Raw genomic sequence first — 112009 nt, forward strand, 5'->3', positions numbered from 1 at the left:
CATGACCGGGGCCATGTTGACTTCGTTGAAGGTGGTCAGGATGGCGTTGGTGGACTGCGACTGCAGCAGGCGCTCGGCAACGCGGGCGCGCAGGCGGGTCATGGGCACGCGCTGCTCGGGGCGGTCGCCCAGGTTGGGCTGCACCGGCGCGGCCACGGCCGGCAGCGGCTTGGCCACAGAAGGCGCGGCGGGCACGACCAGCGGCGCGGCCACGGCGGCGGGCTTGGCGGCAGCGCTGAGCGCGTCGCCCTTAGTCACGCGGCCGTCCTTGCCGGAGCCGGCGACGTCGGTGGCAGACAGGCCCTTCTCAGCCAGGATCTTGGCGGCGGCAGGCATGGCCACGTCGCCCTTGTTCGCCGCAGCGGCGGGGGCAGCGGCAGGCGCGGCTGCAGCGGCGGCGGGTGCAGGCGCCGCAACGCCGGCCTTGCCTTCGGTGTCGATCTTGGCCAGCAACTCCTGGCTGACGACGGTGCTGCCGTCGGCCTTGACGATTTCGGCCAGCACGCCGGAGGCGGGAGCGGGCACTTCGAGCACGACCTTGTCGGTCTCGATCTCGACGAGGGTCTCGTCGACGGTGACGGCTTCGCCGGGCTTCTTCTTCCAGGTCAGCAGCGTGCCCTCGGAAACGGATTCGGAGAACTGGGGGGTTTGGACGTCAACGATGGCCATGGTGGGAGGCTCCGTGTCTTCTATTTGGGTATGGGGTGCAGGCGCGAGCGAACGCAGCGCCTGTGGAGGGCGCTGCGCGTTGCGGTCTTATTTGGTGAGGATGAAGCCCTTGAGCTTGGCGAACGCCTGATCCAGCAGCGCCTTCTGCTGCTCCTGGTGCAGGTGCGCGTAGCCGCAGGCCGGGCTGGCGCTGGCCGGGCGGCCGGCGTAGCCGAGCTTTTGGCCTTCGCTCATGTTCTCGTGCACGTAGTGCTGCACGAAGAACCAGGCGCCCTGGTTCTGCGGCTCGTCCTGGCACCAGACGATGTCGGTGGCGTTGGGGTACTTCTTCAGCTCTGCCGCGAAGGCCTTGTGCGGGAAGGGATAGAGCTGCTCGACGCGCACGATGGCCACGTCGGTGGCCTTCTTCTCGGCACGCGCACGCACCAGGTCGTAATAGACCTTGCCCGAGCACACGATGACGCGCTTGACCTTCTCGGCGTTCACGCTCGCGTCCTGCTCGCCGATGACGGTCTTGAACTCACCCTTGGTGAAGTCGGCCAGCGGCGAGGTGGCGTCCTTGGCACGCAGCAGGCTCTTGGGGGTCATGATGACCAGCGGCTTGCGGAACATGCGCAGCATCTGGCGGCGCAGCACATGGAAGATCTGCGCGGCGTTGGTGGGCTGCACGATCTGCATGTTGTTGTCCGCGGCCAGCTGCATGAAGCGCTCCAGGCGGGCTGAGCTGTGCTCGGGGCCCTGGCCTTCATAGCCGTGCGGCAGCATCATCGTCAGGCCGTTGGAGCGGCCCCACTTCACTTCGCCGGAGGCGATGAACTGGTCGATGACGACCTGCGCGCCGTTGACGAAGTCGCCGAACTGCGCTTCCCAGATGGTCAGCGTGTTGGGCTCGGCGGCGGCGTAGCCGTATTCGAAGCCCAGCACCGCTTCTTCACTCAGGATGGAGTCGATGACGGTGAACGGTGCCTGGCCGTCAGCGACGTTCTGCAGCGGGATGTAGGTGCCGGCGTCCCAGTTGGCGCGGTTCTGATCGTGCAGGACCGCGTGACGGTGCGTGAACGTGCCGCGGCCGCTGTCCTCGCCGGACAGGCGCACCGGGTAGCCCGACGCGACCAGCGACGCGAAAGCCATGCTCTCGCCCATGCCCCAGTCGACGTTGACCTCTCCACGGCCCATCGCAGCGCGGTCTGCGTAGAGCTTCTGCACCAGGTTGTGCGCGGCGAAGTCCTTGGGCAGCGTGGTCAGCTTCTCAGCCAGGCGCTTCCACTCGGTCACGGGGACGGCGGTGTCGCAGCTGTCGGTCCACTTCTTGCCCAGGAAGGGCGACCAGTCCGTGGCGAACTTGCTCTTGAAGTTGGTCAGCACCGGGTCGACGGTGTGGCGGCCTTCGTCCATGGCGGCGCGGTAGGCCTTGACCATATCGTCCGGGCCCTCGGGCGGCAGCACGCCCTGGGCGACGAGCTTGTCGCCATAGACCTTGCGCGTGCCGGGGTGGGCACCGATCTTCTTGTACATCAGCGGCTGCGTGAGTGCCGGCGTGTCTTGCTCGTTGTGGCCCAGCTTGCGGAAGCAGACGATGTCCAGCACCACGTCCTTCTTGAACTCGACGCGGTAGTCCATGCACAGTTGCATGGCCCACACGACGGCCTCGGGGTCGTCGCCGTTCACGTGCAGCACCGGGGCTTCGATCATCTTGACGACGTCGGAGCAGTACCAGGTGGAGCGCAGGTCGCGCGGGTCGCTGGTGGTGAAGCCGATCTGGTTGTTGATGACGATGTGGACCGTGCCGCCGGTGCGGTAGCCGCGGGTCTGCGCCATCGCCAGCGTTTCCTGCACGACGCCCTGGCCACCGAAGGCTGCGTCACCGTGCACCAGCACCGGCAGCACCTGGGCGCCTTCGCTGTCGCCGCGGCGGTCCTGGCGGGCGCGCACGCTGCCTTCGACGACCGGGTTGACGATCTCGAGGTGGGAGGGGTTGAAGGCCAGCGACAGGTGCACCGGGCCGCCAGGCGTGGACACGTCGGAGCTGAAGCCCTGGTGGTACTTCACGTCGCCGGCCGGCAGGTCCTCGGCGGCCTTGTGCTCGAACTCGGCGAACAGGTCGGCGGGCATCTTGCCCAGCGTGTTGACCAGCACGTTCAGGCGGCCGCGGTGGGCCATGCCGATGACGATTTCCTGTACGCCGCGCTCGCCGCCGCGCTGGATCAGCTCGTCCATCGCCGCGATGAAGCTCTCGCCGCCTTCCAGCGAGAAGCGCTTCTGGCCGACGTACTTGGTGTGGAGGTAGCGCTCCAGGCCTTCCGCCGCGGTCAGCCGGTCGAGGATGTGCTTCTTCTCTTCGGCCGTGAAGGACGGCTTGCCGCGTGCCTTCTCCAGGCGCTCCTGCCACCAGCGCTTTTCGCCGGGGTCGGAGCCGTGCATGAACTCGGAGCCGATGGAGCCGCAGTAGGTCTCGCGCAGCGCCTGCACGATCTGGCGCAGCGTCATCGTCTCGCCGCCGAAGTAGCTGTTCACGGCGCTGAACGAGATGTCCATGTCGGACTCGGTCAGGTCGTAGAACGCGGGGTCCAGTTCCGGAATCTTGGGGCGCTCGGCGCGCTTGAGGGGGTCCAGCTCCGCCCAGCGGTTGCCGAGGAAGCGGTAGGCCGCGATCAGCGACTGCACGTGGACCTGCTTGCGGGCGACGGCGAGGTCGGCGCTGCTGGCCTTGTTGGCGAAGGCGTTGGCCTTGGCGCGTTGGGCGAAGGACTCGATCACCGGCGCATGGGCCACGTCGCGGGCCTCGCTGCCGTCGACCGCCGGCACATGCTGCAACGCGTCGAAGTAGGCGCGCCAGTTGTCGGGCACGGAGCCCGGGTTGTCGAGGTAGGCCTCGTACATCTCCTCCACATACGGCGCATTACCGCCGAACAGGTAGGAGTTGGACCTGTATTGCTGCATCATCTTTCGCTCACCTCATGCCCCGGTTTCCAGGGAGTTGGCTGGTTGAAGAACCTTCCGCGACACGGCTCGACCGGTTGGCGGATTGCGACCCACCTTCGCCATTGCCAGAGGCAACAGCAAAAGGGACGGGAAGGACTGGTTTACGTCTCAGGGCGCGAACTCTAGCACTTCGGGTTTGCCCGACACGTCGGAAAGGCCGCGACAAAGTTGACGGACTCGTAAACTTGGCGCTCGCGCCAGCCCCGACATTGAATGGTTGTCGCGCGGGACATTCAGGAGATCCCATGCAAGTCCAGGTCGTCGACTACCGCGCTGCGGACGCAGCCGAGAAGTTCACCCGCTCCCTGCACGAAACCGGTTTCGGCGTGCTGACCAACCATCCGATCCGCCAGGCGCTGGTCGAGAAGATCTACGCCGACTGGCTGGCCTTCTTCAACAGCGAGGCCAAGCACGGCTTCGCGTTCTCGAAGGAGACGCAGGACGGTTATTTCTCGACCGAGATCTCCGAAACCGCGAAGGGCTCCAAGCAGAAGGACATCAAGGAGTACTTCCACATCTACCCCTGGGGCCGCATCCCGCCGCAGTTGAAGGAGGACGCCCTCACCTACTACCGCGAGGCGAATGCACTGGCCGAGGAGTTGCTGTCCTGGGTCGAGCGCTACACGCCGCCCGACATCGCGGCCCGGTATCGCGAGCCGCTGTCGAACATGATCCAGGGCAGCACCAAGACGCTGCTGCGCGTGCTGCGCTACCCGCCGCTGACGGGCCAGGAGCCCGAGGGCTCGCTGCGCGCCGCGGCGCATGGCGACATCAACCTGCTGACCATCCTGCCCGCCGCCAACGAGCCGGGCCTGCAGGTGCTGGGCACCGACGGCGCCTGGCATGACGTGCCCTGCGATTTCGGCACGCTGACCATCAACATCGGCGACATGCTGCAAGAGGCCTCCGAGGGCTACTACCCGTCGACCCAGCACCGCGTCGTCAACCCGACCGGCGAAGGCGCGAAGAAGAGCCGTGTGTCCCTGCCGCTGTTCCTGCATCCGCGCGACGACGTGGTGCTGAGCGACCGCTACACGGCGGACAGCTACCTCAACGAACGCCTGCGCGAGCTGGGCGTGAAGACCTGAACCGCATCATCGAGATCCACCCCGACGCGCCGCCCAAGCCGGCGCTGGGGCAACCGTGCAACGGCTGCGGCGTTTGCTGCCTGGCCGAACCCTGCCCGCTCGGCGCCGTCCTGAGCCGGCGCCTCAAAGGTGCGTGCGTTGCACTGCGGTGGGACGGCGCACGCTATGTGTGCGGGGCGCTGACGGCGCAACCGAGCGGCTTCGTCGGAGGATTGGGCAACTGGCTCGTGCGGCGCTGGATTTCCTCCGGCACCGGCTGCGACTGCTCCCTAGAAGTAGCGGGCAAGCCCTAGCCGGATCGCGACATGTGGCGGCTAGTATTTTTGGCTTCTGCCGCCCCCCGAAGGATGCCCGATGAAAACCTCCCTCCGACTCCTCCCCCTGCTGGCCGCGCTGATGCTGGGCGCGGTGACCAGCGCCCAGGCCGCCGCGCTGCGCTGGGCCGCCCAGAATGACATCCTGACGCTGGACCCGCATTCGCAGGACCACAACACCTCCAACGCCATCGGCACCCACATCTACGAGGGCCTGACGCGCCTGGGCAAGAACTACCGGCCCGAGCCGTCGCTGGCGACCAAGTGGACCTACGTCTCGCAGACGCAGGTGCGCTTTGACCTCCGCAAGGGCGTCAAGTTCCACGATGGCTCGGCGTTCACCGCGGACGACGTCGTCTTCAGCTTCGGCCGCATCACGCAGCCCCAGGGCACGAAGCAGACGTACGTGTCGGGCATCAAGGAGGTCAAGAAGATCGACGACCACACCGTCGATCTGCTGCTGGAAGCGCCCACGCCGATGCTGCTGCAGAACATCATCAGCTTCCCCATCATGAGCAAGGCGTGGTCGACGAAGAACAACACGACCAACACGCAGGACTACAAGGCCAAGGAAGAGAACTACGCCTCGCGCAACGCCAACGGCACCGGCCCCTACAAGCTGGTGAGCTGGCAGCCCGACCAGGCCGTCAAGATGGTGGCCAACACCGACTGGTGGGACAAGAACCCCGGCAACGTCACCGAGCTGAGCTACCTGCCGATCAAGTCCGCGCCGACCCGCGTGGCCGCGCTGCTGTCGGGCGACGTCGACCTCGTTACCGACCTGCCACCGCAGGACTTCTTCAAGCTCAAGGAAGAAGGCAAGGTCAAGCTGCTGGAAGGCCCGGAGATCCGCACCATCTTCTTCGTCATGGACGAGGGCAGCGATGAGCTGCGCGACGCCAGCGTGAAGGGCAAGAACCCGTTCAAGGACAAGCGCGTGCGCGAGGCGCTGAACCTGGCGCTGGACCGCGAGGCCATCAAGCGCAGCATCATGCGCGGCCTGTCGGTGCCGGCGGCGCTGATGATCCCGCCGGGCGTCAACGGCTATGACGCGGCGCTCGACGCGCCCGTGAAGCCCGACCTCGGCAAGGCCCGCAAGCTGCTCGCGGAGGCCGGCTATCCGCAAGGCTTCGAGGTGCCGCTGCACTGCCCCAACAACCGCTACGTGAACGACGAGCAGGTCTGCCAGGCGGCGGTGTCGATGTGGGCCAAGGTGGGCGTGAAGGTGCGCCTGATCGCGGCGCCGTTCTCGACGCACAGCCAGACCTTCCAGCGCGGCGAGTCACCGTTCTACATGCTGGGCTGGGGCGTGTCGACCTACGACGCGCTGTACGGCATGCAGGCCTGGGGCCACACGCGCACCACCGGCGCGGACGGCAACTTCAACTTTGGCAAGGTCAGCGATGCCAAGCTGGATGAACTGATCCAGAAGATCAAGTTCGAGCCCGATGTGCCCAAGCGCAATGCGCTGATCAAGGAGGCGCTGCTGCGCATCCGCGACGAGGCGCTCTTCATCCCCATCCATCACCAGATCCGACCCTGGGCGATGAAGCCGGGCGTGGACACCATCCACCGCTCGAACGACTACTTCGAAGCCAGGTACACCACCGTCAAATGAAGAAGCTCACCACCCTCGCCGCCATGCTGCTGGCATGCAGCCTCGCCAGCGCGAACACCTTGCGCTGGGCCGCGCAGAACGACATCCAGACGCTGGACCCGCATTCGCAGAACCACTCGGCCACGACGACGATCTCGGGCTACGTCTACGAGAGCCTGACGCGCTACACCGAGAAATTCGACGTCGAGCCGGCGCTGGCGGCCAAGTGGACCTACGTGACGCCCACACAGGTGCGCTTCGAGCTGCGCCGCGGCGTGAAGTTCCATGACGGCACGCCCTTCACGGCGGACGACGTGGTCTTCAGCCTGCAGCGCATCAAGCACCCGGCCAGCAACATGATCATCTACGCCTCCGGCATCAAGGAGGTGAAGAAGATCGACAGCCACACGGTGGACTTCGTCCTCGAAGGCCCCAACCCGGTGTTGATGCGCAACCTGACCTACGTGCGCATCCTCAGCAAGGCCTGGGCGACCAAGAACCGCTCGGAGAACCCGCAGGACTTCAAGGCCAAGGAGGACACCTATGCCTCGCGCAACGCGATGGGCACGGGACCCTACAAAGTCGTCAGCTGGCAGCCCGACCAGCGCATCACGATGGTGGCCAACAAGGACTGGTGGGACAAGCCCAGCGGCAACGTCTCCGAAGTGACCTACCTGCCCATCAAATCGGATGCGACCCGCGTGGCGGCGCTGCTGTCGGGCGACCTCGACCTGCTGACCGACCTGCCGCCACAGGACGTGGCCAAGCTCAAGGCCGACCCGCGCCTGAAGGTCATCGAGGGGCCGGAGAACCGCACGATCTTCTTCGCGCTGGACGTCGGCAGCGACGAGATCAAGGGCGCGAGCGTGAAAGGCAAGAACCCGTTCAAGGACAAGCGCGTACGCGAGGCGCTGTCGCTCGCCATCGACCGTGAGGCCATCAAGCGCAGCCTGATGCGCGGCCTGTCCATCCCGGCCGCCGTCATGGTGGCGCCGGTCGCCTACGGCTATTCGGCCGAACTCGATGTGGTGGCAAAGCCCGACGTGACGCGCGCCAAGCAATTGATGACGGAGGCCGGCTATGCGGAAGGCTTCGATGTGCCGCTGGCCTGCCCGAACGACCGCTACGTCAACGACGAGGAAATCTGCCAGGCGGTGGTGTCGATGTGGGCGCGCATCGGCGTGAAGGCCAAGCTGACGACGCAGCCCATGACCCAGCACTCGGCCGCGCTGCAGCGCTACGAGCTGCCGCTGTACATGTACGGCTGGGGCGTGACGACCTTCGATGCGCAGTACACGCTGCAGGACATCGTCCACACCAAGACCGGCGGCGCCGACGGCAAGGGCAACTTCTCGCGCGTCAGCGACGCCAGGATCGACGCGCTGGTGCAGCAGATGAAGGTCGAGACCGACGTGCCCAAGCGCCTGGCGCTGATGCAGGAGGCGCTCAAGCGCACGCGTGACGAGTTCCTCTTCATCCCCATCCACCACCAGGTGCGGCCGTGGGCGATGAAGGCCGGCGTGACGATCCCGCACTCGGCCAACGACGCGCCGCAAGCACGCTGGGCCACCGTGAAGTGATGGAATGATGCGGGGGTGACCCCCCCTGTCATCAACTTCTCGACGCTGCAAGCCACCGTCGAGATCGCGGCCACGCTGGCCTTCGCGCTGTCCGGCCTGCTGGCAGGCGCGCGCAAGCAGCTCGATGTCGTCGGCCTGTGCGTCGTCGCGGGCCTGTCGGCCTTCGGTGGCGGCACGTTGCGCGACGTGCTGCTGGACCGGCGGCCGTTCTTCTGGGTCGAGCACGCGGATTGGCTGTGGGCGCTGATGGGCCTGTCCTTCGCCGCGATGCTCTTCCTGCGCGGGCGCCATCTCGCGCTGACCGAGAAGGCCATCCAGTGGCCCGACGCGCTGGGGCTGGGCCTGTTCACGGCGAACGGCGCGCTGCTGGCGCTGAATGCCGGCCAGCCGGCCATCGTGGCTGTGCTGATGGGCGTCATTACGGCGACCTTCGGCGGCGTGCTGCGGGACATCGTCTGCAACGAGATCCCGGCCGCGTTCCACGATCACCGGCCTTATGCGCTGTGCAGCTTCGTTGGCGGCTGGGTGCTGGTTGCAGCCGTGCGGCTGGATGCGCCCGAATGGGCCGCCGTCAGCGCCGCGGCCGCGACAGCGGTGATGCTGCGGGGCCTGGCGCTGTGGACGGGTTGGACGCTGCCTGCCTGGCGCATTCACAAGCGCTGAATGCCCAAGCGAACGGCCGCCCGCAGGCGGCCGTGCTCGCGAAGCCGACGCGAATCAGGCCAAGGCAAGGCGCTGTCGCGCCGCCTGATATTCACGCTTCAGGCGAGCGACCAATTGCCCGGCTGGCAGCACTTCGCGTACTGCGCCGATGCCCTGGCCGCTGCCCCAGATTTCCTTCCATGCCTTCGCGGCGCTGCCGCCGAAGTTCATCGCGCTAGGGTCGCTTTCGGGCAGGTTGTCCGGGTCCATGCCAGCCGCCACGATGGAGCCGCGCAGGTAGTTGCCGTGCACGCCGGTGAAGAGGTTGCTGTAGACGATGTCGTCGCTGTTGCTGGCGACGATCATCTGCTTGTACGCGTCGCTGGCACGGGCCTCCTCGGTGGCGATGAAGGCCGAGCCGATGTAGGCGAGGTCGGCGCCCATGGCCTGTGCGGCGAGGATCGCATCACCGGTCGCCATCGAGCCCGACAACGCCAGCGGGCCGTCGAACCATTCACGGATCTCCTGCACCAGCGCGAACGGGCTCTTCACGCCCGCGTGGCCGCCCGCGCCCGCCGCCACGGCGATCAGGCCGTCGGCGCCCTTCTCGATGGCCTTGCGTGCGAACTTGTTGTTGATGATGTCGTGCAGCACGATGCCGCCCCAGCCGTGCACGGCCTGGTTCACGTCCTCACGCGCGCCGAGCGACGTGATGACGATGGGCACCTTGTACTTGGCGCAGACCTGCATGTCGTGCTCGAGCCGCTCATTGCTCTTGTGCACGATCTGGTTGATGGCGAAGGGCGCTGCCGGCTGGTCCGGGTGGTCGCGGTTCCAGGCCGCCAGCGTTTCCGTGATCTCGGCCAGCCACTCGTCGAGTTGCTCGGCCGGCCGGGCGTTCAGCGCCGGCATGGCGCCGACGATGCCGGCCTTGCACTGCTCGATGACGAGCCTGGGGTTGCTGATGATGAAGAGCGGGGAGCCGATGACCGGCAGCGGCAGGTTCTTCAGGATGGGAGGCAGGGCCAAGTCAAATCTCCTCAAAAGGCTTCGAGGCTCAACGCCGTGACGCTGTCCGCGCCTTCGACGATGGCGGTGCGCAGCGCGCCGGTGCGCGGCAGGATGTGCTCGGCGTAGAAGCGCGCCGTCGCGATCTTGGCTTCCATGAAGGCCTTGTCAGTCGCCAATGCGTCTTCCGCGGCGACCAGCGCGCGGGCCAGCTGCCAGCCGGCGACGAGGTTGCCGGCCAGCATCAGGTAGGGCACCGAGCCGGCATAGGCGGCGTTGGGGTTGCCCTTGGCCTGCGAGGCGATGAAGTCGACGACGGCGAGGTAGTCCTCGCGCGACGCACGCAGGCCCTTCAGCACGGCGCGCGCGGCGGCGCTGTCGCGCTTGGCGAGCGCGGCTTCCGTCGCCTCGATCTGGCCGGCCACGGCGCGGGCCAGGCTGCCACCGTCGCGCGCCGTCTTGCGGCCCACGAGGTCGTTGGCCTGGATGGCCGTCGTGCCTTCGTAGATGGTCAGGATCTTGGCGTCGCGGTAGTACTGCGCCGCGCCGGTCTCCTCGATGAAGCCCATGCCGCCATGCACCTGCACGCCCAGCGACGTGACCTCCAGGCTCATCTCGGTGCTGTAGCCCTTCACCAGCGGCACCATGAAGTCGTAGAAGGCCTGGTTCTGCTTGCGCGCGTCGGCATCCGGGTGGTGGTGGGCCGCGTCGAAGGCTGCGGCTGCGGTGCTCGCCATCGCGCGACAGCCCTCGGTCAGCGCGCGCATGGTCATCAGCATGCGGCGCACGTCGGGGTGGTGGATGATGGCCGCGCTGCCGGCCACGGAGCCGTCGACCGGGCGCGACTGCACGCGGTCCTTGGCATAGGCCACCGCCTTTTGATAGGCGCGGTCGGCGATCGCGATGCCCTGCAGGCCCACGCCGTAGCGGGCCGCGTTCATCATGATGAACATGTACTCCAGGCCACGGTTCTCCTGGCCGATCAGCGTGCCGATGGCGCCGCCGTGGTCGCCAAATTGAAGGACCGCCGTCGGGCTGGCCTTGATGCCCATCTTGTGCTCGATGGACACGCAGTGCGCGTCGTTGCGCGCACCCAGCGAGCCATCCGCATTGACGAGGAACTTCGGCACCAGAAACAGGCTGATGCCCTTCACGCCCTCCGGCGCGCCCACCACGCGGGCCAGCACGAGGTGGACGATGTTCTCGGCCATGTCGTGCTCACCGTAGGTGATGAAGATCTTGGTGCCGAAGATCTTGTACGTGCCGTCCCCCTGCGGCTCGGCGCGCGTGCGCACCAGCGCTAGGTCGGAGCCGGCCTGCGGCTCGGTCAGGTTCATCGTGCCCGTCCACGAGCCGTCCAGCAGCTTGGGGATGTAGACCGCACGCTGCTCGTCGCTGCCGGCCGTCAGCAGCGCCTCGACGGCACCGTCGGTCAGCAGCGGGCACAGCGCGAAGCTCATGTTCGCCGACTGCAGCATCTCGTTGCAGGCTGCGGCGATGGTCTTGGGCGCGCCCTGGCCGCCGAACTCGGTCGGATGCACCAGGCCCTGCCAGCCGCCTTCGGCATAGGCGCGGAAGGCCTGCTTGAAGCCGGGCGTCGTCGTGACCACGCCGTCCTTCCAGCTCGACGGGTTCTTGTCGCCCTCGAAGTTCAGCGGCGCGATGACGTCCTCGGTCAGCTTGGCGCACTCCTCCAGCACGGCAGCGGCGGTGTCCAGACCGAAGTCGACGAAGGCAGGGACTTGGTGGGTTAGCGTTTCAAGCCCGGCGAGGTGCTGGATATTGAAGAGCATGTCCTTGACGGGGGCGCGGTAACTCATTCGTTACTCCTCAAAGAGACAAAAAGGGCGCCGCGACAGACGAAGTCGGGGCGCCCGGAGTGCGGTTGGCGCGTGGGTTTACAGCGCGGCGACGAGTTCCGGCACGGCCGTGAACAGGTCGGCTTCCAGGCCGTAGTCGGCGACCGAGAAGATCGGCGCTTCCGGATCCTTGTTGATCGCAACGATGACCTTGGAGTCCTTCATGCCGGCCAGGTGCTGGATCGCGCCCGAGATGCCGGCCGCGATGTACAGCTGAGGTGCCACGATCTTGCCGGTCTGGCCGACCTGCCAGTCGTTGGGCGCATAACCGGCATCCACGGCGGCGCGCGAGGCGCCCAGCGCGGCGCCCAGCTTGTCGGCCAGCGGCGTCAGCACTTCCATGAACTTGTCGTTGCTGCCCAGCGCACGGCCACCCGACACGATGATCTTGGCGGCGGTCAGCTCGGGGCGGTCGCTCTTGGTCACCTCACGGCCGACGAAGCTGCTCTTGCCGCTGTCGGCAGAGGCAGACACGCTCTCGACGGCGGCCGAGCCACCGGTCGCCGCAGCCGGGTCGAAGCCGGTCGTGCGCACGGTGATGACCTTGGTCGCGTCGCTGCTCTGCACCGTGGCGATCGCGTTGCCGGCATAGATGGGGCGCTCGAAGGTGTCGGCGCTGAGGACCTTGGTCACGTCGCTCAGCTGGGCCACGTCCAGCAGCGCCGCGACGCGCGGCGCGACGTTCTTGCCGGCAGCCGTGGCGGGGAACAGCAGATGGCTGTAGCCCGACGCCAGCGCCAAGACTTGCGCGGCGACGTTCTCGGCCAGGCCCTCGGCCAGCGCGGCCGAATCGGCGTGCAGGACCTTGGCGACGCCAGCGATCTGCGCCGCCGCAGCGGCAGCGGCGCCGGCGTTGTGGCCGGCCACCAGCACGTGCACCTCGCCCAGCGCGGCGGCGGCGGTGACGGTGTTCAGCGTTGCGCCCTTGATCGAGGCGTTGTCGTGTTCGGCAATAACCAGGGCAGTCATCAGATCACCTTCGCTTCAGTCTTCAGTTTGTTCACCAGGGTGGCCACATCGGGCACCTTCACGCCGGCGCCGCGCTTGGGCGGCTCGCTGACCTTCAGCGTCTTGATGCGCGGCGCCACGTCCACGCCCAGGTCGGCTGGCTTGAGGATGTCGAGCTGCTTCTTCTTGGCCTTCATGATGTTGGGCAGCGTCACGTAGCGCGGCTCGTTCAGGCGCAGGTCGGTCGTCACGACGGCCGGCAGGCTCAGCGCCACGGTCTCCAGGCCGCCGTCCACCTCGCGGGTCACGTTGACCTTGTCGCCGGCCACTTCCACCTTGGACGCGAAGGTGCCTTGCGGCATGCCCGTCAGCGCGGCCAGCATCTGGCCGGTCTGGTTGCAATCGTCATCGATGGCCTGCTTGCCGAGGATGACGAGTTGCGGTTGCTCCTTGTCGACCAGCGCCTTCAACAGCTTGGCCACGGCCAGCGGCTGCAGTTCCACGTCGGCAGGCGTTTCCACCAGGATGGCGCGGTCCGCGCCGATGGCCATCGCGGTGCGCAGCGTTTCCTGGCACTGCGTGACACCGCAGGACACGGCGATGACCTCGGTCACCACGCCCTTCTCCTTCAGGCGCACCGCCTCTTCGACGGCGATCTCGTCGAAGGGGTTCATCGACATCTTCACGTTGGCGATGTCGACGCCCGTGCCGTCGCTCTTCACGCGCACCTTGACGTTGTAGTCGACGACGCGTTTGACAGGAACCAAGACCTTCATCGAAAACTCCAGCTCGAATTGACGTAAACGTTAACCAGATTCTACGGGCGCTCCTCGACGGAGCCGCGCTCAAAAAAGCACGATCGTTCGATTCTAGCGATACGCCAGCGAACGCTGAGAGAACTCTTTTTGGAGAGGCCTCTCGAATCACGAAGCTAGACTGCTCGCGCCCATGCAGACACACCTTTCACCGCGCCGTGAGATCGGCGTCTTCGACTCCGGCGTCGGCGGCTTCACGGTGCTGCGCGAACTCCGCGCCATGCTGCCCACGGCGCGCCTGCGCTACCTGGCCGACACGGCCTACGCGCCGTATGGCAACCGCAGCCCCGAAGAGATCCAGGCGCGTTCCATCGCGATCACCGAGCACCTGGTCGAGTGTGGCGCCGAACTCATCGTCGTGGCCTGCAACACGGCCACGGCTCACGCCATCGACGCGCTGCGTGCGCACTGGCCTGCCCTGCGCTTCGTCGGCACCGAGCCGGGCATCAAACCCGCCGTGGCGGCGACGCGCAACGGCCACATCGGCCTGCTGGCCACGCCGGCGACGGCGGCGAGCGCACGCCTGCGCGCGCTGATCGAACGTCATGCCGCGGGGCAAGAGGTGGTCGTCCAGGGCTGCGCGGGGGTCGTCGACCGCATCGAAGCCGGCGACCTGGACAGCCCCGGACTGCGCGACCTCGTGAACCTCTACTGCGAGCCGCTGCGCAGGGCCGGTGTGGACACGGCGCTGCTCGGCTGCACCCACTACCCGCTGATCGAACCGCTGTGGCAAGCGGCGCTTGGCACCGACGTCGAACTGCTGCGTATAGAAACCGCCGTGGCCCGGCGCGCTGTCGGCCTGTGGACGCCCGCCTTGGGCGAGCGCGCCGCGCTGGACATCGAGACCAGCGGCGACCCGGCCATCCTGGGTGCCTGGATCGCCACCGTGCTGGGTTGGCAAGGCCTGAACGTCCAGGCCTGGCAACCGGCAAACAGGAACGGCCAGCGCGCGCTGACCGCTTGAGCAGGCGGGTCCGGGCGGCCCAGCCCCTTCCATCGGTCCGGCTCACCGGCCAAAGGGCTTCTCGGTCAGGCGACGCGCACGACGGTCTTGCCGAAGTTGCCGCCCTGCAGGACGCGGGCGAGTGCCTGAGGCGCCTGCTCCAGGCCGTCCACCACGTCCTCGCGCAGCCGGATGCGGCCGTCGGCCAGCCATGTGGCCATCTCACGCCGGAAGATATCGAAGCGCGGGCCGAAGTGGTCCAGGATGATGAAACCCTGCATGCGCACCCGCTTGGCCAGCAGCGTGGCCAGAAGCGCGGGCCGGCGGTCGGGGCCCGGGGGCGGCGCCACGTCGTTGTAGTGGGCGATGAAGCCGCAGACCGGCGCCCGGGCGTGCTGGTTCAGCAGCGGCAGCACCGCGTCGAACACGTCGCCGCCGACGTTCTCGAAATAGACGTCGATGCCCTGCGGGCAGGCCGCTGCCAGCCGGGCGGCGAAATCGGACGCACGACGGTCGACGCAGGCGTCGAAGCCGAGGTCGTCGACGGCATGGCGGCACTTGTCGGTGCCGCCGGCGATGCCGATGACGCGCGCGCCCTTGAGCTTGGCGAGCTGTCCGACGACGGCACCCACGGCGCCGGTCGCCGCCGCGACGACGACGGTTTCGCCCGGTTGCGGCGCGCCGATGTCGAGCAGGCCGACATAGGCGGTGAAGCCGGGCATACCCAGTCCCCCGAGCGCCAGCGAGGGCCGGTCGGTGCCCCGCAGCGGCAGCAGGTCGCTGCCGTCGGACAGCGCGTAGTCCTGCCAGCCGGCGTTGGCGAGCACCAGTTCCCCCGCCTGAAACCCGGCATGGCGCGACGCCTCCACGCGGCTGACGGTGCCGCCCACCATGACCCCGCCCAGCGGCACCGGCGGTGCATATCCAGGGCCGACGGGCGCCATCAGGTTGCGCATGTAGGGATCGATGGACAGGTAGAGCGTGCGCAGCAGCACCTGGCCGTCCGCCGGTTCGGGCACGGGCTGGCGGTCGAGCCGGAAGTCCTCGGCGCCGGGCAGGCCCTGCGGATAGGCGGCGAGTGTGATGCGGCGGTTCATGCCGGGGCTCCGGTGCGAGGGCCGTGACGCAGCGTCAGCAGCGTGCCCAGCGTCACCGCCGCGATGGCGAAGGCCGGGCCGCCGAGCGCGCCGATGCGGTCCACCAGCAGCCCACCGAAGATGGCGCCGCTGGCGATGGCGATCTGGAAACTGGCGACGAGAAGGCCGCCGGCGCTCTCGGCCTGGTCCGGCGCGGCACGCACGATCCAGGTCTGGAAGCCGACGGGGAAGGCGCCGAAGGCGAAGCCCCACAGGGTCACGGCAACCGCGGTCACGGCGGCCGAGCTGCCCGCGACCCCAAGCCCCGCGGCCAGCGCGGCGATGACCGCGCCGCCGAAGACGATGGCCTGGCGCTCGCTGCGCCCAGCCAGCCAGCCGCCGGCGAAGTTGCCGAAGAAGCCGCCGATGCCGTAGCCCAGCAGCACCGCGGATATCGCCCCGACCGACAACTGCGTGACCTGCTCCATGAAGGGCCGGATGTAGGTGAAGCCGGCGAAGTGCCCGGAGATGACCAGCACCACCGCCAGCAACGCGATGCGCACCGGCGGGCGCCGCAGCAGCTCGGCGAACACGCGCAGGCTGGGGTCGTCGCGCGGCGGCAGCGGCGGCAGCGTCGAGAACTGCACCACCAGCGTCACGAGGCTGACGGCGCCGGCCGCGATGAAGGCGCTGCGCCAGCCCCAGACGTCGCCCATCCACGCGCCCACCGGCGCCGCGCACACCGTGGCGACCGACACGCCGGCGAGGATGAGCGACATCGCGCGGGCGAACAGCGACTGAGGCACCAGCCGCATCGCCAGCGCACCGGCCATGGACCAGAAGCCACCCAGCGCGACGCCCAGCATCACGCGCGCCGCCAGCAGCGTGGCCAGGCTGTCGGCCACGGCGGCGAGCGCGTTGGACAGCACCAGCAGCAGGCTCAGGGCCAGCATGACGCTGCGACGGTCCAGCCGGCGCGTCAGCAGCGGCAGCGACGGCGCGGCGACGGCACCGACCAGGGCCGTCGCCGTGACGGCCTGGCCGGCCGCACCGTCGCTGACGCCGAGATCCGTGGACATCGCCGTCAAAAGGCTGGCCGGCAGGAACTCGGCCATCACGAGGCTGAAGACGCCCATCGTCAGCGACGCGACGGCGGGCCAATGGGCCGTAGATTGAGTGGGAGACGCGAGCGCCGCGGCGGCGCCGCCGTCAAGGCAGGAGGAGCAGGCGGTGGAAGACATTGGGCAAAACCTTTCGTCAGCAATAACGGAATGCTAGGAATAGGGTTGCGGCGCATGAATGCCCGAGACACCGAATTGCTTGACTTTTCGTCCGACGCGCCCGAGGGCCCGGACACGCTCACGCAGATCCTGCTGGCCCTGCGTCTGGACGGCGTCGAGTACGGCCGCTGCGTGATGCGCGAGCGGTGGGCCGTGGCCTTCCCGGCGCAGCGTTCGGCGCGCTTCCATTTCGTGGGCAGCGGCGGTTGCTGGTTGCGCACCGCGGCCACCCATTGGGTGAGGCTGAACGCCGGCGACGCGGTGCTGTTGCCGCATGGCAGCTTCCATGTGCTGGCCAGCGCGCCGGACGTGCCGGCGGTGGAGATCGATTCGCTGTCGCGCGTGGCCGTGGCCGACAACATCTACGTCGTCGGCGACCCAAACGAGGTCCCAAACGACGCCGGCGCCGACGTGATGTTTTGCGGCGCGCTGCGCTTCAACCTCGACGCGCTGCACCCACTCATCGCGATGATGCCGCCCGTCATGCTGGCCAGCGACCTGGCGCTGAAGGACGCCACCGTGCCCGCGCTGCTCGACGCGATGGAACGCGAGGTGGCGCTGAACCGCATTGGCGCCTGCGGCATCCTCGCGCGGCTCGCCGATGCGCTGGCTGCGAGCATCATCCGCGTCTGGCTGGAATGCGGCTGCAGCGATGCGACGGGCTGGATCGCTGCGGTGCGCTGCCCCAAGGTCGGCAAGGTTGTCGCCGCCATCCATGCCGACCCGGAGCGCGGCTGGACGCTGCCCGAACTGGCCGACGTGATGGGCACGTCACGCTCGACGTTTGCCGATGCCTTCACGCGCACGATGGGCGAAAGCCCGGCGAAGTACGTCGCCAAGGTCAAGATGTTCCAGGCGCGGCGCTGGATCGCCCACGACGGCATGCGTGTCGCGGTGGCGGCGGAACGGCTGGGCTACGAGTCCGAGGCATCCTTCAGCCGCGCGTTCAAGCGCGTCATCGGGCATGCGCCAAGCGCGGCGCGAGGTGGCTGAGGTTCAGATCGGTATGCAGCGATATCGTCGCCTGGGATAGCACCCGAATGCATGAAACAGGTCACCGACCTGTGCGGCCCCAATGCTGACGTTTTATGTGCTCGCTTGGTGCCCGGGACGGGACTCGAACCCGTACACCCTTTTCAAGGTGGCGGATTTTAAGTCCGCTGCGTCTACCGATTTCGCCACCCGGGCGGCCGGCGGATTATCCGGGCCGCGCAAAAGAAAACGGGAGATTCGATCGCTCGAATCTCCCGTGAATTTGGAGCGGGTAACGAGGCTCGAACTCGTGACCTCGACCTTGGCAAGGTCGCGCTCTACCAACTGAGCTACACCCGCGCATTTCATCCAGCCTTGCAGCTGAACATCGGTGCGACCGATTTTTACTGGAGCGGGTAACGAGGCTCGAACTCGTGACCTCAACCTTGGCAAGGTTGCGCTCTACCAACTGAGCTACACCCGCATGAGTGTTTTTGGAGGCGCGATCCGGAGTCGAACCGGACTAACCGGATTTGCAATCCGGGGCATAACCGCTTTGCTATCGCGCCGTCGCCAACTTTGAATCTCGCCGATCAAAGCCGTTGGTGCGGCCTTGACGAAAATGGGAAGCCTGGGCTTCCCATCTAGGAAAAATTCCTGGAAATACTGGAGCGGGATAAGAGGCTCGAACTCTCGACCTATACCTTGGCAAGGTATCGCTCTACCAACTGAGCTAATCCCGCTTTGTTTCACTATTCAGGCAACCATACGGCTGTCTGTCTAGCGAAGCTGGCATTGTAATCCAACTTTTTGTCGAATGACAAGCCAGCTGCGCGCCTTCAGTGAGGCACCACCGTGCTCTTGGCTGCGCCGTCTTCCGGCTTGGCTGTCGCGACAGCAACTTCCTCGTCGGGCAGCGGCGACGGCATGGATTCGAGCGCGACTTCGAGCACGCGATCGATCCAGCGGACCGGCACGATCTCGAGCTGGTTCTTCACGTTCTCCGGAATGTCTTGAAGGTCCTTGACGTTCTCTTCCGGAATCATCACGGTCTTGATGCCGCCGCGGTGGGCCGCGAGCAGTTTCTCCTTCAGGCCACCGATGGCCGTGACTTCGCCGCGCAGCGTGATTTCGCCGGTCATGGCCACGTCAGCACGCACCGGGATGCCGGTCAGCGCAGACACGAAGGCCGTCGTCATCGCCGCACCCGCGCTCGGGCCGTCCTTGGGCGTCGCGCCGTCGGGCACATGCACGTGCACGTCGCGCTTCTCGAAGACCTCGTCCTTGATGCCCAGGCGGCGGGCGCGTGAGCGCACCACCGTGCGCGCGGCCTCGACGGACTCCTTCATCACGTCACCCAGCGAGCCGGTGCGGATGATGTTGCCCTTGCCCGGCATCGCGGTCGCCTCGATGGTCAGCAAGTCACCGCCCACCTCGGTCCATGCAAGGCCAACGACCTGGCCGACCTGGTTCTTCTTCTCGGCACGCCCGAAGTCGTACTTGCGCACACCGAGGAACTCATGCAGGTTCTCGTCAGTGACGACGACCTTGCCTTCGTACGCCTTGAGCTGGATGCCCTTGACCACCTTGCGGCAGATCTTGGACATCTCGCGCTCGAGCGAACGCACGCCGGCTTCCCGCGTGTAGTAGCGGATCACGCCGCGGATGGCCGATTCCGTGACATCCAGTTCCTCGTCCAGCACGCCGTTGTTCTTGCGTTGCTTGGGCAACAGGTAGGTTTGCGCGATATTGACCTTCTCGTCCTCGGTGTAGCCCGACAGGCGAATCACTTCCATGCGGTCCAGCAGGGCCGGCGGGATGTTCATCGAGTTGGACGTGGCCACGAACATCACGTCGGACAGGTCGAAATCGACCTCGACGTAATGGTCGCCGAAGGTGTGGTTCTGCTCGGGGTCCAGCACCTCCAGCAGCGCTGACGACGGGTCACCGCGGAAGTCCATGCCCAGCTTGTCGATCTCGTCGAGCAGGAACAGCGGGTTGCGCGTGCCGATCTTGGACAGGCTTTGCAGCACCTTGCCCGGCATGGAGCCGATGTAGGTGCGGCGGTGGCCGCGGATCTCGGCTTCATCGCGCACGCCGCCCAGCGCCATGCGGATGAACTTGCGGCCGGTGGCGCGGGCCACGCTCTGCCCGAGCGAGGTCTTGCCGACCCCCGGAGGGCCGACCAGGCACAGGATGGGCGCCTTGACCTTGTCGACGCGCTGCTGCACGGCGAGATATTCAAGGATGCGGTCCTTGACCTTCTCGAGGCCGTAGTGGTCTTCGTTCAGCACATCCTCGGCGTTCTTGAGGTCGTGCTTGATCTTGGTCTTCTTGCTCCAGGGCAGGTTGACCAGCGTGTCGATGTAGTTGCGCACCACCGTGGCTTCGGCGGACATGGGCGACATCAGCTTGAGCTTCTTCAGCTCGGCGTCGGCCTTCTTGCGCGCCTCCTTGGGCATCTTGGCGGCGAGGATCTTCTTCTCAAGCTCCTCCATGTCGGCGCCTTCTTCGCCGTCGCCGAGTTCCTTCTGGATGGCCTTGACCTGCTCGTTCAGGTAGTACTCGCGCTGGCTCTTCTCCATTTGGCGCTTGACGCGGCCACGGATGCGCTTTTCGACCTGCAGGATGTCGACTTCGTGCTCGAGCAGGTCGAGCAGCTTCTCCAGGCGCTTGGCCACCTCGGCCAGGTCCAGCACGGCCTGCTTGGCATCGAGCTTGAGCGGCAGATGCGCGGCGATGGTGTCGGCCAGGCGGCCCGGGTCGTCGATGCCGCCGATGGACGTGAGGATCTCGGGCGGGATCTTCTTGTTGAGCTTGACGTACTGGTCGAACTGCTGCGTGACGGCGCGGCGCAGGGCTTCGACCTCGGGCGCGTGCTCCGTCTCCGGGGGGATGGGCGTCACTTCGGCAACGAAATGCTCGCCCGGCTCGCTGATGGTGCTGGTCGTGGCGCGCTGCAGGCCTTCGACCAGCACCTTCACGGTGCCGTCAGGCAGTTTCAGCATCTGCAGGATGCTGGAGACGCAGCCGACCTCGAACATGTCTTCGGGCTTGGGCTCGTCCTTGCCGGCGGCCTTCTGGGCGACCAGCATGATCTGGCGGCCGGCTTCCATCGCGGCTTCAAGCGCCTTGATGGACTTGGGGCGCCCGACGAACAGCGGGATGACCATGTGCGGGAACACGACCACGTCACGCAGCGGCAGCAGCGGCAGCGTGATCGGGTCGGCGGGGAGGATGGGATGTCCGGACATGAAGACCTCTCTTTCTCAGGCCGATGTGCGGCCTGAGGGGGCAATTGCAAGTTGAGGGCTTAAGGGGCTCAGGCGCTGGCCTTGGCTTGCTCGCGGTAGACCAGCAAGGGACGTGCCGAGGTGTCCTCGATGTTGTGCTCGTCCAGCACGACCTTCTCGACGCCATCCAAGGCGGGCAGGTCGAACATGGTGTCGATCAGCGACTGCTCCATGATGGAGCGCAGGCCGCGGGCGCCAGTCTTGCGCGCCAGTGCCTTGCGGGCTATTGCCGCGAGCGCCGGCTTGCGAATCTCGAGCTCGACGCCGTCCATCTCGAACAGCTGCTGGTACTGCTTGACCAGCGCATTCTTGGGCTCGGTCAGGATCTGCACCAGCGCGTCCTCGGTCAGTTCGCCCAGGGTTGCGACGACGGGCAGGCGGCCGACCAGTTCGGGGATCAGGCCGAACTTGATGATGTCCTCGGGTTCGCATTCGCGGAACACCTCGGAGACGCGGCGCTCGCTCTTGCTCTTGACCGTCGCGCCGAAGCCGATGCCGGACTTCTCGCTGCGGTTCTGGATGACCTTCTCCAGGCCGTCGAAGGCGCCACCGCAGATGAACAGGATGTTGGTCGTGTCGATCTGCAGGAAGTCCTGGTTCGGGTGCTTGCGGCCGCCCTGCGGCGGCACCGAGGCCATCGTGCCTTCGACGAGCTTGAGCAGCGCCTGCTGCACGCCTTCGCCGGACACGTCCCGCGTGATGGAGGGGTTATCGGCTTTGCGCGAGATCTTGTCGATCTCGTCGATGTAGACGATGCCGCGCTGCGCACGCTCGACGTCGTAGTTGCAGTTCTGCAGCAGCTTCTGGATGATGTTCTCGACGTCCTCACCGACGTAGCCGGCTTCGGTCAGCGTCGTCGCATCCGCGATCACGAACGGCACGTTCAGCAGGCGTGCCAGCGTCTGCGCCAGCAGCGTCTTGCCGGAGCCGGTCGGGCCGATCAGCAGGATGTTGCTTTTGGACAGCTCGACCGAGTCCTTGCTCGTCGCCATGTGGCGCAGGCGCTTGTAGTGGTTGTAGACCGCAACCGCCAGCGTGCGCTTGGCGACGTCCTGGCCGATGACGTATTGGTCCAGGCTCGCCTTGATCTCACTGGGCACGGGCAGGTCGGATTTGCCGGCGCGCGCAGCCGGCGTCGGCGCAGGGATCTCGTCGCGGACGATGTCGTTGCAGAGTTCGATGCACTCGTCGCAGATGAAGACCGACGGGCCTGCAATCAGCTTCTTGACCTCGTGCTGGCTCTTACCGCAGAACGAGCAGTAAAGAACTTTTTCGCTGGAGGTGCCTTTTTTTTCGGCCATGGGTCTGCTCGGGAATGCCAGGCGGGTGCCTGAATGATGATAGTCCAAACGATCTCGGGGCCCTTGTGAAGATAAGGGCCCCGATTCCGCTGTGAATCCGGGGCTGGTTACAGCCCCTCACGACTCAAGGCCGGTGTTCCAGCACTTGGTCGATCAGGCCGTAGCCCTTGGCCTCGGCAGCGGACATGAAATAGTCGCGTTCGGTGTCGGACTGGATTTTCTCCAGGGTCTGGCCGGTGCGCTCGGCCAGGATGCGATTGAGGGTCTCGCGAGTCTTCAGGATTTCACGCGCATGGATCTCGATATCGGTCGCCTGGCCCTGGGCGCCTCCCAGCGGCTGGTGGATCATGACCTTGGCGTTGGGCAGCGAGAAGCGCTTGCCCTTGGCGCCGGCGGCGAGCAGGAACGCGCCCATGCTGGCGGCCATGCCCATGCACAGCGTCGAGACCTCGGGCTTGATGAACTGCATGGTGTCGAAGATGGACATACCGGCCGACACGCTGCCGCCGGGGCTGTTGATGTACAGCGAGATCTCCTTGTCGGGGTTCTCGCTTTCGAGGAACAGCAACTGGGCGACGACGAGGTTGGCGACGCCGTCGTTGACGGGGCCGACCAGGAACACGATGCGCTCCCGCAGCAGGCGCGAGTAGATGTCGTAGGCGCGCTCACCACGGCCGGACTGTTCGATGACCATGGGCACGAGGCCAAGATTGCTGGTGTCGAGAGCGCTCATTCAGATCCTTGAAGACAAAGCGGTAACAGCTGTTATGGGGTCGGATTATGGCCACGCAAGTAAAAAGGCGCCGGCCTCGCGGCACGGCGCCTTCGTCATGCGAAGGGCTATCAGTTGCCTGCGGCCATCAGCTCATCGAACGGCAGGGCCTTATCCGTCACCTTGGCGGTCGACAGCACGAAATCCGTGACATTGTTCTCGACGACGACAGCCTCGACCTCGGCCATGCGCTCGCGGTCGCTGAGGTACCAGCGCATCACTTCGGCGGGCTTCTCATAGCTCTGCGACAGCTCTTCGATGTGCGCCTGCAGCTGGGCCGGCTTGGCCTGCAGGTTGTTGGCGCGCACCAGCTCGGCGACGACCAGGCCCAAGCGCACGCGACGCTCGGCCTGCGGCTTGAAGATGTCGGCGGGGATCTCGGCCTTGTCGGCATCCTTGACGCCGCGCTTCTTCAGGTCCTCGCGGGCCTGACCGACCATGCGCTCGGCCTCACCCTGCACCAGGGCATTGGGCACGTCCAGTTCGGAAACGGCGACCAGTGCGTCCATCACGGCGCCCTTGTTGCGGGCCAGCACGCGGAACTTCACTTCGCGTTCCAGGTTCTTCTTTATGTCGGCACGCAGGGCCTCGACGGACGCATCCTTGATGCCCAGCGACTTGGCGAAGGCCTCATTCACTTCGGGCAGGTGTTGGGCTTCGATCTTCTTGACGGTGACGAGGAAATCAGCTTCCTTGCCGGCCACGTCCTTGCCGTGATAGTCGTCGGGGAACTGCAGCGGGAAGGTCTTGGACTCGCCGGCCTTCATGCCGCGCACCGCGGCGTCGAACTGCTCCAGCATCTGGCCTTCGCCGATCAGGAACTGGAAGCCTTCGGCCTTGCCGCCCTGGAAGGGCTCGCCGTCGATCTTGCCTTCGAAGTCGATGGTGACACGGTCGCCGGCCTGGGCCACGTCGCTGGCCGGGCGCTGGGCGAAGCTGCGGCGCTGCTTGCGCAGGATCTCGACGGTCTTGTCGATGGCTTCCTCGGTCACGTCGCTGGTGACGCGCTCGACCTCGGCCGCAGCCAGGTCGCCGATCTTGACTTCAGGGTAGACCTCGAAAGTCGCGTCGAAGGCCATCTGGCCTTCGGGGGCCTGGTCCTTCTGTTCGATGCGCGGGGCGCCGGCGACGCGCAGCTGCGCTTCGTTGGCGGCGTTGTTGAAGGCGGCGCCGAGCTTGTCGTTGACGACCTCGTACTGCACCGAGTAGCCGTAGCGCTGGGCCACGACGTTCATCGGCACCTTGCCGGGGCGGAAGCCGTCGGCCTTGACGGTGCGGGCCAGCTTCTTCAGGCGGGCTTCGACTTCGCTGTTGATCTCAGCGGCCGCAACGTGCAGGGTGATGCGGCGTTCCAGCTTTTCAAGGGTTTCGACGGTGACGGCCATGATGGACTCGGGAACAGTTGAAGGACAGTGGTGGTGCGCGGGGCCGGACTCGAACCGGCACGCCTGTGAAGGCGTCAGGACCTAAACCTGGTGCGTCTACCAATTTCGCCACCCGCGCGATTCTGGGTTGGGCTGCTTCAAGAGCAACCCCGTAGGCGATTCGGCAAACCGGCGATTGTAGCGATGCCGCGCAGCTCGCCCGCCGCCCCGGCCACGGGGCAGCACAAACCCTGAAAACGAGGCTCAGAGCTGGCTGTGTCGCTCGGGCCGCTCGACGCGGAACCAGGCGGCGTACATGGCGGGCAGTGCGAGCAGCGTCAGCACCGTCGCGACGATGAGGCCGCCCATGATGGCCACGGCCATCGGGCCCCAGAACACGCTGCGCGACAGCGGAATCATGGCCAGCACGGCCGCCGCCGCCGTCAGTACGATGGGGCGGAAGCGCCGCACGGCCGATTCGACGATGGCCGACCAGTCCGGCACGCCGCGGGCGCGGTCCTGCTCAATCTGGTCGATGAGGATGACCGAGTTGCGCATGATCATGCCCATCAGCGCGATGACGCCCAGCAGCGCGACGAAGCCGAACGGCCGGTTCAGCAGCAGCAGCGCCATCGCCACGCCGGCAATCCCCAGCGGCCCGGTCAGGAAGACCAGCATCGCGCGGCTGAAGCTCTGCAGTTGCAGCATCAGCAGCGTGAAGGTGATGAACAGCATGATGGGCACGCCCGCCGCGATGGAGCCCTGGCCCTTGCTGCTCTCCTCCACGGCACCTGCGATCTCGATGCGGTAGCCGGTCGGCATCTGCTTCTGCAATTCGTCGAGTTTCGGCCAGACCTCCTTGGTTACCGTCGCGCCCTGCAGGCCCTCCGCGACGTCGCCCTGCACGGTGACGGCATAGTTGCGGCCCTCGCGCCACATGACGCCCGGCTCCCATGCGAACTCGACCTTGGCGATCTGCGTCAGCGGGATGGCGCGGCCGCTGGTCGTCGGCAGGTTGGCGTTGCCGATGTCGGTGATGACGGCGCGTTCGTTCAGCGGCTGGCGCAGCACGATGTCGATGAGCTTGTCGGCCTCGCGGTACTGGCCGACGACGGTGCCCGACAGCAGCGTGCGCGCGGCCTGCGCCAGGCTCTGGCTGGTGACGCCCAGCGCGCGGGCCTTGTCCTGGTCGACGCTGAGCCGCAGCGTCTTGACGTTCTCGTTCCAGTTGTCGTTGACGCCGCGCATGTTCGGGTTGGCGCGCAGGATCTCCTTGGCCTTGTCGGCCCAGTCGCGGACGACCTTGGGATCGGCACCGGCGACGCGGAACTGCACCGGGTAGGGCACCGGCGGCCCGTTGGGCAGCAGCTTCACGCGCCCACGCGCTTCGGGGAACTCCTCGGCCAGCAGCTTGGGCAGGCGCTGCCTCAGCGCCTCGCGCTCTTCCAGGTTCTTGGGCAGCAGGATGGACTGCGTGACGTTGGCCTGCGGGAAGATCTGGTCCAACGGCAGATAGAAGCGCGGCACGCCGGAGCCTATCCAGGTCGTCACGCTGGCGATGGCCGGATCCTTGAGCATGCGCGCCTCAAAACGCTTGGCGAGCAGCTCCGTCTCCTGGATGGCCGAGCCTTCGGGCAGCCACAGGTCGACGAGAACCTCGGGGCGGCTGGAGTCGGGGAAGAACTGCTGCTGCACGCGGGTCATGCCGAAGATGCCCAGCGCGAAGACCAGCAGCGTGATGCCGATCGTCATCCAGCGGTGCGTCACGCACCAGCGCACCACGCCGCGGAAGCGGTTGTAGAACGGCGTATCGAAAAGCTCGTGCACCTCGCCATCCGCCGCAGGCTTGGCCCTAAGCAGCAGCGCGCCGAGATAGGGCACGAAATAGACCGACACGACCCAGGAGATGACCAGCGACGCGGCCGTCACGGCAAAGATCGCGAAGGTGTACTCCCCGACGGTGGACTTGGCCAGGCCGATGGGCAGGAAGCCCACGGCCGTGATCAGCGTGCCGGTCAGCATGGGCATGGCCGTCACGTCGTAGGCGTAGGTGGCCGCGTGCATCTTGTCGTAGCCCTCTTCGAGCTTGCGCACCATCATCTCGACGGCAATGATGGCGTCGTCGACCAGCAGGCCCAGCGCGATGATCAGCGAGCCCAGCGAGATCTTGTGCAGGCCCACGCCCCAATAGAACATCGTGACGAAGGTGATGGCGAGCACCAGGGGGATCGTGATGGCGACGACCAGGCCCGGCCAGATGTCGATGCGCAGCGGCCTGGTGTGCAGGCCCAGCGCGATGAAGCTCACCGCCAGCACGATGACCACCGCCTCGATGAGCACGCGCACGAACTCGCCGACCGACGTCGTGACGGCCTTCGGCTGGTCCTGGATCTGCTCGAGCTGGATGCCGGCCGGCAGGTCGCGCTCGATGGATTTGAGCGCGACGCCCAGCGCCTTGCCCATCGCGATGATGTCGCCGCCCTTGGCCATGGAGACGCCCAGGGCCAGGACCTCCTTGCCCTGGTGGCGCACCTTGGTGGCCGGGGGGTCGACGTAGGCGCGCTTGATCTCCGCGATGTCGCCCAGGCGCAGCTGGCTGGCCACGTCGGTCTGCGGGTTGACCGCACGGATCGGCACTTCGGCCAGCGCCTGGGCCGTCGTGAACTGGCCTTGCACGCGCACCTGGAAGTTGGCGCTGCCGGCGTTCAGCAGGCCGGCGCCCTCGACGGCGTTCTGCGCGCCGATCTGGTTGATCACCTGGTTGAAGTCCAGGCCCAGCTGGGCCAGGCGCTTCTGCGAGATCTCGATGAAGAGTTTCTCGGGCTGCACGCCGAAGATCTCGACCTTGGCCACGTCCTTGACCTGCAGCAGCGCCTGGCGCACGCGGTCGGCATGCTCGCGCAGTTCCTCGGGGCTGAAGCCATCGGCCGACAACGCGTAGATGGAGCCGTAGACATCACCGAACTCGTCATTGAACACCGGCCCCAGCACCCCCTGGGGCAGCGTGCTGCGCATGTCGCCGATCTTCTTGCGCGTCTGGTACCAGAGGTCGGCCACCTCCTTGGGCGGCGTGTTGTCCTTGACCTGGAAGATGGTCAGCGACTCGCCCGGCTTGGTGTACGAGCGGATCTTGTCCGCGTGGCTCACCTCCTGCAGCGTCTTCTCGATCTTGTCGGTGACCTGGTCGGCCATCTGTTGCGCCGTGGCGCCCGGCCAGAAGGCCTGGATGACCATGGCGCGGAAGGTGAACGGCGGGTCCTCGTCCTGGCCGAGCTGGAAATAGGCGAAGAAGCCCATCAGCATCAGCACCACCATCAGGTAGCGCGTCAGTGCCGGGTGCTCCAGCGCCCAGCGCGAGACGTTGAAGCCACCGACGTGGGGCTGTTTCGTGATCGGGGATGTCATTCGCAGCCCCGGCTCAGCGAGAGGCCGCGGGAACCGCAGGCGTGGCAGGGGCGTTGGCCGCGCGCGGTGGCACATAGCGCTTGACCTTCTGGTCAGGGCTCAGCACATGCACGCCGGCGACGACGACCTCCTGGCCGGGATTCAACCCGCCCACGATGACGACTTCATTGCCATCCGCCCCGCCCACCTGCACGGTTGCCGGCTTGACGGTCATCGACGCGCCGTCCAGCAGCCAGACGGAGGTCTTGCCACCTTGCTGCAGCACCGCCGACACGGGCAGCTTGATGACGCTTTCCATCTGCGGCAGGTCCAGCACGACGGTGGCGGACTGGCCCAGCTTCACGTCCAGCTTGCCGGCATCGGCCTTGATGAGGAAGGTGCGCGTCGCCGGGTCGGCCGCTGCGGCGACCTCGCGCAGCGTGAGCGGCCAGGTCCTCTCACCCCCCCACAGCCGCACCTTGAGCGCGCCGGGACGGCTGGCTGCCGCGCGCACCCGGGAGATCTGGTCCTCCGGCACCGAGAAGACGATGTCGCGCGGGCCATCCTGCGCCACGCGCACGACCGGCGTGCCGGCGGCCAGCACCTGGCCCGGCTCGGCGTCGACGCCGGTCACCACGCCGGGGCCGTCGGCCACCAGCTGGGCGTAGCCGGCCTGGTTGCCCTGCACATCGGCCTGGGCCTTGGCCTGGTCGAGCTGGGCTTGCGCGGCCTTGAAGGCCGACTCACGGCGTTCCAGCTCGGCGGCGCTGATGAAGCCCTGGCGCTGCAGATCGACGAAGCGCTTGTAATCCGCGGCGGCCTGGTCGCGGTTGGTCCGCGCGGCGGCCACGCCGGCGGCGGCCGCGGCTTCGGCCAGCTTCAGGTCCTGGGCATCGATGCGGGCCAGCACCTGGCCCCGCTTGACCGTGTCGCCCAGGTTGACCGCGCGGTTCAGCAACTTCCCGTTGACTCGGAACGACAGCCGCGATTCGACCCGCGCGCGCACCTCGGCCGCATACTCGTGGCTGGCGCTCGCGCTGCCGGCACTGACGACCTGGGTGCGCACCGCACGCTCCGGTTCCGGCGCGGGCGCCTGCTTGCTGCACGCCGACATCAGGGCCGATAGCAGGACCGCCAGCAGCAAGGGCGGCGCGAGACGCGGAAGATGGGGCATGCAGACCTCGGCAGGGATGGACGGCCGGCCCTAAAATTTAATGACCGGCGGGTCAGTAATGTATTCAGGCCCGGTGACAACTGTCAAACCTCATTGACACATCGGGTGTTGCAGGCAGAGCTTGAGCGTCGACCACTACGAAAACTTTCCCGTCGCTTCCTGGCTGTGCCCCCCGGCACTGCGGCCGGCCGTCGTCGCCATCTATCACTTCGCCCGCACGGCCGATGATCTCGCGGACGAGGGCGATGCTCCAGTGGCCGAGCGGGTGCAGGCGTTGCGCGACTATCGCGCCGACCTGGCCGCCGTTGTCGCCGGCCACGCGCCGTCGCCGCTTTGGGCGCGGGTCTATGCCCCGCTGGCCCGTGAGATGCACCGGCTGCAGCCGGCGCTGTTGCACGACCTGATCGATGCCTTCGAGCAGGACCTCGACCCGCCACGCTACCGCGACCGCGCGCACCTGCTGGACTACTGCCGCCGCTCGGCGAACCCCGTCGGCCGGCTGCTGCTGGGCCTGTACGGCGTGGGGGACGCCGAGTCGCTGCGCCGCTCGGACGCCATCTGCTCGGCGTTGCAGCTCATCAACTTCTGGCAGGACTTCAGCCGCGACGGTCCCAACGGCCGCCTCTATGTGCCGCAGGCCGACCTCAATCGCCATGGCGTCACTGCTTCCGACGTGCTGGCCTGCCGCGACAGCCCCGCCGCCCGCGCGCTGATCCAGGACTTGTGCGCCTGGGCCCGCCAGCTGATGCTCGATGGTGCCCCGCTGGCCTTGAGCCTGCCCGGCCGCGCCGGCTGGGAGCTGCGCCTGGTCGTGCAGGGCGGCCTGCTCATCCTCGACAAGATCGCCGCGCGCCGCTTCGACAGCCTGCTGCACCGCCCCGCGATCCGGGCCAGTGACTTCCCCGCCCTGGCCTGGCGCGCGCTGACAATGCGGGCCGCACCATGAGCCCAGAGCAATACGTCCAAGACAAAGCCGCCGCGAGCGGCTCCAGCTTCTATTACGCCTTCCTGTTCCTGCCGCCGCCGCGGCGGGCGGCGATCACGGCCTTCTACGCCTTCTGCCGCGAGGTGGACGACGTCGTCGACGAAACGCAGGACGCCGGCGTCGCCGCGACCAAGCTGGCCTGGTGGCGCAAGGAGGTCGCCAGCGCGTTCGCCGGCCAGCCCAGCCATCCGGTCATGAAGGCGCTGATGCCGCACACCGCCACCTACGACATCCGCCTGGAGCATCTGAACGCCGTCATCGAAGGCTGCGAGATGGACCTGCAGCAGACGCGCTACCTGGACTACCCCGGCCTGCAGCGCTATTGCCATCTGGTGGCCGGCGTGGTCGGCGAAGTGGCCAGCGGCATCTTCGGCCGCACGCAGCCGCAGACCATGGACTACGCGCACAAGCTGGGCCTGGCCATGCAGCTGACCAACATCATCCGCGACGTCGGCGACGACGCGCGGCGCGGCCGCATCTACCTGCCGGTCAATGAGCTGCAGCAGTTCGGCGTCAAGGCCAGCGAGATCCTTTTGCGCAGCAAGCCCTGGGGCTACAGCGAGCGCTTCACGGCGCTGATGAAGTTCCAGGCCCAACGCGCGCACCAGCTCTACGACGAGGCCCTCGCGCTGCTGCCTGAGGCCGACCGCGCCGCGCAGAAACCCGGGCTGATGATGGCCAACATCTATCGCGCGCTGCTCGTCGAGATCGAGCGCGAGGACTTCCAGGTCCTGCACCAGCGCATCGCGCTGACGCCGCTGCGCAAGCTCTGGATCGCCATGAAGACGAACTGGCGCGGGCGGTGAAGGTCGCGATCGTTGGCGGCGGCTGGGCGGGCATCGCGGCCGCCGTCGAGCTGGCCACCGCGGGCCATGACATCAGCGTCTTCGAGATGGCGCCGCAGCTTGGCGGCCGGGCACGCAGCGTCGCCGGCAAACCCGATTACGACAACGGCCAGCACATCCTCATCGGCGCCTATCGCGACAGCCTGGCGCTGATGCGCCGGCTGGGCGTCGATCCGGACGCCGTGCTGAAGCGCCTGCCGCTGGCCCTGCCCTACCCCGGCGAGCCCGGCTTGCGGCTGCCGGCCGGCTCGCCGCTCATTGCCTTCGCACGCGGCGTGCTGGCCCATCGCGGCTGGCCTTTGCACGCGCGGCTGGGTCTGCTGGCCGCTGCGGGCGGCTGGCTGGCGCGCGGCTTCCGCTGCGATGCGCGGCTCAGCGTCGCCGAACTCTGCACCGGCCTGCCGGCCGCGGTGAAGCGCGATCTCGTCGAGCCGCTGTGCATCGCCGCGCTGAACACGCCGGCGCCCCAGGCCAGCGCCCAGGTGTTCCTGCGCGTGCTGAAGGACGCGCTGTTCAGCGGCGCCGGCAGCGCCGACCTGCTGCTGCCGCGCCGGCCGCTGTCCGAGCTGCTCGCCGCGCCCGCGGCGGCCTGGCTGGGCGAGCGCCTGCGGCTGGGCCGCCGGGTGCAGATGATCGAGACGGGCTGGCGGGTGGACGGCGAAGCCTTCGATGTCGTCGTGCTGGCCTGCACCAGCGTCGAGGCCGCGCGGCTCACGGCAGACCTGGCGCCGGCCTGGTCCGCCATCGCCCAGGGGCTGCGCTTCGAGCCCATCGTCACCGTCTACCTGAGCAGCCCCGGCAGCGCCCTGCCCGCACCCATGCTGGCGCTGCGCGAAGGGCCGGACGCGCCGGCGCAGTTCGTCTTCGACCATGGCCAGCTGGGGGGCGCGCCGGGGCGCTTCGCCTTCGTCGTCAGCGGCGCGGCCGCCTGGGTCGCGCACGGCGGCTGCGCCGAAGCCGTGCTGGCGCAAGCGCAACGCGAGCTGGCCTGGGCCACGCCGCCCGTCATCGACAAGGTGCTGACCGAGAAGCGCGCCACTTTTGCCTGCACGCCGGGCCTGGCGCGACCTTCGGCGCGAATCGCGCCGGGGCTGTGGGCGGCGGGCGACTATGTCGACGGCCCCTACCCCGCCACGCTCGAAGGCGCCGTGCGTTCGGGACTGGCCGCCGCTCAGGGAATCGGTATCGGCGCGAACGGCGCTGCCAAGGGCTCGCCGACGAACACGCCCTGAGCCGGCCAGGCCACGCTGTGCCAGTAGGCCTCCAGCGCGCTGACGCCCTGGGCATAGGCCTGGATCAGCACCTGCGGGTGCGGGAACTTCTGCAGGTGGTTGCAGGGCTCGCTGGCGGTGCCGTAGGTGGCGGTCACGCCGGCGTCGATCCAGTCGAGGATGTTCATCTGGCCCTCGCCCGCCGCTTTGTCGAGCTGGCCGCCATAGGACGTCAGGTGGTCGGCCAGCGCGCCGGGCAGCCATTCGCCGCCCAGCGGCGCCGGCACGCGGGCCAGGCCGGTCTGGTAGATCAGCGTGCGGCGCATCGCCGGCAGCGCGTCGCTGCGGATGCGCGCGACCTCGAAACCCGCGACGCCCGGCACCGGCCCGGCGGGCGGAAACAACTTCTCGCGCACGTTGCGGTTCACGTCGGGCGTCGCCGCCAGGTAGGCCACGGCCGGCTCGGGCCCTGCCGTCGCCAAGGTGTGATCGGACGCGATACCGCGCTCGATCATGGCCATGGCCGCCGGCACCGAGCGCGCTGCCAGCTGCATCGTCGGGCGCAGCCCGATGACGAGCCAGGGCTTGGCGCCGAAGTAGCTGGCGTAGGGGCTGGGACGCGTCGACGCGCAGCTGTTGGCGCAGACGTCCGGCTGCAGGCCCATGCCGAGCGCGCTCGTCAGCGAGTTGCAGTCGACGGCATAGGGCTGCACCCAGGCCAGCGCCAGGCCGTTGACGTTCTCGGGCATCTGGCTGCGGATGGCCTGGTCCAGTGCCGTGAACTCCTCGGGCGTCAGGCTGCTGCGCTGTGGCAGCTGCACGCGCAGCACCTGCGCCGCCGGGATGCCGCGGCGCTTGGCGTAGTACTCGCCAACCGCGACCGAGTACGGATCGGCCGTGTTGATGACGAGGCCCAGGTCATGCGCCGTGATGCGGCCGTACAACCGCGGCATGCGGCCCCAGCGCGGCTCCGCGGCGGGAGGCTCGGCCGCCTGGACCGCGGCCACGCTGGCCAGCAACAAGGCCCCGAAGGCTTGCCACTTGCTGAAGCCTGCTTTCGCCATACAAAACACCGGCAATCTCCTCCACAATGAAGCCATGAAATCCAAAGAGGCGCAGCAAACCCCGGCGATCCAGGTGCTGGAACGCATGTTTGCGCTGCTGGACGTGCTGGCCCAGCACCAGGACCCGGTCTCGCTGAAGGCCTTGTCCGAGTCCACCGGCCTGCACCCCTCGACGGCGCACCGCATTCTGAATGACCTGACCCTGGGTCGTTTCGTGGACCGGCCCGAAGCCGGCAGTTATCGACTCGGCATGCGCATGCTGGAGCTCGGCAACCTCGTGAAGGCGCGCCTGGACGTGCGCGACGCCGCGCTGCCCGCCATGCGCGAGCTGCACAAGTTCACCCACCAGCCGGTCAACCTGTCGGTTCGCCAGGGCGACGAGATCGTCTACATCGAACGGACCTATTCCGAGCGCTCCGGCATGCAGGTCGTGCGCGCCGTCGGCGGGCGCGCGCCGCTGCACCTGACGTCGGTGGGCAAGCTCTTCCTGGCCAGCGATGACAGCCCGCGGGTGCGTGCCTATGCCACGCGCACGGGCCTGGCCGGCCACACCCGCAACAGCCTGACCGACATCAGCGCGCTGGAGCGCGAGCTGGCCATGGTGCGCCAGCGCGGCATTGCCCGCGACGACGAGGAGCTGGAACTCGGCGTGCGCTGCATGGCCGCGGGCATCTACGACGACCAGGCCAAGCTGGTGGCAGGCCTGTCCATCTCCGCGCCGGCGGACCGGCTGGAAGAAGGCTGGGTCGTGCGCCTCAAGGAAACCGCGGCGCAGATCTCGACGGCCCTCGGCCACCGGACCTGACACCGCTCCATACAGCGCTTGGCGGCAAAAGCAAAGCGGCGCCGAGGCGCCGCTTTTCAATGGAGTTGTCGCCGCTCAGAGCTTGGCCGACGCCGTCGTCGCTTCGCTCGGCCGTTCCGCCAGCCACTTGCGCATGCGCTCGGCATCGGCGATCCGCGATGCCTTGCCGCTCGAATCGAGGAACACCATGATCAGCTGACGGCCGGCCATGCGGGCCTGCATGACGACGCACTTGCCAGCCTCGTTGATGAAGCCGGTTTTCTGCAAGCCGATGTCCCACAACGGGTTGGACAGCAGACCGTTGGTGCTGCGGAACTGCACCAGGCGCTTGCCCAGCGCCACGCGAGCCTCGCGGGACGTGGACAGGTCGCGCAGCAGCGGCACCTGGCTGGTCACGTTGACGAGGGCGGCCAGGTCCTTGGCGCTGCTCTGGTTGCGGCTGGACAGGCCCGTCGGCTCGACGTAGTGCGTGTCGGCCATGCCCAGGCTCAGGGCCTTGGCGTTCATGGCGGCGACGAAGGCGGACAGGCCGCCGGGATAGTGACGGCCCAGCGCGTGGGCGGCACGGTTCTCGCTGGCCATCAGGGCCAGGTGCAGCATCTCGCCGCGCGTCAGCGTCGTGCCGACAGCCAGCCGGGAGCGCGTGAACTTCTCGGTGTCGATGTCCTCGTCGGTCACCGTCAGCTTCTCGTCCAGCGACAGGCCGGATTCGACGACGACCAGCGCCGTCATCAGCTTGGTGATGGAGGCGATGGGCAGCACCGCCTGGGGGTTCTTGGAGAACAGCACCTCGTTGGTGTTCTGGTCCAGCACGTAGGCCACGCTGGACTTCAGGTCCAGCGGGTCGTCCACATCGTGCAGGCCTGCGACCTGGCCGAAGGTCGGCACGGCGCGGATGAGGGGAGCGGCAGCCACTTTGCGCAGCACGACCGACTTGACCTTGCGGGTCTGCGTCGTGCTGGCTTTGGACTTGCTGGAGGTGGCGGCGGCCTCGGCAGTGCCCTGGAAGGACAACAGGCTCAGGCTCAACAGTGCGACGGTGAAAAAAGTCTTCAACGGGGTCCCCAACAGCAGGCGGCAGTGTAAGCGCCACCAAAAACACTGACAAGATAAGAACTTAAGTGAACTACCTCAAGTGAACTCTCGCCCTGTTTCTAGGGAAGGCACCGGGTTTGCCACTCGCTCTCTTCGTTTTGCAGCTGGCTCCAACGCACGCAAGTAGGCCTTGGCTGACGCCACGGCGGTATCGGGATCAGCCCCAAACCGCCGGCCTGCCGCACCCGCACGCTGCCTGCGGGTGACCTCAGGGCTGGATTCTGCGGGCGCAACGCCCGCCATGACCGATAAGCACCGGGGCGTTTGCGCGCCAGATTCCACGTCCCGCGGTAACGATCAAGGCCGGCGTGACGCGCATCACGCCGGTTACACCGCCTCCCGGCGGTCCGCCCCCGATTCAGCCTTGCGCGGCGACACGCTCGGTCTTGCTCTGCAGCTTGTTCAGCGCCGACAGGTAGGCCTTGGCCGAGGCGACGACGATGTCGGGGTCCGAGCCCACGCCGTTGACCACGCGACCCGCATGCTGCAGTCGCACCGTCACCTCGCCCTGCGATTCGGTGCTGCCGCTGGTGATGGCGTTGACCGAATAAAGCAGCATTTCCGCGCCGGACTCCGCCACCGACTCGATGGCCCTCAGCGTCGCGTCCACCGGGCCGTTGCCGTCGCTCTCGGCGCGGTGCTCCTGGTGGCCGATGGCGAAGACTATGGCCGCGTGCGGGCGCTCGCCGGTCTCGCTGCGTTGCGACAGCGACAGCAGGCGGTAATGCTCCTGCTCCGCCGTGACCGACTCGTCCATGACGAGGGCAATGATGTCCTCGTCGAAGATCTCGTTCTTGCGGTCGGCCAGGTCCTTGAAGCGCTGGAAGGCCGCGTTGACCTCGGCCTCGCTCTCCAGCTGGATGCCCAGCTCCTGCAGGCGTGCCTTGAAGGCGTTGCGGCCCGACAGCTTGCCCAGCACGATCTTGTTGGCTGCCCAGCCCACGTCCTCGGCGCGCATGATCTCGTAGGTGTCCCGCGCCTTCAGCACGCCGTCCTGGTGGATGCCGGATGCATGCGCGAACGCGTTCGCACCGACGACCGCCTTGTTGGGCTGCACGACGAAGCCGGTGGTCTGCGACACCAGCTTGGAGGCCGGCACGATCTGCGTCGTGTCGATGCCCACATCCAGGCCGAAGTAGTCGCGCCGCGTGCGCACGGCCATGACGACTTCTTCGAGCGAGCAGTTGCCGGCTCGCTCGCCCAGGCCGTTGATGGTGCACTCCACCTGGCGCGCGCCGCCGATCTTCACGCCGGCCAGCGAGTTGGCGACGGCCATGCCCAGGTCGTTGTGGCAGTGCACGCTCCAGATGGCCTGGTCGCTGTTGGGCACCTTCTCGCGCAGGCGGCGGATGAAGTCGCCATACAGCTCGGGGATGCCGTAGCCGACGGTGTCGGGGATGTTGATGGTGCCGGCACCTTCCTTGATGACGGCCTCGCAGACGCGCGCCAGGAAGTCGATGTCCGAGCGGTAGCCGTCTTCCGGCGAGAACTCGATGTCCCCGCACAGGTTGCGCGCGAAGCGCACCGCCAACGTCGCCTGCTCCATCACCTGCTCGCGCGTCATGCGCAGCTTCTTCTCCATGTGGAGTTCGCTGGTGGCGATGAAGGTGTGGATGCGCGAGCGCTGCGCGGGCGCCAGCGCTTCGGCCGCACGCGCGATGTCGCGGTCGTTGGCGCGGGCCAGAGAACAGACGGTGCTGTCCTTGACCGCCGCGGCGATGGCCTTCACGGCCTCGAAGTCGCCATTGCTCGACGCCGCGAAGCCGGCCTCGATGATGTCGACCTTCATGCGCTCCAGCTGGCGGGCGATGCGCAGCTTCTCCTCGCGCGTCATCGAAGCGCCGGGCGATTGCTCGCCGTCGCGCAGCGTGGTGTCGAAGATGATCAGCTTGTCGGTCATCGCACGTTTTCCTCTCGTTGTTTGGGCACGGCCACCGGCGCACGCGACAGGCCGGACAGGATGGCCTGCATGGACGCACGCACGATGCTGCCATCGATGCCGACGCCATGGCGCGTCACGTCGCCCACACGGATTTCCAGATAGGCGACGGCGCGCGCATCGGCACCGCTGCCGATGGCATGCTCGTGGTAGTCCAGCACGCGCACCTCGGTGCCCAGGCGGGTCGACAGCGCATTGACGAAGGCATCGATGGGGCCGTTGCCCTCGCCCTGCACATGGCCCATCCAGCCGCCCAGCACGACCTCGGCCGACAGGCGCATCGCGCCACCGGCGACCTCGGTCATCTGCGGCTGCACCACCGATGCGGCCGCGTCGCCGATGCCGTACTCGCGCTCGAAAATGGCGTGGATGTCGGCCGCGGTCAGCTCCTTGCCGGCGTCGTCCATGACGCGCTGCACGGCCTGGCTGAACTCGATCTGCAGGCGGCGCGGCAGCTCCAGGCCGTACTCGGTCTCGAGCAGGTAGGCGATGCCGCCCTTGCCCGACTGGCTGTTCACGCGGATGACGGCGTCGTAGCTGCGGCCCAGGTCCTTGGGGTCGATGGGCAGATAGGGCATGTCCCAGATGTCGCCGGCCTTGCGCGCCGAGAAGGCCTTCTTGATGGCGTCCTGGTGCGAGCCGGAGAACGAGGTGTAGACCAGGTCGCCCACATACGGATGGCGCGGGTGCACGGAGATCTGCGTGCAGTGCTCGACGCAGCGGCGCACTTCGTCGATGTCGGAGAAATCCAGCTGCGGGTCCACGCCCTGCGTGTAGAGGTTCAACGCGATGTTGACGAGGTCGACGTTGCCGGTGCGCTCGCCGTTGCCGAACAGGCAGCCCTCGACGCGGTCGGCGCCGGCCATCAGCGCCAGCTCGCCGGCCGCCGTGCCGGTCCCACGGTCGTTGTGCGGGTGGACCGACAGCACGATGCTGTCGCGGCGTTCGAGGTGGCGGTGCATCCACTCGATCATGTCGGCAAAGATGTTGGGCGTGCTGTGCTCGACGGTGGACGGCAGGTTGATGATGCACTTGCGCTCGGGCGTCGGCGCCCACACCGCCGTGACCGCATCGACGACGCGCTTGCTGAATGCCAGCTCCGTGCCGGAGAACATCTCGGGCGAGTACTCGAAGCGCCAGTCCGTGCCCGGACGCGCGGCGGCCAGCTCCCTGATCTGGCGGGCGTGCGAGGCGGCGAGCTCCACGATGCCGTCCTCGTCCTGGCCCAGCACGACGCGTCGCATGATGGGTGCGACGGCGTTGTAGACGTGGACGATGACGCGCTTGGCGCCGTCCAGCGCCTCGAAGGTGCGCTCGATCAGGTGGGCGCGCGCCTGCGTCAGCACCTGGATGCTCACGTCGTCGGGGATGTGGCCGCCCTCGATGAGCAGGCGGATGAAATCGAACTCGGTCTGCGACGCCGACGGGAAGCCGACCTCGATCTCCTTGAAGCCGATCTTCACCAGCTGCTGGAACATGCGCAGCTTGCGGGCGATGTCCATGGGCTCGATGAGCGCCTGGTTGCCGTCCCGCAGGTCGGTGCTCAGCCAGATCGGCGCGCGGGTCAGCACGGTGTCGGGCCAGGTGCGGTCCGGCAGTGCGATCGGTGCGAAGGGGCGGTACTTGAGCTGCGGTTGCTTCAACATGGTTTCCATCCGTGGGTGGGGTGGGGCAACCGGCAGCCTTTGAAAACACGAACGGCCCGCTGCGGTTGCATACGGGCCGTTGGGGTCAGAAGTGCGAAGGCGTGACTGACTAGCGAACCCGTGGTTCCTCTAGGGCTAGTAGCAGCAGGCCGGTCGCGAAATTCATGGGGTTGGAATCTAGCACAGAAGCCTATTGGTGCAAGCCACGTTCGTCGGGCTCGTCGGTGCTGGTGGAGATGACGCTGGCCGGCTTGCCCTTGGCCTTGCGCCAGGCATAGATGGCATAGCCCGACAGCCCGTAGACGCAGAAGATACCGAAGAGGACGCGCGACGGGTCGAGCGCCGCCAGGCCGATGCCCAGCATGATCATGACGAGCACGATGAAGGGCACGCTGCGCCGGCGGTCGAACACTTTGAAGCTGTAGAAGGGCGCATTCGTCACCATCGAAAGCCCGGCGAACAGCGTGATCGCGTAGGCCGCCCAGGCCGGCCAGCTGCCCGGCTGCACGCCGCCGTAATTGGGCTGGTCGACGACGGCCCAGATCAAGCCCATGACCAGCGCCGCAGCGGCGGGGCTGGGCAGGCCCTGGAAAAAGCGCTTGTCGACGACGCCGATGTTGACGTTGAAGCGCGCGAGGCGCAGGGCCGCGCCCGCGATGTAGACGAAGGCCGGGATCCAGCCCGGCTTGCCCATGTCCTTCAACGCCCACATGTAGACGATGAGCGCCGGCGCGGCGCCGAAGGCCACCATGTCGGACAGGCTGTCCATTTGTTCGCCAAAGGCCGATTGCGTGTTGGTCATGCGCGCAACGCGCCCATCCAGGCTGTCGAGGATGGCGGCGGCGAAGATGGCCACGCAGGCGACTTCGAAGCGGCCGTTCATCGCCATGACGATGGCGTAGAAGGCGCTGAACAGCGCGCCCAGCGTGATCGCATTGGGCAGCGCGTAAATGCCCTTGCGGCGGGGACGGACGACGATGCTGGGCTCGTCGTCCTCGATGGGGTCAGGAGTCATGGGCGGCAGGATAGCGCAGGGCCCGGGCGTCAAAGGGCCGCTCGCGCCTACGATGGCCGCATGCTCGCCGACCCGCTCGACCGATTCCTGCGCGCGCAGGAGGCCCACTACGCCAACGCGCTGGCCGAGCTGCGCGCGGGCCGCAAGACCGGCCACTGGATCTGGTTCGTGCTGCCACAACTGCGCGGGCTCGGACGCAGCCCGATGGCGAACGAGTACGGCATCGCGGACCGCGCCGAGGCGCAGGCGTATCTGGCTCATCCCGTGCTGGGGGCGCGGCTGGTCGAATGCGTCCAGGCCATGCTGGCCCACCGCGACATCGCGGCGAGCCGCGTGCTCGGCGACGTCGACGCGCTGAAGTTCCGCTCCTGCCTGACGTTGTTCGATGCGGTCGCCGACACGCCGGTCAATGTGTTCCGCCAGGCGCTGGCTGCGTTCTACGGCGGCCGCCCCGACACCGCCACGCTGGCGCTGCTCTGAAGGCAAAAAGGCCGGCGCCTCGCGGCACCGGCCTTTGCAATCAGCGCAAGGACTGCGATCAGTTCTTGGACTTGTCGACCAGCTTGTTGGCCTTGATCCACGGCATCATCGCGCGCAGCTTCTCGCCAACCACTTCGATGGGGTGCTCGGCCGTCAGGCGGCGGCGGCTCAGCAGCGTGGGGGCGCCGGCCTTGTTCTCGAGGATGAAGGACTTGGCGTAGTCGCCGGTCTGGATGTCCTTCAGGCACTGGCGCATCGCGTTCTTGGTGTCTTCGGTCACGACACGCACGCCGGTCACGTACTCGCCGTATTCGGCGTTGTTCGAGATCGAGTAGTTCATGTTCGCGATGCCGCCTTCGTAGATCAGGTCCACGATGAGCTTGAGCTCGTGCAGGCACTCGAAGTAGGCCATCTCGGGCGCGTAGCCGGCTTCCACCAGTGTCTCGAAGCCGGCCTTGATCAGCTCGACGGTGCCGCCGCACAGCACGGCCTGCTCGCCGAACAGGTCGGTCTCGGTCTCTTCGCGGAAGTTGGTCTCGATGATGCCGGCCTTGCCGCCGCCGTTGGCCGCGGCGTAGCTCAGGGCCAGGTCACGGGCCTTGCCGGACTTGTCGGCATGCACGGCGATCAGGTGGGGCACGCCGCCACCTTGCTTGTACGTGCCGCGCACGGTGTGACCGGGGGCCTTGGGAGCGACCATCCAGACGTCCAGGTCGGCGCGCGGCGTGACCTGGCCGTAGTGCACGTTGAAGCCGTGCGCGAAGGCCAGCGAAGCGCCCTGTTTGATGTTGGGCTCGACCTCGTTCTTGTAGACGTCGGCGATCTGCTCGTCGGGCAGCAGGATCATGACCACGTCGGCCGACTTCACCGCGTCGGCGATCTCGGCGACCTTCAGGCCCGCGCCTTCGGCCTTGGACCAGGACGCGCCGTTGCGGCGCAGCGCCACGGTGACCTTGCAGCCGCTGTCGTTCAGGTTCTGCGCGTGGGCATGGCCTTGTGAGCCGTAGCCGATGATGGTGACGTTCTTGCCCTTGATGAGGCTGAGATCGGCGTCCTTGTCGTAGTAGACGTTCATGATGGGTCGCTCCAGGAAAAAACTGTGGGTGTGGGGTGAAGACGGATCAGACGCGCAGGATGCGCTCGCCGCGGCCGATGCCGCTGGCGCCGGTGCGTACGGTTTCGAGGATGGACGCGCGGTCGATCGCATCGATGAAGGCGTCGAGCTTGCCGGCGTCGCCGGTCAACTCGATCGTGTAGGTCTTCTCGGTCACGTCGATGACGCGGCCGCGGAAGATGTCGGCGGTGCGCTTGATCTCCTCGCGCTCCTTGCCGACGGCGCGCACCTTGATGAGCATCAGCTCACGCTCGGTGTAGTTGCCCTCGGTCAGATCGACGACCTTGACGACCTCGATGAGGCGGTTCAGGTGCTTGGTGATCTGCTCGATGACCTCGTCGCTGCCGGTGGTGACGATGGTCATGCGCGACAGCGACGGATCTTCCGTCGGCGCGACCGTCAGGCTCTCGATGTTGTAGCCGCGGGCGGAGAACAGGCCGACGACGCGCGACAGCGCACCCGGCTCGTTCTCGATGAGCAAAGCAATGATGTGTTTCATGGGATCTCGTCCTTCGCGCTCTTCAGTGGCCGTGGCGGTAACCACGGCACCTTGGCGGCGGGTTCGAATCGTTGAGGGGATGCCTTGAGGTCGGCTGTGCGCGTCATCCGCCGCCGGCCTCGGCAAAGGCGGTAACCCTCGCCAAAACCGGCGGCTTCAGCCGGTCACAGGTCTTCCGACCCCAGCAGCATTTCCGAAATGCCCTTACCCGCCTTGACCATGGGCCAGACGTTCTCGGTCGGATCGGTGCGGATGTCGAGGAAGACGGTGCGGTCCTTGAGGCGCATCGCCTCCCTCAGCGCGCCTTCCACATCGCTCGGCTTCTCGACCAGCAGGCCGACGTGGCCATAGGCCTCGGCCAGCTTCACGAAATCGGGCAGCGCGTCCATGTAGCTGTGCGAGTAGCGGCCACCGTAGTCCAGCTGCTGCCACTGGCGCACCATGCCCAGGTAGCGGTTGTTCAGAGAGACGATCTTGACCGGCGTCTGGTATTGGAAGCAGGTCGACAATTCCTGGATGCACATCTGGATGCTGCCTTCACCGGTGATGCAGAACACGTCCGCCTCAGGCTTGGCCAGCTTGATGCCCATCGCGTAGGGCAGGCCCACGCCCATCGTGCCCAGGCCGCCCGAGTTGATCCAGCGGCGCGGCTCGTCGAACTTGTAGAACTGCGCGGCCCACATCTGGTGCTGGCCCACATCGCTGGTGATGTAGGTGTCGCGGTCGCGCGTGAGCTTCCACAGCGTGTCGACGACCATCTGCGGCTTGATGACCTCGTCCGACGCCTTGTAGGCCAGGCAGTCCTTGCGGCGCCAATCGTTGATCTGGTTCCACCATGCACCGATGGCGCTCGCATCCGGCTTGGCCTGCGCTTCCTTCAGCTGGGCGATCAGCTCCTGCAACACATCCTTCACGTCGCCCACGATGGGGATGTCGACGCGCACGCGCTTGGAGATCGACGACGGGTCGATGTCGACGTGGATGATCTTGCGCTCGACCGAACCGAAGTGCTTGGGGTTGCCGATGACGCGGTCATCGAAGCGTGCGCCCACGGCCAGCAGCACATCGCAGTGCTGCATGGTCATGTTGGCCTCGTACGTGCCGTGCATGCCCAGCATGCCCAGGAAGCGCGGGTCGGTGCCGGGCATCGCACCCAGGCCCATCAGCGTGTTCGTGCAGGGGAAGCCGAGCAGGTCGACCAGCTCGCGCAGTTCGGCCGTCGCTTCGCCGAGGATGACGCCGCCGCCGGTGTAGATGTAGGGCCGCTTGGCTTGCAGCAGCAGCTGCACGGCCTTGCGGATCTGGCCGCTGTGGCCCTTCTTGACCGGGTTGTAGGAGCGCATCTCGATGCGATCCGGGTAGCTGAACGTCGTGCGAGCCAGCGACACGTCCTTCGGGATGTCCACGACCACCGGGCCGGGACGGCCCGTGCGGGCGATGTGGAAGGCCTTCTTCAACGTGACGGCCAGGTCGCGCACGTCCTTGACGAGGAAGTTGTGCTTGACGATGGGGCGCGTGATGCCGACGGTGTCGCACTCCTGGAAGGCGTCCAGGCCGATCGCCGGCGTGGGGACCTGGCCGGTGATGATCACCATCGGGATCGAGTCCATGTACGCGGTCGCGATGCCGGTCACGGCATTCGTCACACCGGGGCCCGAAGTGACCAGCGCCACACCGACTTCGCCGGACGCGCGGGCGAAGCCGTCTGCGGCATGCACGGCGGCCTGCTCATGACGGACGAGCACGTGCTGGATGCTGTCCTGCTTGTAGAGCGCGTCGTAGATGTAGAGCACCGCGCCGCCCGGGTAACCCCAGAGATGGCGCACCCCTTCGGCCTGCAGGCAGCGAACGAGGATCTCGGAGCCATTGAGCTCCGTCGGTGTTTGGGAGGGGGAGGAATTCGGCTGCGCCAGGGCGGCGCGCTTGATATCCGCGGCAGACATGTCCATTTTTAGAACCTCTGTGAATTTCTCTAACGAAAAACCATTGGTGCCCCTCTTCTCGCCCTCGTGAGGCGGATTCGGAACCTGCGCGATCAACCGATGGAGCCCCAGTCGGGCGGCCACGGAGAGACCATTGACTCTTTGTGCGAAGCAGCATTATGCCGGGCAAAATCGTGTGAGCCTTCGTATCAGACGAATGCCATAATCCGCGCTGCCGCCCGGACCCCTGCCCAGCCTTGGCCACAGACAAAGAACTCAACGATTTCCTGCGTGCCGTGGACCGCCGCGCGTTCAAGCGCACGGCCTACGTCGTCCGCGACGACGATGCCGCCCTGGACATCGTGCAGGACGCCATGATCAAGCTGGCCGAGAACTACTTCGACCGCCCCGCCGCCGAGTTGCCGCTGCTGTTCCAGCGCATCCTGTCCAACGCGACGATGGATTACTTCCGCCGCCAGAAGGTGCGCAACGCGGTCATGACGAACATGTCCGACTTCGAGGGCGGTGGCGACGCCGATGGCGACTTCGACCTGCTTGAGATCCTGGAAACCCGCGACGGCGCGTTGGGCGCACTCAGCGCAGCGGACGAGGTGAGCCGGGCTCAGATCTTGCAACGTATCGATGCCGAAGTTCAGGAACTGCCCACGCGTCAACGGGAAGCCTTCCTGCTGCGTTACTGGGAGGAACTGGATGTAGCCGAGACCGCCTCCGTGATGGGTTGCTCGGAGGGCAGCGTCAAGACGCACTGCTCTCGGGCGGTCCATGCATTGGCGAAGGCGCTCAAGGCCAAAGGGATCACGCTATGAAGTCGACGAATTTTTCCACCCCATCCGCCGAACTCGACGCTCGCGTCACCCGCTTTGGCCTGCGCGTCGCTGCCGGCCTGACCGAACGCAATGCCGCGCTGCCGCACGATGTGTCCGAGCGCCTGCGCTTCGCTCGCGAGCAGGCGCTCGCGCGTGCAGCCAAGGCCCGCGCCGCCAGCATCGCCGTCGTGGGCAGTGCCGCCCCGGCAGCCGTGCAGATGGGCTCGACGCTGGCCCTGAACGGCGGTCCGCGCGGCGCAGGCGGCAACGGTCTGTGGGCCAAGCTGGGCTCCGCCCTGCCGCTGGTCCTGCTGCTGGCCGGCCTGTTGCTGATGCAGCGCGGCCAGGTCAACGAGCAGATCGCCGCGGCCGCCGAGGTCGACACCGCCCTGCTCAGCGACAACCTGCCACCCGCCGCCTTCAGCGACCCGGGCTTCGCGGAGTTCCTCAGAGATGGGGAAGAATGACCGGATGCGCATGACCCGAGCCGCGTCGACGCGGCCCGCTCCCCTCCCCCGCCTGCTGTTGGCCCTGCTGCTCAGCGCAGCGGGGTTTTCTGCTTTTGCACAAGCCTCGGACGCGGCCACCGCGCCCGACGCCGCCGCGAGCGCGGCCGCCAACCCCGTCGCCCCAGCCAGCAAGGCGCGCCCGCTGGCCAAGCCCGTGGCGCCTGCGGCGCTGAGCACGCCGCCTGCCACCTGGAGCGGGCTGACCCCCAAGCAGCAGGCGCTGCTCGCGCCGCTGGAGCGCGACTGGGCGGGCATCGAGGATTCGCAGCGCAGCAAGTGGCTCAGTGCGACGCCCACGCTGGCGACGATGTCGGGCGAGGAGATCAAGCGCGTCCATGACCGCATGCGCGACTGGAGCCGCCTGAGCCCCGCGGAACGCGTCAACGCCCGCATCGGCTTCCAGGTCGCCAGACAGCTGACCGCGGAGCAGCGCGAGGCGCGTTGGGAGGCCTACCAGGCCTTGCCGCTCGCAGAGCGCCAGGCACTCGCCGACAAGGCCATCGCGCGCCGCCAGGCGCAGGCCGCCGCGCCGGTGCGCGCGCCCAAGGCGCTGGCCGCTCAGCCCAAGTCCAACATCGTGCCCGCCGCACCCAAGCTGGTGGCGCCGACGGCGGTCACGGGCAGCCTCGTCCAGGCCAAACCCGGCGCGACCACGGTGCTCATGACGCGCGCCGTCGCCGTCCCCCGCCACCAGGTCGCCGGCCAGGCCAAGGTGATCGCCGACCCCGATTTGGTCGACCCGAACACGCTGCTGCCCAGGATCCGCAAGACGCCGCCTGCGTCCGCCCCGGGTTCATGACCACGCCGGCCGTCACCGGCGCCACGCCCCCGGGCCTGGCGCGCCGTTTCGCGGCGGTGCTGTATGACGGCGCGCTGCTGTTCGGCGTCATTTTCTTTGCCGGCTTCCTGTACTCCGTCCTTACGCGGCAGGACCACGCGCTGCACGGCCGCTACGGGTTGATGGCGGTGGCCTACGTCCTGATGCCCGGGCTGTACTTCGTCGGCTTCTGGACCCGTTCGGGCCAGACGCTCGCGATGACGACCTGGCACCTGCGCGTGACGGACACGCGCGGGCAGCTTCTGCGCTGGCCCCGGGCGGCGCTGCGCTACCTGTTCAGCTGGCTGTGGTTCCTACCGGCGCTGGCCTGCTTCAAGCTTGCGGGCCTGCAGGGCGGTGCCGCATTGGCGGGCTGCCTGGTGGCTGGCATCGGTGGCTACCTGCTGGTGGCACGGCTGCATCCTCAGCGCCTGTTCCTGCACGATGTCCTCTCGGGTTCGCGCGTGGTCACCCAACTTCCCCTGCGTTCATGACCAATCCGCACAAGGGCCGCACCGGCCTGGACCGCATCCGCCACGCCGCGGGCTACTCCTGGGCGGGCCTGAAGGCCGCCTACACCGGCGAGAGCGCCTTCCGCCAGGAGACCTGGCTCGTCATCGTGGCGGCGCCTTTGGCCTTCTGGCTGGGCCAGGGCTGGGTGCAGGTCGCGCTGCTGCTCGGCTCGCTGGTGCTGCTGCTCATCGTGGAGCTGCTGAACTCGGCCATCGAGGCCGTCGTCGACCGCGTCTCCTTCGAGCGCCACGAGCTGTCCAAGCGCGCCAAGGACATCGCCAGCGCCGCCGTGCTGATGGCGCTGCTGCTGGCCGCCGGCATCTGGGCCGGGGCCGCCTGGCAGCACCTGCGCTGACCCAGCTGTGCGACAGTCGGGCGCGATGAAGACGCGGCCCGGCTTCGAACTCCTGCGCAGCGGCGTGGCCGGCATCGAGGCCGTCGCCGCCGATTCGGCGCATGCGTTCGGCCGGCACACTCACGAGCAGTTCGGCATCGGCCTCATCGAGCGCGGCGCCCAGAAGTCGGCCAGTGGGCGCGGCGTCGTCGAGGCCTGTGCAGGCGACCTGATCACCGTCAACCCGGGCGAGGTGCACGACGGCAAGCCGGTCGATGCGACAGGGCGGCGCTGGCGCATGCTCTATCTGGACCCTGCCCCGGTACTCGATGCGGCGCGGGACATCGCCCCGTGTGCCAGCTTCGAGTTCACCGCGCCGGTCCTCCGCGACGCCGCACTGAGCCTGCGCTTTCGTTCTCTATTCGATGCGACAACGGCTGGCGGGGACGCACTGCAGTCGGAAACCGCGTTGCTGGCGCTGATTGCGCAGCTGCTCAGGCCCACACCGCAACACGCAGCACCCGTGGCGAGCATCGCCCTGGCGCGCGAGCGCATCGATGACGACCCGGCGGCCGCGCCGACGCTCGCTGCCTTGGCCGCCGAGGCCGGCCTGAGCCGCTACCAGTTCCTGCGCGCCTTCACCCGCCTGACCGGCCTGCCGCCACATGCCTACCTGCTGCAGCGCCGTGTGCAGCACGCACGGCAACTGGTGCGGCGCGGCCTGCCGCTGGCGGATGCAGCGGCGGCGAGCGGCTTCGCGGATCAGAGCCACATGACGCGCTGCTTCGTGCGCAGCCTCGGCATGACGCCCGGCGCGTTCGCTCGGCCCTGAAATTTCGTTCAAGACCGCGCCGCGGTCGGCGGCGCAGCATGGGCCTCCCTTGAAGGAGCGCCTGCATGAACCTCGAATTCCTGACCGTCTCGCTGCTCGTCGTCGCCTCGCCCGGCACGGGTGCTGCAGTGACCATCGCCACCGGCCTGTCGCGCGGCGCGCGCACGGCCGCCATCGCAGCGCTGGGCTGCACGCTGGGCATCGTGCCCCACATGCTGGCCGCCGTGACCGGGCTGGCCGCGCTGCTGCACGCCAGCAGCCTGGCTTTCGAAGTGGTCAAGTTCGCGGGCGTCGCCTACCTGCTCTACCTGGCCTGGATGACCTGGCGCGAGCAGGGCGTCCTCAGGGTCGAGCCCGATGGCGCCACGCGCTCGGACTGCGCGGTCATCCGGCACGCCGTGCTGGTGAACCTGCTCAACCCCAAGCTGTCGATGTTCTTCCTGGCTTTCCTGCCGCAATTCATCGCCCCGGACGACGCCGCGCCGACCGTCACGATGCTGCAGCTGTCGGCCATCTTCATGGCCATGACCTTCGTGGTGTTCGCGCTCTACGGCGCCTTCGCGGCGCGCATGCGCGAGCACGTGTTGGGCAGCCCGACCACGATGACTTGGCTGCGGCGCAGCTTCGCGGCGACTTTCGTGGGCCTGGGCGTCAAGCTGGCGCTAACGACGCGCTGACGTATTGCGGGCCGAGCGCCGGGCCGCTCCCAAGCCGGCCCGTCAGGCGAGGGGCACGTCAAACCGCAGCTTCGTCCGTCTCGCCCGTGCGGATGCGCACCACCTGCTCGACCGGCAGCACGAAGATCTTGCCGTCGCCGATCTTGCCGGTCTTGGCGGCCTTCAGGATGGCGTCGATGCAGCGGTCAACCTCGTCGTCCTTCACGACGACCTCGACCTTGACCTTGGGCAGGAAGTCGACGACGTACTCGGCGCCGCGGTACAGCTCGGTGTGGCCCTTCTGGCGGCCGAAACCCTTGACCTCGGTGACCGTCAGGCCCGAGGCGCCCACCTCGGCCAGCGCCTCGCGGACCTCGTCGAGCTTGAAGGGTTTGATGATGGCGGTAATCTGCTTCATGGGGCGAGGCTCCTGATTTCGTCTGGCGTCGATTTAAGCATGTTCATCGGGAATCCGGTCCAGGTCCGCCAGCCACACAGCGGCCTCGGAATCGCTGGGTGCACGCCAGTCGCCGCGGGGGGACAGCGAGCCGCCGCTGCCGACCTTGGGTGCGTTCGGCACGCAGCTGCGCTTGAACTGGCTGCCCTTGAAGAAGCGCTGCACGAAGATGCGCAGCACGCGCTTGATCTCGGCGAGCGCATAGGTGTCGTGCCAGGCGTGCTGCGCCAGGAAGGCGATCTTGGCCGGCGCGTATCCGTAGCGGAGCGTGGAGAAGAGGTTGAAGTCCTGCAGTGCATAGGCTCCGACGGTGGCCTGCGTGCTCTGCAGGCTGCCGGGCACGAGCTCGGGGCTGATCTCCGTGTCGAGGATGTCCAGCAGCACCTGCGTGTCGGTGCCGGCACCGAGCAGGCCGCGCTCGGCCACCCAGCGCACCAGGTGTTGGATCAGCGTCTTGGGCACGCTCGCATTGACGTTGTAGTGCGACATGTGGTCGCCCACGCCATAGGTGCACCAGCCCAGCGCCAGTTCGGACAGGTCACCGGTGCCGAGCACCATGCCGCCCTCCAGGTTGGCCAGGCGGAACAGATGGCTGGTGCGCTCGCCGGCCTGCACGTTCTCGAAGGTGACGTCATAGACGGGCTTCGCATCGCTGTGCGGATGGCCGATGTCCTTCAGCATCTGCGTGCAACTGGGCCGGATGTCGATCTCGCGCGCCTCGCAGCCCACCGCCGCCATCAGGCGCCGCGCCTGTTCGCGCGTGCGCTCGCCGGTGGCGAAGCCCGGCATGGTCACGCCGATGATGTTCGTGCGCGGCAGGCCCAGCGCGTCCATCGCGCGTGCCGCGACGATCAGCGCCTGCGTGGAATCCAGCCCGCCCGAGATGCCGACGACGAGCTTGTGGACGCCGCTGGAGGCCAGGCGCTGCGTCAGGCCCTGGACCTGGATGTTGTAGACCTCCTGGCAGCGCTCGTCGCGGCGGCCGGGGTCCGCGGGCACATAGGGGAAGCGCTCGACGCGGCGGCGCAAGGCCAGCGGTTTGTCGCGATCCAGATCCAGCCTGAAATCGACATGGCGGAAGGCGGCCAGCTGCGCCGCATGCAGGCGCACAGACTGGCCGAAGCTGGTTTGCCGCATGCGCTCGCGGGCCAGGCGTTCGAGGTCCACGTCCGCCGTCACGAGCTGCGAGCGGCGCTGGAAGCGCTCGGACTCGACGAGCAGCTCGCCGTTTTCGCAAATGAGGGCCTGGCCGTCCCAGGCGAGGTCGGTCGTCGACTCGCCGGCACCGGCCGACGAGTAGACATAGGCCGCCAGGCAGCGCGCCGACTGCTGCGACACCAGCTGGCGCCGGTAGCCGGCCTTGCCGATGACGACGTTGGACGCCGACAGGTTGACGAGCACGGTCGCCCCGGCCAGCGCCGCGAAGGACGACGGCGGGATCGGCGTCCACACGTCCTCGCAGATCTCCACATGCAGGCGCAGCAGCGGCAGGTCCTCGGCGGTGAAGATCTGGCGGCTGCCGAAGGGCACCTGCTGGCCCAGCAGCGAGACGGTGGCCACGGTCGCCTCCTCGCCCGAGCTGAACTGGCGCGCCTCGTAGAACTCACCGTAGTTGGGCAGGAAGGTCTTGGGCACCACACCCAGGATGCGGCCGCGCTGCAGCACGACGGCGCAGTTGAACAGGCGCTGCTCGACGCGCAGCGGCATGCCGACGACAGCGACGGTGGGCAGCGCCGCGCTGGCGGCCAGCACGGCGGCCAGGGCCGCCTCGCAGCCGTCGAGCAGTGCGCGCTGGTGGAAGAGGTCGTCGCAGCTGTAGGCCGACAGGCCCAGCTCCGGAAAGGCCATGACGGCCACGTCGTCGGCCGCGGCCTGCTTCAGCAACGAAATTGTATGTTCGGCATTGAAGACGGGATCGGCCACGCGGCACAGGGGCAGGCCCACGGCCAGTCGGGCGAAGTCGTGGCTGTAGAGGTTGTCGAAGCGCATGGGCGTCATCCTGCCATCAAGCGGGCCCTGCGCACCGCCGGTGCGGGCGATGCCCGACAGTTTTCAGTGGCCTGGCCCGGCCCTATAGAGTGGATGCCATGCCCACCATCCGCGTCGACGACTCACCGGCCGCCTTGGCACCCGACGCCTGGAATCGCCTGCTGGCCGCGTCTGCACAGCCCACGCCGTTCATGCGACACGAGTACCTGCAGGCGCTGCACGACTCCGGCTCGGCCGTGGCCGGCACCGGCTGGCAGCCGATGTTCCTGAGCGTCTGGGACGACGCGCGCTTGGTCGCCGCCTGCCCGGCCTGGCTGAAGACGCATTCCTACGGCGAGTACGTGTTCGACTGGGCCTGGGCCGATGCCTACCGCCGCCATGGCCTGCGCTACTACCCCAAGCTGCTGGTGGCCGTGCCGTTCACGCCGGTGCCGGGCAGCCGGTTGCTGGCGGTGGACGACGCCTCGCGCCTGCTGCTGGCCCAGGCGCTGCGGGGCCTGGCCGGCGAGACGCACGCCTCGTCGCTGCACGTGCTGTTCGGCGACCCGGCCGACCAGGCAGCGCTGGCAGCCGCCGGCTGCACCGCGCGCGCCGGTGTGCAGTTCCACTGGACCAACGGCGGCGATGCCGACTTCGCTGCCTTCCTGGCGCGCCTGCAGCGCGACAAGCGCAAGAAGATCCAGCAGGAGCAGCGCCGCGTGCGCGAGGCCGGCGTCGTGTTGGAGGCTCGCGAGGGCGCAGCCATCTCGCCCGCAGACTGGGACTTCTTCTACCGCTGCTACCAGCAGACCTACCGCGAACACCACAGCACGCCCTACCTCAGCCGCGACTTCTTCGCCCGCATGGCCAGCGACATGCCGGCGCACTGGCTGATGTTCACGGCGCGGCAAGGGGGCGAGCGCGTGGCCTGCTCGCTGATCGCGCTGGACCCGCAGCGCCGCGCCGCATTCGGCCGCTACTGGGGCGCCGTCGAGCACATCCCCCACCTGCACTTCGACGCCTGCTACTACCAGCCGCTGGCCTGGTGCATGGCCCACGGCTACCAGCGCTTCGAGGGCGGCGCGCAAGGCGAGCACAAGATGGCGCGCGGCCTGATGCCCACGCCCACGGCGTCCAGCCACTGGCTGGCGCATCCCGCGTTCGCCGACGCGGTCAACGACTTCCTGGCCCGCGAGGGCGAGGCAATCGCGGGCTACGTCGACGAGCTCGGCGAACACACGCCGTTCAAAACAAAAAACGCCGCGGATGCGGCGTCTTCGAGGGCAGGCGAAAGCTGATTACTTCGCCAGCGTCTTGGCGTAGTTCGCCATGCCTTCGGTGATTTCGGACTTGGCCTTCTCCGGGCCTTCCCAGCCCTTGACCTTGACCCACTTGCCGGCTTCCAGGTCCTTGTAGTGCTCGAAGAAATGCTGGATGGCCTTGATGCGCATCGGGTTCACGTCCTCGATCTTCTCCCAGTGGCTGTACATGGGCAGGATCTTGTTGGTCGGCACGGCCAGCAGCTTGGCGTCGCCGCCGGCCTCGTCGTCCATCATCAGCACGCCCAGCGGGCGGCAGGTGACGACGACGCCGGGCGTCAGCGCGAACGGGGTGATGACCAGCACGTCCACCGGGTCGCCGTCGTCGGCCAGCGTCCTGGGGATGTACCCGTAGTTGCACGGGTAGTACATCGGCGTCGTCAGGAAGCGATCGACGAACAGCGCACCGCTGTCTTTGTCGACCTCGTACTTAATCGGGTCGGCATTCATCGGGATCTCGATGATGACGTTGAACTCGTCGGGCGCCTTGGCGCCGGGGGTCACGTTGTGCAGGCTCATGGTCGTCGTTCTTGGGGGCTGGAAAACCCGCATTCTAGATTTCCCGTACTGCACTGGTAAACGCGCAAGCCCGGGGCGAAACCCGGCCCTTAAGCTCAAACCGCCGAGCCCAGGCATACCCTGCCCCGGGCCATGGATCACACGCTAAACAGGAGACTCATACATGTCGACGGAAATGGCGCTGTACTTCGCGCTGGCCTGCGGCCTCGCGGCCGTTCTTTATGGCTTCATTCAACGAAGCTGGATCCTGAGCCAAGACGCGGGCAACGCCCGCATGCAGGAGATCGCAGCGGCGATCCAGCAGGGCGCTGCCGCCTACCTGGGCCGCCAGTACCGCACCATCGCCATCGTCGGCGTCGTGCTGGCCATCGCGATCGCGGTGTCGGGCCTGGGCACGACGACGGCCGTCGGCTTCGTCATCGGCGCGGTGCTGTCGGGCATCTGCGGCTTCATCGGCATGAACATCTCGGTGCGCGCCAACGTGCGCACCGCGCAGGCGGCCTCCAAGGGCATCGGCCCGGCGCTGGACGTGGCCTTCAAGGGCGGCGCCATCACCGGCATGCTGGTCGTGGGCCTGGGCTTGCTGGGCGTGGGCGGCTTCTACATGGCCATCGGCGGCGGGCATGACAGCGCGGCGCTCAAGCCCATGCTGGGCCTGGCCTTCGGCTCCTCGCTGATCTCCATCTTCGCGCGCCTGGGCGGCGGCATCTTCACCAAGGGCGCGGACGTCGGCGCCGACCTGGTCGGCAAGGTCGAGGCGGGCATCCCCGAGGACGACCCGCGCAACCCGGCCGTGATTGCCGACAACGTGGGCGACAACGTCGGCGACTGCGCTGGCATGGCGGCCGACCTGTTCGAGACCTATGCCGTCACGCTGATCGCCGCGATGGCGCTGGGCGCCCTGATGGTGACCGGCAGCAGCGCGATGGCCGGCGTCGTCTACCCGCTTGCATTGGGTGGCGTGTCCATCATCGCGTCCATCATCGGCTGCTACTTCGTCAAGGCCAGCCCCGGCATGAAGAACGTGATGCCGGCGCTGTACAAGGGCCTGATCGTGGCCGGGGTGCTGAGCCTGATCGCCTTCTTCTTCGTGACCCGCGCGATGTTCCCCGGCGACATCCAGCTCGCCGGCGGCGGCACGACCAACGCCATGGCGCTGTTCGGCGCCTGCGCGGTGGGCCTGATCCTGACCGCGGCGATGGTCTGGATCACCGAGTACTACACCGGCACCCAGTACCACCCGGTGCAACACGTGGCGCAGGCCTCCACCACCGGCCACGGCACCAACGTCATCGCGGGCCTGGGCGTGTCGATGAAGTCCACCGCCTGGCCGGTGCTGTTCGTCTGCGCGGCCATCTACTCGGCCTATGCGATGGCGGGCCTGTACGGCATCGCGGTGGCGGCCACCTCCATGCTGAGCATGGCCGGCATCGTCGTTGCGCTGGACGCCTACGGCCCCATCACCGACAACGCCGGCGGCATCGCCGAGATGGCCGAGCTGCCCGAGAGCGTGCGCGACGTCACCGACCCGCTGGACGCCGTGGGCAACACGACCAAGGCCGTCACCAAGGGCTATGCCATCGGCTCCGCCGGCCTGGCGGCGCTGGTGCTGTTTGCCGACTACACGCACGCGCTGGAAGCGCGCGGCATGCATGTCAGCTTCGACCTGTCGGACCACAAGGTCATCCTGGGCCTGTTCCTCGGCGGCCTGATCCCCTACCTGTTCGGTGCCATGGCGATGGAGGCGGTGGGCCGCGCGGCGGGCGCCGTCGTCGTCGAGGTGCGCAAGCAGTTCGCCGACGGCGCCATCATGGCCGGCCAGCGCAAGCCCGACTACAGCGCCGCGGTCGACATGCTGACCACCGCGGCCATCAAGGAAATGATCGTGCCGTCGCTGCTGCCGGTGGCCGCGCCCATCATCGTGGGCCTCGTCCTCGGCCCGGCGGCGCTGGGCGGCCTGCTCATGGGCACCATCGTCACCGGCCTGTTCGTCGGCATCTCCATGTGCACCGGCGGCGGCGCCTGGGACAACGCCAAGAAGCTGATCGAGGAAGGCTTCACCGACGACAAGGGCGTAATGCACAAGAAGGGCTCGGAAGCGCACAAGGCCGCCGTCACCGGCGACACCGTGGGCGACCCCTACAAGGACACCGCCGGCCCGGCCGTGAACCCGCTGATCAAGATCATCAACATCGTCGCGCTGCTGATCGTGCCGCTGCTGCCCCTGCCCTCCGGCAGCCAGGCCCCCACGCCCACGCAGGCGGCGGCAATGGCAGCGCCGGCCGAGCTGGCGGCCAGCGTGGCCGAGCTGCCGGCCTCGGCCGCATCCCAGTAGACCCAGGTAAATCCCCATGCGACGGCCCGTGAATTGACAGTCCACGGGCCGTTCCCACGCCTGGGGCCGGGGCAGAATCGCGGCTCATGGCACGCACGGCGATCACCCGGCACGAACTGACACGGCGGCGTGAGCAGTTGCAGGACATGCGGCGCTACCTGGCCGTGCTGGAAGCCGACCACGACGGCGCCCGCGCCAAGCTGCTGGGCTTTCGGCTGCGCTATCTGGAGACGTTAGGCCCGCTGATGCGCGAGCTCGACGACCTGGAAGCCCAGCTGCACCAGGCCACTGCGCTGCTGTCCGAGGCCTTGAGGCGCCAGGGCGTCGATGCCCCGCTGCCGACCGCGCCGCGCGGCAAGCCCTGGCCCGACATTCCCGCCCTGCCCGAAGCGACGCCGCTGCCGCCCGAGCCCACCGGCCCGCTGACCGACCTGCCGCCACCCAGCCTGAAGACGCTGTACCGCCGCGCGGCCATGCGCTTCCACCCGGACCTCGCGCCGCCCGGCCCCGAGCGCGCCGTTTGCGAGCAGCGCATGATGGTCGTCAACGACGCCTACGAACGCGGCGACCGGCCGTGCCTCGAAACCCTGCTGCTGGCTGCCGGCGAGCTGCCGGAGAAGGTCATCGGCGGCCCGGCCGACGCGGTGCGCGCCTGGCTGGGGCTGTGCGAGCACCTCGTGCAGGGCCGCATCCGCGTCGTGCAGGCGCAGACGGCGCTGCTGCACGGCCTGCAGATGCATGAGTTGCGCATCGCGATCGAACGCGCGGAGGCCGGCGGCATGCGTCCGCTGGACATCATGGCCGCGCGGCTCAGGGCACAGATCGCGGAACGGCGGCAGGAGCTGTACATCGGGCAGCGCCTGCAACCCGATTCGGACCTGGCACAGAGCTTCGTGAAGCAGCGCCAGGCGCGAATCGGCGGCCGCTGAATCAGCTGCCGGTGTCCGGCGTGTCGTTCTGCGTCTGCGGGTCGGCGCTTGGGTAGAAGTTCACCATGTCCCCCTTGTCGTCGACCTGCGCGAACAGCAGCACGACGCCACGGGTCGTGTAGTTGTTCGCGCCCCATGGCACGACGACACTGTCGACCCACGCACTGCCGGACTGCGCGCGGGTGGCAGGCAGATAGTTGTAGGGGCTCATCGTCGGGTCGTTTCCGACGGTCTTCGCGGCCGCGCCCACCAGGCGGAGTTGCTCGCCGTCCACCGTCGTTTCGGCGAAATTGATGGCCAGTTCGCCGTCCTGGCCCCTGGGCGTCGATGTTGTGAGCGGTGTATCCGGCGGCACCACCGCACCGGTACCGTCGACATAAGTGCACTGCGAAAGGCCGCCGGCAGTGCTGGTGACTGTCACGGTATAGGGAGGGACGAAAGTGGCCACGGAAACTCCTTTGGGTTGGGAATGAAATGCCCGGTCGACTTGAAACGACGCGGGTCAGGAACCTCGCTGGCGCTGCAACCAGTCTTGAGCGGAAAGCCAATCCCGCCGCTCCGCGGCTCGCGGATCCAGGCATGTGCGCACTTGAAGCCATTGGTGCGTCAGCTCGGCATGCGACTGCAGCCAGCCTTCACGAAGCTGCAGCAGCCCATCGGCCTGGCGGCACGCAGGCTCGCTGGCAGCCCTGTCGGCGGCATGGCGCTCGGCCTTCAGCAACTGCAGGCGCACGGCCGCGTTCAGCGTCTGCAAAGGCACGCTTTTCGGACGCTTGGCGATCATTGCCGACAGGCGCTCTTCGGTTCGCGGAATGGTCTCGTCCAACGCGTCGCAGCCAACCGCCGCGCAGCCGGCTGACATCAGGTCGAGCAGCTTGATCCGCCTTGGCAACCAGCCATCCAGCGGCGGTTTGCCGGGGCGCAGGCCGTCGAGTCTTTCCAGCAATGCGGACGCCAGTCGTGCCCGGGCAGACGATGACAGGTTCGGCGCCTGGGCGAGCAGATCGGCATCGATCTCAAGCGCCATGAAGGCCCAGCTGACATTGGCGGGATCTCCTTGCCGCAGCCGATCCGCGGCGATCTTGGCGCGGGTCAGGATCGGCGCAGCGTTCCGTCCCGCCACCATCTGGACGTGACCCAGCTGATAGAGCAGGCTGGCTTCCCGCTTGAGCCACTCGAGATCGGCGGGATGCTGCTCGCGCAGCGCCTGGACAGAAGGCAGCGCGCGCTCAAAGGTTTTGGCTGAGCTTTCATACCGGCCCGTCTGCTGCAGCAATGCGCCCAGCCAGCTGACGGTGTCGCTCCAGTCGCTGCGCAGACCCGGATCGTCGGGTCGGCGGGCGAGTACCGCCTCCTTGAGCTTCAGGGAGTGACGGAAAGCCCGTTCCGCCTCGGCGAACTGGCCCTGCCCCAGGCGCAAGCTGCCCAGGCTGTTCTCCGCATAAGACAACTCCAGTTGCGCGTCCGCGCTGCCTGCTTCCGTCTGCAGCCACTTCGCGCTCACGTCGCGATAGCGCGTCCAATAGGTCTCGGCCTGTTCGAGCTGGCGTTGGCGAAAGAACACCTCGCCCTGCCAGAACGCCACAGCGCCCTGGGCCTTGCGCCAGGCCGCCGTCATGCCGGCCGCCGGTGGATCGCCTTGCAGCAGCCCTGCGGCGGCTTCCAACGGTTCCTGCGCCGCCTCGAGGTCCCGCTTGGAGACCCGAACCTCGCCGATCACCGTCAGCGCCTTGGCCCGCTGCAGCCGGTCCGCGGGACTGGGCGCGTCGCTGCCGTCCAGCACCTTCAGTGCCTTGCCGCCCACGCTGTCGAGCAGCTCCAGACGCCCGATGGGCCTGAGCTTGTCGGCAAACTCGCCGAGCATGTAGCTGAGCACGTCCTCGGCCTGCTGGCGGCGCGCCTGCGCCTGCTGCTCGGCCTGTTCGGCGCGATAGGCCTGCAACACGCTGACTGTCGTCAGGGCGACGAGCGCCAGCACGGCGGCAGAGCCCGCAGCCACCGCCAGTCGGTGCCGTCGCACGAAGCGGTTCAGCACATACAACCGGCTGTCCGGCCGCGCGCGGATGGGCTCGTGGGCCAGCCAGCGCTGCAGGTCGTCGGCCAGTGCCTGCGCGTTGGCGTAGCGCTCCGCGGGCGACTTCTTCAGCGCCTTGGCGACGATGGTGTCGAGGTCGCCGCGCAGCTCGCGCGCGTGGTCGGCGATGACGGCGTCGTCCTGCCCGGCGGCCACGTCGGAGAGCCGCCGCGGCACATGCTCGACGACGGCCTTGAGCCGGTCCAGTTGCGTCTGCGTGTCGTCGGCCGTCGGGTGGCTGCCGCCCAGCAGCAGGTAGAGCAGCACGCCCAGGGCGTAGACGTCGGTGGCGGTGGTGACGTCGGCCTGCTGCACCTGCTCGGGCGCGGCGAACTGGGGCGTGTAGGCGCTGCCGGCGCGCTGGGTGAGTTCGGTGGCCGCCGCGCCGTGCGTGGCCTGCGTGCTGTCGTCCAGCAGCTTGGCGATGCCGAAGTCCAGCAGCTTCACTGCGCCCTCGGGCGTCACGAGGATGTTGCTGGGCTTGAGGTCGCGGTGCAGGATCAACCGTGCATGCGCGTGTGCCACGGCGGCGAGCACGTCCAGGAACAGCCGCACGCGGGCCTCGACCTCCAGCCGCCGCTGCCGGCAGTAGGCGTCCAGCGGCTGGCCGTCCACGTACTCCAGCACGAGGTAGGGCTGCTCGCCATGGTGCAGGCCGGCATCCAGCAACCGCGCGATGTGCGGGTGGGACAGGCGGGCGAGGATCTGCCCCTCGCGCGCGAAACGACCCGCGTCACCGCGGCCGAGCAGGCCGGCGGTCAGGAACTTGACCGCCACCTGCCCCTCGAAGCGGCCGTCGGCACGGCGCGCCAGCCAGACCGTGCCCATGCCGCCCTGCCCCAGCTGGCGCTGCAGCACGTAGGGGCCGATGGCCTGGCCGGTCATGTCGGCGGGCGGCTCGTCGTCAGGCACGGACCCCGGCGCCTCTTGCCATCGGGCGGGGACGGGCTCGCTCAGGAAGCCCTGTTGCTGCAGCTCCGCGGAACGCCCCAGCAGGCGCTGCAGCTGCGCGGCCAGCTCGGCGTCCTCGGCCCGGATGTGCGCCAGGCGCGCCTCGCACGCGGCCGGTTCGAGGTCCAGCAATTCATCCAGCAGCGGGCTCAACGCCATCCAGCGCTGCTTGTCCACGGCGTCCACGGCTCAGGCCAGGCTCATGGACAGGAAGAGACGGGCCTTCTGCCAGTCCCGCTGCACGGTGCGTTCGGTCACGCCCAGCGCCTCGGCGATCTCCTGCTCGAGCAGCCCGCCGAAATAACGCATCTCCACCACCTGCGCCAGCCGCGGCTCCAGTTGCGCCAGCTCGTCCAAGGCCTCGTGCACGCGCAAGACGTCGTCATCGCGCTGGGGCGTCAGCTCGGCGATGGCGGTGTTGAGCGTCAGGTGCTCCTGGCCGCCGCCGCGGCGCTCGGCCTGGCGGGCACGGACGAGGTCGATGACCACCGACCGCATCGCCTGGGCGGCGTACGCCAGGAAGTGGCGCCGGTCGGGGAAGTCCTTGCCCTCGGTGCCGCTCAGGCGCAGCCAGGCTTCGTGCACCAGGGCGGTGGTGTCCAGCAGCGTCAGGTCACCCGCGCCGCGCACCTGCCGGCGCGCGATGCGCCGCAACTCCGCGTAGAGCTGCGCCACCACCTGGTCGGCGGCAGCGCGGTCACCCAGCCGGGCGGCCTGCAGCAGTTGGGTGATGTCGGGCATCACCTCACTCTAGCGGCTGTTGGCGCCGGCCATCAGCGATGGCGAACACGGCCGCCCCTGGCGATCAAAAAAATTCTGACGCCATGTCGGGTTTGCCGGCCGGCCTGCGTTTTGACAAATGAGGGCCGCGCTTCGCGAACCGCCGGGGAGGCCGGCGTTGGATCGGAAGGCGGGACGCGGGCCGGCCCTCACCCACTGCCGCATCGTTCAAGGAGTCCTCCATGTCCCAGCCCCAACGGCTCGCCGACCCGACGCCGCCGGAGCTTCGCCCAGCTCCCCAAGCCGACGTCCCCCGCGTCGGGACGCTGGAGGCCGTGGGCCTGCAGCTGTCGCGCCACGTGGCGCGCTCGCGCCGGCAGGGCAGCCGGCTGACGGTCATCTGGATCGAGGCGGCGCTGCATGCGCGCCGCGGAGCCCCATGGCCGGACGGTGCGCGCGAGGCCTTGATGCAGGCGCTGAGCCGGCGGCTGCGCAACCGGGTGCGCGGCAGCGACGAGGTGCTGCAGGTCGGCGACGACAGCTTTGCGGTGGTGCTGCCACTGGCCGGCGTGGCGGAAGCGGTGCTGATCGAAGAGCGGCTGCAGCAGGCATTGCGCGGCAGCTACGGCGTGGACGGCATGCTGATGCAGTCGGCGCTGCACATGGGCTCGGCGACCTTCCCGGACGTCGGCCGCAGCGGGTTGGAGTTGGCGGCGCTCGCGCGCCACAACTGCCTCGCCGCCCACGCCGCAGTGCGGCTCGTGCCGGCCTAGACCTCCAGCCACTCCTTGCGGATGTAGGCGTTGCCGCGCAGCTCCGCCGGCGTGCCTTCGAAGACGATGCGGCCGTGGCCCATCACGTAGCAGCGCTCGGAAATCTCCAGCGCGATGGCGAGCTTCTGCTCGACCAGCAGCACCGCGATACCGCGACGCTGGAGTTCCTTCAGGTACTCGGCCACCAGTTCGACGATCTTCGGCGCCAGCCCTTCGGTGGGCTCGTCGATCATGATGAGGTCGGGGTCGCCCATCAGCGTGCGGCAGAGCGTGAGCATCTGTTGCTCACCGCCGGACAGCACGCCCGCCTCGGTGTGCTGGCGCTCCTTGAGCCGCGGGAACATCTTGTACATGTCGTCGAAGCCCCAGCGCGCGCTTTTCCCTTTGCCGTTCGCGCCGCTTTTCTGCCCCAGCAGCAGGTTCTGGTGCACCGTCAGCTTGGGGAAGATGTCGCGGTTCTCGGGGACGTAGCCCAGGCCCATGTGGGCGATCTCGTACGCCTTGCGGCCGACGAGTTCGACGTCGCCAAACTTGACCGAGCCCTTGGCATCGACCTGGCCCATGATGGTCTTGACCATCGTCGAGCGGCCGGCACCGTTGCGGCCCAGCAGGCTGACGATCTCGCCCGGGTTGACCTGCAGGCTCACGCCGTGCAGCACATGGCTCTTGCCGTAGAAGGCGTGGACGTTGTCCAGCTGGAGGATGCGTCCGTTGCTCATGCTGCCGCCGATGCTGCTTGTTGATCGGCCAGCACCGAACCGAGGTAGGCCTCCTGCACGCGCGCGTTGGCGCGCACCGCCTCCGGCGTGTCGAACGCGATGACCTCGCCGTAGACCAGCACCGCGATCTTGTCGGCCAGGCCGAAGACGACGCCCATGTCGTGCTCCACGGTCAGCAGCGTCTTGCCGACGGTCACGTCGCGGATCAGCTGGATGAATCGCTTGGTCTCGCTCTTGCTCATGCCGGCGGTGGGTTCATCCAGCAGGATGCAGCTGGCGCCGCCGGCGAGGGTGATGCCGATCTCCAGCGCCCGCGCCTCGGCGTAGGTGAGGTTCATGGCCAGCACGTCCCGGCGTTTGTCGAGCTTGATCATTTCCAGGATCTGCTCGGCGCGGTCGTTGGCATCGTCCAGGTCGGCCAGGAACTTCCAGAACGCATAGCGGTGACCCAGGCTCCACAGCACGGCGCAGCGGATGTTCTCGAACACCGACAGCCGCGTGAACAGGTTGGAGACCTGGAAGCTGCGTGCCAGGCCCAGGCGGTTGATCTCGTACGGTTTCTTGCCGGCGATGCGCTGGCCATGCAGCAGGATCTCGCCCGTCGTCGGCGCGAAGCGGCCGCTGATCAGGTTGAACAGCGTGCTCTTGCCCGCGCCGTTGGGGCCGATGATGGCGACGCGCTCGCCGGCCTGCACGGCCAGGTTGGCGCCGCGGATGATCTCGCTCTTGCCGAAGCTCTTGCGCACGTCGCGCAGTTCGAGGGCGTAGGTGGTGCTCACAGGCTCTCCCTCCGCTTGATTTCCTTTTCGATGTCTTCCTGGATCGCGCCCCATTGATGGGCGTAGTGGCGGCGCGCCACCTCGAACAGGCCGATGCCGACCACCATCAGCCAGCCTGCGCCGAACCAGGCGTCCACGCCCGAACTGTTCAACGTCGCGCCCATGAAGCGCAGCTCGGGGCCGAGCGCCTCGTTGAGCTGGCGGTGGTAGAGCATCTCGATCATGGCCGCCGCGCCCACCAGCGCCGCAAGCGCGGCGCCGCCCAGCGCCAGGTACGACGTCCAGATGCGCCCCAGCTTGCCGAAGGCCGCCACGCGCAGGTTCATCAGGATCAGGCTGGCAAAGCCGCCCGGCGCGTACATGACCATGAAGAGGAAGACCAGGCCGAGATAGAGCAGCCACGCGCTGGTCAGCTCGGACAGAAGCACCAGGGCAATGACCATCAGCACGGCACCGATGATGGGGCCGAAGAAGAAGGTCGCGCCACCGAGGAAGGTGAACAGCAGGTAGGCACCCGAGCGCGAAGCGTGCAGCACCTCGCCGTTGACGATCTCGGTGTTGATGGCGCCCAGGCCGCCCGCGATGCCGGCGAAGAAGCCGGAGATCGTGAACGCCATGAAGCGCACCCAGTGCGTGTCGTAGCCGACGAACTCGACGCGCTCCGGGTTGTCGCGCACGGCGTTGAGCATGCGGCCCAGCGGCGTGCGCGTCAGCGCGAACATCGCGGCCGTGCAGATGAAGCAGTAGACGGCGACCAGGTAGTAGACCTGGATCTGCGGCCCGAAGGTGATGCCCATGACCGGCTTGCCGATGACGCGGTTGCTGGACACGCCGCCCTCGCCGCCGGAGAACTCCGGCAGCATCAGTGCCAGCGCGAACACCAGCTCGCCGATGCCCAGCGTGATCATCGCGAAAGGCGTGCCGGCCTTCTTCGTCGACACATAGCCGAGCAGGGCCGCGCAGACGAGGCCGGCGAAGCCGCCGACCAGCGGGATCAGGCTGACCGGCAGACCCAGCGTGCCGGCACCCGCCATGTTCAGCGCATGGATGGCCAGGAAGGCGCCCATGCCGCTGTAGACGGCGTGGCCGAAGCTCAGCATGCCGCCCTGGCCCAGCAGGATGTTGTAGGCCAGGCAGGCGATGACGCCGATGCCCATCTGCGTGAGCATGGTCTGCGCGAGGCCGCTGGTCCAGATGCGCGGCGCGACGAGCAGGATCAGCGCGAAGAAGCCCCAGACGATCCAGCGACCGACGTTGTAGGGCTTGAAATGAAAGTCCTTGGCCTTGCTCATGGGCTCAGTCCTCCCGCGTACCGAGGAGGCCCTTGGGCCGGAAGATCAGGATCAGCACCATCAGCAGGTAGGGCAGGATCTGTGCGACGTCCTTCAGCGCCAGGCGCAGCACCGGGTAGCCAGGCGTTTGTGGCGTCACGGTGAAGCCCAACGCCGTCAGCGCGGTGGCGAGCGAGCCGTCGATGGTCAGCGGCAGGGTCTGCAGCAGCCCGACCACCAGCGAGCCGACGAAGGCACCGGCCAGCGAGCCGATGCCGCCCACCACCACCACGACGAAGATGATGGCGCCGATGAAGGCGGCCATGTTGGGCTCGGTCACGAAGGTGATGCCGCCGATCACGCCAGCCAGGCCGGCCAGTGCGCAGCCGCTGCCGAACACCAGCATCAGCACGCGCGGCACGTTGTGTCCCAGCGCCTCGGCCATGTCGGGGTGGGTCAGCGAGGCCTGGATGACGAGGCCGACACGGGTGCGAGTCAGCAGCAGCCACAGCGCCACCAGCATCAGCAGCGCCACGACCATCATGAAGGCCTTGGTGAGCGGGAAGTTGGAGCAGGACGCCGCCGCGCAGATCTCGGGCGCCGCCTTGCCGAGCATCAGCGACATGCCCTGGACGGGGTGTGACACGATGGTGAAGGCCGAGCCCTGCAACTCGGGCGGTGGCGTGAACGGCACCGCGGTGCGGCCCCAGATGAGCTGCACCAGCTCCAGGATCACGTAGGACAGGCCGAAGGTGATCAACAGCTCGGGCACGTGGCCGAACTTGTGCACCCGACGCAGCGCCAGCCGCTCGAAGCCCGCCCCCATCAGCCCGACCGCCAGCGGCGCCAGCAGCAGCGCCGGCCAGAAGCCGACGACGCCGGTCAGCGTGTAGGCGACGTAGGCGCCCACCATGTAGAAGCTGGCGTGCGCGAAGTTCAGCACGCCCATCATGCTGAAGATCAGCGTCAGGCCCGAGCTCAGCATGAAGAGCAGCAGGCCGGACGACAGGCCGTTCAGCAGGTTGATGAAAACTTGATCCAAGACTGCCCCTTCGGAAACCGCGCTCCCGGCTGAGCCGGGTTGCGTCACGAGCGCGCCGAAGTCGGGTTCGGGACGCGCAGCCGTACACCCGTACGGCGAGCATCACGAGCCCGAGATCGGCTCGCGCAGCAGCAAGACGGCTTAGCCGGGCCGTTTCATTTGGCAGGAGGTGGGGGTCGACGACACATAGGTCTCGAACTGCTTCACCGGCGCCAGCGTCATGCCCGTCTTCTCGGGGCTGTACGGGTACTTAGCATCGGCCTTCTGCCAGACCGAGATGAACAGGGGCTGCTGCAGCTGGTGGTCGCTCTTTCGCATCGTCACGTCGCCGTTGAAGCTCTTGACCGTGAGGCCTTCCAGCGCAGCGGCGACCTTGACCGGATCGGTCGACTTGGCGTTGGCCATCGCCTGGCTCAGCATCGTGTAGATGTGCTGGATGCTCAGCGTGTACATGTCGTCGTTGAACTTCTTGTTGTACTCGTCGGCATTCTTCTGCGCCTCGCCGCCCATGTTGTAGTGGCTGTAGGCCACCTGGAACACCCGGCCCGCGCCGCCCGTGCCCAGCGCCGTCGGCGTGCCGGTGACGCCGGTGTAGTACGTGAAGAACTTGCCGTTGTAGCCAGCCTCGTTGGCGGCCTTGACGAGCAGCGCCAGGTCCGAGCCCCAGTTGCCGGTGATGACGGTGTCGGCGCCACTGGCCTTGATCTTGGCGACGTAGGGCGCGAAGTCGCGCACCTGGGCCAGCGGGTGCAGGTCCTCGCCGACGATCTGGATGTCCGGGCGCTTGCGGGCCAGCGTCTCCTTGGCGAACTTGGCGACCTGGTGGCCGTGGGCGTAGTTCTGGTTCAGCAGGAAGACCTTCTTGACGTCCGGCTGGTCCTTGATGAACGACGACATCGCTTCCATCTTCATCGACGTGTCGGCGTCGAAGCGGAAGTGCCAGTAGCTGCACTTGCTGTTGGTCAGGTCGGGGTCCACCGCCGAGTAGTTCAGGTAGAGGATTTCCTTGCCCGGGTTGCGCTCGTTGTGCTTTTGCACGGCGTCGGACAGCGCCAGCGCGACGCTGGAGCCGTTGCCTTGCATGATGTAGCGGATGCCCTGGTCGGCCGCGGCCTTGAGCAGGTTCAGCGACTCGGCCGGGCTGAGCTTGTTGTCGAAGGTGACGATCTCGAACTTCACGCCCGCCGGGTTGCTCTTGTTGAACTTCTCGCCGAGGAACTGGAAGGTCTTGACCTGGTTCTGGCCGACCGGTCCCATCAGGCCGGACAACGCGTCGATGTAGGCCAGCTTGACCGTCTCGCCCTTCTGGGCATGCGCGGCGCCGGCCGCGAGCGCGAGGGCCGCGGCGGCCGCCAGCGTGCGCATGGTGAAGCGGGCCGAATTGATGTCGAACATGCTTGTCTCCTGGGTTGTGGCTTTGTGTGGCGGAACTTAATGCAGCGAGGTCGCAATGACGTTGCGGGCTTACCCGCGACGTTCAGGCGCTGGGGAGCACATGATTCAGGAACTGCTCGCGCAGCTTGAGCTTCTGCACCTTGCCCGTGGCCGTGTGCGGGATCTCGGTGACGAAGGCGATGTCGTCGGGGATCTGCCATTTGGCGATGCGGCCCTCGTAGAAGGCCAGCAGCTCCTCGCGGGTGACGGCGGCGTCGGGCTTCTTCACGACGACCAGCAGCGGCCGCTCGTCCCATTTCGGGTGGCGCGCCGCGATGACGGCCGCCTCGTGCACGGCCGGGTGCGCCATCGCGATGTTCTCGAGGTCGATGGAGCTGATCCATTCGCCACCGGACTTGATGACGTCCTTGCTGCGGTCGGTGATCTGCATGAAGCCGTCGGCGTCGATGGTGGCCACGTCGCCGGTCGGGAACCAGCCTGGCTGCCCATCCACACTGACCAGCGGCGACTCGTCATGATTGAAGTACTGGGAGATGACCCAGTGGCCGCGCACCACCAGGTTGCCGGCGCTCTGCCCGTCCCACGGCAGCGAGCGGCCCTCGTCGTCGATGATGGCCATGTCGACGCCGTAGATGACGCGGCCCTGCTTCTCCAGCAGGCGCTGCTGCTGCTCTGCCGGCAGGTCGAGCTGGCGCGTGGTCAGCTTCGACAGCGTGCCCAGCGGCGACATCTCGGTCATGCCCCAGGCGTGGATGACCTCGATGCCGAAGTCCTGCTGCAGCGACTTCATCATGGCCGGCGGGCAGGCGGAGCCGCCGATGACGGTGCGCTTGAAGGTGGAGAACTTCAGGTTGTTGGCCTTGACGTAGTTCAGCAGGCCCAGCCACACCGTCGGCACACCGGCGCTGAAAGACACCTTCTCGCCCTCGAACAGCTCGTACAAGCTCCTGCCGTCCAGGTGCGGCCCGGGCAGCACCAGCTTGCAGCCGACGATGGCCGCGCTGTAGGGCAGGCCCCAGGCGTTGACGTGGAACATCGGCACGACTGGCAGGATGACGTCCCTGCCGGAGCAGTCCATCGCGTCCGGCAGCGCCGCGGCATAGCCGTGCAGCACCGTCGAGCGGTGGCTGTAGACGGCGCCCTTGGGGTGGCCCGTGGTGCCCGACGTGTAGCAGATGCTGGAAGCGGTGTTCTCGTCGAACTGCGGCCAAGCGTAGTCGCCGGTCTCGGCGTCCAGCAGGTCGTCGAAGCACAGCAGGTTCGGGATTGCGGAGCTGGCCGGCATGTGCGGCCGCGAGGTCATCAACACGAAGTGCTGCACCGTCTTCAGCAGCGGCGCGATCTTCTCGACCAGCGGCAGGAAGGTCGCGTCGAAACAGAGGATGCGGTCCGCCGCATCGTTCGCGATCCAGACGATCTGCTCGGGGAAGAGTCGCGGGTTGATGGTGTGGCACACCAGCGCCGAACCCGAGCTGCCGTAGTAGATCTCGAGGTGGCGGTGGCCATTCCAGGCCAGCGTCGCGATGCGGTCGCCCGGCTCCGCGCCCAGGCGCGCGAACGCCTGCGCGGCCTGGCGCGAACGGCGCGCCACCTCACGCCAGTTGCTGCGGTGCAGGTCTCCCTCGACCCGCTTGCTGACGATCTCGGTCTCGCCCGAATGCCGCTCGGCGTGCGTCAGCAGCGACGAGATCAGCAGCGGATCCGACATCATCCGGCCCATCAATGCCATGCCTGTCTCCTGGCTGTTTTATCGATTCAGTCTAGTCCGCGGTTACAGACGATGAACGTCACAACCGCGACCTTCGGACCCCGGGGAAACACGGGGAAATCAAAGGGCGGGCCTCGCTCACTAAACTGCCGTACACGCTGGCCTTGGCCGTCCGGCAGCCCGATACCCAACCTCGAAGTCTTCCGTTCATCATGAGTGAATCCAGCAAGACCTACCCCGTCCAGAAGACCGATGCCGAGTGGCGCGAGCAGCTCGACCCCATGCAATACCAGGTGGCCCGCCAGGCGGCGACCGAGCGCGCCTTCACCGGCAAGTACTGGGACCACTTCAAGGACGGCCGTTACAACTGCGTCGGCTGCGGCACGCCACTGTTCGAGTCGGGCACCAAGTTCGATGCCGGCTGCGGATGGCCAAGCTACTGGGCGCCGGTCAACAGTGAGGTCATCGAGCGCGTCGTCGATCGCAGCCACGGCATGGTGCGGGTGGAGGTGCGCTGCAACAAGTGCGGCAGCCACCTCGGCCATGTCTTCCCGGACGGCCCCGAGCCGACCGGTGAGCGTTACTGCATCAACTCGGCCGCCATCGATTTCGTGAAAGACAATCCCTGAACTCGGGACGGACTGCCCGAGCGGAGCGGGTCGCTCCGTCCTCGACTGATTCCACATGAAACTGCTGCTCGACTTCCTGCCGCTGATCCTGTTCTTCATCGCCTTCAAGGGCGCGGAAGGCAACCCGGACGCGGCGGCCGCCTTCGCCACCCAGCATTTCGGCTTCCTGGTCCAGGGCGGCGTGGTCGGCCCGAAGGAGGCGCCGGTGCTGCTCGCCACCGTCGTCGTCATGATCGCGACGCTGGCGCAGGCCGCCATCCTCAAGCTGCGCGGCAAGAAGATCGACCTGATGCTGTGGATCAGCCTCGGCCTCGTCGTCATCCTGGGCGGCGCGACGGTCTGGTTCCACAACGAGACCTTCATCAAGTGGAAGCCCACCGGGCTGTACTGGGCCATGGCACTGACGCTGTGGATTTCACAGGCGTGGTTCGGCAAGAACCTGATTCAAAAGATGCTCAGCGCCGAACTGCCGCTGCCCGACGCGATCTGGGTGAAGGTCAACCGCGCCTGGGTTCTGTTCTTCGCGGTCATGGGCGTCGCCAACCTCTACGTCGCCTACAACTTCTCGACCTCCGCCTGGGCCAACTTCAAGGTCTTCGGCGTCACCGGGCTCATGCTGCTGTTCACGCTCGCCCAGGGGCTGTACCTGAGCAAGCACCTGCCGCAGGAAGAGGACGGCAAATCATGATCGCGGCCGAGATCGAGGCGCGCCTGCGCGCCGAGCTGGCGCCGCTGGCGCTCGCCATCCGAGACGACAGCGCCCAGCACGCGGGCCATGCCGGGGCGCGGGAAGGCGGCCACTTTCATGTGGCTGTCGTGTCGGATCGCTTTACGGGCCTGCAAAGATTGGCCCGTCACCGCCTCGTTTATCATTGTTTGTCTGACCTGATGCAGCGCGGCATTCATGCGCTGACGATCGACGCCCGCACCCCGGGCGAGTCCGCGTCAGGTCAAGCGTGATCGAACCCGCGCGCCCATCCCCGGGGCGCGATTTTTTTAGCCTGATCCACACCCCCATCCCATGAAGAAGTTTGCGCTCGCCGCCGTCGTCGCGGCCACCATCTCGGCCCTGCTGCCGGCTGCCGCAATCGCGCAGAACGTCGCCACCGTCAACGGCAAGCCCGTGCCCAAGGCGCGCGTCGAGACGCTGATCCAGCAGGTCACCAAGAGCGGCCAGCAGCAGCGCTCTCCCGAGCTGGAAGCCCAGGTCAAGGATGAAGTCGTGCGCCGCGAGATCTTCATGCAGGAGGCCGAGAAGCGCGGCATCCCGCAGAGCGCCGAGTACAAGACCCAGATGGACATGGCCCGCCAGATGCTGCTCATCCGCGGCCTGATGGAAGACTTCCGCGCGAAGAACCCGGTCAGCGACGCCGACGCGCAGGCCGAGTACGACAAGTTCAAGGCCGCCAACACCGGCAACGAATACCGCGCCCGCCACATCCTGGTCGAGAAGGAAGAAGACGCCAAGGCCCTGATCGCCCAGATCAAGGGCGGCGCCAGCTTCGAGGAACTGGCCAAGAAGAACTCCAAGGACACCGGCTCGGCAGCCAACGGCGGCGACCTGGACTTCGCCAACCCCAACAACTTCGTGCCCGAGTTCAGCAAGGCCATGACCGCGCTGCAGAAGGGCGAGATGACGCAGGAGCCGGTGAAGAGCCAGTTCGGCTATCACATCATCAAGCTCGAAGACACGCGCCCCGCCACCTTCCCCGCCTTCGACGACGTCAAGGCCCAGATCAAGCAGCGCATCGAGCAGACCAAGGCCGCCGAGTACCAGGACAGCCTGATCAAGAAGGCCAAGACCGACTACACCTTCAGCAAGTAAGCCCCCGGCTGAACGAACAAGCCCGCCGATCGGCGGGCTTTTTGTTTTATGCAGCGAGGCGCCCGGCCTCGATGCGCAACTGCCGCTCGCAGCGCGTGGCGATCTCGCGGTCGTGCGTCACGAGTACGAGCGTGGTGCCGGCTTCGCGGTTCAGCTCGAACATCAGCGCCATCACCTGGGCGCCGGTGGCGAAGTCCAGGCTGCCGGTGGGCTCGTCGGCCAGCAGCAGCGCCGGGCGCTGCACGAAGGCACGGGCCAGCGCCACGCGCTGCTGCTCGCCGCCCGACAGCACGCGCGGATAGTGTGAGAGCCGCTCGCCCAGGCCGACGCGGGACAGCATGGCCGCGGCCTGCTCGCGCGCCTCGCGGTCGCCGCGCAGTTCCAGCGGCAGCATGACGTTCTCCAGCGCCGTCAGGTTGGGCAGCAGCTGGAAGCTCTGGAACACGAAACCCAGCTCGCGCGCGCGCACGGCGGCCCGCTCGTCCTCGTTCAGCGTGAACAGATCCTGACCGCGCAACTTGACGGTGCCGCTGCTCGGCACGTCCAGCCCGGCGAGGATGGCCAGCAGCGTGCTCTTGCCCGAACCCGAGGCGCCGACGATGGCCACCGACTCCTGCGCAGTCAGTGCAAAGCTGATGTCATGCAGAATCGTCAGCTCCCCGGTCGCGTCGCGCACGCGCTTGGTGATCTGATCAACTTGGACAAGGACTTCGGGCATGTCGGGACTGCGGCGGCGGGCAATGGTGGCGCACTGTAGCGTGGGGCTGCTGGCCGGCTGGACGTCAGGGTCGATGGCTGCGGCAGCGGTCGAGGCGCCGGTGATCCTCGTCGTCGGCGACAGCCTGTCGGCGGAATACGGCCTCAAGGCCGGCGCAGGCTGGGTGGCGCTGCTGCAGGCCAGGCTGACCGAGCAGAAGAAGCCTCACCGGGTCGTCAACGCCAGCATCAGCGGCGACACCACCTCGGGCGGGCGCAGCCGGCTGCCGGCCGCGCTGCGCACGCACAAGCCGGCCATCGTCATCCTGGAGCTGGGCGGCAACGATGCGCTGCGCGGCCTGCCGCTGGCCAGCACGCGCGACAACCTGCTCGCGATGGCCCGCGCGGCGCAGGCGGCCGGCGCCAAGGTCGTCATCGTCGGCATGCAGGTGCCGCCCAACTACGGCGCCAGCTACGGCCGCGAGTTCGAGGGCCTGTTCGCCGACGTGGCCCGGCAGGCCAAGGCCGGCCTCGTGCCCTTCCTGCTCAAGGGCGTGGCCGACCGGACGGATGCGCTCGACTGGTTCCAGCCCGACCGCATCCATCCGCTGGCCAAGGCGCATCCGCAGATGCTGGACAACGTCTGGCCGGCGCTGAAGCCGCTGCTTTAGCGCTCGGCCTGCTTGTCGTTGCGGTTGTCGCGCGGCGGGCCCTGGCGCACCGGCACGCCGTCCTGGCGGCCGCGCTGAGGGCCTTCGCTGCGCGGCGGGGCCTGAACCTGTGGTTGCGGCTGCGGTTGCGGCATCTGCATGCGCGGCGGCTCGGGCTGGCGCATCGGCATCTCGACGCGGCGCGGCTGCTCCATCACCGGCGGGCGCTCCGGCATCTGCACGGCGCGCGGCAGCTCGGGTGCCGGCTGCGGCATCACGCGGCGCGGCTCCTCGCGACGTTCTTCGCGGCGCTCTTCACGACGCTCCTCCCGCTGCGGTTGGCCGCGCCACGGCATGTTGTCGCCACCGGCGCGCGGCTGCTGGATGGCCGGCGCGACGGGCTGCACCTGCGGCTGGGCCAGGGCCGGCATCGCCGGCTGGGGCGCCGGCGCATCAGGGCTGCGATGAGCCTCACGGCGCGGCAGCTGGTTGTCGCTGCGCCACCCCAAGCCAGGCTCGCGTTCGCGTTCGCGGTCACGCTGGCGCGGCAGGCCGGCCTCCGGCTGGCGCACCGGCGCGGGGGGCAGCACCGCGGCCAGGTCGCCACGGCCCGGTGCCGTCGGCAGCGGGCGGTTCCAGCCCGGCTCGGGCCGGCGATCGGGGCCGCGCACGGGCAGCGGCTGGATGCCCGCGCCAGGCGCCGGCAGCGTGCTGACCGCGGCGGGCACGTCGCGATAGCGATGCGGGCGCTGCACGGTGACCGGGTCGCGCAGGTCGCGCGGGTCGTTGATGCGGCTGATATAGCGCGGGCTGTGGCGGTAGGACGGGCGGTAGACCTCGCGCGGTGCCAGCGGGTACCAGCCATAGCGCGGCGGTGCGGGCCGGCCGCCGATGCTGATGCCGACGCTGACCGAGCCGCCACCCACCCAGCCGACCAGCGCCGGCGCGTAGACGGGGCGGTGCATGTACGGCCCCGGCGCCCAGCACCAGCGCCCGCCCCAGCTGACCCAGCGGCCGTAGTGGAAGGGCGCGAAGCCCCAGGGGGCGTCGTCCACCCAGGTCCAGCCCCATTGGCGGGACCAGGCCCAGCGGCCGTAGCGGTAAGGCGCCCAGTCGTGAACGACCAGCGTGGTCGGCACCCAGACGGCGCCGTACTCGGCCGCGGTCTCCCAGCGGCCGTAGCGGTCCAGGTCTTCGGCGCCGGTCATCTCGGGCGAGACGTAGCGGGCCACGGGCCGGTCGCCCTCCTCGCGGCTTTCGGCCAGCACCCAGTCGCCGAACGCATCGCTGTACAGCGGTGAACGCTCGGCGCGCGGGCTGTCGGGCCACCACAGCTCGACCTGCTCGCCGGTGCCCAGCGACACGGGCGCGGCACCGCGCGCCCAGTCGAAGCGCATGCGGCCCTGCCAGACGTAGACCTTGCTGCCGCGGTCGAGCTGCTCGACGCGGTACAGGCCCTCGCGCTCGGGTTGGGCCGTGCCCTCGCGGGTGCGCAGCCGTGTCTCGGCGGCGTTCTCGGGCGAGCGCAGGCGCAGTGCCACGTCGCCACGGTCCAGTTGCAGCAGGGTCTGGCCTTCGTCGAGCTGGCTCAACTCCAGGTCGCTGCGCTCGTCGACCCAGATGGTGGTCGAGCCGGCGCGCAGGCTGATGCGGGCGCGCTCGTCGGTGCGCACGCGGTCGCCCTCGCCGACCGTCTGGTTGCGTGTCAGCCGCGTCCATTCGCGGGTGTCCTGGTCGAACAGCCAGGCATCGCCGACGACGTCGACCACGCGGGCGGCCCGGGTCGGCGGGTCGCGGTCGGCGTCCTGGGCCTTGGCGGCCGGCACCAGGGCGACCAGCAACGTCAGCGCCAGGATGCGCCAGCGGCGGCGGGTGAGGACGAGCTTGGATTCAGCGGATGCGGCCATGGCAAGGCTCCTTTGCGGCAAGCTAACGCACGGGCCACTGCCGCGGTGCACGGCGCTTACAAACTTTTCAATCGTCGGCGTCCGGGGCCAGCTCGGGGAACAGCACCGACGTGAAGCCGAACCGCGTGAAGTCGGTGACGCGCATGGGGTAGAGGATGCCGTCGAGGTGATCGCACTCATGCTGCACGACGCGGGCGTGGAAACCCTCGGCGACGCGGTCGATCGGCCGGCCGTCGGCATCGAAGCCGCAATAGCGGATGCGCTCGTCGCGCTCGACGACGCCGCGCAGGCCCGGCACCGACAGGCAGCCCTCCCAGCCCTCGCTGCGGCCGCCGTCCAGCACCTCGATCTGCGGGTTGATGAGCACGGTGGGCGGGACCGGCGGCGCGTCGGGGTAGCGCACGTTCTTGTCGTAGCCGAAGATGACCAGGCGCAGGTCCACGCCGATCTGCGGCGCGGCCAGGCCCGCACCGTTGGCGGCGGCCATGGTCTCGAACATGTCGGCGATCAGCGCCTTGAGTTCGGGCGTGCCGAACCGGGTGACCGGCTTGGCCACGCGCAGCAGGCGCGGGTCGCCCATCTTCAAAATCTCGTGCACCGCCACCGGGCCTCCTTCGGCTATCGTGACCGGCGATTCTAGGAAGCCCTTCTCCTCATGCTTGATTTCATCGAAGACCTCGGCGACGGCATCTACGCCATCGACACGGGCTTCCAGCGCCCACGCTTCGACGCCGCCTACCTGATGGTCGAGGGCGGCCGCGCCGCCTTCATCGACACCGGCACCAACCACGCCGTGCCGCGCCTGCTCGCGGCGCTGAACGCACTTGGCCTGGCGCCGGACGCGGTGGACTGGGTCATCCCGACGCATGTCCACCTCGACCATGCCGGCGGCGTGGGCCTGCTGATGCAGGCCCTGCCGCGCGCCCGGACGCTGGTGCATCCACGCGGCCTGCGCCACATGGTGGACCCGAAGGCGCTGTGGCTGGGCGCGCTGGCCGTCTACGGCGACGAAGAGATGCAGCGCAGCTACGGCAAGCTGGTGCCCGTGCCGGCCGAGCGCGCCGAGGCCACGCACGACGAGCAGGTGGTGCACCTCGCCGGCCGGCCGCTGCGCTTCATCGACAGCCCGGGGCATGCCAGGCACCACCACGCGATCTGGGACGCGCGCAGCCGCAGCTGGTTCACCGGGGACACCTTCGGCCTGTCCTACCGCGCCTTCGACGTGAACGGCCGCGCCTGGATCCTGCCGACCAGCACGCCGGTGCAGTTCGATCCCGAGGCCTTGCGCGCCACCGTCGCCCGCCTGCTGGCCACTGCGCCGGTGGCGATGCAGGTCACGCACTACGGCCGCGTCGGCGGCTCGGTCGAGGAAGTCCGCCGCCTGGCCGCGTTGATGCTGGCCCAGGTGGACGAGATGGTCGCCCTGGCCGAGTCGCTGCGCGACGCGCCGGGCCGGCACGAGAAGCTCAAGGCAGGCCTGCTGGACGGCTATCTCGCCCGCTTGCGCGCTCACGGCCACGCGGCCGGCGCGCAAGCTGCGGAGTGGCTGGCGCTGGACGCCACGCTGAACGCGCAGGGCCTGGAAGTGATGCTGGACCGCGCGGCCCGCTGACGGGGCGGAGCGCCCCGCCGCGGTGCATCGCTCCGCACCGCGGCTGTGCCACCCCGGCGTGGTGCAAGGTCCCCCGTGGGTGACGCCCGTTTCAGGCCAGGCATGGCTCTTGCGATGTAGGGGGTGAGGTGCCGTGCGCAAGCCGGCCCCGAGCTTCAAGAAGGCATCGCCAATGGTGGCGAATCTCATCCCCCGGCCCCGACCGAGCAGCCCGCTGCTTGCGGGGCTTTCTTATTGGTACTCGACGGACAGGCCACCCGGCCACGGCCGGCGACGCCTGTTTCGCTAGAACTGACCATGCACATCGTCCTCATCGGCCACGGAATGGTGGGCCAGAAATTCCTCGAATCCCTTGCCGAAGGCGCCAATGCCGCTGAGGTGCAGGTGACGGTGCTGTGCGAGGAGCCGCGGCCGGCCTATGACCGCGTGCACCTGTCCGAGTACTTCTCCGGCAAGTCGGCCGAGGACCTGTCGCTCGTGCCCGCCGGCTTCTTCGAGAAGACCGGCTTCCAGCTGCGGCTGGCCGCCAAGGCCGTGGCCATCGAGCGCCGCGACCACAGCATCACGCTGGCGGACGGCTCCGTCATCACCTACGACAAGCTGGTGCTGGCCACGGGCTCCTACCCGTTCGTGCCCGCCGTGCCGGGCCGCGACCGCCCGCACTGCCACGTCTACCGCACCATCGAAGACCTCGAAGGCATGAAGGCCAGCGGCGCGGTGTCCAAGACCGGCGTCGTCATCGGCGGCGGCCTGCTGGGCCTGGAATGCGCCAAGGCACTGCGTGACATGGGCCTGCAGACCCACGTCGTCGAGTTCGCGCCGCGCCTGATGGCCGTGCAGATCGACGAGACCGGCGGCCGCGTGCTGCGCGAGAAGATCGAGGCGCTGGGCGTCACCGTCCACACCAACCGCAACACCGTCGAGATCACCGATGGCGCGATGGCCCGCCACCGCCTCGTGTTCAACGACGGCACCTGGCTGGAGACCGACATGCTGGTGTTCTCCGCCGGCATCCGCCCGCGCGACGAGATCGCCCGCCAATGCGTGCTGGCCATCGGCCCGCGCGGCGGTGTCGTCATCGACGACCAGTGCCGCACCAGCGACCGCAACGTCTACGCCATCGGCGAGTGCGCAGCCTGGAACGAGCAGACCTACGGCCTCGTCGCCCCCGGCTACGAGATGGCCCGCGTCGCCGCCCGCCACATCGCGGGTGACGCCGGAGCGGCCTTCCCCGGCGCCGACCTGTCCACCAAGCTCAAGCTGATGGGCGTGGACGTGGCCAGCATCGGCGACGCGCATGGCAAGACGCCCAAGTGCCGCAGCTACCAATACGTCGACGAGCGCAAGCAGGTCTACAAGAAGATCGTCGTCAGCGAGGACGGCGAGAAGCTGCTCGGCGCCGTGCTGGTGGGCGACGCGGCCGAGTACGGCACGCTGCAGCAGATGCAGCTCAACGGCATCAAGCTGCCGGCCGACCCGGAGTTCCTGATCCTGCCCAGCAGCGACGGCAAGGCCAAAGTCGGCATCGGCCCGGACGCGCTGCCCGACAGCGCCCAGCTGTGCTCCTGCAACAACGTCACCAAGGGCCAGATCTGCGCCGCCGTCGGCGAGGGCTGCACCACCATCGGCGACATCAAGGCCTGCACGAAGGCCGGCGCCACCTGCGGCGGCTGCGTGCCCTTGGTCACACAGGTGATGAAGTTCGAGATGGCCAAGCGCGGCATGGCCGTCAACAACCACATCTGCGAGCACTTCCCGCATTCGCGCCAGGAGCTGTACCACCTGATCCGCGTCGGCGGCATCAAGACCTTCAGCGACCTGCTGGCCAAGCATGGCAAGGGCCTGGGCTGCGACATCTGCAAGCCGGCCGCCGCCAGCATCTTCGCGTCGTGCTGGAACGACTTCGTGCTCAAGCCCGAGCTGGCCGCGCTGCAGGACAGCAACGACTACTACCTCGGCAACATCCAGAAGGACGGCAGCTACTCCGTCGTGCCGCGCATGCCGGGCGGCGAGGTCACGCCCGACGGCCTCATCGCCGTGGGCCAGGTGGCCAAGAAATACGGCCTGTACACCAAGATCACCGGCGGCGCGCGTGTCGACATGTTCGGCGCCCGCGTCGAGCAGCTGCCCTTCATCTGGGAGGAGCTGATCGCCGCCGGGTTTGAATCCGGCCACGCCTACGGCAAGTCGCTGCGCACCGTGAAGAGCTGCGTGGGCAGCACCTGGTGCCGTTATGGCGTGGACGATTCGGTCGGTCTGGCCGTCGAGATCGAGAACCGCTACAAGGGCCTGCGCGCGCCGCACAAGATCAAGTTCGGCGTCTCCGGCTGCACGCGGGAATGCGCCGAGGCGCAGGGCAAGGACGTCGGCATCATCGCCACCGACAAGGGCTGGAACCTCTACGTCTGCGGCAACGGCGGCATGAAGCCACGCCACGCCGAGCTGATCGCCAGCGACCTGTCCAAGGCCGACCTGATCAAGTACATCGACCGCTTCCTGATGTTCTACGTGCGCACGGCCGACCGCCTGCAGCGCACCAGCACCTGGCGCGACAACCTCGAGGGCGGCCTGGACTACCTGAGGGACGTCGTCATCAACGACAGCCTCGGGCTGGGCGCCGAGCTGGAGTCGCAGATGCAGGCCGTCGTCGACACCTACCAGTGCGAGTGGAAGACCGCCGTCGAGACGCCTGAAGTGCGCCAGCGCTTCCGCTCCTTCGTCAACAGCGACAAGAGCGACGAACACATCATCTTCGTGGAAGAGCGTGGCCAGATCCGCCCCGCGCGCCCGGAAGAGCGCGCCGAGGAAACCGAAGCACAACCCGCCTGAGCCTGACCCTGCAACCAAGGAGTACCGCATGAGCCAGACCTTCACCCCCATCTGCAGCGTCGACCAGATCCTGCCCAACACCGGTGTCGCCGCGCTGGTGGACGGCCGCCACGTGGCCGTGTTCCGCGTCGGAGAGAGCAGCTTCCACGCCATCGACAACATCGACCCGCGCTCGGGCGCCAGCGTGCTGTCGCGCGGCCTGGTGGGCAACCTGGGCGAGCGCATCGTCGTCGCCTCGCCGCTCTACAAGAACCACTTCGACCTCAGCACCGGCGAATGCCTGGAGGCGCCCGAGCAATCGGTGCGCGCCCACGCCGTGCAGGTGCAGGACGGCCGCGTGCTTGTCGCACTGAGCTGATCCGCCCCAAACCGCCAAAGAGAGACAAACATGGCCTACGTCGTCCCCACCGAATTCGTCACCAAGATGGTGGATTCGGGTGAATCCAAGCTGCTGATGTCCACCCGCGACACGCTGATCCGCTCCTACATGGCCGGGGCCATCCTGGCACTGGCGGCGGCCTTCGCGGTCACCGTCACCGTCAACACCGGCAACGCCCTGGTCGGCGCGATGCTGTTCCCGGTCGGCTTCATCCTGCTGTACCTGATGGGCTTCGACCTGCTGACCGGCGTGTTCACGCTGGTGCCGCTGGCCGTGCTCGACAAGCGGCCCGGCGCCACCTGGGGCGGCGTGTTCCGCAACTGGACGCTGGTGTTCTTCGGCAACTTCGCCGGCGCGCTGACGGTGGCGGTCTTCATGGCCATCATCTTCACGTTCGGCTTCAGCGAGGCACCCAATGCCGTCGGCCAGAAGATCGGCCACATCGGCGAGGGCCGCACGGTCGGCTACGCCGCCCACGGCGCGGCCGGCATGCTGACCCTGTTCGTGCGCGGCGTGCTGTGCAACTGGATGGTGTCCACCGGCGTCGTCGCGGCGATGATGTCCACCTCGGTGTCGGGCAAGGCCATCGGCATGTGGATGCCGGTCATGGTGTTCTTCTACATGGGCTTCGAGCACAGCATCGTCAACATGTTCCTGTTCCCGTCGGGCCTGATGCTCGGTGGCCAGTTCACCCTGATGGATTACCTGATCTGGAACGAGATCCCCACCGTCGTCGGCAACCTCGTCGGCGGCCTGACCTTCGTCGGTCTGTCGCTGTACTCGACGCACTACAAGACCGCACCGAAACGTGTGATCGTGTGAGCCCCTCGTCCGGTCGCGCCCCGCCGAACGCGGGCGTGCCCAGCTGCGGGCCGGCTTGGGACCGCCCGGCGCTCTGCCCGCAGCTCGGTGGAGCAAGGCCATGACGCTGAAGCTGAACGTCGGCCAGCACTCGGAGGCCGGCCTCAAGCCGCTGAACCAGGACTTCCACGGCGTCGCCCAGCCGACCGACGCTCAAGCCCGCTCCCGCGGCATCGCGCTGGCGATCGCCGACGGCATCAGCAGCAGCCCCGTCAGCCAGGTCGCCAGCGCCGCCGCCGTGCGCGGCTTCCTGGAGGACTACTACGGCACCTCCGAGGCCTGGACGGTGCGCCGCGCCGCCCAATGCGTGCTGGCCGCCACCAACGCCTGGCTGCATGCCGAAAGCCAGCGCGGCGAAGGCCGCTTCGACAAGGACCGCGGCCACGTCTGCACCTTCAGCGCCCTCGTCTTCAAGGGTCGCGAGGTGCACCTGCTGCACGTCGGCGACACGCGCGTCTACCGCGTGCACCCGGGCGCGCTGGAGCAGTTGAGCCAGGACCACCGCGTGCGGCTCTACGGCGGCCAGACCTACCTGGGCCGCGCGTTGGGCGTCACCGCCCATCTGGACATCGACCACGCCAGTTGGCCCACCGAGGTCGGCGAGACCTTCCTGCTGGCCACCGACGGCGCCTACGAGCACCTGGACGCCGCCGCCGTGCAGCAGGCGCTCGCCCGGCACGGCCCCGACATGCAGGCCGCCGCCGAAGCGCTGGTGGCCGCGGCGCTGGCACGTGGCAGCGCGGACAACGTGACGGTCATGCTGGCGCGCGTCGCGTCGCTGCCCGCGCAGATCGCGCCGCCGGTCAATCGCGAGGACCTGCGCCTGCCCCCGCGCCTGTCGCCCCGCCAGGAATTCGAAGGCTACCGGGTCGTGCGCGAACTGCAGCAGACGGCGCGCAGCCAGGTGGTGCTGGCCGTGGACGCGGACGGACGCGAATGGGCGCTCAAGCTGCCCACGGCCGAGCTGGCCGGCAACGGGCGCGAGCTGGACCGCTTCGCCACCGAGGAATGGGTCGCCCGGCGCATCGACAGCCCGCACGTCATCAAGGCCGCGCCGCCCGAGCGCAAGCGCGAGCACCTCTTCACCGCCGTCGAGTTCATCCACGGCCAGACGCTGGCGCAGTGGATGACCGACCACCCCAAACCCGGGCTGGACGAAGTGCGCGGCATCGCCGACCAGATCGCCCGCGGCCTGCAGGCCTTGCATCGCAAGGAAATGCTGCACCAGGACCTGCGGCCCGAGAACCTGATGATCGACCGCCAGGGCACGGTCATCCTGATCGACCTGGCCTCGGCCCATGTGGCCGGCCTGAGCGAAGGCCTGGGCGACGCGCGCGCGCTGGAGTTGGCCGGCACGCTGCAGTACACGGCGCCGGAGTACTTCACCGGCGAAGGCGGCTCACCGGTGGCCGAGCTGTTCTCGCTGGCCGTGCTGGTCTACCAGATGCTGACGGGCGCCCTGCCCTACGGCCTGCAGGTGCCCCAGGTGCGCGGCGCGCGCGACCTGCACAAGCTGCAATACGTGCCGCTGCGCACGCGAAGGCCGGATTTGCCCGAATGGCTGGACCGCGTACTGCGCAAGGCCTTGCAGCCGCAGGCGGCGCGGCGGCAGCAGGCGCTGTCGGAGTTTGTGCACGACCTGCATGCGCCGGGGCCGGAGTTCATGACGCGGGACCGCACGCCACTGCAACAGCGGCATCCGCTGCTTTTCTGGCGGGGGTTGACGTTGGTGTTTGGGTTGGCGACGGTGGTGCTGCTGGCAATGCGTGTCAGCGGACACTGATGCCCTTGCGCACCACGTCAGCGAGCACTCGACAATCGTTCGACGACACCCTCAGATCAACACTTGAGCTGGTCGCTGTTCTACGGACCTTGGCCGAACGGATGCCAACGACGTGCGCCGAACTGGTGGAGCTGGATGGAGCAGCAAGGCCTGGCGGGCTCAGGCTTCACACGTCCAAACCCAACTCCTGAATCTTCCGCGTGATCGTGTTCCGCCCGATGCCGAGCTTCTGCGCGGCCTCGATGCGGCGGCCGCGGGTGATGTCGAGCGCGGTCAGGATGAGCTGGGCCTCGAAGCGCTTGGTCAGCGCGTCCCACACATCCGGTTCGCCGGCCAGCAGGCGGGCGCGGGCGTCTGCGGCCATGTCGGCCAGCCAGCCTTCGCCGCTGCTGGTGCTGGCCGGCGCGGCCGCGGGCAACGGCGCAGCGATGGCGAGCGGCGCGGGCGCCGCGCTCGTCATGGCCGTCGCCGACGGCGCCGCCACATAGCCGGGCTGCAACTCGTCCGGCAGGTCCTTGGGCTCGACGACCTGGCTGGGCGCCATGACGCTGAGCCAATGGCAGATGTTCTCCAGCTGGCGCACGTTGCCGGGAAAGTCGAAGGCCGTCAGCACGGTCAATGCGGCATCGGACAGGCGCTTGGGCTCGACGCCCAGCTCAGTCGCGCTGCGCTGCAGGAAGTGACGGGCCAGCGAGGCGATGTCCTCGCGGCGCTCGCGCAGCGGCGGCAGGCGCAGGCGGATGACGTTGAGGCGGTGGAACAAGTCCTCGCGGAACACGCCCTGGCGCACGCGCTCTTCCAGGTTCTGGTGGGTGGCGGCGATGACGCGCACGTTGCTGCGCATCGGGCTGTGGCCGCCGACGCGGTAGAACTGGCCGTCGGACAGCACGCGCAGCAGCCGGGTCTGCAGCTCGAAGGGCATGTCGCCGATTTCGTCTAGGAAGAGCGTGCCGCCGTCGGCCTGCTCGAAGCGGCCACGCCTTGACGCCTGCGCGCCGGTGAAGGCGCCGCGCTCATGGCCGAAGAGCTCGCTCTCCAGCAGGTCCTTCGGGATGGCCGCGGTGTTGATGGCGACAAAGGGGCCTTCGCCGCGCGGGCTGTGCTTGTGCAGTGCGCGGGCCACCAACTCCTTGCCCGAGCCGCTTTCGCCCGTGATCATCACGGTGACATTGCTCTGCGATAACCGGCCAATCGCACGGAATACGTCCTGCATGGCGGGCGCCTGGCCGAGCATCTCGGGCACTTGCGCGGCGGCTTCCTGCTCGCCGGCCTCGCGCTGGCTTTCCTCCTGCGCGCGGCGGATGAGTTCCACGGCACGCGGCAGGTCGAAGGGCTTGGGCAGGTATTCGAAGGCGCCGCCCTGGAAGGCCGACACCGCGCTGTCGAGGTCGGAGTAGGCCGTCATGATGATGACCGGCAGCGCAGGCAGTCGCGCCTTGACCTTGGCCAGCAGTTCGAGGCCCGAGCCGCCGGGCATGCGGATGTCGGAGACCAGCACCTGCGGCGAGTCGTCGTCGAGCGCGGCGAGCATGTCGCGCGCATTGCTGAAGCTGCGCACCGGCAGGCCCTCGCGGGCGAGGGCCTTCTCCAGCACGAAGCGGATGGAGTGGTCGTCGTCTACTACCCAGATCGATTTCATTCGGTTCCTTGAACCACCCTAGGCTTCGTGGGCTCAGGGCAAGGGCAATGTGATTCGGAAGTTCGTCAGCCCCGGCTCGCTCTCGCAATCGATCATGCCCTGGTGCTGTTGGGCGATCGTCTGCGCGAGCGTGAGCCCGAGTCCCGAGCCGCCTTCCCGCCCCGAGACGAGGGGAAAGAAGATGCGGTCCCGGATCTCGGCGGGGACGCCGGGACCGTTGTCCTCGATATGCAATTCCAGTGCCAAGCGCCAGCGCTGCTTGCCGATGGTCACCTGCCGGGCAACGCGGGTGCGCAGCACGATCTGCGCATCGCCGGCAGGGATGCGCAAACTCAACGCCTGAGCGGCGTTCTGCACGATGTTCAACACCATCTGGATCAGTTGCTCGCGATCGCCGCGGAAGTCGGGCAGCGACGTGTCGTAATCGCGCGGGATGGACAGGCCCTTGGGATATTCGATGAGCACCAGCGCGCGCACGCGTTCGCAGATCTCGTGGATGTTGACGTCGCCGACGACCTGGGCGCGGCGGTGCGGCGCGAGCAGCCGGTCGACGAGGCTCTGCAGCCGGTCGACCTCGTGGACGATGACCTGGGTGTATTCGGTCAGCTCGGCGCCGCCCTCCTCGCCCTGCAGCTCCAGCGCCAGCAATTGCGCCGCGCCGCGGATGCCGCCGAGCGGGTTCTTGATCTCGTGGGCGAGGTTGCGGGTCAGTTCTTTCGTGGCCTGCACCTGGTCGAGGTTGCGCTCGTCGCGGTCCTGCCGGGCTTGCTGGGCGATCTCGATCAACTCGACCAGCACGCGCGGTGCGCCGTCGTCGCCGGCATCCATCTGCGACACGATGGCATGCACCGGCAGGCCGTCCTCGTGTGCCCAGGCGCCGCGGCGCAACGAGGCGTCGAAGCGGCTGGTGGAATAGTGGTTGGCAGCCACGCCGGCCAGCGTCTCGGTCAGGCGCTGCGGGTCGTCGAACCAGTCGGGGAGCTGGGCCTTCTGCACCGCGCGGCGCGACAGCCGCATGACGTTCTCGAAGGCGGCATTGGCGAACAGGCATTCACCATCGGCACTGACGACGACCACCATGGTCGCCAGCAGATCCAGGCCGGCGAACTCGGCCGGCAACAGGGGGGTTTCAGTCATGGGGCGCCGAGGCGCCCGGCGCCTCAAGAGGGAAGTTTGGCGATCTCGCGCCTGAGGGCCTGCACGTCGGCCTCGTAGCGGGCGATGTTGTCTTTGAGCTCGGCCATGCGGTCGAGGTACTTCTGGTAATTGCGCTCGTCACCGCGCCGCTCGCCCTGGCCGTTGTTGAACTCCTTCTGCGCAGTGGCAAGGCGTTCCTCGGCCGTGCGCAGTTCGGTCTGCAGCACGCGGCGGCGCTCGTCGTCGCGAACGCGCTGTTGGCCCGCATCGACGCGGCTGTCAGCACCGCGCGATCCGTCCGCGGCCGGCGCGGCGTTGGCCGCCGGTGCGCGCGGCTTGGCCGTTTGCACGACGGTGATGGGCGTGCCTTCGATGGTGCGGCAGCCCTTGTCGCTCGCCTCCTTGGCGGAGAGTGCGTCGGTGTACAGCACCGGCGGGCCGGGGCAGCGGTAGACCGTGCCCTGGGCCTGAGCACCCAGGCTCGCAAGCACGAGCAACGGAGCCAGCAGTCGATTCAGCATGGCGGCATTGTGGATCAGACGCGGGCATAAAAAAGGGGCCGCGCGGGCGGCCCCTGTCCGTGGACAAGGCAGCAGCGTTGAAGCTGCCGCGCTTGCACGAGGCAGCGCGGGGGCTGCCCATGACGATCACAGTGCGTAGTACATGTCGAACTCGACCGGGTGGGTCGCCATGCGGAAGCGCGTCACTTCCTGCATCTTCAGGTCGATGTAGGCATCGATGTAGCTGTCCGTGAACACGCCACCCTTGGTCAGGAAGGCGCGGTCCTTGTCCAGATACTCCAGGGCCTGGTCGAGGCTGTGGCAGACGGTCGGGATCTTCGCGTCTTCTTCCGGCGGCAGGTGGTACAGGTCCTTCGTCGCGGCTTCGCCCGGATGGATCTTGTTCTCCACGCCGTCCAGGCCGGCCATCAGCAGCGCGCTGAAGGCGAGGTAGGGGTTGGCGGAAGGATCGGGGAAGCGCGCTTCGATGCGGCGGCCCTTGGGGTTGCCGACGTACGGGATGCGGATCGAGGCCGAGCGGTTCTTGGCCGAGTAGGCCAGCTTCACGGGGGCTTCGAAGCCGGGCACCAGACGCTTGTACGAGTTGGTGCCGGGGTTGGTGATGGCGTTCAGCGCACGGGCGTGCTTGATGATGCCGCCGATGTAGTACAGCGCGAACTCGCTCAGGCCGGCATAGCCGTCACCGGCGAACAGGTTCTTGCCGTCCTTCCAGACGGACTGGTGAACGTGCATGCCGGAGCCGTTGTCGCCGACCAGCGGCTTGGGCATGAAGGTCGCGGTCTTGCCGTAGGCGTGGGCGACGTTCTGGATGATGTACTTCTGCAGTTGCAGCCAGTCGGCGCGCTGGACCAGCGAGCTGAACTTGGTGCCGATTTCCATCTGGCCGGCGTTCGCCACTTCGTGGTGATGCACTTCGACCGGGATGCCCATCTGCTCGAGGATCAGGCACATCTCCGAGCGCATGTCCTGGCCGCTGTCGACCGGGGGCACGGGGAAGTAGCCGCCCTTGACGGTGGGACGGTAGCCGCTGTTGCCGTGCTCGTATTCCTTGGAGGAGTTCCAGGCACCTTCCTCGGACTCGATCTTGAAGAACGAGCCGGACATTTCATTGCCCCAGCGCACGCTGTCGAAGATGAAGAACTCGGGTTCCGGGCCGAAGTAGGCGGTGTCGCCCAGGCCGGAGGCCTTGAGATAAGCCTCGGCGCGCTTGGCGAGCGAACGCGGGTCGCGCTCATAGGCCTTGCCGTCGGCGGGGTCGACCACGTCGCACGACAGGATCAGCGTCGGCTCTTCGAAGAAGGGGTCGATGTTGGCCGTGTTGGGATCGGGCATGAGCAGCATGTCCGAAGCCTCGATGCCCTTCCAGCCGGCGATCGAGGAACCGTCGAAGGCGTGACCCGACGTGAACTTGTCTTCATCGAAATGGGAGACCGGCACGGTGACGTGCTGCTCCTTGCCACGGGTATCGGTGAAGCGGAAGTCGACGAACTTGACTTCGTTTTCCTTGACGATGCTCATCACATCGGCGACGGTCTTGGCCATCAAAAGCTCCTAGCGGGATCGGGACAGAGGTGGATGCCGCCGCCGACGCACACGCGCCTGCGGCCACGGGGGGATTCAAAGCAGTTTGCATGCCAGATGCACCGACATGGGTTGCCAGCGGCAGCGCGGGGCATTATGTGGCGCCACCCGTTACGGCGCGAGAACTATCGCACCAGCTCAGTGCTGATGCTTGCACCAAACTGGATCACGCCCCGTTTCAGAGCATCGTAGGCAGGCGCGAGCGCATCCGTGTCGCCCTTCACGCCAAGTTCGATGCAGCGGCCCCATTGCGGGTGGTCGACACTCGGCAGGCTGAACACCTTGACGCCAGGGAAGTCCGCCTCGATGGCTTCCATCAGCGGCGTGAGGCTCGCCTCCATCGCGCCCTGGACGATCAGCGAGCGCTCGACGACCTCGATGCGACGGTGCAGCTGCGGGAAACGGTCCAGCACCCAGGCCATCATCGGATGGGCCATGACCGGGAACCCGGGCACGAAGTGGACGTTGCCGACGAAGAAACCGGGGATCTTGTTGTAGGGGTTGGGGATGATGCCCGCCCCTTCGGGGAAAACGCCCATCTCGAAGCGGCTCAGCGTGTCCGGGTGGTCCGGGTCGGCCGTCGTGCCCTGCTCGACGGCCATCTTCAGCACGCGCTCCCAGATCAGCTCGCGCGCTTGCGGGTGCAGGGCCAGCGGCCGGCCCAGCGCTGCGGCGGCGGACTGGCGCGTGTGGTCGTCCGGCGTGGCGCCGATGCCGCCGCAGCTGACGACCAGGTCGCCGCTGGCGAAGGCCTCGCGCAGCCTGGCCGTCAGCCGCTCGCGGTCGTCGGCCAGGTACTGCGCCCAGCTGAGCTGCATGCCGCGCTCGGCCAACAGCGCGATGAACTTGGCCAGGTGCGAGTCCTGGCGTTTGCCGGACAGGATCTCGTCGCCAATGATGATCAGTCCCACTTGCATGCGTTCAACTCTCGATCAGGACAGCAGACTCGGCCACCGGCTCCGCGGCCCGCCGCGCCTGCAAAGCCGCGAGCGCGTAATGGGTGAACCAGGCGGTGGAGAAGGCGAACACCAGCGTGTACAGCCAGATCGCCAGCAGCACGACGAAGGGCGCGAAGATCACGGCCGTGACACCGGACACGGCCCAGATCAGCGACGGCACCGCGCCCAGGTAGCCGCACAGGACGCCCATCACGAGCATGGGCATGCGGTGCTCGCGCAGCAGCGCACGGCGCTCCTCGCCCGACGCATGCTCGGCCAGCACATCAAAGCCGAACACGCGGTAGGTCAGCCAGCCCCAGATCAGCGGCGGCAGCACCATCACCAGCGGCGGGATCAGCCACAGCGGCATAGACAGCACGATGAGCACCAGCGCCAGCAGCGTCGCGCCGAGGGACGCCGCAGCGCTCTGCAGCAGCGTGCCGCCGCGCTTTTTCTCCAGCAGCGGGAAGCGCCGCTCGGCCACCAGCCGCACGATGGCCGGCGTCATCAGCAAGGCCACCAGCAGCAGGCTCAGCAGGATGACGACCGGCAACACGCCGGCCAGCACGACAATCGCGGCCAGCGCGCTGCGGAAGGACTGCAGGCCCAGGGAGTCCAGCCAGCGCAGCAGGCTGTCGATCAGCAGCCAGTTCTCCAGCGTGGCGCGCACGCCGGCGATGGCCGCCTCCCAGAAGAAGAACATGAACGCGAACACCAGCACGCCGGAGATGACCAGCGGCAGCAGCGACAGCGCGATGACACGCGGGTGCAGGCAGTAGGCGACGGCGCGCCAGAAGGCATCGGGCAGGCCTTGCATCAGGCAGTCCTTCGGAACGAAGAGAAGAGCCGCGCCAGCCCCAGCCATTGCTGGCGCCAGAAGCCGCTGCCGTAGTCGCGCGCGCCTTCATCGGCAAGCTGGTCGCGCACACCAGTGGCGTCGAAGCGGGGCTCAAAGTTGCTGGTGCGAAAGAGCAGGTCCCACACCGGCAGCAGCACGCCGAAGTTGTGGCCGCCCAACGTGCCGCGCCCGCCGGATTCGTGGCCGATGCCGATGCTGTGGTGCAGGCGGTGAAAGCGCGGGCTGACCAGCAGCCGCTCGCCGATCGAGCCGAAGCTGATGCGCGCGTTGGCATGCTGCAGGCTCTCGTGCAGCTGCGTGATGACGGTGATGGCGACGAACTGGCCCGGCTCCACGCCAATGAAGCGGGCCAGCAGCGCGAAGGCCGTGCCCAGCAGCACATCGTCCAGCAGGTGGTTGCGGTTGTCGCTCCACATCGTCATCTGGCGCTGGCTGTGGTGCAGGCTGTGCAGGGCCCACCACCAATTGAACTGGTGCTGGGCGCGGTGCAGCCAGTAGCCGACGAAGTCGAACACGACAAGGTAGAGCAGCAGGCTGACCCACGGGATGTCGGTCACGCCCGGCCAGACGCCGTCGAGCTGCCAGGTCGGCAGCCCGGCCATGCGCAGTTCGCTGGCCATGCCGTCCCACAGCGGGTCGATGCTGAAGAACATCGCCAGGCGCACGAGGCCGAGGCGGTGGATCAGCGTGTACACGACATCGTCACGGACGGCGGCGTGGTCGGTGATCGGTTCGACCGGCCAGCGCCGCTCCAGCACGTGGATGCCGATGAGGATGAAGACGATCTGCAGCACGCCGAGCAGCAGCCAGCCGGTCGCATCGAAGGCGTCTTCAAGCAGGTTGCCGAACCCCAGCCCGAAGACGATGGGCTGCACGACGTTCTCGTACAGCGCGAGCTGCACGCTGTCGAAGGTGTTGGAGATCCAGTCGATCACGGCTTCTTGGACGGGGGAGCAGACAACGGCGCAAACAACGGCGCGTAACGCGGATGATCGCGCAGCGGCGCGAAGCACAGGCCGCGCTGTTCCAGGCCGGTCATCAGCGGCTCCAGCACGGCCGGGGCCCAGGGGTCCTGGCGCTCCCAGATGCCGAGATGGGCCACGAGGATGTCGCCCGCCTTGATGTCGCGCAGCGCCTTCTCCAGCAGCTGGGCGTTGGGGTGGGCACCGCTGGGCAGCTCGTCGCCGAGGAAGCCGGCGCGCGCCCAGCCCACGTGCGCGAAGCCGCACGCCTTGGCGGCACTCAGCAGTGCGGGGGACGTGCGGCCCGCGGGCGCCCGAAAGATGGGGCCGAGCGGCTTGCCGGTCATGGCCGTGAAGCGCTCGCCGACCTTCTTCAGGCTGGCGCAGTACTGCTCGGCCGTCAGCTCGCGCACGACCGGCGGGTTCACGCCGGCCTGGGTGCGGAACTTGAAGCGCGTGACCTTGCCGTCCGCGTCGGGAAGGTCTTCCAGGAAGACGTCGTGGTCCCAGGTGTGCGAGCCGAAGTCATGCCCCTCGGCGACGCGCTCGCGCCACCACGGCGCCCAGGTGTCGTCGAGTGTCGTGCCGCCGGTCTGCGTGGGTTCGCTGGCCAGGAAGAAGGTCGCCTTGGCGTTGTGCTTCTTCAGCGTCTGCGCGATCAGCGGCGCAACGCCCATGTGGCCGGTGTCGAAGGTGAGGTAGACCGGCTTGTCGCAAGCCGGCTGCGCTGCGGCCGCTGTCGCGGCCAGCAGCAGGACGAGCGCTTTCATAGTCGGGGTTGGTGATCCAACGTCCAGATGCCGTGCGGCGACTTGCCGACCTTGACCTGACGCACGACCTTGCGCGTGACCGTGTCGATCTGCGTGAGCTTGCCGGCCCAGCGCGAGGTGACGAGCAGCGTGCGGCCGTCGGTCAGCAGCTCCATGTCGTCCGGGCCGGCCGGCGCGGGGAACTGGTCGACGACGGTCAGCGTGCCGAGGTCGATCTTGCTGATGGTGTTGGCGGCACGGTTGGAGACCAGCACATGGCGCTTGTCGCCCCAGGCGCGGAAGGAGTGGGCGCCGGCGCCGGTCGGGATGCGGCGCGCCAGCTTGGGCGAGGCGCCGCTGACATCCCAGGCCTCGACGAACTTGTCCCCCGTCAGGCCTACCAGCACGAACTTGTCGTCCGGCGTCAGGTAGATGTCGGCCGGCATCTTGCCGACCGGCGTCTTCCACTTGATGGCCTGGGTCGCGAGGTCGATGGCCAGCAGCTCGTCGCTGTCCTGCAGGCTGACGTAGAGCGTCGTGCTCTTGGTGTCGATGTTGAGGTGGCTGGGCGTCTTGGGCGCGGGGATGCGCTTGACCAACTGCAGCGGCTCGGCGGCGGCGCTGCCCTGCCAGCGGTAGAGGTCCACGCGGTCCAGCCGGTTGGAGGCGGTGATGAACCACTTCATGTCCGGCGAGAAGCGCAGGTGGTAGGGGTCGGAGATGCCGTGTACCACGCGCTGGACCTCGGCCGTGCGCGGGTCCACGAAGGTCAGGGAGTCGCCCAGCGCGTTGGCGACGATGAGGGACTTCTCATCGGGCGACAGGTAGAGGTGGTGCGGCTCCTTGCCGGTCGGGATGCGTTTGACGACCGTGAAGCTGGCCGGGTCGACGACGGCGATGTCGGCGTCCAGCGAATTCAGCACGAAGACCGGCGGACGCCCCGGGTGAGCCTGCTGGGCCTGGGCTCCCAGAGCCACCCAAAATCCCAACGCCATCGCCCAACTGCGCAACATCCGGCTCTCCAATGGAAAGGGCGGCACCTTGCCGCCCTGTGTTCCGAGTTTACCCGGGGGGTCCGTCCGGAACCCGCTGCGGGGGCGCCGATCGTCGACTCTGCCGCGGCTTGCGGCTTCGTTACTCGTTGTCGCCGCCGAGGATGCCGCCCAGGATGCCGGCGCCGGCAAAGCCGCCCAGCACCGAGCCCTCTTCACGACCGCCGCCGCCGGCCTGCGGCGCCGCCGCGAAGATGCGCGAGGCCAGGCGCGAGAACGGCAGGCTCTGCAGCCAGATCTCGCCCGGGCCGGTCAGCTTGGCCAGGAACAGGCCCTCGCCGCCGAACAGCGCCGTCTTGATCTTGCCGACGTACTGGATCTCGAAGTTCACGCCGGGCGTGTAGGCCACCACGCAGCCGGTGTCCACCAGCAACGTCTGGCCGGGCTGCAGCGTGCGCCGCACGACGGTGCCCCCGGCATGCACGAAGGCCAGGCCGTCGCCTTCGAGCTTCTGCATGATGAAGCCCTCGCCGCCGAAGAAGCCGGTCGACAGCTTCTGCTGGATGGCGATGCCCAGCGACACGCCGCGTGCGGCGCACAGGAAGGCGTCCTTCTGGCAGATCAGCGTGCCGCCCAGCTGGCGCAGGTCCATCGGCAGGATCTTGCCCGGGTAGGGCGCGGCGAAGGCCACGCGCTGCTTGCCCGCGCCGTTGTTCGTGTAGACGGTCGTGAACAGCGACTCGCCGGTGATCAGCCGCTTGCCGGCGCCCAGCAACTTGCCGAAGAAGCCGCCACCCTGGCTCGCCGAGCCGTCGCCGAACACCGTGTCCATGGCGATGCCGGCGTCCATGAACATCATCGAACCGGCCTCGCCGATGGCTGCTTCGCCGGGGTCCAGCTCGACCTCGACGAACTGCATCTCAGCACCCTTGATCTCGTAATCGACTACATCCATCGCCATTTCGGCTCTCCACGCTGAAAAAAACCGGCCGCATGATAGCCATGGGCTCACAGCAACTCTTCTATTTCTCTATTGACAGAAATTTCAGGCGGCGTACGCTTCGAGCCATGGAACTCACCGACATCAGCCGCCGCTTCATCGTCCACTGGGGCGAGATGGGCTCCAACTGGGGCGTCAACCGGAGCGTCGCCCAGATCCACGCGCTGCTGTTCGCGCACGGCCAGCCGCTGCACGCCGAGGACATTGCCGACACGCTGGTGCTGGCCCGCTCCAACGTCAGCAACAGCTTGAAGGAGCTGATGAACTGGCGGCTCATCCGCGTGACGCACCTGCTGGGCGACCGGCGCGACTACTACGAGACCTCGGGCGACGTCTGGGAGCTGTTTCGCATCATCGTGCGCGAGCGCAAGGAGCGCGAGTTCGACCCGACCGTGGCCTTGCTGCGGGAGCTGGCTGTCGATCCCGCGCTGGAAAAGGAGTCCCCCGCCATGCAGGACCGGCTGCGCAGCACGCTGGACTTCATGCAGACGCTGGGCAGCTGGAGCGACGAGATGCTGCGCTTGTCGCCCGCTACGCTGGAGAAGATCCTGCGCCTGGGCGCTCAGGTGCAGCGCTTCGTGCGGCCGGGTGAAGGCGCGGAGGCTCCCAGCGTCTTCCCCGTCAGCCCGCCCATCCCGCCCATGGGTTGACCCACCGCGAGGCTCTTGCGGGCCCTTTTTTTGACTTTTAATTTCTCTTTTGACAGAAATAACAGCCATGACTACCAACCCACCTGTTCATACGGTCTACTACGACGGCGCGTGCCCGCTGTGCCGCAGCGAGATGAGCACCCTGATGCGCGACAACCGGGCCGGGCAGCTGCGGTTCGTGGACATCTCGGTGCCGGGCTTCGACGCTGCCGCGCTGGGCGTGACCCAGGCGGCACTGATGGCGCGGCTGCATGTGCAGCGCCCCGACGGCGGCTGGCTCATCGGCGTGCCCGCCGTGCAGGCGGCGTATGCCGCCACCGGCCACCATCGCATCGCCGCGGCTTTGGCGCTGCCGCCCGTGGCCCGCCTGGCGCGCCCTGCCTACGACTGGCTGGCCACCCACCGCTACCGCCTGCCCCGCTGGCTGCTGAAGGCCGTGCACCTGCATGCCGGCAGCTGCGCGCCGGACGGCGCCTGCCGCACCCACTGATCCAACCCAGGAGAGCCTCATGTCGGAACTGAACTTCATCGTCACCCTCTTCATCGCCGTGCTGGGCCCGCTGCTGGCCATCGGCTATCTGAAGCCCATCCTGCTGGTGGTGCTGGACTCGCTGTGCGTGGAGCCGCTGCCAGGCAAGATCGGCGCGCACTTCTGGGTGCGCAGCGCCTGCGTGCTGGCCGTCGCCGGTGCGCTCGTGCTGGCGCTGAGCTTCGGCGAGTTCGACGGCAGCCTGATGCAAGCGCTGCGCCGCGCACTGTGGCTGGCGGCGGCTGGCAGCTTCGTCAGCATCGCGTTCATCACCAGCCGGGTCTGGGCGCCGGTGCAACGCCGCCTCAACGCGCAGCTCAACGGCGGCAGGGGCTGAGCCATGAAGATCCTCGTCATCGGCGCGGGCGGCTTCATCGGTGGCCACCTGTGCCGCGCGTTGGCCGACGCAGGCCACGAGGCGGTGCGCGCCGACCTGCGGCCCGTCACCGACTGGGACGCCCCCGCAGCCTGGCGGCCGCTGCTGGCCGGCGTGCAGGGCGTCGTCTACGCCGCCGGCTGCCTGCGCGACCAGGCGGGCGGCGTGGCCGACCTGCTGGACCTGTTGCACCATCGCGCCCCCGCCGCCTTGGCGGATGCCTGCGACGCCGAAGGCATCACGCGCCTTGTGCACGTGTCGGCGCTGTGCGGCGGCGTCAGCGCCTATGCGCGCAGCAAGCATGCCGGCGACGTGGCGCTGGCCGGCCGCGCCTGCATCGTGCGGCCCAGCCTGGTGGTCGGCGTGGGCGGCGCCAGCAGCCGCATGCTGGACCTGCTCGCGCGCCTGCCCTGGCTGCCACTGCCGGCCGAGGTGGCGCGTTGCCGGGTGCAACCCATCCGGGTCGAAGACCTGGCCGCCGGCATCGTCGCGGCACTGGTCTCGCCGCAGCCACCCGCCGCGTGGACGGCCGTCGGCCCCGAGGCGGCCCCGGTGGCCGAATGGGTCGCCCGCCGCCGCGCCGCCCGCGGCCGGCCCGCCGCCCGGCATGTCGAATTGCCGCGCGCGCTGACGCGCGCCTCTGCCCGGCTGGGTGACCTCATCCCGCTGGGCCCTTGGTGCAGCACCGCGCTGGAGTTGCTGGCGCATGACAGTGCCGAGGCCGGCGCCGCGTCACCGTTGGGTCGGCCGCTGCGCGGTGCAATGGAAGGCGCCTGGGCATGAAGGCCCGGTTGGCACGCCTGTCACTCGTGCTGCTCTGGTGGGGCACCGTCGCGGCCAGCCTGCATGACGGCGGCGATGCCGGCATGGCGTTGCTGCAGCGTGCCACGGGCATGAGCGCCGGCACCGCGCTGGCCCTGGTGCTGCTCGGCTGCGCCTGGGATGCAGCCATCGGCCTGCTGATCCTGCTGCGCCCGGGTGCCCTCGCCTACCGCCTCGCCGCGATCGGCGTCGTCGGCATGACGCTGGCCGCCACCGCTCTCGTGCCCGCGCTGTGGCTGGACCCGTTCGGCGCGCTGCTGAAGAACCTGCCCGTGCTGGCGCTGCTCGGCGGGATGACGGACAAGGAGGCCCGCTCATGAGCGCCGCGCTGGGCCGCCCCAAGCAAGCTCGCTCCCGCCTGGCGGGACCGGCCGCAGGCCGGGGGGTGCGCCGGTGAACACCTACCTGCTCGTCAAATGGCTGCACATCGTCTCCAGCGTCTTGCTCGTCGGCACCGGCTTCGGCTCGGCGTTCTACCTGTTCTTCGCCAACCGCAGCGAGAGCCTCGAGGCGCGCGCCGTCGTCGCCCGCCTCGTCGTGCGGGCGGACCTGTGGTTCACGACGCCGGCCGTCGTCGTGCAGCCGGCGAGCGGCTTCTGGCTGGCCCACACGGCCGGCTGGGCGCTGAACACGCCATGGCTGCTTGCATCCATCGTCCTGTACTTGCTGGCCGGCGCCTGCTGGCTGCCGGTGCTGTGGCTGCAGTTGAGGATGGCTCGCGAGGTCGAGGCCGCACTGGCCGGGGGGCGCCCGCTGTCGGTGCGATACGGGCGTTGGCAACGCGCCTGGGAATGGCTGGGCTACCCGGCCTTCGCGGCCATGCTGGCGGTGTTCTTCCTGATGATGAACAAGCCGGCGCTCTGGGGTGCGCCCTGACCCGCCCGCAGCGGGCTACTTCTCGAGCAGTTCGATCGCGTCCCCGCTGGTACCCGACCGCAGGCGTGCAAGGTGCAGGCGGACGAGTGCATCGTCCGGCCGCTCGCTGGCCAGCGCCTCGAACGCGGCCAGCGCCTGTTCGCTGCCGCCGCGCATCATCTCGAAGGCGCGCTGGTACTCGGCATCGGGCGACTGCAGCGGCTCGTAGGTCATCAGGTAGCCGGCGCGGCCGGCGAGGCGCAGCCTGGCAATGGGCCGCGCCGGCGCATCCGGGCAGCCTGCCAGCGTCGCCTCGGACACGCAGATCAGCGTGCCCAGGTGCTTGTTCGCGCCCTCCAGCCGGGCGGCGGTGTTGACGGCATCGCCAAGGGCGCGGTAGTCGAAGATCGCCTCGCCGCCGAAGTTCCCGACCGTCACCTCGCCCGTATGCACACCGATGCGCGTCTCGGAGAACTCGATGCCACGGCTCGCCAAGTCGTCGACATAGCGGCGCGAGAAGGCCTGCATCTGCAGTGCGCAGCGCAGCGCCCGCTGCTCGTGGTCGCGTTGCTCGACGGGCGCCGAGAACATGATGGCCACGGCGTCGCCGACGATGCGGTCCAGCGTGCCGTCGTGCTCGAAGGCGATGGCGATCATGCGGTCGAGGTAGCCATTGACGAGGCCGACTGCGGTCGCCGGATCCATGCGCTCCATGAGCCTCGTGAACCCGGCCAGGTCGGTGAAGACAAAACTGCAGCGCTGGCGCCGGCCCTCCAGCACGAGGGCCTCGGGGTGTGCGATCAGGTAGTCGACGAGATTGGGCGACACGTAGCGCGCGAACGTCTGCTTCATCCAGCGCTGTCTGCGCTCGCTCTGCAGGTACCTCATCACCGTCGTGGGGACGAACACCAGGGCCATTGCCAGCATCGGCGTGAGCGGGTCCAGCAGCAGGCTGCCGCGCACGAACGCCGCCCAGGCTGCCAGGCCCGCGCCGGCGGCCAGCGCGAGGAAGCCGGCCGACGAGACCGCGGCGCTGCGCTTCATCGCCAGAAGCGCCACGAGCCCGCAGCCGAGCAGCGTGGCGATCCATTCGACCGCCGGTGTCCAGCCCGGGCGTTCCAGGTGGTGGTCGGTCAGGATCTGCTCCAGCGCCTGGGCATGCACCTCGACGCCAGGGATGACGCCGCCCAGCGGGCTGAAGCGCAGGTCCATCAACCCCTGCGCGGAAGTGCCTACCAGCACGATCCGCCCCCTGAACGCATCGGCAGGCAGGCTGCCGTCGAGCACCTTCCAGGCCGGGATGTAGCGCGCGGCCTGCGGGCGCGCGTAGTGCACCCAGAGCGCACCGCCAGCATCGGTGGCGATGACGCGCTCGCCGATGCGCACGTCGATGACACCGCCCTCATTGCCGGAGCTTCGCAAGGTGTAGTGCCCCACGCCCGCCGCCAGCCGCAGCGCCTCGGCCGCCAGCGAGGGCACGAGCCGGCCGTCCAGGTTCAGCACCAGAGGCACCTGGCGGACGACGCCGTCGACATCGGGGATGAAGGTCATCGCACCCTGCCCCGCGGCGGCCTGCTGCAGGTCCGGCAGGTTGGCGACGCTCGAGGAGAACGCCGGCAGGAAGGGCGTCGGGTCGCCGCCCAGCGGAAAGTAGCCTGCCTTCAGGGTCAGCCCGTCGTCGTTCGGGTCCGCGCCGGCGGGCGGGCTGGCGCGCCTGGCCGTCATGCCAAAGCCGAGCACCACCTTGCCTTGAGCCAGCGTCCGCGCGAGGTCGGCATCCGGGTCTGTGGCCGTGCGGCGTACCGTGCCATCTCGCTCGGCGAACAGCACGTCCACCGCGACGGAAGCCGGCTGGCCGCGCTCGATGCCGGCCAGCAGCCGTGCCACCTTGTCCCGCGACCAGGGCCACTGGCCGACCCGGCGCAAGCTCTCGTCGTCGATGTCGACGATGCGCACTGGGGGATCGGCATACGGCCGTGGATGCCAGCGCTGGAACTGGTCGAACGTGGCATAGCGCAAGCCGCGCAGGGCCGGTGGGTCGAACCATGCGGTGAGCAACGCCAGCGCCAGCGCGGCGAGCGGCACCGCCCAGGCCCAGCGTGCCCGGCCCGGTTCAGCGTTGGGCGACTGCATGCAGGCCGCAGCGCAGGGCCGCGCACATGCTCGCGCTAGGCCAGCGATGCTGTGGCATAGAACGGCGTCGGGTCGACAACGTCGATCTGCTCGGCGCTGAGGTGTCGGTGCGCAAACTCGAGATAGACGCCGGAGCGCAGGAACAGGTTGAAGACCTCGGCGTCGATGTGCGTGCCGGCCATGCGCTGCATGACGCCCAACGCCTCGGACAGCGCCTTGGGCTTCTTGTAGGGCCGGTCCGCCGCGGTGAGGGCCTCGAAGATGTCCGCCACGGCCATGATCCGGCTCGGCACGGAGAGCTGCTCGGCGCCGAGCTGGCGCGGGTAGCCCTTGCCATCCATGCGCTCATGGTGCGTGCCCGCGTACTCCGGCACGCGCTTCAGGTGCTTCGGGAAAGGCATGCGCTCCAGCATCATCACCGTGTGCACCATGTGCTCGTTGATCTTGTAGCGCTCCTCGCGCGTCAGCGTGCCGCTGCGCACCGACAGGTTGTACAGCTCGCCGCGGTTGTAGAGATGCTCTGGCACATCCATGCGGAAGCCGAACGCCGGGTCCAGCTGCTCGACGTCGGGGCGCGCCACGATGTCGCGCGGGCGGTCAGCCAGCAGCGGTTCGCTGCAGGGGAAGGCCCGCACAGGCTCCGTCGCAAGGCGGCCCAGCTCGGCGGCCGACAGGCCGAGGCGGTCATCGAACAGCGGGGTCCACCGCCGCGCGCCGATCCGCGCAAGCGCCCGGACCTCATCGTCGTCCATCGGCTCTTCACCCAAGTTGCAACGCGCCACGAATGCGAAGTCGTCCTGCAGCCGCGCGGCCGCCGCCTGGTGGCCGGCTTCCTGCTCGTCGCTCCACGTGCCGGCCAGCTGGGCCCGCAGCCGCTCGATCTCCAGATCCCGGTGCAACACCTCGAACCGCATGCGGACTTCATGGATGCGGTTGTGGATGGTTTCGAGTTTGGTGGCCTTGTCGATGACGAACTCGGGCGTCGTCACCTTGCCGCAGTCGTGCAGCCAGGCGCCGATGCGGAACTCCTCCCATTCCCGTTCGGAGCGGAACGCGAAGTGCTTCAGCGGGCCGTCACTCGCGTCGCATGCAGCCTGCGCCAAGCGCAGGGCCAGCTCGGGCACGCGTTCGCAATGGCGACCCGTGTGCCGGCTCTTGGCGTCGATCGTCGTGGCGAGCACGCGGATCAGGCTCTCCGTCAGCTGCTTCTGGGAATCGAGCAGCTCCATGTTGTCCAGCGCCACCGCGGCCTGCGCCGCCAGTGCCTCCACCAGCGCGCCGGCCTCCGGGTCGAAGGGCGCGACGGCGCCGGTGGAGGGGTCGAGCGCGTTCATGAACTGCAGCACGCCGATGGGTGCGCCGCCACGCGGCGCGATCGGCACCGTCAGCATCGACACCGTGCGATAGCTGCTGGCCTCGTCGAAGGCGCGTGTGCCGCTCAGGTCGAACCGAGTCTCGGCATAGACGTCGTCGATGCGCACCGTGCAGTTGTGCAGCGCCGTATAGACGGACACGTAGTTCTCGTTGGGACGCCCGGTGTCCCGGTCATACATCGGGATCTGCTCGGCCGGCAGCGGGTCGCTGCGCGTGCGCAACTCAAAGCGCAGCATGGCGTCCTCGGTGACCATGAACATGGTGCCGCCGTCGCAATTCAACAGGTGTCGCCCCTCGAGCAGCAGCTGCTGCAGCAGTGCCGTCCGCTCATTGCTCATCGACATGGCGATGCAGGTCTCGATGAGGCCGTTCAGTCGCAGCGAACGCGAGGAGAGCTCTGCGCCGAAACTGGTGCGGTCCATCGCGCTCTTGCGGCGCAGCCGGCGCAGCTCCGCCAGCGTGGACAGGCGACGGCCCAGGTCCGCGATGTCCACCGGGCTGCTGATCCAGTCGCTCACACCCGCTTCGAAGGCGCGCTGCTGGTCGACGCTCGCGCTGGCGCTGGCCAGCATGACGATGGGCAGCACCGTGGCGGGATAGCGCGCACGGATCGCGGCCGCCAGGGCGATCGCCTCGTCAAGCCCGGTCTGCGCATCCAGCACCACGACGTCCCAGTCCCCGCGGTCGATCTGCGCGATCGCCTCCTGCGCGTTGCAGGCGCTCACGACGAAGCGGGCACGGCGCAGCCCCTCGACCAGCGCCGGGCTCTGACGCACGGCGGCAACGTCGATCACCAGGATCCCGCCCGCAACCACCGTCAACTCCGCGCCGAACGGTCCGGGCGGCAGGGGCGTGCGATCAAGACCCGGCGGGCTCATGGCTCAGCGCTTGAAGACGATGACGCCGGACACGGTGCCCAGGCGGCTGTCGAAGCCATAGACGACGCCGGCGTGCGTTCCCTGCGAGCCGGCGATCTGGCCGAGCACGGAGACGTTGTTGCCCAGGCTGCCCGTGCAGCCGCCCGCGCACCCCGTACCCGTGCTGGTGATCTGCGAGACGCCCGAGAAGGTGGACGGCGAGGTCTGCGTGGCCACCCCGACCAGCGAGAACGTCTGCCCCGAGACCGGGACCGTCAGCGTGTAGTTGGCGCCGCCCGTGGTCTGCAGAAGCAGCGCCGCCTTGAAGGTGCCGCTAGCGCTGTTGACGGTGCCGGTCGCGACCAGTTCGCCGTTCGACTGAACGGTCGGCGACGTCGACGCGAACGATGTGAAGGTGCCCACTGTCGCCCCGGCAGGTAACGCCGTGGCGGTGAAATAGTGCAAGGTCGACAGGTTGCCGTTGTCAACGCCGTTGCCCTTGCCGCTGGTGCCGTGCACCTTGCTCTGGCCGCCGATCCAGCGCCCCCAGGCGATGACGCCATTGGCACCCGCGTCGATGGGTGTGCCCTTCTCGACGAGGGTCTTGCCGCTCGATGGATCCTCGAGTTCCAGCAGGCCACCCTGCGCATTGAACTTCGCCGTGCCCGCCATCTGGGCCGACGCGTTGTCGCCCTTCTCGGTGCTCCAGACCAGGGCAGCCATGACGTTGTGCGTCGCGGCGGGGGCGGGTGTGGGAGCAGGCGTCGGGGCAGGCGCAGGTGCCGGCGCGGTTGCAGGTGCAGGTGCAGGTGCAGGTGCAGGTGCAGGTGCAGGTGCAGGCGTGGGCGCTGGCGCTGGCGTGGGTGCAGGTGCAGGTGCCGGCGTGGGCGCTGGCGCTGGCGTGGGTGCAGGTGCAGGTGCCGGCGTGGGCGCTGGCGCCGGTGCAGGTCCCGGCGTGGGTGCTGGCGCTGGCGCTGGCGTCGGTGCGGGCGTCGGCGCCGGTGCAGGATCGGGTGCTGGCGTGGGAGCAGGCGTTGGCGCAGGTGCAGGTGCAGGTGCGGGCTGAGGCGCAGACGCATCAGGCGCCGGCGAAGCGAACTCACGCGCGATCTTGTCGCCCAACGTCGGTCGTGCGGCATCGGGCGACAGGCCCGTCGCCGATGAGGGCGCACCAGCGACCGCCAGGCCGGCATCGGCCGCATTTGCCGGCTGCAGGTACATCAGGTGCTGGGCAGTGACGCCGGGTTTCACCGACCGATTCGGCGCATAGGCCGCAGACCCTTTCGCCACCTCCACGCAACCGCCGTCGTTGCAGACTGCCACGCGCCCGTCGATCACGCCAACGCGCAGTCCGTCGTCAACGTCGGCGGTGTATTCGGTGCCGCGGATGCCGATGGTGCCCGACGGCGTGTCGAGCTTGTAGTTGTCGGTCCGGGGCTTGCCGATGCTGCCGCTGATCGTGCGCAGCTTGCCGCCCAGCAGGCTCATGAAGCCGCGCTCATCGTCGCCTGCCGGGCCGGCGAGGCGGTAGTCGTCCAGCCGCAGCGTTGTGCGCTCCCCCAGCGCCATCGTCGCGCCGTCAACCATGCGCAGCTGGACGCGACCCTTGCCGGTCTGCACGGTTTCGCCAGACTGCACGACCTCGCCGGTCTTCAATTCTCGAACCACGCCCTTGGCGGAAAGCACTCGAACGTCGCCGTTCGTGAACAGCGCGGTGGCTGACGGCCCCGCCCAGGCCAGGCCGCCGACAACGCACAGCGCCGCGGTCGTGAGCGCGTTGCGAAGGTGGGTGGCGGGGGGGACGGCGCGGCTGCGATGCGCCACCATCGCACGCCGAAGCGCATGCATGCGGCTCATTGGAAACTCCTGTGCGCGGTGATCTGAAACACGCTGCGCGAATAGTCGTACAGCACGACGTTGGACGCGGCCAGCGCACGGCGCGCTTGCGCGATCACCTGCCAGCGCGGCTCGACGCTCCAGCGCAGCCCCGCAGCCAGGTCGTTCTGGCGATCACGGCGGGCAAGGTCGAAGAAGGGTTCGGTGCCGCCATAGCGGCGCTGCTCGTACTGCCATTCGGCGAATGTCACGACGCCGGGCCCGAGGCGCTGTTCCGCACCCAGCCGCAGACCGGCGCCGCGGTGGCCGAAGCTCGGGAACGCCGTGGCCCTGGCACGCTCCTGCACGACATAGGCGCTGCCGTAGGACAGCGGGCCGGCGCCGCCGAACTGGCACGCCGCTCCCATCCCCAGCAGCAGGCGGTCGGTGTCGCGTTCCGCCTGGCCGCTGTAGTTCTGGCGCGACCACTGCGCGAACACGCTCACCTGGGCGCCGGCACTGAATTGCGACTGCCACTGCGCGCTCGCGCCATTGGCGGTGCGGTACCGGCGGCCGCCCACCCAGGCCGTGTTGTTCTGCAGCGCAATGACCCGGCTTTGCGTGCCGGCCGTGTGGCGCAGGCCAGCGGTGACGTCGACGAAGACGGCATTCATGTCGTGGACAACGCGGTCCACGTTGGCACGGACGTTCGCGGCACCCACCAGCTTCCAGGACGGCGACAGCGCCGTTTCGGCATTGACGCCACCCGCCGTGGCGAGCACAAGATCGTGCCGCTGGCGGTTCTCCGGGCTGGTCTGGAACAGGATGCCGCCGAAGGCCGGGATCGCGAACTCGCCCTGCTGCGTTGCACTGTTGACATTGCTGTCGTAGGTCGCGCCGATCTCAAGGTAGCCGGACCACTGCGGCCCGGCCGCGGGTGCCACTTGGTCGATCAGTCCGATCACGCGCGAGATCGCGGCCGACGCCTCTTCCGGGAGCTGGCCGCCACGCGCCATGCGCAGTTGCTCGCGCGCCGCGTCCGCGTCGCCGGCTGCCAGGTAGGCGCGCCCGAGCTCGGCACGGGCCAGCGTGTCTTCGGGACGCACCTGCACGACGCGCTCGAGCGCAAAGATCGCACGCGTGACGTGACCGGCATCCAGGGCGGCGACACCCAGCAGGTAGTCGAAGCGGGCATCACCCGCGCGCCTGGTTTCGGCATCCGCCAGCAGCGCGTAGGCGCCGGCGGCGTCGCGCCGGCTCAGCCGCGCGCGCGCGTCATCCAGCAGTGCGTCCTGCGCGAAGGCGCTCGGCACGACGCACGTCAGGGCAACAGCGAAAGCACAGAGTCGGCCCACCCCGGAGCCGGTGGCCTCCGCCCTGGAAGGCAGATGGGGCAACGTAACCTCTCACATTCTTGATTTCAATGCTCGGCTGCATTGCAATTCGAATCTTCCGCCAACCGCTTCCTTTCTGGTGCCTTGCAGCCCAGCGCCCCTGTGACATCCGTCGCGAATGTGCGGGGGCAAAGGTAACGGCACACGCGGCGGGGCCGATGGGGTTACAGCGGCGTCAAGAACACGCCGAGCAGAGCATCGGCCCGGGGCCGTTGTCAGGCCTGCGCCGTGCGAAAGCGCGCCGCTGCGTCGCGCAGCTGGCCGGCACGGTCCTCGAGCAGTGCGGCGGAGGCCGCCGTCTCCTCGACCAGCGCGGCGTTCTGCTGCGTCGTCGAATCGACCTCGCGGATGGCAGCGGCGAGCTGGCGGATCTGGTCCGCCTGCGACGACGACTGGCTGCTGATGTCGCCCACGATGCTGGCGACGCGCTGGATGGCCTGCACGATCTCGCCCATCGAGCCGCCGGCCTCCGACACATAGGTTTCGCCCCGCTGGACGGCCTCGATGGAGGAGCCGATCAGCGTCTTGATCTCTTTCGCCGCTTCGGCCGAGCGCTGGGCGAGCGAGCGCACCTCGCCGGCGACGACCGCGAAGCCCCGCCCCTGCTCCCCGGCACGCGCCGCTTCGACGGCGGCATTGAGCGCGAGGATGTTGGTCTGGAACGCGATGGAGTCGATGACCTGGATGATGTCGCCGATGCGGCGCGAGCTGGCGGTGATCTCGTCCATGGACTTGACGGCGCGCTGCACGATCTCGCCACCCCGGCCCGCCAGGCCGGCCGCGCCCTGCACCAGGTCGTGGGCCTCGCGGGCGCTGCTCATGTTGTGGTCGACGGTCTGCTCCAGCACGCCGGTGCTGGCGCTGGTCTGCTCGACGACCGAGGCCATCGCATTGCCGCGTGCGGACAGGTCCTGGTTGGCGCCGGAGATCTGCGTGGCCGACGTGGAGATGTGTTCCGCCCCTGCACGCACCTCGTGCACCAGGCGGCTCAGGCGCTGCACCGCCTCGCGCAGGGCGTTGGTCGCCAGGACGACTTCGTCGCGGCCCTCCAGGGCCTCGGTGTCGCTCAGGTCGCCGGCGCCCAGCGCCTCGATGCGCTGGCCCATCGCGGCGCAGATGCTGCGCGCGGCGAGGTAGTAGCTCACCAACGCGTAGAGGGCGATGGCGACGAAGACGATGGCCAGCATCATGGCCATCCACAGGCTGCGGGTCAGGCGGTCGACACGGACGGCGACGAGCTCGGCGAGCTTTTCCTCGGCGGCGCGCTGCAGCTTGTCGGTCGCGGCGATCTGCGCCGTGCCGAGCGCGAACCAGGCGGCCGCCTCGACCTTGGGCGGCTCACCAAGCACGAAGCTCTGGTCGAACTTCTCGCCGAAGTCCTTGCGGATGCGCTCGGCCAGCTGCAAGTCCAGCCCCGCGACGGCTTCGGGGTTGGCCGCAGCCACGCGATTCAGCGCACCGGTCAGGCGGTTCAGGTACTCGTCCGTCAGCGTGTGGGCCTGGTGCAGGCGCTGCAGCATGCCGTAGGGCGGCGTGCCGAGATGGGCGGCGGCGGCGCCCAGTGCGCGCATGCGCCCGATCGCGTCCTGCAGGCGCGGCAGCGCGTCGGTGACGGTGAGCATCAGGTAGTAGGTGTCGGCATCCGGGTCCAGCGCCAGGTTGGATTCCGACGACGCCTGCTCGATGAGGAGTTGCAACGCGTCGGTCAGCGCGTAGCCGGCCGTGATGACGGCCTCGGGTTCGGCCGCCGTGCCAAGCGCCACCAGGGCCTTGGCCTTGGCGCGCACGGTGGCGAGCCCTGGGGCCAGCTTCAGCGGGTCGTTGGCCGTGCCGATCTCGCGTTCCAGGGCCTGGGCCTGGGCCTCGAACCTGGCCAGCGCGTCGTCACGCTTGGCCTCGGCGCCGGGCGTCTTGGCGCTCAACCCGATGGACGTGCCGCGCAGCACCATGGCCGCGTTCAGCAGGGCGCTGGCCTGGCGGACCTGCGTGACGCCGATCAGTTCCTTGGCCGAGAAAGCGCGGGCATCAGCGCGGTCGCCAGCCAGCGACACCCACATGTAGACCAGCGGGATCGCAAAACAAAGGCAGACGATGAGGAACTTGTGCGCCATCGGCAGACGGCACATCAGCCTCACGGCAGGCAGGAAGACAACGTTCATGGTCAGGCCTATCACTCATGCGCCGGTCCGCGGCGCGTCGCCCGGAAATGTAGTCAGCCGGCTCGCGGATCTCTTGCGCAAGAGCAAAGCGCAGGGGGCCTGCTGGCCGCAAGCGTGCGTTTGTTGCCACCTGGCGGCGGCCGCAAAAAAAGAAAAAGCCGGCTGCGAGGCAGCCGGCTTGCGGGCATGGGCCTTCGCAGGCTCAGCCCATGTGCATGCCGCCGTTGCAGGAGAAATCGGCGCCGGTGGAGAAGCCGGAGTCCTCGCTCGCCAGCCACACGACGATCGACCCGATCTCATCCGGCGTGCCCAGGCGCTTGACCGGGATGGTCGCGACGATCTTCTCGAGGATCTCGGGCTTGATGGCCTTGACCATCTCGGTGCCGATGTAGCCCGGGCTCACGGTGTTCACCGTCACGCCCTTGGCCGCCAGCTCCTGGGCCAGTGCCATCGTGAAGCCGTGCATGCCGGCCTTGGCGGCCGAGTAGTTGGTCTGGCCGGCCTGGCCCTTTTCGCCATTGACCGAGCTGATCTGGATGATGCGGCCCCAGCCCTTCTCCACCATGCCCGGGACGACCTGCTTGGTCACGTTGAACATGGAGTTCAGGTTGGTGTCGATGACGGCCTTCCAGTCCTCCGGCGTCATCTTCAGGAACATGCGGTCGCGGGTGATGCCGGCGTTGTTGACGAGGACATCGATGGTGCCGTGCTCCTGCACGGCCTTGGTGAAGGCCTCGACCGTCGAGTCCCAATCCGCGACGTTGCCGACGGAGGCGTGGAAGCTGAAGCCCTGCGCCTTCTGCTCATCCAGCCACTTCTGGTAGTCGCGGCTGGGGCCGCAGCCGGCGATGACCTTGAAGCCGGCCTTGGCGAGCTTCTGGCAGATGGCGGTGCCGATACCGCCCATGCCGCCGGTGACGTAGGCAATTTTCTGGCTCATGGTTTGTCTCCTTCAGTGGTGATTTGAGAATCTCTCTTAACGTTCGACGGTCAGGGCCACACCCATGCCGCCGCCGATGCACAGCGACGCAATACCCTTCTTGGCGTCACGCTTGACCATCTCGTGCAGCAGCGTGACCAGCACGCGGCAGCCGCTGGCACCGATGGGGTGGCCGAGCGCGATCGCGCCGCCGTTGACGTTGACCTTGCTCAGGTCCCAGCCCATCTCGTTGTGCACGGCGCAGGCCTGGGCCGCGAAGGCCTCGTTGATCTCCAGCAGGTCCAGGTCGGCGGGCTTCCAGCCGGCGCGCTCCAGCGCCTTCCTGGCAGCAGGCACGGGACCCATGCCCATGTAGGCGGGGTCCAGCCCGGCCGACGCGTACGACGCAATGCGCGCCAGCGGCGTCAGGCCCAGTGCCGCGGCCTTGGCGGCGGTCATGACGACCACGCCGGCCGCGCCGTCGTTCAGGCCCGAGGCATTGCCGGCCGTCACGCTGCCGGCCTTGTCGAAGGCGGGGCGCAGGCCGGCCAGCGCGTCTGCGTTGGATTTGCGGTTGATGAACTCGTCGGCGGCGAAGACGACGGGGTCGCCCTTCTTCTGCGGGATCGTGAAGGGCACGATCTCGTCCTTGAAGCGGCCGGCGTCCTGCGCCGCGGCCGCCTTCTGCTGGCTGCCCAGCGCCAGCGCGTCCTGCTGCTCGCGGGTGATGCCGTACTTCTTGGCGACGTTCTCGGCGGTGATGCCCATGTGGTACTGGTTGTACACATCCCACAGGCCGTCGCTGATCATGGTGTCCACCATCTTCCAGTCGCCCATGCGCTGGCCGTCGCGGGAGTTGGGCAGCACGTGGGGGCTGAGGCTCATGCTCTCCTGGCCGCCGGCGATGACGATGTCGCTGTCGCCGTCCCGGATGGCCTGCGCCGCGAGCATCACGGCCTTCAGGCCCGAGCCGCAGACCTTGTTGATGGTCATGGCCGGCACGGCGTGCGGCAGGCCGGCCTTGATGACGGCTTGGCGCGCCGGGTTCTGGCCGACGCCGGCCGTCAGCACCTGGCCGAGGATCACTTCATTGACCTGGTCGCCCGCCAGGCCGGTGCGGCGCAGCAGGTCCTGGATGACGGCGGCGCCCAGTTCGCTGGCGGGCGTCTTGGCGAGCGTGCCGCCGAACTTGCCGATGGCGGTGCGCGCGGCGGCGACGATGACGATGTCTTGCTGGCTCATGAGAGTCTCCTTTGCTGAAATCAGGCCTTCACCTTGACGTAGCGGCCAGGTGCGGTTTCGATGGGTTTGTACTTCCGATTGCCCGGCGTCTTGGGCGCCGGCTTGGCCGCGCCGGCGTGCGAGGCCAGCCAGGCCGACCAGTCCGGCCACCAGCTGCCGGGGTGCTCGGTGGCTGTCTTGAACCACGCATCGGCCTCGGCCGGCAGCGTCGCCCCTTTGGCGATCCAGTGGCTGCGCTTGGGCGGCTTGCCCGGCTTGGGCGGCGGGTTGATGACACCCGCGATATGACCCGAGGCGCCCAGCACGAAGCGCCTCTTGCCCTTGAGCAGCTGGGTGCTGCGGTAGGCACTGGTCCACGGCACGATGTGGTCCTCGCGCGAGCCGTAGATGTAGACCGGCGCGTCGATGGCGCCGAGGTCCACCTTCTCGCCGCAGACGGTCAGCTTGCCCGGCTGCTTCAGCTCGTTCTGCAGGTAGGTGTGGCGCAGGTACCAGCAGTACATCGGGCCGGGCAGGTTGGTCGAGTCGCCGTTCCAGTACAGCAGGTCGAAAGCCGGCGGCGCCTCGCCCTTCAGGTAGTTGCCGACGACGTAGTTCCACACCAGGTCGTTGGGGCGCAGGAAGCTGAAGGTGGTGGCCAGCTCCTGGCCGTGCAGCAGCTGCGGGCCCTTGGGGCACTCCGGCCCGAGCGTTGCCTCGCGCAGGCGCACGCTGGCCTCGTCGACGAAGATGTCCAGGATGCCGTTGTCGGCGAAGTCCAGCAGCGTGGTCAGCAGCGTGACGCTGGCGGCCGGCTGCTCGCCACGGGCGGCCAGCACGGCCAGCGCGGTGGCGAGGATGGTGCCGCCGACGCAAAAGCCCAGCGTGTTGATCTTGTCCTGGCCCGAGATCTCCTGCGCGACGCGCAGCGCCTCGATGGCGCCTTCCTCGATGTAGTCGTCCCACGTCAGGTGCTTGACCGATTCGTCGGGGTTGCGCCAGCTGACGACGAAGACGCGGTTGCCCTCGGCCACGGCATAACGGATCAACGAGTTGTCGGGCTGCAGGTCGAGGATGTAGAACTTGTTGATGCAGGGCGGCACCATCAGCAGCGGGCGCGCCTTCACGGTGGGCGTCAGCGGCGTGTATTCGATGAGCTGGAACAGCTCGTTCTCGAACACCACATGACCCGCGGTCGTCGCGACGTTCTTGCCCACCTCGAAGGCGCTTTCGTCCGTTTGCGACACATGGCCGCGCTGCACGTCGCCCCACAACTGCTGCAGGCCGCGGGCCAGCGTCTCGCCCTGGCTGTCCAGCGCCAGCTTCTGCGCCTCGGGGTTCAACGCCAGGAAGTTGCTGGGCGAGGCCGCATCGACGAACTGCTGCACCGCGAAGCGGATGCGTGCCTTGGTCTTGTCGTCGGCCTCGACGCTGGAGGCCATCTGCGCCAGCGTGCGGCCGTTGAGCAGATAGAGCTGGGTCATGAAATTGGCGGCCGGGTTGGACCGCCATTCCGGTGCCGAGAACCGCCGGTCACTGACCGCCGGCGCCTCGCCGTGGCCCAGCGACGCGTTCCACAGCGCGGTGGCCTGCTTCAGGTACTCGGCCTGCAACTCGGCCAGCGCCGTGGGTGAGATCTGGGGCAGATGCGACATCTGCTGCATCAGGTCCGCGAACACCTGCCCTTCGGCGGGCGGCGTGTCGTTCTTCGTGCGAGTGGCCATGAATCTCCTCAGCGGTCCTGTCTCGATCCGTTGCAATAAGCTTGCCACATCCGCAGACCCCACCTTGTACCTTGTAATTTCAGGCGCTGACGCGCCGATGACACCCCTCGCACCATGTATCTCGTCGCCATCGCCTGGGCCTATGTCGCGTTGATGATGGCCGCCGCGGAAGCGCTCAGCCCCCAGGGCACGCTGTTCGGCGCCTTCGTCACGCTGCTCCTCTATGGCGTGCTGCCGCTGAGCCTGCTGCTCTACATCCTGGGCACGCCGGGCCGCCGGCGCAGGCGCCGCGCAGCGGAATCAGCGGCCGAGGGCAATGCAGGCGGCCATGCGACCGCGAGGCCGGCCGAGGGCTTCGCCCCGGAACGAGAAGAACCGTGAATCATCGGTCAGCGTGCACCAGCCACCGCCGCTGATGCCGGTGACGCCGGCTGCGGCCAGGCGTTCGCGAGCCAACAAGGGAAGGTTGGCGCGCCACCGAGGCTGGGGGTTAGGTCGATAGAGGAAGCCCGGCTGGTCGCGCTCGACCGGCACGCGCCCGAAGGCGGCGACAACCTCGGGGCCGACCTCGAAGGCCTCCGGCCCGATGCAGGCGCCGAGCCATGCCTGCACATCACCCGGCGGGCAGCCCGCGGCCTCGCAAAGCGCGGCCACGGTGTTCTCCAGCACGCCGGCCGCCAGCCCCCGCCAGCCCGCATGCGCGCCGGCCACGCCGCCGGGCGCGGTGAACAGCACCGGCAGGCAGTCGGCCACGAGGATGGCCACGGCCAGCGCCGGGTCGGTCGACACCGCCGCGTCGGCCTGCGGCGCGTTGCCGTCATGCCAGTCGCGCTGCAGTCGCACGACGGTCGCGCCGTGGACCTGGTCGAGGAACACCGGCCGGGCGCCCAGCAGCCCGGCGAGTTCGGCACGGTGGGCCATGGCCAGCGCCGGGTCGCCCGCCTTGCGCCCGAAGTTCGGGCCCAGCGTCGTCATGAAGGCCGTCACGCCGGGCCAGGCCGGGCGCAGCCAGGGCGTCGGGTCAAGCGGCATCGGGACAGGCGCTCGGCTGGGTGTTCGAGAACGCCGGCAGCGCCAGGCAGGCGGCGTTGATGCGCATGACGGTGGGGTAGCCGTCCAGCGGGCATTCGAAGCGCTGGGCGTTATAGACCTGGGGCACGAGCAGGCAGTCGGCGAGGCCCGGCGTGTCGCCGAAGCAGAACTCGCCCGCGGTGCCGGCCAGGCGCTGCTCGACGATGGCCAGGCCCGTCGCGACCCAGTGCCGGTACCAGCGGTCCACGGTGGCCTGATCCTGGCCCAGGTCGTTCTTCAGGTAGCGCAGCACGCGCAGGTTGTTCACCGGGTGGATGTCGCAGCCGATGTCCTGCGCCAGCGCCCTCACCTGCGCCCGCGCCACCGCATCGCGCGGCAGCAGCGGCGGCTCGGGGTGGGTCTCGTCCAGGTATTCGAGGATGGCCATGGACTGGCTGAGCCAGCGGCCGTCGTCCAGCACCAGCGCAGGCACGAGGTGCGAAACCTGCTGGTTGGCGAACGCGCCAGCGAACTGCTCGTTCTTCTGCAGATGGATGGGTGCGTAGTCGTAGTCCAGGCCTTTCAAGGCCAGGCCGATGCGCACGCGCCAGGACGCGGACGAGCGGAAGTAGTTGTAGAGCTTCATGCCTGTCATTTTGTGCCTTCTAAACTCGGCACATGCCCTTCCCCAGCCGCTTCAAACACTGCCCCGCCTGCGGCGCCGCCGTGGAGTACCGCATCCCCGCGGATGACAACCGCGAGCGCGCCGTCTGCCCGGCGTGTCACAGCATCCATTACCAGAACCCGCTCAACGTCGTCGGCACGCTGCCGGTGTGGGAGGCCGACGGCCGCGTGCTGCTGTGCCGTCGCGCCATCGAGCCGCGTCATGGGCTGTGGACGCTGCCGGCCGGCTTCATGGAACTGGGCGAGACCACGGCCGAAGGCGCGCTGCGCGAGACGCAGGAGGAAGCGGGCGCCGATGTCGAGATGGGGCCGCTGTACACGGTGCTGAACGTCGTGCGCGTGGGGCAGATCCATCTGTTCTACCGGGCGCGCCTGCGCTCGCCCGACTTCAACCCCGGCCCCGAGTCGCTGGAGGCGAAGTTGTTCGCCGAACACGAGATCCCCTGGGACGAGATCGCCTTCAAGACAACGCGGGAAACGCTGCGCTGCTTCTTCGAGGACCGGCGCGCTGGCGGGCAGTACCCGCTGCACGCGCTCGACATCGCCTGACCCGCGTCAGCGCCCGCCCAGCACCCGCGCCGGCAGCATGACGATGGCGCGCAGCAGCGCGAACACGCCGTCGACCGCGACACCCAGCAGCCTGAAAGGCAGCGTGACCAGCCAGACCAGTGGCCACAGCAGCAACGCCAGCAGCGCGAGCGGCCAGCAGAGCACGAACAGCACGCACCAGAGCAGGAAGCTGAACATCGCGTGCGCTCCTTACTTGACGGCCTGGCCCACGCCAGGCTTCAGGTACTTGTCGAGGAATTCGACCATGCGGCGGTTGGCCTCCAGCGTGTTCTTCTTCTTCGAGAATCCGTGGCCCTCGTCGTCGAACACGAGGTAGTCCACCGGCACGCCGTTCTTCTTCACCGCCGCGACGATGTCGTCGCTCTCGGGCTTGATGACACGCGGGTCGTTGGCGCCCTGGATGACCATCAGCGGTTTCCTGATCTCGCCGGCGTGGAAGAGCGGCGACGTGGCCATCAGGCGTTCGCGGTCCTTCACCGGGTCACCGACCTCCTGATACAGCGCGAGGCGCTGGCTCTCCCAATACGGCGGGATGCTTTCCAGCGTGCGTATCCAGTTGGCGACGCCGAAGATGTCGATGCCCACCTTGAATGCCTCCGGCCGGAAGGCCATGGCCGACAACACCATGTAGCCGCCATAGCTGCCGCCGACGATGCCGATGCGCTCCGGGTCGATGACGCCGGTGCTGGCCAGGAAGGTTTTGGCCTCGATGCAATCCCACAGCGGCTCGCGGCCGTGCTTGCCGTCGTCGGCGGTGAAGAAGCTCTTGCCGTAGCCCGAGCTGCCACGGTTGTTGATGCCCAGCACCGCATAGCCGTTGTTGACGAAGTACTGCATCAGCGCCGAGTAGCCGCGCATGGTCTGCCCGCCGGGGCCGCCGTGCACCCAGACGATGGCGGGCACCTTGTGGCCCGCAGACGCCTCCTTGGGCAGCATCAGGATGGACGGCACCACCATGCCGTCGAAGCTCCTGAAGCGCACGACGGCGGCGTCCACCAGTTCGGCCGGGTCGATGTCCTTGGACAGGCTCTGCGTCAGCTGCTTCGGCGCCGCGTTGGCGCCGACCTCGGCGACGAACAGGTTGCTGGGCGAGCGGTCGCCGTTCACGTAGAAGGCCATGCGCTTGCCGCTGCGCGAGAACGACACGCCGCGCACCTCGCCGCCCGGCAGTTGGGGCAGCGCGACGGGCTTGCCGTCACGGTACAGGCGCAACGCGATGCTGGCGTCGGCATTGATGCCGGTGACGCGATGGCGGCCGTCCTTGGAGAAGGCCGTGTAGGCCACGTCCCAGTCGGCCTTCTCGACCTCGCGGGTCTTGCCGCTGGCCAGGTCATAGGCGATGACGCGGGTGAACTCGCCGCCGTCGTTGGTCGTCATCAGCAGCTCGCGGCTCTCGGGGTCGAAGTCCTGCGACGCGTACTGCGCCAGGCCCTGGTGTCGGGTGATGTGCTTGATCTCGCCGCTCTTGAGGTCGGCCAGGTGCACGTCGGCATCGGCCGTTGTATTGACCTTGCCCAGCGCCAGCCAGCGGCCGTCGCGGCTGATGTCGCTGACTTGCCAGCCCGCCTCGTTCTTGAACACCAGCGTGCGCGCATAGGTCTTGGCATCGATGCGGTAGAGGTCGAAGAAGCGCGCATCGCGCTCGTTCGTCGCGACGTAGAAGGCCGTGTCGTCGCCGCTCCAGCCGCGGAACTGCGCCTTGAGCTTCTCGCCTGGCGTCAGGTCTTTCTCGCTGCCGTCCAGCTCGCGCACGTAGAGGTGGTTCAGTTCGTTGCCCGCCTGGTCGCGCGTGTAGAGGAAGCGGTCGTCGGCGGGGAAGAAGCTGACGGCGTAATGGCTGTCGGTCTTGGAGTGCGTGAGCTGCACCGGCTTGCCGCCGGCAGCGGGCATCGCGTAGACGTTGAAGATGCCCGTCTCGTTGCTGTGGAACAGGATGCGGCTCTCGTCCGCCGAGAAGCTGGCGCCGCCGATGTTGACGGTGGCCATGAACTGCTCGATGGTGTAGCGCTTGGCCGGCTTGGGCGCTGCAGCTGCGGGCTTGATGTCGGCAGCGGTGGCTGCGGGCACGGCGGCCAGCAGCGCAAGGGCCGCAACGAGGGTCAGCAGGGGTCGGCTCATGGCGTCTTCCGTTCAATAGGGTGGGCAGACTCTACCGAGCCGCAACACCTTCCCCATGCGGCTTGTGACGAAGCGGCGGATGGGCGGGATGGGCGGTTCAGACGCGTTGACGGCCCGCCAC

Annotated in this window: 100 protein-coding genes and 6 tRNA genes (2 of these 106 only partly in view); 40 read left to right on the plus strand and 66 right to left on the minus strand. The window is 68.2% G+C overall.

The features are described 5' to 3' along the window. Both odhB and ASD35_RS05590 read right to left on the minus strand, forming a co-directional pair. Positions 1–669, minus strand: the 5' portion of a protein-coding gene (gene odhB / locus ASD35_RS05585) for a 2-oxoglutarate dehydrogenase complex dihydrolipoyllysine-residue succinyltransferase (RefSeq protein WP_056873897.1). Its footprint begins 576 nt before the window's first position; 669 of the gene's 1245 nt are visible here — the first part of the coding sequence; the start codon lies at positions 667–669; its stop codon lies beyond the left edge, outside the window. A gap of 87 nt (positions 670–756) precedes the next feature. Continuing rightward, positions 757–3612: a 2-oxoglutarate dehydrogenase E1 component gene (locus ASD35_RS05590; RefSeq protein ID WP_056873898.1), complete on the minus strand. Its 2856-nt coding sequence runs from the start codon at positions 3610–3612 to the stop codon at positions 757–759. A 284-nt stretch (positions 3613–3896) separates the two neighbouring features. On the opposite strand from ASD35_RS05590, the gene ASD35_RS05595 reads away from it, so the two are divergent. The 4 genes from ASD35_RS05595 (at position 3897) to ASD35_RS05610 (ending at position 8893) form a co-directional block, all read left to right on the plus strand. Next, positions 3897–4739 (plus strand): isopenicillin N synthase family oxygenase, encoded by an 843-nt coding sequence (locus tag ASD35_RS05595; protein WP_056873899.1) that lies wholly within the window; start codon positions 3897–3899, stop codon positions 4737–4739. Positions 4740–5093: 354 nt separating this feature from the next. After that, on the plus strand, positions 5094–6671 hold the full coding sequence (locus ASD35_RS05600) for an ABC transporter substrate-binding protein (RefSeq protein ID WP_056873900.1): 1578 nt from the start codon (positions 5094–5096) through the stop codon (positions 6669–6671). Next, a complete protein-coding gene (locus tag ASD35_RS05605; protein ID WP_056873901.1) occupies positions 6668–8230 on the plus strand; it encodes an ABC transporter substrate-binding protein in 1563 nt (520 codons plus the stop codon). The genes ASD35_RS05600 and ASD35_RS05605 overlap by 4 nt, the downstream gene beginning before the upstream one ends. A gap of 15 nt (positions 8231–8245) precedes the next feature. Next, a complete protein-coding gene (locus tag ASD35_RS05610) occupies positions 8246–8893 on the plus strand; it encodes a trimeric intracellular cation channel family protein (RefSeq protein WP_056873902.1) in 648 nt (215 codons plus the stop codon). A gap of 54 nt (positions 8894–8947) precedes the next feature. On the opposite strand, the gene ASD35_RS05615 is transcribed toward ASD35_RS05610, so the two are convergent. The 4 genes from ASD35_RS05615 to ASD35_RS05630 all read right to left on the minus strand — a co-directional run bounded on the left by ASD35_RS05615 (position 8948) and on the right by ASD35_RS05630 (position 13463). Continuing rightward, the gene (locus ASD35_RS05615; RefSeq protein ID WP_056873903.1) at positions 8948–9901 is read right to left on the minus strand and encodes a nitronate monooxygenase family protein; all 954 of its coding nucleotides are present in this window, start codon (positions 9899–9901) and stop codon (positions 8948–8950) included. Positions 9902–9912: 11 nt separating this feature from the next. Beyond that, positions 9913–11700: an acyl-CoA dehydrogenase gene (locus ASD35_RS05620; protein ID WP_056873904.1), complete on the minus strand. Its 1788-nt coding sequence runs from the start codon at positions 11698–11700 to the stop codon at positions 9913–9915. A gap of 78 nt (positions 11701–11778) precedes the next feature. Beyond that, positions 11779–12708 carry an electron transfer flavoprotein subunit alpha/FixB family protein gene (locus ASD35_RS05625; protein ID WP_056873905.1) on the minus strand — a complete coding sequence of 310 codons (930 nt, stop codon included), beginning with the start codon at positions 12706–12708 and terminating at the stop codon, positions 11779–11781. Then, entirely contained in the window at positions 12708–13463 is a 756-nt protein-coding gene (locus tag ASD35_RS05630; protein WP_056873906.1) for an electron transfer flavoprotein subunit beta/FixA family protein, read from the minus strand. Before ASD35_RS05630 ends, ASD35_RS05625 begins: the two co-directional genes overlap by 1 nt. Before the next feature lie 172 nt (positions 13464–13635). Between ASD35_RS05630 and murI the strand changes: the two genes are divergently transcribed. Continuing rightward, the gene (murI, locus tag ASD35_RS05635) at positions 13636–14466 is read left to right on the plus strand and encodes a glutamate racemase (RefSeq protein WP_082579937.1); all 831 of its coding nucleotides are present in this window, start codon (positions 13636–13638) and stop codon (positions 14464–14466) included. 65 nt (positions 14467–14531) lie between these two features. Here the strand turns inward: murI and ASD35_RS05640 are convergent, their stop codons facing one another. After that, positions 14532–15542, minus strand: coding sequence for an NADP-dependent oxidoreductase (locus ASD35_RS05640; RefSeq protein WP_056873907.1), 1011 nt, complete (start codon positions 15540–15542; stop codon positions 14532–14534). Then, on the minus strand, positions 15539–16762 hold the full coding sequence (locus tag ASD35_RS05645; protein WP_056873908.1) for an MFS transporter: 1224 nt from the start codon (positions 16760–16762) through the stop codon (positions 15539–15541). Before ASD35_RS05645 ends, ASD35_RS05640 begins: the two co-directional genes overlap by 4 nt. Positions 16763–16816: 54 nt before the next feature. Here ASD35_RS05645 and ASD35_RS05650 point away from each other — a divergent pair, with 54 nt between their 5' ends. Beyond that, positions 16817–17794: an AraC family transcriptional regulator gene (locus ASD35_RS05650; protein WP_056873909.1), complete on the plus strand. Its 978-nt coding sequence runs from the start codon at positions 16817–16819 to the stop codon at positions 17792–17794. A gap of 106 nt (positions 17795–17900) precedes the next feature. On the opposite strand, the gene ASD35_RS05655 is transcribed toward ASD35_RS05650, so the two are convergent. The 12 genes from ASD35_RS05655 to ASD35_RS05710 all read right to left on the minus strand — a co-directional run bounded on the left by ASD35_RS05655 (position 17901) and on the right by ASD35_RS05710 (position 29061). Next, positions 17901–17989, minus strand: a tRNA-Leu gene (locus ASD35_RS05655). 68 nt (positions 17990–18057) lie between these two features. Further along, positions 18058–18133: transfer RNA gene (locus ASD35_RS05660), tRNA-Gly, on the minus strand. 48 nt (positions 18134–18181) lie between these two features. After that, a tRNA-Gly gene (locus tag ASD35_RS05665) sits at positions 18182–18257 on the minus strand. Between the two features lie 11 nt (positions 18258–18268). Next, positions 18269–18342, minus strand: a tRNA-Cys gene (locus ASD35_RS05670). 98 nt (positions 18343–18440) lie between these two features. Continuing rightward, positions 18441–18516, minus strand: a tRNA-Gly gene (locus ASD35_RS05675). Positions 18517–18612: 96 nt separating this feature from the next. Then, a complete protein-coding gene (gene lon, locus ASD35_RS05680; protein WP_056873910.1) occupies positions 18613–21027 on the minus strand; it encodes an endopeptidase La in 2415 nt (804 codons plus the stop codon). A 68-nt stretch (positions 21028–21095) separates the two neighbouring features. Next, the gene (gene clpX / locus ASD35_RS05685) at positions 21096–22367 is read right to left on the minus strand and encodes an ATP-dependent Clp protease ATP-binding subunit ClpX (protein WP_056873911.1); all 1272 of its coding nucleotides are present in this window, start codon (positions 22365–22367) and stop codon (positions 21096–21098) included. A 124-nt stretch (positions 22368–22491) separates the two neighbouring features. Then, positions 22492–23100, minus strand: a complete 609-nt coding sequence (gene clpP / locus ASD35_RS05690) for an ATP-dependent Clp endopeptidase proteolytic subunit ClpP (RefSeq protein WP_056873912.1) — start codon at positions 23098–23100, stop codon at positions 22492–22494. Positions 23101–23210: 110 nt separating this feature from the next. Further along, positions 23211–24524: a trigger factor gene (gene tig, locus ASD35_RS05695; RefSeq protein WP_056873913.1), complete on the minus strand. Its 1314-nt coding sequence runs from the start codon at positions 24522–24524 to the stop codon at positions 23211–23213. 31 nt (positions 24525–24555) lie between these two features. Further along, positions 24556–24642, minus strand: a tRNA-Leu gene (locus ASD35_RS05700). Between the two features lie 125 nt (positions 24643–24767). Beyond that, a complete protein-coding gene (locus ASD35_RS05705) occupies positions 24768–27908 on the minus strand; it encodes an efflux RND transporter permease subunit (protein WP_056873914.1) in 3141 nt (1046 codons plus the stop codon). Positions 27909–27921: 13 nt separating this feature from the next. Then, positions 27922–29061: an efflux RND transporter periplasmic adaptor subunit gene (locus ASD35_RS05710; RefSeq protein WP_056873915.1), complete on the minus strand. Its 1140-nt coding sequence runs from the start codon at positions 29059–29061 to the stop codon at positions 27922–27924. Positions 29062–29182: 121 nt separating this feature from the next. Here ASD35_RS05710 and hpnC point away from each other — a divergent pair, with 121 nt between their 5' ends. The 3 genes from hpnC to hpnE are packed head-to-tail and all read left to right on the plus strand — an operon-like array spanning position 29183 to position 32123. Continuing rightward, positions 29183–30007, plus strand: a complete 825-nt coding sequence (gene hpnC / locus ASD35_RS05715; protein WP_082579938.1) for a squalene synthase HpnC — start codon at positions 29183–29185, stop codon at positions 30005–30007. Beyond that, positions 30004–30852 carry a presqualene diphosphate synthase HpnD gene (gene hpnD, locus ASD35_RS05720; RefSeq protein WP_056873917.1) on the plus strand — a complete coding sequence of 283 codons (849 nt, stop codon included), beginning with the start codon at positions 30004–30006 and terminating at the stop codon, positions 30850–30852. Before hpnC ends, hpnD begins: the two co-directional genes overlap by 4 nt. After that, complete coding sequence (gene hpnE / locus ASD35_RS05725; protein ID WP_056873918.1) at positions 30849–32123, plus strand: hydroxysqualene dehydroxylase HpnE; 1275 nt, start codon at positions 30849–30851, stop codon at positions 32121–32123. Before hpnD ends, hpnE begins: the two co-directional genes overlap by 4 nt. On the opposite strand, the gene ASD35_RS05730 is transcribed toward hpnE, so the two are convergent. Further along, positions 32063–33166, minus strand: a complete 1104-nt coding sequence (locus ASD35_RS05730; protein WP_056873919.1) for a TIGR03790 family protein — start codon at positions 33164–33166, stop codon at positions 32063–32065. The two genes, hpnE and ASD35_RS05730, sit on opposite strands and share 61 nt — an antisense overlap. Before the next feature lie 34 nt (positions 33167–33200). Here ASD35_RS05730 and ASD35_RS05735 point away from each other — a divergent pair, with 34 nt between their 5' ends. Continuing rightward, the gene (locus ASD35_RS05735) at positions 33201–33971 is read left to right on the plus strand and encodes an IclR family transcriptional regulator (protein WP_056873920.1); all 771 of its coding nucleotides are present in this window, start codon (positions 33201–33203) and stop codon (positions 33969–33971) included. Positions 33972–34046: 75 nt separating this feature from the next. Here ASD35_RS05735 and pbpG read toward each other — a convergent pair whose 3' ends face one another. The 4 genes from pbpG to pssA form a co-directional block, all read right to left on the minus strand. Then, entirely contained in the window at positions 34047–35027 is a 981-nt protein-coding gene (pbpG, locus tag ASD35_RS05740; protein WP_235538250.1) for a D-alanyl-D-alanine endopeptidase, read from the minus strand. A gap of 397 nt (positions 35028–35424) precedes the next feature. Beyond that, positions 35425–36966, minus strand: coding sequence for a 2-isopropylmalate synthase (locus ASD35_RS05745; RefSeq protein ID WP_056873922.1), 1542 nt, complete (start codon positions 36964–36966; stop codon positions 35425–35427). Then, entirely contained in the window at positions 36963–38651 is a 1689-nt protein-coding gene (leuA, locus tag ASD35_RS05750; RefSeq protein WP_056874607.1) for a 2-isopropylmalate synthase, read from the minus strand. The genes ASD35_RS05745 and leuA overlap by 4 nt, the downstream gene beginning before the upstream one ends. 190 nt (positions 38652–38841) lie before the next feature. Further along, entirely contained in the window at positions 38842–39666 is an 825-nt protein-coding gene (gene pssA, locus ASD35_RS05755; protein ID WP_056873923.1) for a CDP-diacylglycerol--serine O-phosphatidyltransferase, read from the minus strand. A gap of 60 nt (positions 39667–39726) precedes the next feature. Here pssA and ASD35_RS05760 point away from each other — a divergent pair, with 60 nt between their 5' ends. Then, positions 39727–40146 (plus strand): DUF1810 domain-containing protein, encoded by a 420-nt coding sequence (locus ASD35_RS05760; RefSeq protein WP_056873924.1) that lies wholly within the window; start codon positions 39727–39729, stop codon positions 40144–40146. Between the two features lie 58 nt (positions 40147–40204). Here the strand turns inward: ASD35_RS05760 and ilvC are convergent, their stop codons facing one another. The 3 genes from ilvC to ASD35_RS05775 form a co-directional block, all read right to left on the minus strand. Then, positions 40205–41221, minus strand: coding sequence for a ketol-acid reductoisomerase (gene ilvC / locus ASD35_RS05765; RefSeq protein WP_056873925.1), 1017 nt, complete (start codon positions 41219–41221; stop codon positions 40205–40207). Positions 41222–41267: 46 nt separating this feature from the next. Further along, positions 41268–41759, minus strand: coding sequence for an acetolactate synthase small subunit (ilvN, locus tag ASD35_RS05770; protein WP_056198275.1), 492 nt, complete (start codon positions 41757–41759; stop codon positions 41268–41270). A 164-nt stretch (positions 41760–41923) separates the two neighbouring features. Then, positions 41924–43708, minus strand: coding sequence for an acetolactate synthase 3 catalytic subunit (locus ASD35_RS05775; protein ID WP_056873926.1), 1785 nt, complete (start codon positions 43706–43708; stop codon positions 41924–41926). 230 nt (positions 43709–43938) lie between these two features. On the opposite strand from ASD35_RS05775, the gene ASD35_RS05780 reads away from it, so the two are divergent. The 7 genes from ASD35_RS05780 to ASD35_RS05810 all read left to right on the plus strand — a co-directional run bounded on the left by ASD35_RS05780 (position 43939) and on the right by ASD35_RS05810 (position 48190). Beyond that, complete coding sequence (locus ASD35_RS05780) at positions 43939–44508, plus strand: RNA polymerase sigma factor (RefSeq protein ID WP_056873927.1); 570 nt, start codon at positions 43939–43941, stop codon at positions 44506–44508. Then, on the plus strand, positions 44505–44975 hold the full coding sequence (locus tag ASD35_RS05785; protein WP_056873928.1) for a DUF3619 family protein: 471 nt from the start codon (positions 44505–44507) through the stop codon (positions 44973–44975). The genes ASD35_RS05780 and ASD35_RS05785 overlap by 4 nt, the downstream gene beginning before the upstream one ends. A 4-nt stretch (positions 44976–44979) precedes the next feature. After that, the gene (locus ASD35_RS05790) at positions 44980–45816 is read left to right on the plus strand and encodes a DUF3106 domain-containing protein (RefSeq protein ID WP_056873929.1); all 837 of its coding nucleotides are present in this window, start codon (positions 44980–44982) and stop codon (positions 45814–45816) included. Next, positions 45813–46328, plus strand: a complete 516-nt coding sequence (locus ASD35_RS05795; RefSeq protein ID WP_056873930.1) for an RDD family protein — start codon at positions 45813–45815, stop codon at positions 46326–46328. The genes ASD35_RS05790 and ASD35_RS05795 overlap by 4 nt, the downstream gene beginning before the upstream one ends. Beyond that, complete coding sequence (locus ASD35_RS05800) at positions 46325–46702, plus strand: diacylglycerol kinase (protein ID WP_056873931.1); 378 nt, start codon at positions 46325–46327, stop codon at positions 46700–46702. The genes ASD35_RS05795 and ASD35_RS05800 overlap by 4 nt, the downstream gene beginning before the upstream one ends. Positions 46703–46727: 25 nt before the next feature. Then, positions 46728–47513: an AraC family transcriptional regulator gene (locus ASD35_RS05805; protein ID WP_056873932.1), complete on the plus strand. Its 786-nt coding sequence runs from the start codon at positions 46728–46730 to the stop codon at positions 47511–47513. A gap of 65 nt (positions 47514–47578) precedes the next feature. Further along, positions 47579–48190: a LysE family translocator gene (locus ASD35_RS05810; RefSeq protein WP_056873933.1), complete on the plus strand. Its 612-nt coding sequence runs from the start codon at positions 47579–47581 to the stop codon at positions 48188–48190. A gap of 58 nt (positions 48191–48248) precedes the next feature. Here the strand turns inward: ASD35_RS05810 and ASD35_RS05815 are convergent, their stop codons facing one another. Beyond that, positions 48249–48587 (minus strand): P-II family nitrogen regulator, encoded by a 339-nt coding sequence (locus ASD35_RS05815; protein ID WP_056198291.1) that lies wholly within the window; start codon positions 48585–48587, stop codon positions 48249–48251. Positions 48588–48620: 33 nt separating this feature from the next. Next, positions 48621–50615: an NAD(+) synthase gene (locus ASD35_RS05820; RefSeq protein ID WP_056873934.1), complete on the minus strand. Its 1995-nt coding sequence runs from the start codon at positions 50613–50615 to the stop codon at positions 48621–48623. A gap of 98 nt (positions 50616–50713) precedes the next feature. On the opposite strand from ASD35_RS05820, the gene ASD35_RS05825 reads away from it, so the two are divergent. Beyond that, positions 50714–51892: a GNAT family N-acetyltransferase gene (locus tag ASD35_RS05825; protein WP_056873935.1), complete on the plus strand. Its 1179-nt coding sequence runs from the start codon at positions 50714–50716 to the stop codon at positions 51890–51892. Here ASD35_RS05825 and ppa read toward each other — a convergent pair whose 3' ends face one another. Further along, positions 51893–52432 carry an inorganic diphosphatase gene (gene ppa, locus ASD35_RS05830; protein ID WP_056873936.1) on the minus strand — a complete coding sequence of 180 codons (540 nt, stop codon included), beginning with the start codon at positions 52430–52432 and terminating at the stop codon, positions 51893–51895. Positions 52433–52595: 163 nt separating this feature from the next. Here ppa and ASD35_RS05835 point away from each other — a divergent pair, with 163 nt between their 5' ends. Together ASD35_RS05835 and ASD35_RS05840 are read left to right on the plus strand one after the other, a co-directional pair. Then, on the plus strand, positions 52596–54767 hold the full coding sequence (locus tag ASD35_RS05835) for a sodium-translocating pyrophosphatase (protein WP_056873937.1): 2172 nt from the start codon (positions 52596–52598) through the stop codon (positions 54765–54767). Between the two features lie 86 nt (positions 54768–54853). Then, positions 54854–55696, plus strand: coding sequence for a J domain-containing protein (locus ASD35_RS05840; protein WP_056873938.1), 843 nt, complete (start codon positions 54854–54856; stop codon positions 55694–55696). Position 55697: 1 nt separating this feature from the next. Here ASD35_RS05840 and ASD35_RS05845 read toward each other — a convergent pair whose 3' ends face one another. From ASD35_RS05845 to ASD35_RS05855, 3 genes are read right to left on the minus strand one after another with little or no spacing between them, the layout of a single operon-like run. Then, on the minus strand, positions 55698–56144 hold the full coding sequence (locus ASD35_RS05845; RefSeq protein ID WP_157275397.1) for a hypothetical protein: 447 nt from the start codon (positions 56142–56144) through the stop codon (positions 55698–55700). Between the two features lie 54 nt (positions 56145–56198). Further along, entirely contained in the window at positions 56199–58907 is a 2709-nt protein-coding gene (locus ASD35_RS05850) for a serine/threonine-protein kinase (RefSeq protein ID WP_056873940.1), read from the minus strand. Positions 58908–58910: 3 nt separating this feature from the next. Continuing rightward, positions 58911–59462, minus strand: coding sequence for an ECF-type sigma factor (locus ASD35_RS05855; RefSeq protein ID WP_056874608.1), 552 nt, complete (start codon positions 59460–59462; stop codon positions 58911–58913). Positions 59463–59683: 221 nt separating this feature from the next. Between ASD35_RS05855 and ASD35_RS05860 the strand changes: the two genes are divergently transcribed. Next, positions 59684–60214, plus strand: a complete 531-nt coding sequence (locus ASD35_RS05860; RefSeq protein WP_082579940.1) for a diguanylate cyclase domain-containing protein — start codon at positions 59684–59686, stop codon at positions 60212–60214. Here ASD35_RS05860 and ASD35_RS05865 read toward each other — a convergent pair. From ASD35_RS05865 to ASD35_RS05890, 6 genes are all read right to left on the minus strand, one after another. Beyond that, positions 60211–60933 (minus strand): ABC transporter ATP-binding protein, encoded by a 723-nt coding sequence (locus ASD35_RS05865; RefSeq protein WP_369819191.1) that lies wholly within the window; start codon positions 60931–60933, stop codon positions 60211–60213. The two genes, ASD35_RS05860 and ASD35_RS05865, sit on opposite strands and share 4 nt — an antisense overlap. After that, positions 60930–61712, minus strand: coding sequence for an ABC transporter ATP-binding protein (locus ASD35_RS05870; RefSeq protein ID WP_056873942.1), 783 nt, complete (start codon positions 61710–61712; stop codon positions 60930–60932). Before ASD35_RS05870 ends, ASD35_RS05865 begins: the two co-directional genes overlap by 4 nt. Then, positions 61709–63004 carry a branched-chain amino acid ABC transporter permease gene (locus ASD35_RS05875; RefSeq protein ID WP_056873943.1) on the minus strand — a complete coding sequence of 432 codons (1296 nt, stop codon included), beginning with the start codon at positions 63002–63004 and terminating at the stop codon, positions 61709–61711. The genes ASD35_RS05870 and ASD35_RS05875 overlap by 4 nt, the downstream gene beginning before the upstream one ends. A gap of 4 nt (positions 63005–63008) precedes the next feature. Next, positions 63009–63968: a branched-chain amino acid ABC transporter permease gene (locus ASD35_RS05880; RefSeq protein ID WP_235538283.1), complete on the minus strand. Its 960-nt coding sequence runs from the start codon at positions 63966–63968 to the stop codon at positions 63009–63011. A gap of 198 nt (positions 63969–64166) precedes the next feature. Next, entirely contained in the window at positions 64167–65420 is a 1254-nt protein-coding gene (locus ASD35_RS05885; RefSeq protein ID WP_235538251.1) for a branched-chain amino acid ABC transporter substrate-binding protein, read from the minus strand. Positions 65421–65502: 82 nt separating this feature from the next. Beyond that, positions 65503–67149, minus strand: a complete 1647-nt coding sequence (locus ASD35_RS05890; protein WP_056873945.1) for a 3-(methylthio)propionyl-CoA ligase — start codon at positions 67147–67149, stop codon at positions 65503–65505. 191 nt (positions 67150–67340) lie between these two features. On the opposite strand from ASD35_RS05890, the gene msrB reads away from it, so the two are divergent. The 4 genes from msrB (at position 67341) to ASD35_RS05910 (ending at position 69582) form a co-directional block, all read left to right on the plus strand. Beyond that, complete coding sequence (gene msrB, locus ASD35_RS05895) at positions 67341–67757, plus strand: peptide-methionine (R)-S-oxide reductase MsrB (RefSeq protein ID WP_056873946.1); 417 nt, start codon at positions 67341–67343, stop codon at positions 67755–67757. Between the two features lie 55 nt (positions 67758–67812). Next, positions 67813–68445 carry a septation protein A gene (locus ASD35_RS05900; RefSeq protein ID WP_056873947.1) on the plus strand — a complete coding sequence of 211 codons (633 nt, stop codon included), beginning with the start codon at positions 67813–67815 and terminating at the stop codon, positions 68443–68445. Continuing rightward, positions 68442–68717: a BolA family transcriptional regulator gene (locus ASD35_RS05905; RefSeq protein WP_056873948.1), complete on the plus strand. Its 276-nt coding sequence runs from the start codon at positions 68442–68444 to the stop codon at positions 68715–68717. The genes ASD35_RS05900 and ASD35_RS05905 overlap by 4 nt, the downstream gene beginning before the upstream one ends. A gap of 61 nt (positions 68718–68778) precedes the next feature. Continuing rightward, a complete protein-coding gene (locus ASD35_RS05910) occupies positions 68779–69582 on the plus strand; it encodes a peptidylprolyl isomerase (RefSeq protein ID WP_056873949.1) in 804 nt (267 codons plus the stop codon). Between the two features lie 46 nt (positions 69583–69628). Here the strand turns inward: ASD35_RS05910 and ASD35_RS05915 are convergent, their stop codons facing one another. Further along, positions 69629–70300, minus strand: coding sequence for an ABC transporter ATP-binding protein (locus tag ASD35_RS05915; RefSeq protein ID WP_056873950.1), 672 nt, complete (start codon positions 70298–70300; stop codon positions 69629–69631). 22 nt (positions 70301–70322) lie between these two features. Between ASD35_RS05915 and ASD35_RS05920 the strand changes: the two genes are divergently transcribed. Continuing rightward, positions 70323–70949, plus strand: a complete 627-nt coding sequence (locus ASD35_RS05920; RefSeq protein ID WP_157275398.1) for an arylesterase — start codon at positions 70323–70325, stop codon at positions 70947–70949. On the opposite strand, the gene ASD35_RS05925 is transcribed toward ASD35_RS05920, so the two are convergent. Both ASD35_RS05925 and def read right to left on the minus strand, forming a co-directional pair. Further along, a complete protein-coding gene (locus ASD35_RS05925) occupies positions 70946–72835 on the minus strand; it encodes a DUF6600 domain-containing protein (protein WP_056873952.1) in 1890 nt (629 codons plus the stop codon). The two genes, ASD35_RS05920 and ASD35_RS05925, sit on opposite strands and share 4 nt — an antisense overlap. 67 nt (positions 72836–72902) lie before the next feature. After that, positions 72903–73439, minus strand: a complete 537-nt coding sequence (gene def / locus ASD35_RS05930) for a peptide deformylase (protein ID WP_082579942.1) — start codon at positions 73437–73439, stop codon at positions 72903–72905. A 51-nt stretch (positions 73440–73490) separates the two neighbouring features. Here def and ASD35_RS05935 point away from each other — a divergent pair, with 51 nt between their 5' ends. The 5 genes from ASD35_RS05935 (at position 73491) to ASD35_RS05955 (ending at position 80299) form a co-directional block, all read left to right on the plus strand. Beyond that, the gene (locus tag ASD35_RS05935; RefSeq protein ID WP_056873953.1) at positions 73491–74447 is read left to right on the plus strand and encodes an MBL fold metallo-hydrolase; all 957 of its coding nucleotides are present in this window, start codon (positions 73491–73493) and stop codon (positions 74445–74447) included. A gap of 297 nt (positions 74448–74744) precedes the next feature. After that, a complete protein-coding gene (nirB, locus tag ASD35_RS05940; protein ID WP_056873954.1) occupies positions 74745–77276 on the plus strand; it encodes a nitrite reductase large subunit NirB in 2532 nt (843 codons plus the stop codon). Positions 77277–77304: 28 nt separating this feature from the next. Further along, positions 77305–77634 carry a nitrite reductase small subunit NirD gene (gene nirD / locus ASD35_RS05945; protein WP_056873955.1) on the plus strand — a complete coding sequence of 110 codons (330 nt, stop codon included), beginning with the start codon at positions 77305–77307 and terminating at the stop codon, positions 77632–77634. Between the two features lie 30 nt (positions 77635–77664). Continuing rightward, on the plus strand, positions 77665–78477 hold the full coding sequence (locus ASD35_RS05950; protein ID WP_056873956.1) for a formate/nitrite transporter family protein: 813 nt from the start codon (positions 77665–77667) through the stop codon (positions 78475–78477). Positions 78478–78577: 100 nt separating this feature from the next. After that, complete coding sequence (locus ASD35_RS05955) at positions 78578–80299, plus strand: bifunctional protein-serine/threonine kinase/phosphatase (RefSeq protein ID WP_056873957.1); 1722 nt, start codon at positions 78578–78580, stop codon at positions 80297–80299. Positions 80300–80465: 166 nt separating this feature from the next. Here the strand turns inward: ASD35_RS05955 and ntrC are convergent, their stop codons facing one another. The 10 genes from ntrC to ASD35_RS06005 form a co-directional block, all read right to left on the minus strand. Beyond that, positions 80466–81938 carry a nitrogen regulation protein NR(I) gene (ntrC, locus tag ASD35_RS05960; RefSeq protein WP_056873958.1) on the minus strand — a complete coding sequence of 491 codons (1473 nt, stop codon included), beginning with the start codon at positions 81936–81938 and terminating at the stop codon, positions 80466–80468. 33 nt (positions 81939–81971) lie between these two features. Next, positions 81972–83075 (minus strand): nitrogen regulation protein NR(II), encoded by a 1104-nt coding sequence (gene glnL / locus ASD35_RS05965; protein ID WP_056873959.1) that lies wholly within the window; start codon positions 83073–83075, stop codon positions 81972–81974. A gap of 23 nt (positions 83076–83098) precedes the next feature. Continuing rightward, the gene (locus ASD35_RS05970; RefSeq protein WP_056873960.1) at positions 83099–83596 is read right to left on the minus strand and encodes a hypothetical protein; all 498 of its coding nucleotides are present in this window, start codon (positions 83594–83596) and stop codon (positions 83099–83101) included. A 126-nt stretch (positions 83597–83722) separates the two neighbouring features. Beyond that, positions 83723–85138 carry a type I glutamate--ammonia ligase gene (gene glnA, locus ASD35_RS05975; protein WP_056873961.1) on the minus strand — a complete coding sequence of 472 codons (1416 nt, stop codon included), beginning with the start codon at positions 85136–85138 and terminating at the stop codon, positions 83723–83725. Between the two features lie 164 nt (positions 85139–85302). Beyond that, positions 85303–86094: a molybdopterin-binding protein gene (locus tag ASD35_RS05980; protein ID WP_056873962.1), complete on the minus strand. Its 792-nt coding sequence runs from the start codon at positions 86092–86094 to the stop codon at positions 85303–85305. A gap of 4 nt (positions 86095–86098) precedes the next feature. Then, positions 86099–86932, minus strand: coding sequence for an EI24 domain-containing protein (locus ASD35_RS05985; RefSeq protein ID WP_056873963.1), 834 nt, complete (start codon positions 86930–86932; stop codon positions 86099–86101). Continuing rightward, positions 86932–87906: a sterol desaturase family protein gene (locus tag ASD35_RS05990; RefSeq protein ID WP_200956021.1), complete on the minus strand. Its 975-nt coding sequence runs from the start codon at positions 87904–87906 to the stop codon at positions 86932–86934. The genes ASD35_RS05985 and ASD35_RS05990 overlap by 1 nt, the downstream gene beginning before the upstream one ends. Continuing rightward, positions 87906–88706: a polysaccharide deacetylase family protein gene (locus ASD35_RS05995; protein WP_056873965.1), complete on the minus strand. Its 801-nt coding sequence runs from the start codon at positions 88704–88706 to the stop codon at positions 87906–87908. The genes ASD35_RS05990 and ASD35_RS05995 overlap by 1 nt, the downstream gene beginning before the upstream one ends. Beyond that, the gene (locus ASD35_RS06000; protein ID WP_056873966.1) at positions 88703–89698 is read right to left on the minus strand and encodes a YncE family protein; all 996 of its coding nucleotides are present in this window, start codon (positions 89696–89698) and stop codon (positions 88703–88705) included. Before ASD35_RS06000 ends, ASD35_RS05995 begins: the two co-directional genes overlap by 4 nt. A gap of 121 nt (positions 89699–89819) precedes the next feature. Beyond that, the gene (locus ASD35_RS06005; protein WP_056873967.1) at positions 89820–90638 is read right to left on the minus strand and encodes a TIGR00266 family protein; all 819 of its coding nucleotides are present in this window, start codon (positions 90636–90638) and stop codon (positions 89820–89822) included. Between the two features lie 107 nt (positions 90639–90745). Here ASD35_RS06005 and ASD35_RS06010 point away from each other — a divergent pair, with 107 nt between their 5' ends. The 6 genes from ASD35_RS06010 (at position 90746) to ASD35_RS06035 (ending at position 93930) form a co-directional block, all read left to right on the plus strand. Continuing rightward, the gene (locus ASD35_RS06010; RefSeq protein ID WP_056873968.1) at positions 90746–91327 is read left to right on the plus strand and encodes a GbsR/MarR family transcriptional regulator; all 582 of its coding nucleotides are present in this window, start codon (positions 90746–90748) and stop codon (positions 91325–91327) included. Positions 91328–91394: 67 nt separating this feature from the next. Further along, a complete protein-coding gene (locus ASD35_RS06015) occupies positions 91395–91817 on the plus strand; it encodes a thiol-disulfide oxidoreductase DCC family protein (RefSeq protein ID WP_082579943.1) in 423 nt (140 codons plus the stop codon). 19 nt (positions 91818–91836) lie between these two features. Then, complete coding sequence (locus tag ASD35_RS06020; RefSeq protein ID WP_056873970.1) at positions 91837–92193, plus strand: hypothetical protein; 357 nt, start codon at positions 91837–91839, stop codon at positions 92191–92193. A 3-nt stretch (positions 92194–92196) separates the two neighbouring features. Further along, positions 92197–93015 carry an NAD-dependent epimerase/dehydratase family protein gene (locus ASD35_RS06025; protein ID WP_056873971.1) on the plus strand — a complete coding sequence of 273 codons (819 nt, stop codon included), beginning with the start codon at positions 92197–92199 and terminating at the stop codon, positions 93013–93015. Beyond that, the gene (locus ASD35_RS06030; RefSeq protein ID WP_056873972.1) at positions 93012–93374 is read left to right on the plus strand and encodes a DoxX-like family protein; all 363 of its coding nucleotides are present in this window, start codon (positions 93012–93014) and stop codon (positions 93372–93374) included. The genes ASD35_RS06025 and ASD35_RS06030 overlap by 4 nt, the downstream gene beginning before the upstream one ends. 73 nt (positions 93375–93447) lie before the next feature. Next, positions 93448–93930, plus strand: a complete 483-nt coding sequence (locus ASD35_RS06035) for a DUF2269 domain-containing protein (RefSeq protein ID WP_056873973.1) — start codon at positions 93448–93450, stop codon at positions 93928–93930. Positions 93931–93945: 15 nt separating this feature from the next. On the opposite strand, the gene ASD35_RS06040 is transcribed toward ASD35_RS06035, so the two are convergent. The 8 genes from ASD35_RS06040 to phaC form a co-directional block, all read right to left on the minus strand. Further along, complete coding sequence (locus ASD35_RS06040; RefSeq protein ID WP_056873974.1) at positions 93946–96042, minus strand: CHASE2 domain-containing protein; 2097 nt, start codon at positions 96040–96042, stop codon at positions 93946–93948. A gap of 35 nt (positions 96043–96077) precedes the next feature. After that, positions 96078–98294 carry an HD domain-containing phosphohydrolase gene (locus ASD35_RS06045; RefSeq protein WP_082579944.1) on the minus strand — a complete coding sequence of 739 codons (2217 nt, stop codon included), beginning with the start codon at positions 98292–98294 and terminating at the stop codon, positions 96078–96080. A 3-nt stretch (positions 98295–98297) separates the two neighbouring features. Continuing rightward, positions 98298–100130 (minus strand): FecR domain-containing protein, encoded by a 1833-nt coding sequence (locus ASD35_RS26470; protein WP_082579945.1) that lies wholly within the window; start codon positions 100128–100130, stop codon positions 98298–98300. Further along, a complete protein-coding gene (locus tag ASD35_RS06060) occupies positions 100127–101401 on the minus strand; it encodes a surface lipoprotein assembly modifier (RefSeq protein WP_056873978.1) in 1275 nt (424 codons plus the stop codon). The genes ASD35_RS26470 and ASD35_RS06060 overlap by 4 nt, the downstream gene beginning before the upstream one ends. 296 nt (positions 101402–101697) lie before the next feature. Next, positions 101698–103641 carry a methyl-accepting chemotaxis protein gene (locus ASD35_RS06065; RefSeq protein ID WP_157275399.1) on the minus strand — a complete coding sequence of 648 codons (1944 nt, stop codon included), beginning with the start codon at positions 103639–103641 and terminating at the stop codon, positions 101698–101700. 202 nt (positions 103642–103843) lie between these two features. Beyond that, complete coding sequence (gene phbB, locus ASD35_RS06070; RefSeq protein ID WP_056873980.1) at positions 103844–104581, minus strand: acetoacetyl-CoA reductase; 738 nt, start codon at positions 104579–104581, stop codon at positions 103844–103846. Between the two features lie 36 nt (positions 104582–104617). Then, on the minus strand, positions 104618–105802 hold the full coding sequence (locus tag ASD35_RS06075; protein WP_056873981.1) for an acetyl-CoA C-acetyltransferase: 1185 nt from the start codon (positions 105800–105802) through the stop codon (positions 104618–104620). A gap of 20 nt (positions 105803–105822) precedes the next feature. Beyond that, the gene (phaC, locus tag ASD35_RS06080) at positions 105823–107445 is read right to left on the minus strand and encodes a class I poly(R)-hydroxyalkanoic acid synthase (protein ID WP_235538284.1); all 1623 of its coding nucleotides are present in this window, start codon (positions 107443–107445) and stop codon (positions 105823–105825) included. Positions 107446–107619: 174 nt separating this feature from the next. Between phaC and ASD35_RS06085 the strand changes: the two genes are divergently transcribed. Beyond that, the gene (locus ASD35_RS06085; RefSeq protein WP_056873983.1) at positions 107620–107886 is read left to right on the plus strand and encodes a hypothetical protein; all 267 of its coding nucleotides are present in this window, start codon (positions 107620–107622) and stop codon (positions 107884–107886) included. Here the strand turns inward: ASD35_RS06085 and ASD35_RS06090 are convergent. Beyond that, positions 107806–108537 carry a polyphenol oxidase family protein gene (locus tag ASD35_RS06090; RefSeq protein ID WP_056873984.1) on the minus strand — a complete coding sequence of 244 codons (732 nt, stop codon included), beginning with the start codon at positions 108535–108537 and terminating at the stop codon, positions 107806–107808. The genes ASD35_RS06085 and ASD35_RS06090 overlap by 81 nt on opposite strands. Beyond that, complete coding sequence (gene maiA / locus ASD35_RS06095) at positions 108527–109162, minus strand: maleylacetoacetate isomerase (RefSeq protein ID WP_056873985.1); 636 nt, start codon at positions 109160–109162, stop codon at positions 108527–108529. The genes ASD35_RS06090 and maiA overlap by 11 nt, the downstream gene beginning before the upstream one ends. 32 nt (positions 109163–109194) lie before the next feature. Between maiA and ASD35_RS06100 the strand changes: the two genes are divergently transcribed. After that, complete coding sequence (locus tag ASD35_RS06100; protein ID WP_056873986.1) at positions 109195–109749, plus strand: NUDIX hydrolase; 555 nt, start codon at positions 109195–109197, stop codon at positions 109747–109749. A gap of 6 nt (positions 109750–109755) precedes the next feature. On the opposite strand, the gene ASD35_RS06105 is transcribed toward ASD35_RS06100, so the two are convergent. From ASD35_RS06105 to guaD, 3 genes are all read right to left on the minus strand, one after another. Beyond that, complete coding sequence (locus ASD35_RS06105; protein WP_056873987.1) at positions 109756–109947, minus strand: hypothetical protein; 192 nt, start codon at positions 109945–109947, stop codon at positions 109756–109758. A 12-nt stretch (positions 109948–109959) separates the two neighbouring features. Further along, a complete protein-coding gene (locus ASD35_RS06110; protein WP_082579947.1) occupies positions 109960–111888 on the minus strand; it encodes a S9 family peptidase in 1929 nt (642 codons plus the stop codon). A 97-nt stretch (positions 111889–111985) separates the two neighbouring features. Further along, on the minus strand, positions 111986–112009 hold the final stretch of the coding sequence (guaD, locus tag ASD35_RS06115) for a guanine deaminase (protein WP_056873988.1). The gene runs 1284 nt beyond the window's last position; 24 of the gene's 1308 nt are visible here — the last part of the coding sequence; its start codon lies off the right edge, out of view; it ends in the stop codon at positions 111986–111988.

This window comes from Pelomonas sp. Root1444, assembly GCF_001426885.1.
Classification (GTDB): domain Bacteria; phylum Pseudomonadota; class Gammaproteobacteria; order Burkholderiales; family Burkholderiaceae_C; genus Pelomonas.

What these genes read in the sequence shown, in the direction of transcription:
- ASD35_RS05590 (WP_056873898.1), bottom strand. Translation starts at nt 3,612, where the DNA reads ATGATGCAGCAATACAGGTCCAACTCCTACCTGTTCGGCGGTAATGCG.
- ASD35_RS05595 (WP_056873899.1), top strand. Translation starts at nt 3,897, where the DNA reads ATGCAAGTCCAGGTCGTCGACTACCGCGCTGCGGACGCAGCCGAGAAG.
- ASD35_RS05600 (WP_056873900.1), top strand. Translation starts at nt 5,094, where the DNA reads ATGAAAACCTCCCTCCGACTCCTCCCCCTGCTGGCCGCGCTGATGCTG.
- ASD35_RS05605 (WP_056873901.1), top strand. Translation starts at nt 6,668, where the DNA reads ATGAAGAAGCTCACCACCCTCGCCGCCATGCTGCTGGCATGCAGCCTC.
- ASD35_RS05620 (WP_056873904.1), bottom strand. Translation starts at nt 11,700, where the DNA reads ATGAGTTACCGCGCCCCCGTCAAGGACATGCTCTTCAATATCCAGCAC.
- ASD35_RS05625 (WP_056873905.1), bottom strand. Translation starts at nt 12,708, where the DNA reads ATGACTGCCCTGGTTATTGCCGAACACGACAACGCCTCGATCAAGGGC.
- ASD35_RS05630 (WP_056873906.1), bottom strand. Translation starts at nt 13,463, where the DNA reads ATGAAGGTCTTGGTTCCTGTCAAACGCGTCGTCGACTACAACGTCAAG.
- murI (WP_082579937.1), top strand. Translation starts at nt 13,636, where the DNA reads ATGCAGACACACCTTTCACCGCGCCGTGAGATCGGCGTCTTCGACTCC.
- ASD35_RS05640 (WP_056873907.1), bottom strand. Translation starts at nt 15,542, where the DNA reads ATGAACCGCCGCATCACACTCGCCGCCTATCCGCAGGGCCTGCCCGGC.
- ASD35_RS05645 (WP_056873908.1), bottom strand. Translation starts at nt 16,762, where the DNA reads ATGTCTTCCACCGCCTGCTCCTCCTGCCTTGACGGCGGCGCCGCCGCG.
- ASD35_RS05650 (WP_056873909.1), top strand. Translation starts at nt 16,817, where the DNA reads ATGAATGCCCGAGACACCGAATTGCTTGACTTTTCGTCCGACGCGCCC.
- lon (WP_056873910.1), bottom strand. Translation starts at nt 21,027, where the DNA reads ATGTCCGGACATCCCATCCTCCCCGCCGACCCGATCACGCTGCCGCTG.
- clpX (WP_056873911.1), bottom strand. Translation starts at nt 22,367, where the DNA reads ATGGCCGAAAAAAAAGGCACCTCCAGCGAAAAAGTTCTTTACTGCTCG.
- clpP (WP_056873912.1), bottom strand. Translation starts at nt 23,100, where the DNA reads ATGAGCGCTCTCGACACCAGCAATCTTGGCCTCGTGCCCATGGTCATC.
- tig (WP_056873913.1), bottom strand. Translation starts at nt 24,524, where the DNA reads ATGGCCGTCACCGTCGAAACCCTTGAAAAGCTGGAACGCCGCATCACC.
- ASD35_RS05705 (WP_056873914.1), bottom strand. Translation starts at nt 27,908, where the DNA reads ATGACATCCCCGATCACGAAACAGCCCCACGTCGGTGGCTTCAACGTC.
- ASD35_RS05710 (WP_056873915.1), bottom strand. Translation starts at nt 29,061, where the DNA reads ATGCCCCATCTTCCGCGTCTCGCGCCGCCCTTGCTGCTGGCGGTCCTG.
- hpnD (WP_056873917.1), top strand. Translation starts at nt 30,004, where the DNA reads ATGAGCCCAGAGCAATACGTCCAAGACAAAGCCGCCGCGAGCGGCTCC.
- ASD35_RS05730 (WP_056873919.1), bottom strand. Translation starts at nt 33,166, where the DNA reads ATGGCGAAAGCAGGCTTCAGCAAGTGGCAAGCCTTCGGGGCCTTGTTG.
- ASD35_RS05735 (WP_056873920.1), top strand. Translation starts at nt 33,201, where the DNA reads ATGAAATCCAAAGAGGCGCAGCAAACCCCGGCGATCCAGGTGCTGGAA.
- ASD35_RS05745 (WP_056873922.1), bottom strand. Translation starts at nt 36,966, where the DNA reads ATGACCGACAAGCTGATCATCTTCGACACCACGCTGCGCGACGGCGAG.
- leuA (WP_056874607.1), bottom strand. Translation starts at nt 38,651, where the DNA reads ATGTTGAAGCAACCGCAGCTCAAGTACCGCCCCTTCGCACCGATCGCA.
- pssA (WP_056873923.1), bottom strand. Translation starts at nt 39,666, where the DNA reads ATGACTCCTGACCCCATCGAGGACGACGAGCCCAGCATCGTCGTCCGT.
- ASD35_RS05760 (WP_056873924.1), top strand. Translation starts at nt 39,727, where the DNA reads ATGCTCGCCGACCCGCTCGACCGATTCCTGCGCGCGCAGGAGGCCCAC.
- ilvC (WP_056873925.1), bottom strand. Translation starts at nt 41,221, where the DNA reads ATGAACGTCTACTACGACAAGGACGCCGATCTCAGCCTCATCAAGGGC.
- ilvN (WP_056198275.1), bottom strand. Translation starts at nt 41,759, where the DNA reads ATGAAACACATCATTGCTTTGCTCATCGAGAACGAGCCGGGTGCGCTG.
- ASD35_RS05775 (WP_056873926.1), bottom strand. Translation starts at nt 43,708, where the DNA reads ATGGACATGTCTGCCGCGGATATCAAGCGCGCCGCCCTGGCGCAGCCG.
- ASD35_RS05785 (WP_056873928.1), top strand. Translation starts at nt 44,505, where the DNA reads ATGAAGTCGACGAATTTTTCCACCCCATCCGCCGAACTCGACGCTCGC.
- ASD35_RS05790 (WP_056873929.1), top strand. Translation starts at nt 44,980, where the DNA reads ATGCGCATGACCCGAGCCGCGTCGACGCGGCCCGCTCCCCTCCCCCGC.
- ASD35_RS05795 (WP_056873930.1), top strand. Translation starts at nt 45,813, where the DNA reads ATGACCACGCCGGCCGTCACCGGCGCCACGCCCCCGGGCCTGGCGCGC.
- ASD35_RS05800 (WP_056873931.1), top strand. Translation starts at nt 46,325, where the DNA reads ATGACCAATCCGCACAAGGGCCGCACCGGCCTGGACCGCATCCGCCAC.
- ASD35_RS05805 (WP_056873932.1), top strand. Translation starts at nt 46,728, where the DNA reads ATGAAGACGCGGCCCGGCTTCGAACTCCTGCGCAGCGGCGTGGCCGGC.
- ASD35_RS05810 (WP_056873933.1), top strand. Translation starts at nt 47,579, where the DNA reads ATGAACCTCGAATTCCTGACCGTCTCGCTGCTCGTCGTCGCCTCGCCC.
- ASD35_RS05815 (WP_056198291.1), bottom strand. Translation starts at nt 48,587, where the DNA reads ATGAAGCAGATTACCGCCATCATCAAACCCTTCAAGCTCGACGAGGTC.
- ASD35_RS05820 (WP_056873934.1), bottom strand. Translation starts at nt 50,615, where the DNA reads ATGCGCTTCGACAACCTCTACAGCCACGACTTCGCCCGACTGGCCGTG.
- ASD35_RS05825 (WP_056873935.1), top strand. Translation starts at nt 50,714, where the DNA reads ATGCCCACCATCCGCGTCGACGACTCACCGGCCGCCTTGGCACCCGAC.
- ppa (WP_056873936.1), bottom strand. Translation starts at nt 52,432, where the DNA reads ATGAGCCTGCACAACGTGACCCCCGGCGCCAAGGCGCCCGACGAGTTC.
- ASD35_RS05835 (WP_056873937.1), top strand. Translation starts at nt 52,596, where the DNA reads ATGTCGACGGAAATGGCGCTGTACTTCGCGCTGGCCTGCGGCCTCGCG.
- ASD35_RS05840 (WP_056873938.1), top strand. Translation starts at nt 54,854, where the DNA reads ATGGCACGCACGGCGATCACCCGGCACGAACTGACACGGCGGCGTGAG.
- ASD35_RS05855 (WP_056874608.1), bottom strand. Translation starts at nt 59,462, where the DNA reads ATGCCCGACATCACCCAACTGCTGCAGGCCGCCCGGCTGGGTGACCGC.
- ASD35_RS05860 (WP_082579940.1), top strand. Translation starts at nt 59,684, where the DNA reads ATGTCCCAGCCCCAACGGCTCGCCGACCCGACGCCGCCGGAGCTTCGC.
- ASD35_RS05865 (WP_369819191.1), bottom strand. Translation starts at nt 60,933, where the DNA reads ATGAGCAACGGACGCATCCTCCAGCTGGACAACGTCCACGCCTTCTAC.
- ASD35_RS05875 (WP_056873943.1), bottom strand. Translation starts at nt 63,004, where the DNA reads ATGAGCAAGGCCAAGGACTTTCATTTCAAGCCCTACAACGTCGGTCGC.
- ASD35_RS05880 (WP_235538283.1), bottom strand. Translation starts at nt 63,968, where the DNA reads ATGCTGAGCTCGGGCCTGACGCTGATCTTCAGCATGATGGGCGTGCTG.
- ASD35_RS05885 (WP_235538251.1), bottom strand. Translation starts at nt 65,420, where the DNA reads ATGTTCGACATCAATTCGGCCCGCTTCACCATGCGCACGCTGGCGGCC.
- ASD35_RS05890 (WP_056873945.1), bottom strand. Translation starts at nt 67,149, where the DNA reads ATGGCATTGATGGGCCGGATGATGTCGGATCCGCTGCTGATCTCGTCG.
- msrB (WP_056873946.1), top strand. Translation starts at nt 67,341, where the DNA reads ATGAGTGAATCCAGCAAGACCTACCCCGTCCAGAAGACCGATGCCGAG.
- ASD35_RS05900 (WP_056873947.1), top strand. Translation starts at nt 67,813, where the DNA reads ATGAAACTGCTGCTCGACTTCCTGCCGCTGATCCTGTTCTTCATCGCC.
- ASD35_RS05905 (WP_056873948.1), top strand. Translation starts at nt 68,442, where the DNA reads ATGATCGCGGCCGAGATCGAGGCGCGCCTGCGCGCCGAGCTGGCGCCG.
- ASD35_RS05910 (WP_056873949.1), top strand. Translation starts at nt 68,779, where the DNA reads ATGAAGAAGTTTGCGCTCGCCGCCGTCGTCGCGGCCACCATCTCGGCC.
- ASD35_RS05915 (WP_056873950.1), bottom strand. Translation starts at nt 70,300, where the DNA reads ATGCCCGAAGTCCTTGTCCAAGTTGATCAGATCACCAAGCGCGTGCGC.
- ASD35_RS05920 (WP_157275398.1), top strand. Translation starts at nt 70,323, where the DNA reads ATGGTGGCGCACTGTAGCGTGGGGCTGCTGGCCGGCTGGACGTCAGGG.
- ASD35_RS05925 (WP_056873952.1), bottom strand. Translation starts at nt 72,835, where the DNA reads ATGGCCGCATCCGCTGAATCCAAGCTCGTCCTCACCCGCCGCCGCTGG.
- ASD35_RS05935 (WP_056873953.1), top strand. Translation starts at nt 73,491, where the DNA reads ATGCTTGATTTCATCGAAGACCTCGGCGACGGCATCTACGCCATCGAC.
- nirB (WP_056873954.1), top strand. Translation starts at nt 74,745, where the DNA reads ATGCACATCGTCCTCATCGGCCACGGAATGGTGGGCCAGAAATTCCTC.
- nirD (WP_056873955.1), top strand. Translation starts at nt 77,305, where the DNA reads ATGAGCCAGACCTTCACCCCCATCTGCAGCGTCGACCAGATCCTGCCC.
- ASD35_RS05950 (WP_056873956.1), top strand. Translation starts at nt 77,665, where the DNA reads ATGGCCTACGTCGTCCCCACCGAATTCGTCACCAAGATGGTGGATTCG.
- ASD35_RS05955 (WP_056873957.1), top strand. Translation starts at nt 78,578, where the DNA reads ATGACGCTGAAGCTGAACGTCGGCCAGCACTCGGAGGCCGGCCTCAAG.
- ntrC (WP_056873958.1), bottom strand. Translation starts at nt 81,938, where the DNA reads ATGAAATCGATCTGGGTAGTAGACGACGACCACTCCATCCGCTTCGTG.
- glnL (WP_056873959.1), bottom strand. Translation starts at nt 83,075, where the DNA reads ATGACTGAAACCCCCCTGTTGCCGGCCGAGTTCGCCGGCCTGGATCTG.
- ASD35_RS05970 (WP_056873960.1), bottom strand. Translation starts at nt 83,596, where the DNA reads ATGCTGAATCGACTGCTGGCTCCGTTGCTCGTGCTTGCGAGCCTGGGT.
- glnA (WP_056873961.1), bottom strand. Translation starts at nt 85,138, where the DNA reads ATGGCCAAGACCGTCGCCGATGTGATGAGCATCGTCAAGGAAAACGAA.
- ASD35_RS05980 (WP_056873962.1), bottom strand. Translation starts at nt 86,094, where the DNA reads ATGCAAGTGGGACTGATCATCATTGGCGACGAGATCCTGTCCGGCAAA.
- ASD35_RS05985 (WP_056873963.1), bottom strand. Translation starts at nt 86,932, where the DNA reads ATGCAAGGCCTGCCCGATGCCTTCTGGCGCGCCGTCGCCTACTGCCTG.
- ASD35_RS05995 (WP_056873965.1), bottom strand. Translation starts at nt 88,706, where the DNA reads ATGAAAGCGCTCGTCCTGCTGCTGGCCGCGACAGCGGCCGCAGCGCAG.
- ASD35_RS06000 (WP_056873966.1), bottom strand. Translation starts at nt 89,698, where the DNA reads ATGTTGCGCAGTTGGGCGATGGCGTTGGGATTTTGGGTGGCTCTGGGA.
- ASD35_RS06005 (WP_056873967.1), bottom strand. Translation starts at nt 90,638, where the DNA reads ATGGCGATGGATGTAGTCGATTACGAGATCAAGGGTGCTGAGATGCAG.
- ASD35_RS06010 (WP_056873968.1), top strand. Translation starts at nt 90,746, where the DNA reads ATGGAACTCACCGACATCAGCCGCCGCTTCATCGTCCACTGGGGCGAG.
- ASD35_RS06015 (WP_082579943.1), top strand. Translation starts at nt 91,395, where the DNA reads ATGACTACCAACCCACCTGTTCATACGGTCTACTACGACGGCGCGTGC.
- ASD35_RS06020 (WP_056873970.1), top strand. Translation starts at nt 91,837, where the DNA reads ATGTCGGAACTGAACTTCATCGTCACCCTCTTCATCGCCGTGCTGGGC.
- ASD35_RS06025 (WP_056873971.1), top strand. Translation starts at nt 92,197, where the DNA reads ATGAAGATCCTCGTCATCGGCGCGGGCGGCTTCATCGGTGGCCACCTG.
- ASD35_RS06030 (WP_056873972.1), top strand. Translation starts at nt 93,012, where the DNA reads ATGAAGGCCCGGTTGGCACGCCTGTCACTCGTGCTGCTCTGGTGGGGC.
- ASD35_RS06040 (WP_056873974.1), bottom strand. Translation starts at nt 96,042, where the DNA reads ATGCAGTCGCCCAACGCTGAACCGGGCCGGGCACGCTGGGCCTGGGCG.
- ASD35_RS06045 (WP_082579944.1), bottom strand. Translation starts at nt 98,294, where the DNA reads ATGAGCCCGCCGGGTCTTGATCGCACGCCCCTGCCGCCCGGACCGTTC.
- ASD35_RS26470 (WP_082579945.1), bottom strand. Translation starts at nt 100,130, where the DNA reads ATGAGCCGCATGCATGCGCTTCGGCGTGCGATGGTGGCGCATCGCAGC.
- ASD35_RS06065 (WP_157275399.1), bottom strand. Translation starts at nt 103,641, where the DNA reads ATGAACGTTGTCTTCCTGCCTGCCGTGAGGCTGATGTGCCGTCTGCCG.
- phbB (WP_056873980.1), bottom strand. Translation starts at nt 104,581, where the DNA reads ATGAGCCAGAAAATTGCCTACGTCACCGGCGGCATGGGCGGTATCGGC.
- ASD35_RS06075 (WP_056873981.1), bottom strand. Translation starts at nt 105,802, where the DNA reads ATGAGCCAGCAAGACATCGTCATCGTCGCCGCCGCGCGCACCGCCATC.
- phaC (WP_235538284.1), bottom strand. Translation starts at nt 107,445, where the DNA reads ATGCAGCAGATGTCGCATCTGCCCCAGATCTCACCCACGGCGCTGGCC.
- ASD35_RS06085 (WP_056873983.1), top strand. Translation starts at nt 107,620, where the DNA reads ATGTATCTCGTCGCCATCGCCTGGGCCTATGTCGCGTTGATGATGGCC.
- ASD35_RS06090 (WP_056873984.1), bottom strand. Translation starts at nt 108,537, where the DNA reads ATGCCGCTTGACCCGACGCCCTGGCTGCGCCCGGCCTGGCCCGGCGTG.
- maiA (WP_056873985.1), bottom strand. Translation starts at nt 109,162, where the DNA reads ATGAAGCTCTACAACTACTTCCGCTCGTCCGCGTCCTGGCGCGTGCGC.
- ASD35_RS06100 (WP_056873986.1), top strand. Translation starts at nt 109,195, where the DNA reads ATGCCCTTCCCCAGCCGCTTCAAACACTGCCCCGCCTGCGGCGCCGCC.
- ASD35_RS06105 (WP_056873987.1), bottom strand. Translation starts at nt 109,947, where the DNA reads ATGTTCAGCTTCCTGCTCTGGTGCGTGCTGTTCGTGCTCTGCTGGCCG.
- ASD35_RS06110 (WP_082579947.1), bottom strand. Translation starts at nt 111,888, where the DNA reads ATGAGCCGACCCCTGCTGACCCTCGTTGCGGCCCTTGCGCTGCTGGCC.